This is a genomic window from Nostoc sp. (genome assembly GCF_036917755.1).
In the GTDB taxonomy this organism is placed as follows: Bacteria; Cyanobacteriota; Cyanobacteriia; order Cyanobacteriales; family Nostocaceae; genus Nostoc.
Genome location: NZ_JBALFC010000102.1, coordinates 1 through 115,343, shown reverse-complemented (window position 1 = coordinate 115,343; position 115,343 = coordinate 1). Strand labels below are relative to the sequence as shown.

Genomic DNA, 115,343 nt, shown 5'->3' with positions numbered 1-115,343 from the left:
ACTGGCTTACCAGCAATAATCGTAGGAAAAACTGTCCCGATCGCTGGGCGATCAATTCCCGGCAATCGTCCTAAGCGCAGCAAAGCTGATGCCATAGCTGCTCCAGAGTGACCCGCAGAAAATACGGCATCTGCTTTTTGCTGCTTGACCAAATCCATGGCCACATTGATAGAAGCCTTGGGTTTGCGTCTAACTGCGTTTAAAGGCTCCTCATCCATTGCGATCGCTTCCTTTGCAGTCACGATCTCCACCTGCCCTAAACTTGTTTTTGGCGGCAAAGCAGCTTCTATTTGTTGGGGATCACCAACCAACAATATATCTACACCCAATTCTTCCCTTGCTCGCAGTGCGCCAGCAACGATTTCACCGGGTGCGTGATCCCCCCCCATTGCGTCAATTGCGATCCTTACGCGAGTCGATCCCATTGCTCACAGCTTCTAGAAACCTTACAAATTTTACCAGATGGCTTTGCCGAAAAAGCTTAACTTTCTGACCGCCAAATTAATTCTGTTACTATTGCAACAATTTTTGCTGGCAAGCTCAAGATAGCACGAATTGTTCTGGAGTAGGGAGTGGGGAGTGGGGAATGGGGATTGGGCATTGGGCATTGGGCATTGGGCATTGGGCATTGGGCATTGGGCATTGGGCATTGGGCATTGGGCATTGGGCATTGGGCATTGGGCATTGGGCATTACTTATTCTCCTTGTCTCCTCATCTCCCTCATCTCCCCCATCCCCCTCATCCCCCTCATCTCCCCCCACTCCCTACTCCCTACTCCCTACTCCCTACTCCCTACTCCCCACTACCCACTACCCAATTAACTAGTATCCGAACGCCGTACCCGGTTGCCCCTGCGCCGTTGTAACCATTTTCTTTATCTGTCCACACAGGTCCTGCAATATCTAAGTGTGCCCAAGGGGTTTGTTTGACGAATTGCTTGAGGAAAAGGGCAGCAGTAATTGCACCACCTGGACGCGGCCCTGTATTCTTCATGTCCGCAATACCAGACTTTAGCCCTTCAAAATATTTTTCTTCCATTGGCATCCGCCAAATTTTTTCCCCTGAAGTTTGGGCAGCTTTCTCTAGCTGGGAAGCGACAGCATCATCGGGAGTATATAAACCAGCAATATCCTCACCCAAGGCAATGAGGTTGGCACCAGTTAGGGTGGCTAAATCCACGATCGCATCCAAGCCCAATTTGTCGGCATACACTAAGGCATCTGCTAGGGTTAAACGTCCTTCAGCATCGGTGTTGTTAACTTCGATTGTTTTGCCGTTTGATGCTGTGAGAACGTCTCCTGGGTGCATGGCGCGACCGCTAATCATGTTTTCAGTCACCGCCGAGATAAAGTGAACTTCCGAATCTGGCTTAATTTGAGCAATGGCTTTTGCCGCACCCAAGATTGCTGCTGCACCACCCATGTCAATTTTCATGGTTTCGATGCCGCTACCAGCACCTTTAATGTTGAGTCCGCCGGAGTCGAAGGTTAAACCTTTGCCAATAATTGCCAGTTTCTTTTTGGGTGTACCTTCTGGCTTGTAAGTCAAGTGAATGAATTTAGGTGGCAAATCGGAAGCTTGGGCTACTCCCAAAAAAGCACCCATGCCCAACTTTTCACAGTCTTCCCGTTCCAAAATTTCCAGTTGTAAACCGTACTCGTTAGCGATCGCTTGAGCAGTTTCAGCTAAAGTAATTGGTGTGACTGCGTTAGCTGGCGCTGCTACTAACTGCCGTGCCAAAATTACCCCGGAAACGATTTGATGGGCGCGGTTGATGGCGGCTTCTTGTCCACCGAAACCTAGTAAATCGACGGTTTCGATTTGTGAACCTTTTTCTTCTGGTTCTGATTTAAAGCGAATATCTTGGTAAAGTGCTAATTCGACACCTTCTGCGATCGCTTGGGCACTTGCGGCTGGATCGTTATTCCATAATGGAAAACTAAATCCCAGAATTTTGCTTTTTTGCTTGTTTCCTACTCTGGCTACAGCAGCAGCGGCGCGGCGCAAAGTGTCTAGTTTTAGTGCTTCTGGTTTTCCTAAACCTACTAAAATCAATTTACGCACTGGGCTACCAGCATTTACACGAGTGAAGATTGTACTGTTGGCTTTACCTTTAAATTCTTCTTCAGCAATCAGTTCTTTTAGGACTCCAGAAAACTTTTGATCTAAAGTTGCCAGTTCTCCGGTTAACTCTACTGCATCTTCAAATAATCCAATTGCCAAACTATCGCCTGCCCACTCTAGCAAAGGCTGATCACTAGGTTGAATTGTCATGTTGGGATTTTGTGTAAATATTCCTTCTTGTACCAGTATTGCTTAAAATTCTTGTTTCATGGAGTGGGGAGCGAGGGAGATGCAAAGCAGAGAGCAGTAGCTATCATTTAACAAATTGCAGGACTTACGCAAAGAATAGCCGAAACCCTTATTTTCTGGTAGGGGCAATTCATGAATTGCCCCTACAGCGTGTGGTTTTGCGTAAGTCCTAAAATTGGTAGAAATAGGACTCGTGAATGAGGCTTTGATACTCGTGAATGAAGCTCAGAACTCCGTGAATGAGGCTTTGATATTCGTGAATGAGTCTCAGAACTTCGTGAATGAGGCTCAGAACTTCGTGAATGAGTCTCAGAACTTCGTGAATGAGGCTCAGAACTTCGTGAATGAAGCTCAGAACTTCGTGAATGAAGCTCAGAACTTCGTGAATGAAGCTCAGAACTTCGTGAATGAGGCTCAGAACTTCGTGAATGAAGCTCAGAACTTCGTGAATGAAGCTCAGAACTCCGTTAACGAGGTTTTGATACTCGTTCGATAATAATTACAAGAGTTGGGAAAATCTACCGTGTTAAGTCAAGATAAAAAACTGCTTTTAATTGGTCAGGTAACAGATTTAAGCGGAATCCCCATCAGGACAATTCGTTATTACGAGAGTTTAGGCTTAATTAAATCGTCAAGACGAACAGAGGGAGGCTTTCGCCAGTTTTCATTGGATGTGCTAACTCGTCTAGCATTCATCAAAAGGGCACAAAATCTTGGTCTTAGCCTAGAAGAAATTGGAAATATTCTTCAGGTTTATGACCAAGGACAAACTCCCTGTGGTGAAATCAAAGAGAAGCTCGAAGATAAGGTCTTGCAGATTGATCAGCAAATTGATCAGTTGTTAACTTTACGTTCTGAAATAATGGGATTACTTTCCGGCTGGAAGAATATCGGCGACCACCGTGAGGATACAATTTGTCCGATCATTCAAAATAAAACTTTCAGTAGGAGTCAGGTGTAAGTAGGCTTGTGGCGAATTGAATATACCAGATGAGAAACAAGATTCTTGCTCCCTCTCCTTAAGTAAGGAGAGGGTTGGGGTGAGGTTTTACAAGGCTTTTTACGAGAGTGAAATGCCTAAGCGCAGAGGGACGCAGACAATTCGCTACGAATTTAGGACTCAGAACTTTTATAGAGAAGAAACCACCACAACTCTAGTCCAATTAAGGCTAAACCACTGATCGCAACACCAACTTTCAAGCTCAAAGGTTGCTCGATGCGCTGAAATTGGCTGGTTTGCTCTGACGAGTGGGCTGGCATTTCTGCTAATGTTACACCTGATGTTGCAGTGAGCAGCACTAAAGCTGTAAGGCTTCCCCAAAGGATTTTTTTACTGAACATTTGCTAAATTAACCTGCAATTATGAGATCGTTTTTGGTTGAAAGTTACGCAATCTGAGGGCATTGCTAACAACAGAGAGCGAAGAAAGAGCCATCGCAGCTCCGGCGATAATTGGATTGAGTAACCAACCAAAAATGGGGAACAGAATCCCAGCCGCAATCGGAATACCAATAACGTTGTAAATAAAGGCAAAGAAGAGATTTTGCCTGATATTATTGATGGTGGCGCGACTAAGTTGAATAGCCGTAACAATTCCTTGTAAATCTCCAGAAATTAGGGTGATATCGCTAGCTGCGATCGCTACATCTGTTCCCGTACCAATAGCAATTCCCACATCAGCTTGGGCTAGGGCTGGTGCATCATTTATGCCATCTCCTACCATTGCGACAAGGGAGTGGGGAGTGGGGAGTGGGGATGAGGGGGATGAGGGGGATGAGGGGGAATAATAATTGTTTGCTTGCTCCCCTTGCTTCCTCATCTCCCCCTGCTTCCTCATCTCCCCCTGCTTCCTCATCTCTCTTTGCAGGGATTGGATAATCGCCGCCTTCTGATCTGGACGGACTTCGGCAAAGATTCGCTGGATGCCAACTTGTCTTGCGATCGCTTCGGCAGTTTTACGATTGTCTCCAGTCAACATTACTACTTCTAAACCTAACTTCTGCAAAGCTTTCACTACTGCTGCTGATGAAGGTTTCAGGGCATCAGCGATACCCATTATTCCTTGTAGTTCGCCATCTACAGCAATCAAAATGACTGTTTTACCAGCCGCTTCCCATGCATCTTTATACTGCTGGAGAGTTATGGTGTTAATTCCAAGTTCTGTTAACCAGCGTTGTGTACCAATTTGCACAAGCTGATTTGAAACAACTGCTTGCACACCACTACCTGCGTTAGCCACGAAGTGGGTGGCCGAAGGCATCGCCTGAAAGTTCTTTGCCTCTATTAAACTCACCTCTTGAGACTGAGCGTATTTTACAACCGCTTCCGCTAAGGGATGCTCAGAATTATGTTCCACCGTTGCTGCTAACTGTAAAAGCTGGATTTCATTACCATTAGCTGTGCCGTTGACAGTCACAAAGTCTGTAACTGTCGGTTTCCCCTGAGTCAAAGTGCCAGTTTTATCTAGAACGATGGTTTTAATTTTGTGTGCTAGTTCTAAGCTGTCCGCACCTTTAATCAAAATGCCATTTTCTGCACCTTTGCCCGTCCCCACCATTACAGATGTGGGGGTAGCTAAACCCAAAGCACAAGGACAAGCGATAATCAGTACACCTACGGTTGTCGTTGTTGCTAGGGTGAGGTTGCCTGTGAAATTAAACCAAATGACGAAAGTGGCGATCGCGATCGCAATCACAGCTGGTACAAACCATCCTGTCACTTGATCTGCCAAGCGCTGAATAGGTGCTTTAGAACCTTGCGCTTGTTGCACTAGTTTGACGATTTGAGCCAAAAATGTATCATTTCCGACTCGTGTCACCCGAAACTGAAATGCACCCGCGCCGTTAATCGTCGCCCCAATTACCTCATCTCCTGGCTGCTTTTTGACTGGCAAACTTTCACCTGTCACCATCGCTTCATCTACCGTCGAAGCGCCTGTAATTACTTCGCCATCTACGGGAATCTTTTCACCAGGACGCACCAAAATCACATCGTTAATTATGACTTCAGCGATCGGAACATCAATTTCCTTACCATCACGGATAACTCTGGCATCTCTGGCTTGCAGTCCAATGAGTTTGCGGATGGCTTCAGAAGTTTGTCCCCTAGCGCGATTTTCCAACAACCGCCCCAACAAAATTAAGGTAATGACGATCGCGGCAACTTCATAATAAACATGAGGAATCAAGCCCTGAGTAATAAAAAATTTCGGGAAAACAGTGACAAACAAAGAATATAGATAGGCTGCACTTGTGCCCAAAGCAATCAGCGTGTCCATCGTCGCCGTATGGCGCTTGAGGGTTTTCCAGCCATTTCGGTAAAAAGATCCACCACACCAAAATACGACGGGCGTTGTCAGCACTAACTGTATCCAAGGATTTTGCAGAAAACTTGGAATTAAGGGTAAGTTCAGCCCAGTCATCATGGGCAACGACCCCAAAAATAGGAAAATGCTGATTACACCTCCCACCACTACCTTGAGAGAGAGTTTGCGTTGTAATGCTTGCCTACTTGCTTTCTCCGCATCATCTTCTTCGGAGAGTATTTCTTCCTGGAGTGAGTAAGAAGAGTATCCCGCAGCTGCGATCGCAGTTTGAATTTTCTCTAAATTGGCTAGAGAGCGATCGTACTTGATGGTAGCTTGTTCTGCTCCAAAGTTAACGTTGCAGTCAATTACCCCAGGAACAGAGCGAATCGCCTTTTCGATGTTAGTGGCGCAAGCGGCACAACTCATGCCTCGAAGTTTGAGTGTGAGAGTATCCATAACTAGATGAACCGCCGTGATTGGTGTGGGAGGATCTTAAAGTAATTCGTAATTAAATTATTTGAGGATTTAGACCCCAACAGGTCAAGACCACCAAGATAAGACAATTACGCGCGGTGTTTCGCCAATAATTACGAATTACGAATTACGAATGACGAATTAATTTGCAACTGGATAGCCAGCAGCAGCCAACGCTTCCTTAATTACTGTTTCTGATGCTTGAGTTTCTACACTGACAAGCTTGGTTGTGGGATCAGCCTGAATGCTAGCATTGGCATCGACTGCCTGAAGTGCTTTGGTGATGGTGCTTGCACAAACAGAACAAGACATGTTGGGAACTGTGAGTTGGAGAGTCATAGATTTACGGGATAAAGTGGAAAAGCTAGCAAAACCAAACTGGATAACCCAGACGTATCCCTCACACGTCAGAAATTTCTGGTTGAGAGTCGCCATGAATTCATCCTAGACTCTCTAGCCGGCTGGAGAGTCTAGAGATTTTTAAAAGTTTTTGGCTAAACTTCAAATTTCTTTACAACTTTGGTTTGGCTGAGTAACCGTTGCCCATCAAAAATACAACGTACTACAAAACACTTATCATCCGATGAAAGTGTGTGTTATTAAGTGCTTTGGAGAGACTGTTGGTTATTTCGACCTACGTACAACCAATGGAGTAGTTGAAGGTATTAACAATAAACTCAAGCTTATAAAAAGGTTAGGATATGGTTTTCGTAATTTTGATAATTTTACATTATGAGCTTTATTAAACTGGCATTTTACTATTAATTCGCCATAAACGAAGCGGTAGAACCCAATTTCTTAAAAATCTAACACTTTCATCTCTGGAAGATTAAGAATTTGTTCGACAGCAAATTTCATAACTATTACTAAAACTTTTACATTTCATAAATATTAACCCTGCATCGGCTATGTATCAGTGTTATTGATAAATCTTTGCTGAAAATCTTGAATCAGTAAATCAAAAACAAAAGGATCGTTACAAGCATGATGCAATTTAGCAGCAAAAGGAATAAAAAGTTGATTATTTTGCCAATAGCGTTTACCAAAATAGAAATAAGGCTGGCCAATAATTTCATCCCTTCGCCAATTTAAAGTTAGTCCTGTAAATTGGAGGTTAGGTAAATTCCCCAAACCACAGGACAGTGAAAATATTTCTGGTTCGACTCTTTGACCTTTTCCCTTTCTGATTCGTTCTAATTTTTGACGATATTGACTAATAAATTCTGGGTAACTCATTTGGCTAATATTTTCTAATAACATCTCCCAGAAACGGTCTTGTCCTCCAACTGCTACTGGAATTATTACTGGAGGATTATCGAGAATATACCACTGATTTTCAATCAATCGTAGGTTAAAGGAGAAATGATTTTTTAAAGTTTGAACTAAATGCCAAATTAAGAAACTAAAGAACGTTGCTCCTTCTTGGGGATTGCTTTGATACATTTTATAAGCATTTGTTACTTCAAGTTGAATTGTTAAATCAATACAAGGAACTTGAATGGCATTGGGGTCAGTAAAGAAATCTAAAGACCAATTTAAATAACCTTCTTTCGCTTTATCATCTAATAATCTTGGTTGATATTTAATAGAAATAATCATAAGTGTCTAAACCTAAAATAACCATTCTAACGAGCGTTTTTTCTCAGAGTTATCGGTTTGTTCCGTCGTCGGGCAGAGGTTAAGGAAGAAAGAGCAAATAAGTAATAATTGATTATTCTATCTTTATTAAAGCAGATTTATACTGAATTTATTTTTCTGTCTACACTTGAGTTTTCGTAGAACTAATGAAGGGGAATTACTTCTTCAGTACGCGTGATGTGACGATGACTGCTGATGCAATGCGATCGCTATTTCAGTACGGAGTTCCCGGTTGGTTAGATGCCATGCTAGATCAGCCTACGGGGAGTGTACTCAAGTGTAATTTATCACAACTCGCCCAAGAGAGCGATGGCTCCGCCAACGCCAAGGGCGAACGCATCTTCTTAGATGGTTCAATGGATGGTGACTGGAAACTAGCGCCTGAAGAATTGGTTCCCGATGCCGGACTGGCAACCATTGGCGGCGGTAATCATTTTGTAGAAGTGCAACGGGTTGATAAAGTCGAAAATCGCACACTATTACCCTGCGTCAAGAACGCCGAATTGAAGAAGCACCCGCCGCCTACAAACCGATTCAGTCTGTGATTGATGTGCAGGTTGAGGCAGAAATGGTGGACGTTGTGGCGCGGTTGAGTCCGGTGTTGACCTTTATAGGCGTAGCTGCTAAATAAAAAGCCCCTGGTCAACGCCAGGGGTATCCATCTTTATTCCTTCATATTAGAATCGCATTTGTGAACCGAGAGTGAATCCGTAGTAATGCAATCAACGCATAAAATTGATGATTATTTTGCAATCAGCTAGTTATATCATGTCCGGGTAATTATAGCGGTTCTCAATTGCATGGAATACAGACCACTCGCAGGGGTACAGCATTGCTGTGCCCCTACCATGTGTTGCATCCGAAGGAGAACTGCTATAGTTGTGATTCTCATAGTCATTGCACCCCAAACAGCCAAGGCTGCGCTTTGTCTTCCCTCCCCGTTTGCGGGGAGGGGATTAAGGGGTGGGGTTCTTCGGGTTTAATAAGTAATCAAGCGGACATGATATGTGGCGATCGCTAATAAGTAGACTTAAGTGTTTTTAGGTAGTTGCACAGTGAACAGACTACCTTTACCTAGTTGAGAGGCGACCTGAATAGTTCCGGCGTGGGCTTCTACAATCCGGTGGGATAGATGTAATCCTAAGCCACTACCTGAGCGTTTATTTCTACCTTGGCGAAATCGCTCGAAAATTGTTGCCTGATCTTCTGGCGCAATCCCATATCCTGTATCTTGTACCTCAATTGTTACCGAATCTGGATTTCCTGGATTAGGTGATGTTTCCAAAATGCGGATTGTGATGCCTCCTGTATCTGTAAATTTGATGGCATTTGCGATTAAGTTGTTTAGCACCCGCCGTAGTTCCAAGCGATCGCCCATAATAATACCAGCATTTTGACTCAGTGGTTCTAATTCACTGGTGTCTATTTCCAGAGTCAACCCTCTTTCACTAGTTAGAGGACTTAGTTCGCTGACTACTTCTTGAGATATCTCACGTAAATCGCATACTTCCCAATTCAACGTTTTTTTACCTGCCTCGAAGCGATAGACTTCTAAGAGGGTATTCACCATGTCCATCAAATTTTGATTACTGCGAATCATAACTGCGATCGCCTGTTTCATTTCTGGCGAAATTTTGCAGAATGTTTCCATCTCAAACAAATTCAACATGCGATCGGCGGCTACTAGAGGAGTTCGCAAATCATGAGTCAGACGGGAAACAAAATCTTCTCGTTGGCGGGCCATTTTTTGTTGTTCGTCCAAACTTTGCTTGAGACGCAACAGCGATCGCACCCTTGCCAGTAGTTCATCAGTATCAAATGGTTTACGAATAAAATCGTCAGCACCAACATCCAAACCTTGGACAACGCTGGATTCGTGAAAGGCAGTAATCAGCAGAATTGGAATATAAGAGATTGCAGGGTTCTTCCGAATCCGACGTGTGACTTCATAACCATCTATTCCCGGCATCATCACATCTAACAGAATCAGATCGGGTGGAGATTGTTCAATTTGCCGTAAAGCCTTTATTCCATCTGAAGCCAAATCAATTTCATACCCCTCACTTTCTAAAATTGCTTGAACCAAAATGAGATTATCTTGTATATCGTCAACTGCGAGGATACGATAAATTTTATTATCTTCAACTTCAGACATGATTAATCAACTTTTATCAGTTTTTTTGGGAACTAATTTATCAGAAGAATTCAGAACTCAGGAGCGGAGCCGAAGACGTTTCCGTTAGCTCCGGTCATAATTCAGAATTTAATTCTGTACGACTGGGTAACGAATACTGGTGTTAAAACCTTGCCACTTGTGATGCCCTGAGCGTGGCCGTTGGGTGGGCGAAACAAAATTAAAATATTTTTCAAGAGTTAATACTCTATCCCTTTATGGGTGGAGTATTCTGAATTCTGACTCCTTGTTTACAGTTTAAATTTAGGATATCCGATTGATGCTTTACTGGCTTGATAAGATGACTGATGATGATTTTTAGCAGAGCAAAAAACCCCGTCAGCATCTAACTGTGAAGCTGGAGCATCGGCTGCTACAGTCGATAATGTGATTTGACGTGGCAATTCAATTTTAAACATTGAACCGATCCCCAATTTACTCTCAAGAAAAATTTTCCCGCCCATCATTCGTACCAGTGAATCTATAATTGCCAAACCCAGACCTGTACCTGGATATTTGCGAGTGATAGTTTGATCGACTTGCCAAAATGCTTCAAAAATACGTTTAAAATTTTTGGGTGCTATGCCAATACCTGTATCCCCAACCTGAATTACTACTCGATTTTCAGCTAGTTCCTTAACCTCAACCCAAATCTCACCAGACTCGGTGAACTTAATGGCGTTGGAGAGCAAATTCATTAAAATCTGTTTGACACGAATTGGATCATTAAATATCAAAGTATTTTGCAAATCCGTTTGCACTAACAATGATAGATTTTTGGCATCAGCTAGGGAACGCATTTCACCAACAGCGAGATTTATTACCTTTGATAGATCAAATATTTCCGCCTTTAAGTCTAATCGTCCTGCCTCCAGCTTGGAAAAGTCGAGAACTTCATTCAGCAGCATCAGCAAATGCTTCCCATTATTCAAGATGCGCTCAATCATATCTGCTTGCTGATGCGTTAGTTGAGCGAACTTGGGACGCAATAGTATTTGCGAAAAACCAATAATCGCATTCATCGGCGTTCTGAGTTCGTGGGACATAGTTGCCAAAAAATCTGATTTTAGCTGTGATGCCTCCAATAGGTTGAAGTTTTGCATTTGAATATGTTGCTGTTGTCTCTCCAATTCTTGGTTCTTACGAATGAGTTGTTCATGAGTTTCTCTAAGCTGCTGGTTTGCTAAAGCTGCCTGCATTTCAGCCCGATAAACCCGAATCGCACTCCGCAAAACTTGTGTCAAGGTTTCTGGAGATATCCTAGACTTAGAGAGATAGTCTGTAGCACCAGCTTTCAATAATTGAACAGCAATTTGTTCATCTCCTTGAGCAGTTAAGACTACTAAAGGAACTTTAATTTCTGAAGAACGTAGCTGTTGAATCAAAGTTAGTGCATCCTGGTCTAGTAAGTGATAGTTGAGGAAAACACAATCATAGGCAGTAGTGCTTAAGGCAGAAAACGCATCATTGCCATCCCTGACTTCAAACAGTTCCATTTGAACACCTGCTTTAGTCAAGGCAGAACGGACTGCTATCCGGTCTACCTCCTCAGCGTCTACAACCAAAATTTTCAGCGTCTCTTCCATCGCGTTTTATTTTCGCCGCCAAACATAGGTTGATGTATAACATTTCTTTTTTCAGATTATCCAACTAAATAATATAAGATTTTCGGACATCTAAAATCTGTAACTTGATTGACTAAGGCATTTTGCACAATATCCAATACTTGTTGAGCGTTGTCGTCATCTCCACAAAGTTAGGAAAGGTCAAAGGCAAATCCAGTCTGTTGTATCCTCAATCTAGTTAATTTCCCAGAGTATTGAAATTAAACTCCTAGCAAATTACCAATGGCTTTCAAAAAATTAGCAATTAACAAATCCAAAACTATTGATCGGAATACAGTAAACAGAGCTAGATATAAAGTAAAATAAAATACTTTACTAAGCTTAAAACAATTATAAATGAGTGAGCAAGCGACCGTCCTCAGCCCTTGGTGAGAGTTGCACACGGTTATCATATACCGTAAGCTTGAGCAGTTTTAACCATCAGGTTAGTTAGACCAGATGAAAAAGAAAGTACTGCCTATACCTATTTGTGAATAGTCAAGTAATCCTACCTCCTGGAATTTCGACAATTTTCGTAAGCGATTGCCAGACCTGTGTGACTGGACTTCTACTGTTTGGAAAATTACCAACTCAAAGCTGAACACTAACCAAGGCGGAACAATTTGGGATTCGTTTCAATATTTCATACTTTTTGTGCAAGTATCCATATATCTCCAGCTAGATTTGTCCTCTATCGAAATATAAAAAAATCGGATATTTATTATTTCTCTCGATGGATGCAGACTTTTGCAAAGATCATCTATCTTTGGTATGGGAAAATAAGAGATAGCACTTACAAAAGGTAATACATTGAAAGAGGCAAACAGCGAAAGAGTGAGTGTAGCGATGAATGAAATTAGCATTATTTTAATTGAAGATCATGACTTAACGCGAATGGGGCTACGAGCGGCATTACAGTCTCACAGTGCATTGAAAGTAATTGGCGAAGCAGCAAATGCTACCCAAGGATTAAAACTTTTAGAAACGGCAAAGCCAGATGTAGCTGTTGTAGATATCGGCTTGCCTGATATGGATGGCATCGAACTGACCCGTAAATTCAAACGCTACCAAGCTGAAACTGGGCAATCGACTACAAAGATTCTGATTCTGACAATGGATCATACAGAGGATGCTGTACTTGCAGCTTTTGCGGCGGGTGCTGATTCTTATTACATGAAAGAAACAAGCATCAGTAAATTAACGGAGGCAATCCAAGCAACTCATGCCGGGAACTCTTGGATTGATCCGGCAATTGCCAATGTAGTATTGCGGAAGATGCGGCAAGGTATTCCTGGAGAGAGTCAAAATTCTGATAAGCCGAAGACTGTAAAAATTGAGGCGCTAGCGTCAGAATATGAGCAAGTTTTGGAAACATACCCCCTGACTCAACGGGAATTGGAAATCCTAGAGTTGATTGTAGCTGGATGTAGTAATGGGCAAATTGCGGAGAAACTCTACATAACAGTTGGTACTGTGAAGACCCATGTTCGTAATATTCTCAATAAACTGTGTGCCGATGACCGTACTCAAGCGGCTGTGAGGGCGCTACGTTCTGGGTTGGTGGCGTGAGGGAGTGGGGATGAGGGAGATGAGGGAGATGAGGGGGATAAGCAATGCCCAATGCCCAATGCCCAATGCCCAATGCCCATTCAAAATCGTTCCTGTAAACATTCCGCAATGCGTAGTGCGGCTCCTGGTTTACCCATACGCCGCAGACCATTTTCGGCAATAATTTGCAAAATATCAGGATCTTTGAAGAGGGACTGTACGACCTTCGCAATTTCTGCTGGCTGCTCGACTAAAATCAAAGATGAGCCTAAATGACGACTTTGAGCTTCAGCAAAGGCAGGGTTATATTGTGGGCCATTACCGGGAATCGCGATCGCAGGTTTCCCTAAACCAATAAACTGTTCTGTAGCTGTACCTGCCATTGCGATCGCTAAATCTCCCAAATGCAAGCAATCATTATAGGCTTGTTGTGTCAGCAGTAGATATGCATTTCTTTGTTTAAACGTCAAGAGATTTGGATCAGAAATTTGGATAGGAAATGCTGATTCAGTTCGCCAGCCTTGGGATTGCACACTTTGGGATAAAATATGAGAGTCTAAACCAGGAGCGATCGCACCTAAAAATACCACCGTTTTAGAAGTGTAAAACACCGAATCTCGCTCCTGGAAACTTGCCATCAAAGCAGATACGGCAATCATAATTATTTCCCAGTTAGCGTATGCCTCTGGCGGACGGGAACCAGGAAGAAGAGTCACCATTAAAGGTCGAACTGTCTCTTGCTGTTGGCTATCCTGACTATAAAATTGTTGGCGTGAAAAGGTCGGTTCTAGACCATCCATCATGGGATTACCCAAATTAAAAGCTGGAATTGGCCATTGTTTTAATGTTTCCGTCGTCAGCGCATCTCTAGGAAACACCGCCTGACAACGGCGACGACTCATCAACCAACGTTCCCAAGGATGGTAAACTGAACCCGAAAAGTTTTCCCAACGCGCACCTTTGGATCTTCGTGGTAATAGTCCAGCCTCATCTCGGACATAATATTCAGATTTGGCCGTACCCACAAAAGCATAATTAGCGCCACTGAAAGTTGCAAACAACAGGGGAACAATATCTCCCACAGCTAAAATCGCTCTTTTATGACCTAATTTTTTTTGAGAACTCACCCAATGGCGGACAGCTTTAATCTGGCTGAGGGTAAGTTGCAATAAACCACCGCGTACATCCCGCGCTAATTGACGGCCATCCATATAAATAAAGCCGCCAGAAGGCATAGTGTGGACTGAACCGATGAGGGGGATATCCAACTGTCGATAAGCGCGTCCTTCACCCACCAGAGGTAAAGCAAAGATTTCTGGTGGGTTTGGTTGTCGTTGGAGTTCTTGCAAAATCCGAACTGCAATTACATCTTCCCCGTGACCATTACTTAATACAAGTAACCGCAAAGGAAAAGTTGCAGCTTGCGAGTTAGAAGCTAGGGATAACCGAGATACATTACTCATAACAAACAAAATATCAAAATTAACAGCGATCGCTTGGGCTACACTGTAAATGGTTTTTGGAACTTTCGGAAACTTTTGATGACAAGATTAAGCTAGCTAACGGCGACAAAGTGCGCTTGATTTAGATGGTTATTTATTATCAAGTCTTAAACTAAATTTGACAAAAATAGTTGGTAAAACTCACTGGTGTGAGATCCTAGAGACAGTCAATAAAAGCTCAACAGAATGGAACAACATCAGAAGCCAACGGTTGTAATTACGGGTGCCTCTTCGGGCGTGGGTTTGTATGCTGCAAAAGCTCTTGCTGAAAGGGGATGGTATGTGGTGTTGGCCTGTCGGGATTTAGCGAAAGCACAAAAAGCTGCCCAAGCTGTGGAAATCCCCTACAACAGTTATACCAGCATACATATCGACCTTGGCTCCTTGGAAAGCGTTCGACAGTTTGTGAAGAACTTCCGAGCAACTGGCAAGTCCCTAGATGCTTTGGTGTGCAACGCCGCAATTTATATGCCCTTAATCAAGGAGCCGTTACGCAGTCCAGAAGGTTACGAGTTAAGCGTTGCCACAAATCACCTGGGACATTTCTTATTGTGCAACCTTTTGCTAGAGGATCTGAAAAAGTCATCTTCAGAGCCAAGGCTGGTCATTTTAGGAACCGTCACGCATAATCCAGACGAGTTGGGTGGGAAGATTCCGCCGCGTCCCGACTTGGGCGAACTGAAAGGCTTTGCAGAAGGGTTTAAAGAGCCAATCTCGATGATTGATGGTAAGAAATTTGAACCAGTCAAAGCTTACAAAGACAGCAAGGTTTGTAACGTTCTGACTATGCGGGAACTGCATCAGCGCTATCACGAGTCAACCGGTATCGTCTTCAATTCTCTCTATCCCGGATGTGTTGCAGAAACGCCGCTATTCCGAAACCACTATCCTCTGTTTCAGAAAATCTTCCCATTATTCCAGAAGTACATCACTGGGGGATACGTGTCTCAGGAGTTGGCAGGAGAACGGGTTGCTGCGGTGGTTGCCGATCCTGAGTACAATCAATCTGGTGCTTATTGGAGTTGGGGAAATCGCCAGAAGAAAGATGGGAAGTCCTTTGTTCAAAAAGTCTCTCCTCAAGCCCGTGATGACGAAAAAGCCGAGCGCATGTGGGAACTCAGCGCCAAGTTGGTTGGACTTGCGTGATCAGACAGAAGGTGGCGTTACCCTTGTGCATGATTTATCGATCCAATTTTTTGAATGAATTGGCATTATGTGCAGGTAAACAATTTTTGAGGTGATTATTAAATCACCTCTGACTTTATTGATAGCTTTATTTATGATATAAAAAATCAAATTATAGTTTTTCGTAATCCGATGCAGCAAAAACTTAATTTATAGGTAAGCAAAAGCAGCAAAAATTGCATGATAAATTCTGATTTGGAAATCATCAATAGCATGGTCGAATACATGCAGGACTTTCTGGAAAAGCCGCATCGTGTTTTTGGCAATATGCCCGTTTGCCCCTTTGTCGAAAAAGCACGTCTCCAAAATAATATCCTTTACCAAGTTTATCGCTTTTCATCTCATTATGACCTTAATTTAAATTCACATCTGTTCAAGTTAATCGATGATTTCAGATCGTCGTTAAGCTACGAAGTTATGTTGATTATTCACCCAGATAAACAGGTAATGACACTGGATGAGAGTAAGCAATTTGCAGAAAGTTTAAATAAAATTATTTCTCCTACAGGTTTGATTGCCTTTGCTGGAAATTCCGATGATAAGTTTAATATTCAGGGAGTTTATACAAGACAAGCGCCTTACATACACCTGACTATCCAAACTGACAAAAGTATTAAAACAGCTTCAGAACTATTGCTTAAAACCCGTTATTATCAAAATTGGTCGCCAGAAAATCTAAAATATGTTGGTTTTCCTAGAAAGTAGGTAATATCGCATTCTTCCAGAGTCAGTAGGGTGCGTTACACTGAGTTAACGCACCGATCTTAATTGTAAAGATATGCGAGATATTATCTAAACATTTCTTATGGAAACTGCCATGTCTTCTCTAAAGGCGCATTCCCAAACGCTATATGAGGCTGATTACTTGCAATGGATACAAACGACTGTGGAAAAATTGCAAAGTCACGACTACCCAAACGTCGACTGGGAAAACCTCATCGAAGAAATTGCCGACATGGGAAGGAGTGAGCGTCGGAGTCTCAAGAGTAATCTGATTGTAATTCTGGTGCATTTGCTCAAATGGCAATTCCAACCGGAAAAAAGAAGCGGTAGTTGGGAAGGAAGCATCATTGAACATCGTAGACGTGTCAAAGAAGCTCTAGATGATTCGCCTAGTCTCAAATCCTATCTTGAGAGCATTTTTGGTGAGTGTTATGCACAAGCGGTTAAGCAAGCAAAAGCTGAAACTGGTTTGTCAGTGGAATCCTTTCCTATGGTGTGTCCATACCAGCTACCAGAAGTCACAAATGATGAGTTTTTACCTCACTAAACACTGAATCGGGCTGTATGTGCCGCTTCACTCTCTCTACAGATATATATCTCCATTCCCTCCTATTGACTTCTACCTAAAGAATGATATATAATAGAATTTGCATAGAAGGGGAGTAGCTGCTGGCTAAAAAAATAAAAAGCCAGTACATCTGAATCAACATACTGGCGATGAGCCTGGTTCAGGTGGCAAATAATCAATATTTGAAAGCGAGACCTTCACTAAGTTCACACCGAAAAGTGTGAAACTTGGTGAGGTCTTTTGGTTCTCATCAAGCTTCACATCGGTAAACGATTCTTCAGGAGCTTGAGAGAGTGTTAACAGCTTTTACCGCAGCTTTATTACTAATTACAGTTTCAGAACTAGGCGATAAAACATTTTTTATTGCTGTGATTCTAGCAATGCACCACCCACGGCGGCTGGTATTTACAGGTGTGACAGCTGCTTTAGCCGCGATGACAATCCTTTCGGTGTTATTTGGACAAGCGGTATCTTTATTACCAAAAGTTTATATTCATTACGCCGAAATAGCTTTATTTATTGCCTTTGGTATCAAACTGCTGTATGACGCTAGTAAGATGTCTGCTGCTGCTTGTGATACAGAAGTTGTAGAAGAAGCCGAAGCTGCGGTGAAAAAAGCAGATTTGCAGTTACCCAAGCAAAAGACTTCCTTAGCAATTATAATAGAAGCCTTTGCGTTGACATTTATGGCAGAGTGGGGCGATCGCACGCAAATTGCCACCATTGCCCTAGCAGCAGGTAATAATCCAATTGGAGTGACAATAGGTGCAATTTTAGGACATGCCATTTGTGCTGCGATCGCAGTTATCGGTGGCAAAATGATTGCCGGACGCATTTCTGAGCGTCAACTCACCCTGATTGGCGGATGCCTGTTTTTAGTCTTTGGTGTCGTTGCTGCCATTGAGGGAGCGTGAGCGGAAGAGGCAGGGGAGCAGGGAGCAGGGGGAGTGAGGGAGAAGAATTAATAACCAATGCCCAATGCTTCGGCTTCGCTCAGTACAAGTGCCCAATGCCCCATGCCCAATGCCCCATGCCCAATGCCCACTCCCCATTACTTAGGCGTACTTTCCAATGAAGGCGCGGGAGATGCAGCAGGATTAGGAATCGGGGAAACCGTTGCTGCCTTATTAATTTCGTCTTTGTATTCAGCAGGTGCTAAAGCTGCGGCACGATCAAAGAAAGGTTTTGCATCTGCGTTTTTACCCTGTTGTTTCAGGAGCATCGCTTTTGCGACAACGGGGCGAAAATCCTTCGGATCTTTCTTAATTGCCTGGTCATATGCAGAGCTAGCTTGAGCGTAGCGTTTCTGGGAAGCGTGAACAGAACCTAACAGCACCTGCACGCCTACTGTATCTACACTTCCAGGCTGAATTGTATTTATTTGCGGTGCTTTAGAGAGGGTTTCTTGCAACAAACCAATGGCTGCTTCGGGGCGTTGCTGACTGATCAACAGAGCCACCATTCCTTGCAAAGCTTTCAAATCACCAGGTTTTGTGGACAAAATCGAACGATAAGCTTGAGCGGCTCCTTCGCGATCGCCAATTTGCTGTTTGGCTTGAGCCAGTAGCACTGAATATTCTGACTGTTCGGGATTCAGCTTCGCTAGCTTTTCTAAAGGTTCAATGACGACTTGGATATCAGCTGGCTTAACCTCACTTTTTTCTTTTTGACTCAGTAATTGTAGCCGCGCCCGTAATAAGCCCTTAAGCGCAGTCTGATTTTCTGGTTCCCTTTGCAAAACCTGTTCATAACCCCGTGCTTCGTCTTCGAGTTTTGATTTTTGGTCAGCAGAGGACAAACTGCCTCTGGTGCTAACGGAATTCTGGCTTGACGGTGGCGTATTATTAAATGCTCCAATTATGGGAATCACCGAAACACCCACAAAAGCAAGAATTGCCAGCGCCAAGACGACTTGAACTATCCAGCGATTGCGTGTTTGAGTCACAGTTTTGTCTTTCTCCTAAACTCTAATGACATTATCATTTACACAAATCGTAAAGTTAAAAATTTCCAAAACTTTGCGGAATACCGCCAATTGCCTGTGAATTTTATAACAATTAACTATCCACACTGCTAAAGTAAGTGATGACTTTAGGAGGAGCCGTCAGAATTGTAGCTATGATATGCTTCCGAAACTAGTGTTGAGGCCCTAAATTACACATTTAGTGTATAAACACTAAATTTAGCGCCTTTAGGATTGTTTTAGAGTACTCTGGTGTGACTTTGTGAAAAGTAAATATACTTTCATCAGTCGCACAAATGCTCTTTCCAGCTGCCTTTGTAAAATCCCACAATGGGATGTGTCTCCGCCGCAAGGAGTTTTTATGAATTCCGACCTGATGCCGTTGCCTGAATCCTCCAATTCTTCTGCCTCTAACCAGGGCCCAACTAACATAGAGGCAGCCGCTAATGTTCACATAGCAGCCCACTCCTCTAAAGAAGTTGAAAATTCGCCTGTCAACCCGATTGAGACTGACTCAAATGGGAACTTGGTCAATCGACAGCAACCGATTCCGCCTCCCAGTGAGCCGATGCAATATCGAGCGATCGGGTTAGTCCGGGGTCGCTATCATGCTAGCAGTGAACAATTTACTCAAGGTACGCTGCTGACCGCAGATGGTGTAGAACTCAATGCCGTCCTCCTAGGCCGGATTATGAGCTTAGTCAAGAATCACCTAGACTTAGAAAAAGAACACTTGTGGGTAGTATATCCACGTACTAGGCAAGAAAATGATACCTTGCATATCCAAATCGTCGGAGTTTGGGAGCCAGAAAATCTGGCTAAAAACTCAACAGATGACGACGAGTCAGATTTGGAGTTGCAAGAGTTAGAGACACCCGATGATGGCTTATCCGAAAACTCTGAATTAAGTACAACTGCCCTAATACCTTCATCAGAAGTTGCAGATGGTGGTTTTTCTGTTCGTGGTGAAGTAGTATACCAGTCTTTTGACGCTAAAAGCTTGGTAGTCAAAATTAGGCAGGCTCCACGGAAATCAACTGACAAACCCAAGTATTTTAAGTTGAAATTAAGGGGTGTGCTGACCACCAAAGCAGTAGGAAAGTTCTGGGACTTCCAAGCCAAGCGAGAAGCTGACGTTTTGGTAGTAGAAAAAGGTGAGGCGATCGCTGACTTGCCCAAAAAACGCAAACCACCATTCAAAGGTGGCCCTCGTGCTGGCGGTCCTGGTGGTGCTGGTGGGAGAAAACCATTCCCCCCCAGACGCACTGGCGAAACCCCGCGTCCTATCAAGAAAACAGGCGCAGGTGGCGACCCCTCTGTGGTGTCAAAACCTATACCAAAAACGCCCGCTCCTAAGCCGATCAAGCGACCAAAACCGACTCAAGATTAGGCATGGGGCATGGGGCATGGGGCATGGAGCATGGGGCATGGAGCATTGGTTATTAATTCTTCTCCCCACTCCCCTACTTGCTACAGACGCGATTAATCGCGTCTCTACCCACTCCCCACTCTTAAAAATCCGTCCGACGGTCTTGGGGTAGAAAAGATCGCTCCATCGGAATTGGGGAAACTGGTTCTGTAAGGGTAAATGTACCTGCTTCGATCCACTTTTTCAACTCTAGGGCGACTTGCCTAGAAAAAAACAAACTCGCTAAGGGGGCAACGCGTACTGCTTTGCCCTCAATGGTGATCCGTCCAGATTTAAGTTGGGCGTAACTCACTAAGCCAAAGGTGGGACGGACCCGCCGGGGAATGGAAAAATCCACTATTGGGGCTACTAAGTCTTGATCTTGCACGGCACAGTGTTCAATTACTTGTTCATTTAATACAGGGAGTGGGACACCAACGCCTAACATCATTGAGGGGCCATAACTTTTGAAGTAACACCCCCGCACCCAATGAGCATCCATTTGCTTGGCATCACCAATTAAAGCTAAAGTGGCGGAAGGTCCAATTGGTGTACGATTAGCTAAACGCTTTTGTAACGGGAAGTGCTGAGTGCCTTCCCAGGCGACATAGCCAACACCACCGCCTAAAAAAATTCGAGTCCCTATACCAACGAGTTGCAAATCAGGGTCGTTGAGTAAGGGGGAAATCGCACCGGGGTTAGAGTAAACGGCATTCCCCAGACGCGGTTGTAAAGGGCCTAGATAGGTGAAGAGGGGGCGATCGCCACCATTTACACCAACAATAAAATTTTGATAAAGATTGCGCGGATTGAATAGATAAAACTGATTAATTGTGTCACTGGTAATTGTAGTTTCAAAATTTGCTCTGGGGTAACAATCTGTTACTTGTCCTTGGGCTTTTACGTGTATGGGTTTACCAGCGATCAAATCTTCGATTACATGACCGCCGCCGCGTTCTCGGACTTCTTCCCCGTCCATCGCTTCCATAGCAGAACTCGCACCCAAATATAAATCTACTGCTCCAAAACCAGAGTATGCTGGCACGCCATCTAACCAGCAACGGCGAATTTTTATCGGGGGGTCAGTGTGTCCCAGATTGATAATTGCACCACTTGATTCCATCGGCTCAAAGGTACCAGTGGTAATTACATCAACTTCTTTAGCAGCTTTAGTAACACCGATTTCTACAACTCGTGCTTTTAATTCTTCAGTTGTCAATACTACCGCACGTTGGCGGCTGATTTTCTCATTAATTTCTGCAATTGTTCGCATTTTATCAGTGCTAGTGCTTCCTGCTGTCTTCCTTTTTGAAGGATATCTTGATAATGGGGAGTGGGGAGTGGGGAGTAGGGAGTGGGGAGTAGGGAAAAGAAATTTTTATTGCTCCTTGTGAGCGCAGATCATGGAGTCTCTTGTATAATTTGCTCTCGAAATAGTTAACAATTTAGTACTACTGCCCTGTAGATTTGGCACGATTTTTGCATAAGAGTATTGTGACCTCAGCCCAATATGCTTAGGCGTATTGTTCCATAGCTCACAAAATATCACTAAAGACTTATGCAAAAACAGCGAAGACCAAGTAAGAAGAGTTTGCGATCGCTTGATTACTTGAATGTGTTTCTCGCAGATGTGCGCGATGGTGTTGGGCCATATCTGAGTATTTACCTAAAAGCTTCAGAAAATTGGAACCCTGTTCAGATTGGAATGGCGATGTCAGTTTCGACAATTGCCACAGTTATTGCCCAAACACCAGCTGGTGCATTGGTTGACAGGCTACGTCAGAAACGGATGTTGATTGTACTGGCGGCTGTGTTTGTTTCTATCGGCTGTATCGCTATCGGCTTGTTCCCCAATTTGCCTGTTGTCATCGGTTCTCAGATCACGATCGGGATTGCAGCAGCTATTTTCCCACCTGCGATTACTGCGATTACTCTGGGACTTGTAGGACATGAGAGATTAGATCGGCGGGTAGGTCGTAATGAAACATTTAATCATGCAGGTAATCTGCTAGCTGCTGTTCTCGCTGGTTTAGCAGGTTACTTTATTGCACGCAAGGCAATATTTTTCCTGGTTGCAGCTATGGCTGTGGGCAGTATTATTTCGGTGAGAATGATTCGTGAAAGAGAGATTGACCACGAACTAGCGCGTGGAGATGGAGAAGAGGGCGAACAGGAGGATAAAGAAAAACATCAACAGCGCTATGAAGGCATATTGCAATTATTAAGCGATCGCAAAATCCTTTTTTTTACTATTGCAGTAGTTCTGTTTCACTTTGCCAATGCTGCTATGTTACCGCTAGTTGGTCAAGAATTGGCGCAGGGTAAAGGGGCAAGTGACACAGTTTATATGTCTGCTTGTATCATTGTCGCTCAGTTAGTAATGATTCCAGTGTCCAACTTGGCTGGGCGTTTCGCAAATGCAGCCCGAAAACCCATATTTCTGCTTGGCTTTGCCGTCTTACCGATTCGCGGAGTGCTGTATACGCTTTCAGACAATCCCTATTTTCTCGTTTCTGTGCAAATTCTGGATGGTATTGCAGGCGGGATTTTTGGTGTGCTTTCAGTGTTGATGGTAGCTGATTTGACTAAAGGCACAGGACGCTTTAATGTTACCCAAGGGATGCTCAACACTGCCATTGGTGTTGGTGCGGGTTTGAGTAATGTATTAGCTGGGTTCGTGGTTAAAAGTGCTGGTTATAATGTTGGTTTTTTGATTTTAGCAGCGATCGCAGTTGTGGCTTTAGGAGTTTTTTGGTTCTGTGTACCTGAAACAAAAACAGGAGTTAATAGAAAAGCATCACATCAAACCGCTTCGCGGAGTCATTAGTCATTAGTTATTAGTCATTAGTCCAAGAGAAAGCACGCCCACTCTTGAACGTGGTTTGAATTAGTCCGATGAAAGACAAAGTTTTTTCGCCCACAAGGGGCGGGGTATGCACTAAAATCCAATGACCAATGACTACTGAGTAAAAAGAATCTAGCGAAATCATGATTGTTTTCAGATACATCATCATTGGGCTGACTTATATAGGTTTGAGTTTAGGATATCTACCTGGTTTGCGGATGAACCGAGCCAGTATTGCTTTAGTTGGTGCATCTTTGCTGATGGCATTCGGGGTATTAGACCTCAAAGAAGCATGGCAAGCGATAGACTATAAAACGCTGATTTTCCTGTTTGGCATGATGGTAATCAGCACAAACTTAGCTTACGCTGGTTTTTTCCAACTAACTCTTGATACAGTTACACACTTTACCCGCAGTCCTTTAGGTTTGCTGGTTGTTTTAACTTTTGGCAGTGGGATTCTCTCGGCTTTTTTTCTGAATGATACTATCGCTCTAATTTTGACTCCTTTGGTTCTCGGTTTAACCCAAACTTTGAAACTCAATCCTATTCCTTACTTACTTGCCTTGGCGGGAGCAACTAATCTGGGTTCAGTGGCTACCTTAAGTGGTAATCCGCAAAATATTTTGATTGGTTCCTTCTCTGGTATCAGCTATCTTGATTTTGCTAAAGCATTGACTCCCATCGCATTAGTAAGTTTGTTGATTCAAATTGGGTTACTGTGGTGGCTTTATCCTGATGTCCGTTCAACTAAGTCTTGTCCGAGTGTAACCCCCGTGCGTTACCGCGTATTTAAACCGTTACTTACTAAAAGCCTATTGATAACCGGAGGACTATTAATTGCATTCTTAATTGGAATACCTCCAGCCCAAGCAACACTTGTAGCTGCTAGTTTACTGTTTATTACTAGGCGAATCAAACCGCAACGAGTTTTAAATAAAGTAGATTGGGATTTACTGGTGATGTTTTCTGGACTATTTATTGTGACTGCTGGAGTGGAAAAATTAGGAATATTGAATTTATTTGGCGGTTTAGTTTATAGTCCACTGAGCATATTAGGAGTTACTGCTCTGCTTTCAAATTTAGTTTCTAATGTTCCAGCAGTATTGTTATTACAACATTTACTTCCCCATCCAGACACAAAAACCTGGTTACTATTAGCAGCAGGTTCTACTTTGGCAGGTAATCTAACTTTGTTAGGTTCAGTTGCTAATTTAATTGTTGCTGAGGCTGTTGCAAAACTTGGTTATCAGTTGTCATTCTGGGAACATTTACGTTTTGGTCTACCGCTAACTGTTGTGACTCTTATCCTGGCTTATTATTGGATTTAGTTTAGGACTTACGCACTGTACAAATTCCTCATGATGTGCATCAATCAAAATAGGTTGTTTCAGGCTTTGTTAATTATCCTTGGATCGTAAATAGACCATGCTGTAGGGGTTTAGCAATGCTAAACCCCTACGAAAAATGTGGTTTTTCGCGTTATATATATTCACTCTTTCTTGTCAATGCGTAAGTCCTATAGTTATTTGTCATTGGTCATTTGTCCAGGACTTACGCACGAGTTAGGGAATAACGAACCGCAGAGGCGCAGAGGACACGGAGAAATTAGAGTTTGAGAGATATTTTGCGTAAGTCCTATTGTCATTGGTCAACAATCAAACTTAAAATTTCAGGCTCAAAGGCGCAATGTTCAGGCTTAAAGGTGCAATGTTCAGACTTAAAGGTGCAATGTTCAGACTTAAAGGCTCAACTTCCATGTTTCCAGTGACTTCTCTGCTTTTTGCTCCTGTTTTCTATCTACTTATCAGTCAACTTCCGGTAATGTGATGACTTTATCCCGGCAATTTTACGGTATTTTGTGACTGTTCTGCGAGTGATTGGCAGACAAAATCTGATTTTTAAAAGCTGGGCTAATTGCTCATCAGTATAAGGATTGGCGGGTGATTCTTCTACAATTAACTGTAATAGCATCTGTTGGATTTGTTGAGGAGTACGTCCGCCTACTCCTACAGGAACACATAGTGAATGCAACGGAATTATCCGACTGTGTTGGTTACAAACTAATATATACTGTCCCCGCACAATCCGGCTGACTGTAGAGTTACTAAGTCCGACTGATTGAGCTACTAATTGCTGAGGGGTAGACACCAAATCTAATTTATCCCGACTCTGCAAAAAAGCTTGCTGACGCTCAACTAAAAATTTACCAACTTTGAGCAGATTTTCCTGCCATTGTTGCAAAGCTGTGAGTAAACTTCTAGCTTGTTGTAATAATACTTCTAGTTGTTGGGTATCTCGCCTTGCTTTCGGTGATTCCTGGAAAAGCTTAATGGCTTCGGAATTCAGACAAAAACGTTGTTTGACTTCATAGGCTAAAGAAATTTGCCAACTTCCAGCTATTAGCTCAACTTTTAAATCAGGAGTGACGATGGGAGCATCGCTACCACCGAAGTTTCTGGCGGGACGGGGTTCTAATTCTTGAATCTCATGAATAGCATCGGTGATTTTCTCGATGTCAATATCAATGTTTTGGTGATTTTGGTGCAGTTTTTGCAAAAGTACTTGACAATTGTGCTTTGAGTCTGAAGAATTACCAATACAATTTGCTATGTCTTCTAAATAATTTTTAACTAGTATAAAAGCTAGGGTTTCAGGCTGGTCTTTGAGTTGTAATAACAGACATTCTTGCAGGGAGCGCGTACCAATTCCAGGTGGATCTAAACTTTGGAGGAGAGGTACAACAGCTTCTAGTTCTTTTGGACTCCAGATACTACCATTTACCCAAGCTTCTGGAGTTTCTTCTAAGTAACCAGAGTTTGATAACCATTGAGTTAAATAGGTTAAGGCTTCACGTTGTCTGGATGGTATTGATAAAGCTGATATTTGTCCAAAAAGATGCTCGCTTAGACTTAATTCCTGTGCGGTGGGACTATACCAATTAGGTAGAATATCGTCTAAAAGTACTTCGCTGTTCTGGAAATCAGAATTTTCTATTACAAATGGATTGTGTTTAGATTCTTCTCGAAAATAGTTCAATACTCGTTTACTATCCCACGGCAAAAAGCGAACTAAATACCGTAGAGTTGGGTAAATAACAGTTTGAGTTTCTAGGTGGGTTTCTAGTGTAGATGCTGAGTTTAAGGAATTCATGATACGAACCGCAGAGGCGCAGAGGACACAGAGAGTAGGAAAAATGCTTAATCCAGGCGTATTGCTCTATAAATTCCATTGTTTCTTTTTTTGCTCAAAGCTTTCGGCGGAAATTCCTAATGCTTTGTGTGGTTCTTGGGGATAAAGCACTAAAGCATGGCGGATAAAGTTGATTTCTAACTGAGCGATCGCTTGTTCTAAGTTCAAGTTCATCTGATATTCTTGATTAAAGATGAGATGCTCTGAAAGAATTGTTCTTCCTCCAGAAAAAACTGCTGCTCTCTCTAAAGTATTTTGCAGTTCTCGCACATTCCCTGGCCAACCGTAATTTCTCAGTTTTTCTAGAGCGGTTGAGGCGATCGCTAAATTTTTAATTCCATTTCTCAGAGCAATATAACTTAAAAAATGTTGGGTAAGTTGTTCTAAATCTTCGGGGCGATCGCGCAAAGGTGGTAGTTCAATTCGTACTACATTAAAACGATAGTAAAGGTCTTCTCGAAACTGATTCAGGCGAACCAATTGCTCTAAGTTGCGATTGGTGGCAGCTAAAATGCGGACATCTACAGTTTTGGTTTGGTTGCTACCCAAGCGCTCGAAGGATTTATCCTGTAATACTCGCAACAATTTTCCTTGAATGATTTGGCTCAATTCTCCGACTTCATCCAGAAAAATTGTGCCGCCATTGGCCTGTTCAAATCGACCAATTCGCAAGTGATTAGCTCCAGTGAAGGCTCCTTTTTCGTGACCAAATAATTCTGCTTCTAACAAATGTTCTGGAAGGGCTGCACAGTTAACTTTTACCAAAGGGCCACGACTGCGAGGGCTAGCATTATGCAGTGTGGAAGCGACTAACTCTTTGCCCGTACCTGATTCTCCGACAATCAAAACTGTGGTGTTTCCTTGGGCAAGTCTACCAATCAGTTTAAAGACTTCTGCCATTTTAGGCGATCGCCCCAACAGTTCTTCTGGCTGTCCGAGATTTTGGGTATTTGCTTCACCAATTTGCTCGGCTGATGCTTGAGAATGAGCTAAGGCTTTTTGCGCCAAGTTGACTAAATCTTCTAAATCGAAGGGTTTAGTTAAGTAATCATAGGCTCCCAACTGCATAGCTTCAATGGCTGTACGACTTGTCCCATAAGCTGTCATCACAATTACCGGCAGTTCAAACAGAATTTTACTACCTAAAGCTTTTAAAACAGCACTACCCTGAGTTTTGGGCATTTTCAAATCCAGAAACACCAAGTCAGGACGAGATGTGCTATCTTGTTGAATTATCTTCAGTCCTTGCTCTCCGTCTCCCGCCTCTACAACGTCGTGACCTTCATCTTTTAAAATCTGCGCCATCGCTTGACGCAAAGCTTTTTCATCATCAATAATCAAAATCTTAGCCATCGTTTTGATTCTTCGGTAAATAAACGCTAAAAACGGTGCAACCAGGTTGAGATTTCAAATCAATATGCCCTCCGTGTCGCGTGACAATCTCGTGGCTAATCGCTAAACCTAAACCTGTTCCTTGGGGTTTTGTGGAATAAAAAGGATCGAAAATGCGATCGCGTTCTTCTGCTGCTAAACCTGCGCCAGTATCTTTTACCCAAGTTACTAAGTAATCTTGCTCTTGGCTTACACTAACCTCAACTTCGCTTTCTGGTGGACTTGCTTGGATGGCATTTAAGATTAAATTAACCATTACCTGTCCTAACTCCCGGCGGCGTAGTGGTACTTGGGGCAAAGGTTCAGCAGCAGAGCCATAAAAAAGCGTTACTCCTTGTTCTTCAGCTTTCAGACGCAATAGAGAAACAGATTCAGAAGCGATCGCTTCTAGAGAAGTAGTTACCATTTCTTCTTGCTGATTTTGGTCAAAATACAATAACCGTCGCACTAGCATCTCTAAACGGTCTACTTGTTCTAGTAAACTAGCGATCGGTAAAGTCGTAATCCCCTGCTTTTTTAATTGTCGTTCTGTATATTGCAAATTGAGGCGCATACTAGCTAGGGGATTACGGACTTCATGAGCTACCCCCGCTACCAGTTGTCCCAGAGAAGCCAAGCGCTCAACTCGGTGCAGGCGCTGCTCTAACTCTTGGCGGCGGTATTGCATACTATTAATTGCAGTTCCCAACAGTCCCATTTCTGCGGGGAGGGGAGGAATCAGCGAAGCTTTATCTTCTTCCATAGCCTTAATACTTTGCTGGAGTCGCTGCACTCCCCACTGAAGTTGTAAGGCAATATAAAAAGTCCAAACTCCCACAACTAAAATTCCTAAAACTACGAAAACACTTAAAACTTTTTGATTACTATCTTCTAGATGAGGCATACGTTTCATTGTCCACACCGCACCCCACAGAGGTAGAGGGTCAGCACGCATTATCAAGATATCAAGACCGGGGTGCAATACTAATTCCTGGGGTAAACCTTGGCTTGTGGCTCTCCGAGTCAATTGCAAAATTGTATCTCGCTCAACGGGAGGAATATCTTTTTTGGGGACAGGGCCACCGTGGGTAGGATAGGCATAGCCTAAAAGCTGATCTTGTTGCAGCAGATAAAATCCCCCTTCTACCCTTGGGAAAGCAGTTAGGACTTCATTTGAGAGTTCCGCCAACGGCTTACCTGGCTTTGGTGTTTGCCCAAGATTTGATTCCCAAAACAGCTTAATTAATCTGGTGTTGGCAAAAGCTAGTTCTCTCTGATTTCTGGCAACAACAGCACCTTCCAGACTTTGAAATAGCTGTACTACTAACCACAAAGCAGCTCCACTTAAACCTAAAAAAAGGATGCTGAGGATTGTTAGCTGTCGCCGGAGTGTCCAACGTTGAGTTAACACAATAGATTGCATGGAATAAGCCTTAGAACTTCTAGAAGTGCAAAAACTATAAACTCTCAACCCACAAATCAAAACCTCACCCAAGATTACCCAAGGGTAAATCTTTCCCTCTCCTTACTAAGGAGAGGGACAGGTGAAAGCGTAGCAGAACCAGGGTGAGGTTAAGCTGTACTTCACTAAATTAGGAAACGCTATAACATCGTGATGTTCATGAGAAACATCGTGATGTTCATGAGAAACATCGTGATGTTCATGAGAAACATCGTGATATCCATGAGGAACATCGTGATGTTCATGAGAAACATCGTGATGTTCATGAGAAACATCGTGATGTTCATGAGGAACATCGTGATGTTCATGAGGAACATCGTGATGTTCATGAGGAACATCGTGATGTTTATGACAAACGCTGTGCTTTAAGTTGTATTAAAGGCGAACTTTATCCAACAAACATGCAAATATTGGGCTTGGTTCCTGAACACAGCCTATAAAATAGCAGAATTTCTACGACGGGCTACGCTTACACAAAAACTTTACTTGGCACATCAGAAAATTAAATATAACTTTTTTACCAGAATAACGCTAGCCATATTGACTAGGACTTACGCACTTTACATAATTCATCGTGATGTGCGTTAACAAAAATAGGTTGTTTCAGGCTTTTCTTAATTATCCTTTGGTCGTAAATAGACGATGCTGTAGGGGTAAAGCATGCTTTACCCCTACGAAAGATGTGGTTTTTCACCTGAAACATATCCTGACTAACTGGCGAGTGTCTTGTATCTATGGCACGAGTTTTGCATTCTTACAGTTCTAGTTAGCGATTAAATTCAGTTGAAGCAAATGAATAACTCCAAAATTCGCATTCCTAAAGAAATTGCTCCCGATGTTTTCGCTCTAGCGGCTCAGTTGTATGCCCAAGAAAATCAGGATTATTCCTTAGAAGAGATTATGCAAGCTGGGGCAGAAGTCCAAATTCCTCCAGAGGTGATTCAGCAAGCTATACAGCAGATTCAAGCAAAGCAAATCCGAGCTAGCGATCGCCAACGCAAGTTAAAGTTAATTTTAACTAGTGGCGGCATTGGAGCAGCGATCGCACTTTTCGGTTTTTGGACGTACAATACTGTTGCTAGTAATGCTACACCAAGCGGGCGATCGTTAGAAGCTAATCTCCCAAGTCCCAATTTACCCAATGCTAATCGTCTGGACATTCCACCAGAATTACCCCCCGCAACGGGAACCACTTTCACCGGAGAAGTAAAACAGTATCTTCTCAACCCTGAAGGTAAGGTAGATGGGCTATTACTCAATAACGGGTTACAGGTGAAATTTCCTCCCCACATGGCGGACAGTTTAGTGGGGATGATTACCCCAAACACGAAGGTAAGCATTTTTGGTGATCCTGGCTTTTCCACTCGCTTCGGACAAGAAGTGAGAGCCAAAAAAATCACCAATTCTCAAACTGGACAAACTTTAGTCGAACAACCGCCCACAACAGCGCCCCAACCCCCCACCTTAAGCAACTACAGTACTTTCTCTGCGGAGGGAACTGCTCAAAATTGGTTGGTGGGACATCGAGGAGAGATTAACGGCGTCATTATCTCTAATGGCACTATTGTCAAGTTCCCGCCCCATGTAGGCGAACAGCTAGCCACTATGGGGAATATGGGAGACAAAATTCAAGCCAAAGGATTTGGTACTCGCAATCGTTACGGACAGATTCTAGAAGCCACAGCGTTATCAGTTAATGGTCAACCTGTATCTTTGCAACCAAAAGCCATCACCGTCCCCTAATACCATTGACAAAAATCTTTTGTAGGGGCGTACATATTTACACCCCCAATACTGCGTAGGTTTTGCCTAAAAAATAAAAATGTCTAGGTTGCAGGACTTACGCATAAGAGATCCCCCAACCCCCTTAAAAAGGGGGCTTTTGAGATCCCCACTTTTTAAGGGGGGTTAGGGGGATCGAGGTTTCAGGTTTTGAGTGCGTAAGTCCTGAGTTCGTTTGAGGAACGAAACCCAACATTTTGCGTGGTTTGTTGGGTAACGCTTACGCTCAACCCAACCTACGAATATTCTTAACTAAAATGTAGATATTTTTATAGTATTTTTAGGTATGGACTGCGCGAAACATTATTGTTCAAATCTTTTGTAGATAGTTAAGTGGTACATGATCCACTAACCAAACACCATTATCGGAACAATAGAAAATATAACCCGCCTCATGCATTGGGGCAGCATATACAATAAAAATCACTGGTTTTCCATGTCTTGCGCCTACAGTTTGTGCTGTAGAAATATCCCTAGATAAATGGACATGGTTTCGAGACATTTTGCAAAGTCCTGTTTGCATAATTGACTCTACAGATTTGTGTCCCGTACCGTGATAAAGCACATCTGGGGGAACAACAGGTTTCAATTGTAAATCAACTTTTACACTATGTCCTTGGTTAGCACGAATAAGAGTACCTGTAGAGTCAAAAGAAAAGCGTTGTTTATCGTTGGATTCAACTACCACTTGTAATTCCTGACGGGCGATCGCAAACTTGTTTTTAGCACAAGCGGTAAGTAGTTCATCAACAGCAACCCAACCACCGGGAGCAAGTTGAATTCCAATTGCATCTGGTGTGTGCCGCAGATATTTACTGAGATATTTGCTGATTTTGACTAGACGAGAATCATTCATGTGATTGTGGTCGGCATTATGTGTTACAATAGCATACTTAAATATTACATAATAATTTTTATTGGTAGTTTTACTTTTTGATATTCAGGTGGCTAGTACCGCAAGGCGGAAGTCACTCATTCAAAAGTCACTCATTCAAAAGATTGATGTATCAAGGCTTGTGCCTGTTTGAAATGGTAGGTTTGTTTACGCCGCGTTGTACTAGCAAAAAATGAGGGTATAGCTAACTTGTTAAATTGCCAATACCCTCACATAGATAAACTAAGTTTTTGCAGTAGCGTATAAGTCTAAGTTACTGCCTGAGCAACTGCTGCCGAAAGTGACTCATTTACCGCTTGCTTCAACAACTCGGCTTTATCGGTCTGTTCCCAAGGCAAGTCTAAATCAGTCCGCCCAAAATGACCGTAAGCCGCGACGTCCTGATAAAAACGTCCGCCTCGTTCACTTGGTAAGTTGCGTAAGTTGAAGGTATGGATAATCCCCGCCGGACGCAGTTCAAAGTGCTGGTTGATTAATTCCAGTAAGGTTTCTTCATCCACTTTGCCGGTGCCAAAAGTATCCACCAGAATGCTTGTTGGTCGCGCTACGCCAATCGCATAGGATAGCTGGATTTCAACTTTGTCTGCTAACCCGGCGGCGACAATATTTTTCGCCACATAACGAGCCGCATAAGCAGCAGAGCGGTCTACCTTCGTGGGGTCTTTGCCAGAAAAAGCGCCGCCACCATGCCGTGAATAACCACCGTAGGTGTCAACGATTATTTTCCGTCCTGTCAAACCAGAGTCTCCCTGAGGACCACCAACGACAAATTTGCCAGTGGGGTTGACTAAAAAACGTGTTTCCTGATTAGGCTTAATGTCAATGTCGCCAAAAACAGGTTCGACCACTGCTGACCAGAGGTCTTGTTTAATCTTGGCTTGTACCGCCGCCTCATCTGTGATTTCCCCAATAGTGGCTGTATGTTGGGTGGAAATCAGGATAGTATCAATGCCTACAGGTCGTCCGTCTTCGTAAGCCACAGTTACTTGGGTTTTGCCATCAGGACGCAGGTATGGTAGTTCACCAGTTTTGCGGACTGCTGCCAATCGGCGAGCAATGCGATGAGCGAGACTGATGGGTAAGGGCATCAGTTCTGGTGTTTCGTTGCTGGCAAAGCCAAACATTATACCTTGGTCGCCCGCACCAATTTTGTCGAATAGTTCATCACTATCTTGCTCGCGGCTTTCGTGGGCGGTGTTAACGCCTTGGGCAATATCGGGTGATTGTTCGTCTATAGCCAGCAGAACGCTGGTGCTGTTAGCAGAAAAGCCATTATCGGCATTGGTATAGCCAATTTCGGCAATTTTCTTGCGGGCGAGATTGACGAAGTTCACATTGGCTTTGGTGGTTATTTCACCAGTGATTAGCACCAAACCAGTGTTAACTACTACTTCAGCAGCAACACGGCTGCTGGGGTCTTGTGTCAGTAGGGCATCCAGAATGGTATCAGAAATCTGATCGCAGATTTTATCTGGATGACCTTCGGTGACTGATTCGGAGGTAAATAAATATCGACGAGACAAAGGAAATTCCTCCTGACTTGAATTTTTTTCGCTGACTAAATGTGGTATTTAGCTGGAACCAAAAGTGCATAACAGGTTGCTGAGGCTAATGACGAACCTCTTAATTTCTTAAGAGAGCTTACGCTGTACAGCTTGCTGTCAACGTGTGGAGTCGTCACTTCAACTACCTAATTTATGAAATCATAACAATATTTATACTTCAGTAGTTAGGATCTTCTTGATATTGATAAAAACCACTAATCATAAGGTAAGTATCTGTAAACGAAGATAAATGTGTGTTAATTATTTTCTAGCTAAAATGTATTTAATAACACAAAAAAATGGGGGCACTTAGAAGCGCCCCCACAAACTTTGACACAAACACTGCTGCTTTTAAACCTGAACCGCTAACTTTGCTTCCGTAGCTGTTAACCGTTCATAAGCAGCACGCATCTTCAAACCTGTAAGCACCTGGAAGAAACCAGTTCCATTATTGGAACCTGGATACTCGCGGTGCTGGAGTAACAAGTGAGTTAATTCACCTTGGTATTTGGTGGATGTATTGCTGAGATGGGTTTCAATATAAATTACTTCTTCCAAGTTATCAAATTGACCATCTACCTCTAATACTGAGACATAGCGACCGTAGTACACATCTGAACCGTAGTACAGTTGCATGCCAGGGTAAGAACAGGTCAGCTTACGTCCACAGGGAGTCCAATTAATTGTTGAGCCTTCATCAAACAGGTAGGTTGGCTCAAAGCCTTCCTTATCTTCCCGTTGGAGCATACGCACTCTTAAGACTCGGCGCTCCGTATCGTTTTTGATCAAGTTGGTGGGTAATACCTGGAGAACTACATCGGCAAATTCTCTTTGGGGTTCGATAAACTTTTCAAAGTCAGGTTTGCGGGAATTGATTTGCGCTAAGACATCTTCGTAGCGATGACCGCGTTCAGCCATATCTCGCTGAATTTTCCAGGCAATTTTGACTTCATCGCTAATGTCAAAATAAACACTGAAGTCGATTAGCGATCGCACCCGCTCATCATACAAAGGATGTAGCCCTTCAACAACTATAATCCGATTCGGCTCCACCCGCTCTGGCGGATCAAGCAAGCCGGTTTCGTGGTTGTAAATCGGCTTATCAATCCCTTGACCACTTTTGAGCGCTTTAATTTGCTCATACATCAGGTCAAAATTGTTTGCTCTGGGGTCTAGTGCCGTTATCCCAGTTTCTTTGCGCTGTTTGCGATCGAGCGAGTGATAATCATCCAAGCAGATGACTGTCATTAAATCTTCACCAAATAAATCTATCAAACGACGCAAAAACGTAGATTTCCCGCACCCAGAGTCTCCGGCTACTCCAATCAGTACCACCCGTTCCGGCTTATTTGTCATAAATCTCCTCTACAATACTAAAGTTGTCTCAATAATTTTTCACACAGCAGATTTTGAAGCCAGGAGTTTACCCCTTTGGTTTATCCTGCGTTCTTGCTACCCAGCACTGCTATAAGACACCAAACGGGTAGACAACAAAGTAATAAGCTGCTACTCGTCGGACTAGCCTGAATGTTGATGCCGGTAAGTATTTAATCCTAGTGGTATATTTGATTTTAACAGAAGGCGGTATCCCATACAAGATTTGCCCTCAAGAAGAATTAGCGTGGTTCATCAATGATTTTGTTGATTTAGTTGTTAATTTAAAAATGGGGATCAGCATCCCCATAAGCGTTGCAGGGCTGTCAGTCTGCTAGTTGTGACTCTATATAATCAAGTCTATAAGGTAGAATTTATTCTGGCAGCGAACTATTTAGCCTTCTTAAATTGTAATTCCTGCTTGACAATGCTTCAGATATTTAAAGCTAAAATCTATCCAACGAATGAGTCAAAAACTTGCATTAGTCAAATTATTGGCTGTGAACTACCTACACTGACCTTGCAGTACATTGTCGGCTTCCCAATTCACCGGGGATTGCCTCTGTCGTCATAGATTTTTTACGTCCTGATGACTTTGGTCTTACATCCCCTCCAAGGGCAGAAGCGCTAGTTCCTAACGCCCATAATCGCAATCCTTCATTTCTAATATTTATCGCAGCATTAATGTCTCTATCATGCTGTCTCTGACAGTGGGGACAATCTACAAATCTTATACCCAATGAATCATAACCATTCTGTAGCATCGGGATTGGTTGTAGGGTCTGGCTACAAAGTTGAGATGATGGGAAGAAACGACCTATTTCTTGATAGGTGTGTCCAAATTTATCAGCTTTGTATTTAAGCATAGTTAAAAACATCCCCCAATCTTGGTAACATATAGCCTTTGCCAGATGAGGATTTTTAACCATGTTTTTTACAAACATATCTTCTACACAAATAACTTGGTTTTCGGATGCTATTTTGCGAGATAGCTTGTGCAGAAAATCAACTCTTACTCTAGCTATTTTACTAGAAACTTTAGCTACTATTCGTTTAGCTTTGCGACGTTTATTAGACGTTTTATCGGTCTTTTTAGCTAACTTCTTTTGTTTGCGTTTTCTATTCTTTTCTAAAGAAGCTAATTGTTTTTTGGGAAGGTCATACTTTGACCCTTCGGAGGTGATAGCAAAGTTTTTTAATCCCAAGTCAATACCAATAGCATCTCTTCTTGCTACTACTGGTTTATCATCCTGGTTAAAAAGAATAGAAGCATAGTATCTACCATCAGCATTTCTTGATATTGTTACAGTTGTGAATTTGGCATCGGGTAGCTCTCGATGAAACACGGCTTTAACTATCCCCAAGTTACCAGGAAACTTAATTACAGAGCCTTTTGGTATTAATTTAACGTTTTGGGGATATTGAATCGATTGTTTACCATGCTTGCACTTGAAATTAGGAAATTTAGCACGTCCCTCAAAAAAGTTGACAAACGCACTTGAAAGATTGAAGGTTACTCGCTGCAACACTTGGCTGTAGGCAAGTCCTAACCATTCATATTCCTTTTTCAATCCCGGCAAAAATTTGTCCATTGCAGCCTTAGAAAGACCTTTCCCCGTGTCTTTATAGGCAGTAGTTGTGGCATTAAGCATATAATTCCACAACCAACGAGTATTGCCAAAACATTGTGCAAGGTATGATTCTTGCTCATTGGTCGGATAAATTCTAAGTAAAAAGGCTTTGTACATGGTGAAACAGTGCATTCCTGTCGTCTTGCATCGGAAAGCACATATTGAACCCGGAGGGCATAAACTTTACTGTGTTTATACATTTATGGTAACAGAAGAGACTAGATTTGTGTTAACCTTGGGTAGTAAAGTAAAAAGCTATCTCCCTGATCTGGGTGGTAGTTAACGAAAAAAAGATTAAATTGACTCATTATTAACATTCTCCACAAGACTTATCCTTTACCTTAGAAGATGAACAGGTGTGTTTTTTGCTATGCCTGCATGTCTTTGGTGAGTGTACTTAGCAAGGCATTAATTTAATGATGCCGTTTTTCCTTCAAGGCCAGTTTTGTGAAACGAAAATCCGGTAAACTAAAGCTGGCAAGGTAGGGGAATAGTTTTTTTTTGAAAAACGGTTAAGTAAATTATCGGAGTGGTAGAACGAATGTACAATCAAGGTGCTGTTGAGGGTGCTGCCAACACAGAATTAGGTAGCCGCGTTTTCGTCTATGAAGTGGTGGGTTTGCGTCAGGGCGAAGAAACCGATCAAACTAACTACCCAATTCGTAAAAGTGGCAGTGTGTTCATCAGAGTGCCTTATAACCGCATGAATCAAGAAATGCGACGTATCACTCGTCTAGGCGGCACAATTGTTAGCATCCAGCCCGTAACTGCTCTAGAGCAAGTTAATGGTAAAGCCTCATTTGGGAATGCTACAAGCGAAGTCAGCGAGTTAGCTACATCTGGGGAAACTGCTAACAGTCAAGGAAATGGTAAAGCCACACCTGTAAATGCTGATAGTGAAGACGAAGGCTTCGTTAAACCATCAGCTGAAGAACAGCTCAAGAACAAGGACAACAAAGGCAACACCATGACTCAAGCGAAAGCCAAAAAAGACCAAGGTGACGTTCCTGTTAACACTTACCGCCCCAATGCTCCGTTTATTGGCAAGGTAATATCTAATGAACCGCTAGTCAAAGAAGGTGGTATTGGTATTGTTCAACACCTCAAATTTGACATTTCCGCCGGGGATTTGAAGTATATAGAAGGTCAAAGTATTGGGATTATTCCACCAGGATTAGACAAGAACGGCAAGCCGGAAAAACTCAGACTATATTCCATCGCCTCAACTCGTCATGGCGATGATGTAGATGATAAGACAGTCTCACTGTGCGTCCGCCAGTTGGAGTACAAGCACCCGGAAACTGGCGAAACAGTCTACGGTGTTTGCTCTACACACCTGTGTTTTCTCGAACCAGGGGCAGACATAAAAATTACCGGGCCAGTGGGTAAGGAAATGTTGTTACCCAATGACCCTGATGCTAATGTGATCATGTTGGCAACCGGAACAGGTATTGCCCCGATGCGGGCTTACCTCTGGCGTCAGTTTAAAGATGCAGAAAGAGCAGCCAACCCAGAATACGAATTTAAAGGATTCTCTTGGCTAATATTTGGCGTGCCGACAACTCCAAACCTCTTATATAAGGAAGAACTGGAAGAAATTCAAGAAAAATATCCTGATAACTTCCGCCTCACTGCTGCCATCAGCCGCGAACAGAAAAATCCTCAAGGCGGTAGAATGTACATCCAAGACCGCGTAGCGGAACATGCTGATGAATTGTGGCAGTTGATTAAAAATGAAAAAACTCACACCTACATCTGCGGTTTGCGAGGTATGGAAGAAGGTATTGATGCAGCCTTAACTACTGCTGCTGCTAAGGAAGGCGTAACCTGGAGTGTTTACCAGAAGGAACTCAAGAAAGCTCATCGCTGGCACGTAGAAACATACTAAGTTAGTCATTAGTCATTGGTCATTAGTCATTAGTTTTAGACAAAGGACGAAGGACGAAGGACGAAGCGCAAAGTCTGTAGACGCTTCTGCGGCTTCCCGCAGGGTGCGCCGGCTGACGGCGAACAGACGGCAGTTCCTTTAAGCGAGGGAACCCCGCCAACGGACTGCCTCAACTTTGTAAGAGAGGACAAATGACAAAGGAAGCAGGATAATCAGTAGGTAGGGCAAATGCTCTACCTACAATTGTTGTTGGTGAAATTGGGTGCAAAATTTGTGGGTGTGAAACTAGGAATACTGGGATTAGGCACCGTGGGAACGGGCACAGTGCAGTTGTTGCAAGATAAGGCTGGGCGTCATCCATTGTTGCAAGAGATAGAAATCTATCGGGTGGGAGTCCGATCGCTCGATAAACCCCGTGCAGTAGAATTGTCTACGGAAGTCTTAACTACAGATTTAGAAGCTATTGTCAACGATCCGGCGGTAGATATAGTTGTCGAGGTGATGGGCGGATTGGAGCCGGCGCGATCGCTCATCCTCAAAGCTTTAAGTAATGGTAAACACGTAGTCACTGCCAATAAAGCAGCGATCGCTCGCTTTGGAGCGGAAATTTTCACAGCTGCCAATCAAGCCGGCGTATACGTCATGATAGAAGCCTCTGTGGGTGGTGGTATTCCGGTAATTCAACCCCTGAAGCAGTCTTTAAGCGTTAACCGCATTCACACTATAACTGGCATCGTTAATGGTACAACTAACTACATCCTGACGCGGATGCAAACAGAAGGCAGCAACTTCAGTGATGTTTTAGCTGATGCCCAACGTCTGGGTTATGCTGAGGCTGACCCCACAGCTGATATCGATGGCTTAGATGCAGGCGATAAAATTGCCATCCTCGCATCATTAGGCTTTGGTGGACGCATCAACCTACAGGATGTTTATACTGAGGGGATTCGGCAAGTGAGCAAAACAGATATTGCTTACGCCGAAAAATTGGGATTTGTGATTAAATTGTTAGCGATCGCTAAACGTGATACTCGCTCATCTTTGCTCTCCGTCAGAGTTCATCCGACTTTAGTGCCTAAAGCCCACCCTTTGGCTAGCATTAACGGCGTTTACAACGCCATTCTTGTCGAAGGAGAACCCATCGGGCAAGTAATGTTTTTTGGCCCTGGTGCTGGCGCTGGTGCAACCGCCAGTGCTGTAACATCGGATATTTTAAATTTAGTTGCTGTCCTCAAAACCAATACAGCAGTTGCAAATCCATTATTAGCTTGTGGACATCAGGAATATTGCCAAATTGCGCCAATGGCAGAACTGATAACTCGGTTTTACGCCCGTTTCCTCACCAATGATCAACCTGGAGTTATCGGTAAATTGGGTACTTGCTTTGGCAACTATGGCGTTAGCTTAGAGTCAATTGTCCAAACTGGCTTTCAAGGGGAACTAGCAGAGATTGTGGTTGTTACCCATGATGTGCGGGAAGGCAACTTTCGGCAAGCTTTAGCAGAAATTCGGAATTTATCAGCGATCGAAAGCATCCCTAGCATACTGCGTGTACTTTGAGATTAGTCTTTTAGCGATCGCTCGGTGTTGAACCACAAGCCTAAGTCTTTGGCTGATTGGTATGAGAAAAACCCCCGTTGATTTGTACCGTATGGGAAATGCGACTTCTTCGAGAATAGATAACATTCGTTCAAAAGACATTGAAACTTACGAAGAAGATGGTGATATTTGGGTTATAGCAGGTTCAGGTGGAATTTCAACGTTTGCTGTTCAGGGAGTTGGGAAGAATTGGTGCAAGTTGGATAGGGGAACTGATATTCCCAACGAAATCTGTTTGGTGAATGATTATGGCAATCACTGGCTGTGGGAACCAAGTTACACTATGCGAATAGAAGACTATAAGAATGCATTGCGGTTAGTTAGTGAGGCATTTTACAAAGTCAATTAAGGGAGTTGTTAAACGTGAATTTTTCTCCTAAAGCAATTCGATTTATTGTTGAGGCGCTAGAATATAGGATTGAAGCTTATCAAAAGCAATTAGAGACAGATAATTTGAATGATGATGAGGTTTCAGATATCACCAATGACATGATGTTTTTGGAATCTTTGTCGCAAGAATTAAAGAAGGAACTCTCAACAATTGCGCCATCGGTTTTTTAATGTGATTAATTGCTGGAATGATGGTTAACTGAATAGCCCCAAAAGCACAGAGTTGATCGCTTGGTGTTGAACCAGAAGCCTAATATTTTTGGACTGTGGGTTAAAAGTGGCTTATCGTTAGACATTGCTTTGACTTTACCAGAGGCGATCACGCCAATTTTGGATTTGCCTGGGGAACGTAAACAAGTAATAGACTAGGTACGTAGAGGCGTGAATTTTTGCGCCTTTATGATTTGTGGAGATAGTAGGATTGAAGTACGCCAGTTAAACAGCCATATTTGCTGATTTAGTAGCACTAAACATCAACAATAACTGAATTAATGGGTGTTAATAATAAGGAGTAAGCGCCGTGGTAAATTTGAATAATTATAACGCAGAATTAGCTGATGAAGAAATTTTAGATGAAGAAGATAATGATGAAGAACAATATGAAAAAGTAACTTTTCAATATGATCCAGAAAAAATTAATATTGCTACAAGGGAGCCAACTATTGAGCAATTACTCAGAAGAATTGACGAAGAAGCACTTGATTTAGCACCTGAATTTCAACGTCAAGCAAATATATGGACCCTAGAAGCAAAAAGTAAATTAATTGAATCTATTCTAATTAGAATTCCATTGCCTGCTTTTTATATTGATGCTACAGATGAAGATAAATGGGTAGTTGTAGATGGCTTACAAAGATTGTCTGCTCTCAAGCATTTTGTTATTGATAAAAGTCTTAAATTAGTTGGATTAGAATACCTGAAAGAGCTTAAAAATAGAACTTATGACGAATTAGAACGAAGATATCAACGTCGTATTTTAGAAACTCAAGTGACAGTATATTTAATTGAAAAAGGTACACCTTTGGAAGTTAAGTATAATATCTTCAAACGTATTAATACAGGAGGTATACGTCTTTCCAATCAGGAACTGCGACATGCTTTGAATCCTGGGCAAGCTACAAAACTTTTGGCTAATCTAGCTTCTTTACCAGAGTTCAAACGTGTTGTTAATCTTAGCCCAGATAAAAAAAAGAGAATGGATGATAGAGAGTTTGTACTAGGATTTATTGCTTTTTATTTAATTTCTTATAAAGAATATAAAGATGAAACTAGAGATTCTTTTTTAAGTAAAGCTCTGTCGAAAATAAATAGTCTTTGCCAGGAAGAAATACAAAACTTAGAAGCGATTTTTAAAAAGGCGATGAGTGCAGCATTTGATATTTTTAATAATAATGCTTTTCGCAAAATCTCTAATAAAAACAAAAGAAAATTCCCACTAAATAAATCCTTATTTGAAGTCTGGTCTGTAAATCTTGCAAAGCTCGATATTCAAAATATTGAAATATTAAAAGAGAGAAAAAAAGAACTAATAGATACTTTTGTTAAATATGTAGATAATGATACAGAATTTCTAGTATCAATATCTCAAGCAGTAAACAAAATAGAGCATAGATTTGAAACAGTTGAAAAAATTATCCAAGAAGTATTATTATGATTAATTCTCTAAGATTGACCAATTACAAAGCGTTTGAAAATCAGTTAATCGAATTTAAACCACTAACTTTACTTTCTGGTCTAAATAGTACGGGAAAATCTTCTGTCCTACAATCGCTACTTTTGCTGCGCCAATCTTATCAACAAGAATTATTGCCAAATGTTGGTTTAGCATTGAATGGCGAATTAGTACGTATTGGTACTGCTAAAGATGCATTTTGTGAAAGAGCCAAAGAGGATTATCTTGGTTTCGAGATTATTTGGAATGATGGAAAAAAAGGAATTTGGCGTTTTAGCTATGACCTGATTAAGACAGGTGCAGATGTTTTAAATAATTTAGATTCAAAATCACCGATTGAGAATGTCTATAAATCAAGTCCTTTCAATAGAAGATTTCACTATTTACAGGCTGAGCGTCTCGGGCCACGAACATCTTATGATGTGTCAGATTATCAAGCACGACGACTAGGACAGTTAGGTAGTAAAGGTGAATATACTGCACATTTTTTAGCAATTAATCAAGATAAAGATGTTCTTCAAAGTAAACTAAGACATCCGATGGCAAAATCTAACGCTCTTAGCAGCCAGGTTGAAGGATGGATGAGAGAAGTTAGTCCTGGTACAAGGATTAAAATTAACTCAAATTCAGATATCGGTTTAATGAGTTTGCAATATTTTTATGGGGATAGTAATCCCTATCGTACTACTAATGTCGGATTTGGAATTAGCTACACATTACCCATTATAGTAGCAGTTTTATCATCTTCTCCGGGTACACTAATTATAATTGAAAATCCAGAGGCACATCTACATCCTAAAGGACAAGTCAAGATGGGTGAATTATTATCACTTGCAGCTAGTTGTGGAATTCAAATAGTAATAGAAACTCATAGTGACCATATTTTAAATGGTATTCGTCTTGCTGTTCATGGAGGAAAAATTAAGCCGTATGATGTTCAGCTACATTATTTTCAGCGACAAGATAAAGAAGGGCAAACTGTTACAGAAGTAGTATCTCCACATATTGATCGGAATGGCAGAATTGATCGATGGCCTGATGGATTCTTTGATGAGTGGGAAAAAAGTTTAGATGTTTTACTTGAGCCTGCGGGAGAGTAAAAGGTGGATTTTGACTTAATATTAAATGAGTTATCTCTGCGAAATCCGGCTCCAAATAAGCAAATAGCACAGCAAAGAATGTCTGAGCTAATTAAGACCATAAAGGCAGTAAAAGCTCAAGGCGTAAAGGTAAGCCTCCGTACTAAAGAAGATTTTCATATAACAATCCTTGCACCTAACTATCCTCTTCGTCACTGGCTTAATGACGCGGATCAAGTTGAACGACTTTTTATCAAAACTCTTGCAACTAAAGCACCTTTCTCAACTAATATTGCAAATTCCGAAATCCAAGATATTGAAAATAATGCTAGCTTGTCAGAATTTCGTCATCAAGGAGAAATGGCTATTGGGCTTGGTATTGCTTATGTACTTAATACGATCACAATTAATACGATTGCAATCAGCTTACTTTCTCAGGAATGCTGGGATTGTAACCGTGTAAAACTGGAATTCCAATGCTTGGATGAGGATGAAGAGATAATTAGCGAAATTGTAGAAATTATCCATGCTAGCCGTAGCTGTCATGTACAAGAACACGCTAGTCTGATTCAACAAAACCAAGAGCGCATTTATCAAAATGTTAGCGATGGGGTAGAAGTTTGGAATCGCAGAGAGGAATTATTTCCTAACCTAGAATTCTGCGATGCTGTTAGAAGGCAGTTGGAAGATATCCGTACTGCACAGTTAGAATTACAGCCTGTTGTGAGCATATTATTTGAGCTTCACAAATGTAGTAAAAACTGGAATAATGGCTATTTCAATCTCGACGGGTATCCTATTGAGGAATCGGGGGAAAGTAAACCAACACTTGATAAATATTTCAAAGAAAGAACTTTTCGTTGTCCTGATGGTAAAGAGCGCCTATTTGAACGACATGTTAAATTGAGGTTCTGTAACTGGCGAATCCATTTTTTTGCTGAACAACCCGGAATAGTAATTATTGGCTATATTGGTCGCCATCTTCCTACAGTAAAGTATAGAACTTGACTAGAAACATTCTGATCCGCACTTCTTTTTCCTTCCACTGCTAAACTAAAAAACAACCCTTACTCCTGCAAAGGTAGTCTTATGACCTCTGCAACCGATCCATCCACCGCCCTAACCCCGTTTCCAGACCATACACAGCTTCCTGAGTCTGATGGCACTTTCGTGAAAAACTTTCAGGAACATCCCCAAAGCATTCTCCTAACGGACTCGATTAAACCGATATTGCAAAAACGTCATCCTGATGGACAATACTGTATTGGTCAAGATAGCGGTATCTACTGGCGGATGACTGACCCCCCAGAAAAAGGCGCAGAAGCACCAGACTGGTTTTATGTAGGGAATGTACCACCTACTCTGAATGGGCAAACGCGCAGGTCTTATGTATTATGGCGAGAGTTTATTGCCCCATTGATTGCATTGGAATTTGTTTCTGGTGATGGTAGTGAGGAGCGAGATAAAACTCCTTGGAAGGGGAAATTTTGGATTTATGAGCAGGTGATTCGTCCTCCCTTCTACGGCATTTATGAAGTGAATAAAGCCAGCGTAGAAGTTTATGAATTAATTGGTGGACAATATCAGTTATTAACCGCAAATGAACGCGGACATTATCCCATACATCCTTTAGGAGTTGAGTTAGGGATTTGGCAGGGACAATATTATAATATGGAATTACCTTGGCTACGCTGGTGGGATTTGCAAGGTAATTTGTTATTGACTGGTGAGGAAAGAGCCGATCGCTTAACTGCCCAATTGCGATCGCTAGGTATCGAACCAGAAGCCTAGATTTTTGGATGAAGGGTTATGGCAAGAGTTACTGACACAAGACATCAATCGCTTAAACAAGTTAGTTAGAGCTTTGCTGCTTAACATTTTCCGCTGGCCCCACATTTGCAATTTCATAGCCAGTGGGATAGCTGGGGATAGGAGAGTCAATATGAAAACTAGGGTGATTCCGAGGTGGGAATAACCGGATTAATCTGGCTCGGATTTTTAGTAGACTTACCATAGCCGATCGCAGCAATGGCGAGGGATAGGGAAAACCAAAGGCATCGAGCATTGTGTCATCCAGTAAAGCGTAGATACCTGGTTTGATGGAAGAACGCATCCACGAAGGAAACCAACTCAAAAATAAATCGCGTGTAGCTTCCCCAACTCGACAATTTGTATCTGAATAGCGAAATTTTTGGCGCTCGTAGTCAAGGTTATAGCGCTCCAATTCTTCGTAGGTTTCAGGGATATTCTGAATCTGCATTTGCTTACCTACTTCTCGCCAGAAGTAAAAAGACGCTAATTTTTCTTGTTCGCACATCAGCCGCCAACCAAACCGCGCATTCCAGCGGATAGGCTCGAAAATAAAAGTTGAAAGTACATACAGGAAATCGTTGTTGTCAATGTTGAAGCGTCCGTGGATTGCATTCATGCGTTGCAGGGCTTGTTTGCCGCGATCGCTATCATAACCCCACTGAATCATCTCTCCAACAATTATTGACGTATCATCGTAGCGTTTTTGCGGACGATGGGTAAATTCTCCTGTCTGATTCAGCAATTTAGAAATACTAGGAACACAATAAGTTCGCATCAAAGCAACTTCGAGCGATCGCGTCATATCCCAAGCAAATTCATAGCCATTCATCAAGTAATAAATCCGGCAATGATCTTGCACTGGGTCAAGTCGCTGAATTAGGTGAAGATTTTTATAGCGATTCAGAAGCATCTGAAATTTCCCTGTATTCAATTCAGTTATTTATTCACATCCAGCAACCGCGAAGTTTCTAACCGACTCATCCACTTCTCTAAATAAACTCGATTACCTTTTTCCTCATTTGGATCTTTAGTATCCAAAGGATAAGGCATTAGTCCCAAAATCGTTGCTGTTGTCACGCAAAACATCGATTTTTGGAAACTTATGCAAATTTGTACCCGCAAATCATCTTCACCCCGGAGACTGCGACGATAAATTTCGTGCAAATACTCTGGAAGATAGTGACGCATATCTTGCATCAACATGGTGGGAGGAATACCCGCGCCACCGATGGGCAAAGGATCGGCATACAATGCGCCATATTGAAATCGAGTTTGATCTGGGGGAATTTGATATCCTTGGGCGTTGTATGAAACTGTACCGTGGAAAGGAGTTCCTCGGAAGAATACTGCCTCTACATAAGGTATTGCTGTATCTGCTAAGAATGTCAAACCAACGCTTTTAGGAATGATTTCATAGACTTCATCCCGAATTTTGACGGCGTAGGTAATTGGGTTTGACGCATTCGCCACTAATCCTGCTTTAATGTGGTCTACAACTTGGGGAATCGATTTGATTTCGCCTTGGTCGTAGCGGTCTGATAAGCTGAGGAACATATCAGCCATTACTCGCCAAAATTGGCCTAAACCGGTGTAGTAAGCAGAGACGCGCAAGTGTTCTGTTAAGAAATCTGGAAACAGTTGGTTAATACCTGGAATTAAAGGATTATTTTTAAATTTTGCAGTGATAACGGCTTGCGCTCTTTCTTGAAATTCCTTTGTATCTAAATACGTATCTAGTCCACCGCCACCGTGCCACATCATGGCTTTCAGGCAATATTCGGCATATTCAAAATTAATTCGGTTATGCCACCAGTGACGGAGTAATTTCTGAAAAGAAACCTCTCCATTAAAGTATTTAAAAAATGGGAAAAATACTAAAAACTGATGCTCGGCAATATAGTTAAGATTTTTTGAGTAGGCATCTAAAACTACGCCATAGCTTTTAAGAATGCCAACAACTTCTAGCACATTCTCTGGACTATCGGGGAGTAATCCCTCTCCTTTTTGCAGACGTTCAATATACTCAGCTAAGGGATTGTGAGTAGCTTTCTTTTTAATAGTTACCATTGCTAGTTCTCCAAAGAATATAGGAATTGGGGTATTGGGCATTAAGAGGATGTTTGAAAAGTCCTCTTATCGGTAGCAAAAAGTTCTAGATCCCCCTAAATCTCCCGATAAATTGGGGGACTTTGATTCCGGTTCCCCCCTTTTTAAGGGGGGTTAGGGGGGATCAATAAGTGCCTAAAATCACAGCCAACCACTTTTAAAACATCCTCTAAGAAAACTCTTTCCCAGTCCCTAATCCCTAATCCCTAATCCCCAGCCCTGATTGCCTTATCCAAGGACACCGTTGCTACTACGTTTTGGGTATTCACCATTGCTGTAATTGTTGGTTCAGTCCAGCGTACTAACCAACCAGGTTGAATGCCGAAAATCACAATCAGCACAGCTAAAATTGCAGCTGGGGCGCGATCGCTCCAATATACACGCGGTAAGTTAGTAACTGATGCAGACAAGCGTCCAAAAAAGGCGCGGTTGACGAGAATTAAGAAGTAAACGGCTGTTAAACCTGTACCAAGCATGCACAGCAGGGTTTGTACTGGAAAAACTGGAAAACTCCCGCGATAAACTACGAATTCGGAAATAAACCCGACCATTCCCGGTATACCAGCACTGGCCATGACTCCGACAATCATCAAACTACCGATTACTGGCATACCCCGTTCTGGGTTTAGCAATCCTTGGATCACTTCTAAATCGCGGCTTCCGGCTTTTTTATACACAACCCCTACCAGCAAAAACAGCATTGCCGAAATCAAGCCGTGGCTAATCATTTGCATCACAGCACCCAACACACTTAAAGGTGTGGCTGCCGCCGCCGCTAAAAGCACGTAACCCATGTGTCCAATGGAACTGTACGCCACCATTTTTTTCATATCGGTTTGAGCGATCGCGCAGGATGAACCATACAATACACTTACCACTGCCCAAGTCGCTAACCAAGGAGCCACATAAGCCCAAGCTTCTGGTAACAAGTTCATCCCAAATCGCAGTAAGCCGTAAGTTCCCAACTTCAACAGCACCCCAGCCAATAGCACGGAAATCGGTGTGGAAGCTTCAACGTGAGCATCTGGCAACCAAGTATGGAAGGGAACTAAGGGAATTTTAATCCCAAAACCGACCAAAATCCCCGCTAGCAGTAAAAGCTGTGTCGCTAAAGGTAGAGTCGTTGCGTTCAAGGTTGCTAGTGCAAAGTTAGAGGAACCACTCAGCCAAACCATGCCGAGGAAACTTGCTAAAATCAGGATTCCCGAAACGGCTGTATAAATCAGAAATTTTGTTGCAGCATAACCCCGTCTTGCGCCACCCCAAATGGCTATTAATAGATATAGCGGAATCAGTTCCAATTCGTAAAACAGGAAAAATAGCAGTAAATCCTGTGCCAGAAAGGCTCCTGTTACCCCAACACTTAATAATAGTATCAAAGAGTAATAAAATTTTGGACGCTGTAGGGATTCATCGCTGCTGTAGATAGCAATGCAAGTTAACAATCCATTTAAAACTAGCAACGGCAAAGATAAACCATCTATCCCAAGGTTATAGTTCAAGCCTAAAACATCTACCCAAGGGAGAGACTCGGCAAACTGTTGAGTGATTTCTCCTGGATGAAACTGAATTGCTAGTAGAATTGTCCACAAGAAAGCGATAATGGCAAAGACCAAAGCCACCCCGCGAGCGAATTTTCCATTGATGCCAGAGGGCGAGAAACCAATTAAAGCTGCGCCGATTAATGGCACTAGAATTAAGACACTAAGCATAGATAGAATTCAGGTAAGGGGAGATGAGGGAGATGAGGGGGATGAGGGGGATGAGGGAGAATAATAAATCCGAACTCCTACTCCCTTCACGCTTTCAGATTACCTATTTCTTCTTCTGTTTGTTCCTTGGCGTCCTTGGCGTCCTTGGCGGTTCGTTAAAAAATTAGGTATTCTGACAGAACTATAGGAATAACTGCTAACTCGTTTAAAAAGGCAATTTATCTAGTAAACCCGATGACCAGCTGATGAAAAAACCCAGGACGCTGACAACTGCTAGGATGGTCAACATATAGCCCTGAGATTGGCCAGAAATGCTGTACTTTAAAGTTTGTCCGCCGAGAATTGTCGCAAACCCAACCAAGTTTACGAAACCGTCAACCAAGTAGCGATCGCTCCAAGATGAAACCTTAGATAGCAATGCTACTGCACTCACTACAGTCACTCGATAAACTCGGTCAATATAAAAATCATAACCTAACAAGTCTTGCAGAAATCTCCACGCCAAGATTCTCGATCTTGACCAAGCTTTGTGTAGATAAACTGTACACCCTAGACCTACTCCCACTACGGTAGAAGCAAACAACGCTAAGGCCACATACCAATTAATACTTTCCCAATCGGGTAACAAGTACCATTGCTGTAACATCAGAGGTAGAAGCAGAGTCAGCACTGTGAGAATCACCATTGGTAGCGCCATCTGCCAACCAACTTCTGGGGTGCGACGGGTCTTTTGTTGCGGTTTCCCCCAGAAAACTAATCTAAATACTCTGGTCAAATTCAATGCTGTCAAGCCATTGACCAATAATAAAACCCCAATCACCCAAGGGCTAATATTCACAAAACCGTCAGCCCATGCTAACATTGCCCAGAAGCTTCCCAGTGGTAGCAGTGTTACCATCCCCGCTGAACCGACTACAAAGGCAGTGGTGGTGGCTGGCATCCGTGACCACAGACCGCCCATTTCGGTTAAGTCTTGGCTTTGGGTAGTCAAGATTACTGAACCAGAACTCATAAATAATAATGCTTTAGCGATCGCATGAGTTAACAGCAACATCAACGCTACACCCCCTTGCTGCAAACCCACCGCCAAAAACACTAAGCCCATGTATGCACTGGTAGAATGAGACAGCGATCGCTTAATGTCAATTTGAGCTATAGATACTAATGTTGCCCCAATCGCTGTCACCGTGCCCATAACTACCAAAGCATTCAAGGCAACTGGCGACAGTGCTAACAATGGTTGCAGTTTATACAGTAGATAAGCACCACCAGCTACTACTAGTGAGTTTCGCATTACCGAGGCGGGGTTGGGCCCTTCCATTGCCTCATCTAACCACAGGTGCAGTGGAAATTGGGCGCATTTCCCAGCAGGCCCAGCAATTAATGCCAACCCCAGCAACGTCGATGTCATTGGGCTTAAATTAGCTGTTTGCGCCCACTCATATAAATCCGAAAAGTTCAAACTACCGGCTAAGGTGGAAAGTGTCACCACACCCATCAACAGCAACAAGTCTCCCACCCGTTTAGTCCAAAACGCATCCCGCGCCGCCGTCACTACTAAAGGTTGAGCATACCAGAATCCCACCAGCAAATAAGTGGAAAGCGTCAGCACTTCCAAAAGGGCATAGCTGAAAAACAAAGAATCACTGATTGCTAGACCACTCAGCGCCGCTTCAAAAAATCCCAGCAGCGCAAAAAAACGCGCCAACGACCAGTCCTTTTCCATGTAACCCAGAGCGTAAACTTGTGCCAAGAGGCTTAATCCCGTAATTAAAACTGTTGCCCCAATACTGACTGCTGAGAGTTCCAAGCTAAAAGATAAGTCTAAATCAGCAGCTTTAAACCAGCTAATTAGTAACTTTTCTGGTTCTCTATCCCAGATATTTTTAAATACAAACAGGCTATGGGCAAAAGCTAAAACAGTCGTCAACAAGTTGATATATGCCGCAGGTCTTGGCCCTGTTCGCTGAATTATCCCTATTCCCCACGGCAAGGTCAAAATCGCGCCGAATAAGCTATAAAAAGGCACAAACCAACTTGTTGAAAATAGAAATTGATCCATTTAAATTTCCCTTTACGACTCAGCCTTAATTTTAAAAAAAGCTTTCAAACAGTTATGATTTATTTAATAAAATTAATTTACCAAAACACCGATGTTTTTTTTACTATTGTTTCAACTAAATTCCCGGAAGTACTTTTACTTAACCTTACCCGATTAAATATAAGTAAAATATAACTTTACATAAGTAAAAGCATTTACTTGTCTTAACATCACCGACCTGTTTACATTTGTATTTCTACTTTGATCAAAGTACTTTATACGATATATTTGAAAAAATTATATATTTTTCACCTAGTCCTTGTACATGGAGTCAAATTTGAGGAAAGATAGAGACAGCAAAACATACAGCCTCTGCTTGTCCCTCGCCAGATGGGATTAGCCTGAGTTATGAATGTCATTTTGTAAATGTAATAAAGAAATTATAAAGCATAAGTGGCTGTTCTAGGAATTAGTCAATTTTAATTGCCCAGAAGCGCAGATAAATTTTTGTTAAGTTTTTTAAAACTTTCTTATCATAAACTATTATAGTATTTTATATTGCCAGGGATGCCAAGCTTTCCTATGCTTAATTTGGAAGTGTTTTCTTAGCTGTAAGATAAAGCTCTCCCCGTCAAAAATTTCAAACAACAGTACTGATTAGATTCATTTTGTAGGAGTTCTGCGATGCCAATTGCAGTTGGTATGATTGAAACGAAGGGCTTTCCAGCAGTAGTAGAAGCTGCTGATGCGATGGTGAAAGCCGCCCGTGTCACTTTAGTAGGCTATGAAAAAATTGGTAGCGCTCGTGTCACCGTGATCGTTAGGGGAGATGTATCGGAAGTGCAAGCTTCTGTAGCAGCTGGGGTTGAAGCGGCGAAAAGAGTTAATGGTGGTGAAGTGTTATCCACTCACATCATTGCTCGTCCTCACGAAAACCTGGAATACGTCTTGCCGATACGTTACACAGAAGCTGTGGAACAGTTCCGTACTTAAAAGCTGTTTAAACAAAGTAATTAACGCTTTTTACCTGATTAAGCATCACTTTTGTCCAAGGCTAAAAACTTTGAATTTGAAATAGGGATTAAAACTAATGTCAATTGCAGTGGGAATGGTTGAAACGCTAGGCTTTCCAGCAGTAGTAGAAGCTGCTGATGCAATGGTGAAAGCTGCCCGCGTCACTTTAGTAGGCTATGAAAAAATCGGTAGTGGTCGGGTAACGGTGATTGTCCGGGGTGATGTTTCGGAAGTGCAAGCTTCTGTGGCCGCAGGTGTTGAATCTGTAAAGCGGGTTTTCGGCGGACAAGTGCTGTCTACTCACATCATTGCTCGTCCTCACGAGAACTTGGAATATGTCCTGCCAATTCGTTATACCGAAGACGTAGAGCAGTTCCGGGAAAATGTGAATGCAATTCGTCCTTTCGGTAGAAGACCGTAATTTGTAATGCAAGTTGCCAAAGTTCGCGGCACAGTAGTTAGCACCCAAAAAGATCCAAGTCTCAGGGGTGTGAAACTACTGTTGTTACAATTAGTGGATGAAGACGGAAACATCCTGCCACAATATGAGGTAGCAGCAGATAGTGTGGGAGCAGGAGTAGATGAGTGGGTACTTGTCAGTCGTGGCAGTGCTGCTCGTCAAGTTCTTGGAAATGAACAACGTCCATTAGATGCAGTAGTGGTGGCGATCATAGATACCATTCACGTTGAAGATCGCCTCATTTACAGCAAAAAAGATCAATATCGATAGTCAACAGTTAGAGAAGTGAAGAGTGAGGAGTGAAAAGTGAAAACTCATAACTCCTAACTCCTAACTTAATACAGGAGGAATCTCGCGATGGCAGTTCGCAGCACGGCGGCACCCCCAACCCCGTGGTCAAGGAATTTAGCTGAACCCAAAATCCATGAAACTGCCTTTGTACATTCATTTTCCAATCTGATTGGGGATGTACGGTTAGGTGCAAATGTAATCGTTGCTCCGGGGACTACGATTAGAGCAGATGAAGGCACACCTTTTTATCTTGGTGAAAACACGAATATTCAAGATGGTGTTGTCATTCATGGGTTAGAGGAAGGTCGAGTAATTGGCGATGACCAAAATAAATACTCAGTATGGATTGGTAAAAACGCTTGCATTACCCACATGGCTCTAATTCACGGGCCAGCTTATGTGGGGGATAATTCCTTCATTGGCTTTCGCTCGACAGTGTTTAATGCCAGGGTGGGTGGAGGTTGCATCGTGATGATGCACGCTTTAATTCAAGACGTAGAGATTCCCCCTGGTAAGTATGTACCTTCGGGAGCGATAATTACCAACCAGCAGCAAGCTGATCGCTTGTCAGATGTCCAAGATGAGGATAAGGAATTTGCTCATCATGTGGTTGGGATTAATCAGGCATTACGAGCTGGTTATCTCTGTGCTGCGGATAGCAAATGTATAGCACCCATTCGGGATGAAATTGCTAAATCTTATACAGGTAATGGTATTACTGTCTTAGAGTTGGAAAGGAGTAGTGAAGTGTCGAGCAATAGCTTGGGTGCAGAAACAATAGAGCAGTTGCGGTATCTATTGGAGCAAGGATATAAAATTGGTACGGAACACGTAGACCAAAGACGGTTCCGCACAGGTTGTTGGACTAGTTGCCAACCAATTGAACCGCGATCGCTCCGGGAAGCGATCGCAGCATTAGAAAGCTGTGTAAGAGAGCATAGCGGCCAGTATGTCCGGCTGTTTGGCATTGACAAAGGTAGACGGCGCGTATTAGAAACCATCATCCAACGTCCAGATGATGATGTTAAACCAGCTACCAGCTTTAAGGCTCCGGCTAGTCGTGGTAATGGCAGTTATAGCAGCAGTAATGGTAATGGTAACAACTCTAGCAGTGGCAAAGTCAATGGTGAAACTGTAGAGCAAATCCGCCAACTCTTGGCAAGTGGTTACAAAATTGGTATGGAACACGTAGATGAACGTCGCTTCCGAACTGGTTCCTGGACTAGTTGCAAGCCAATTGAAGCAACTTCCATAAATCAAGTAATCTCCGGCTTGGAAGAATGTATTGAAAGCCATCAAGGCGAGTATGTGCGTTTAATCGGCATTGATACCAAAGCCAAACGGCGGGTATTGGAAACGATTATCCAACGTCCAAATGGTCAAGTAGTTTCCTCTGGCAGTCAGAAATCATTTACTACCAGTGGTACCTCAGCAACAGCAACAGCTACCAGTACCCGCTTGAGTACTGAAGTAGTAGAACAGCTGCGGCAATTATTGGGTAGTGGATATAAAATTAGCATTGAACACGTAGATGAACGGCGGTTCCGTACAGGTTCCTGGACTAGCACCGGTCAAATTCAAGCCTCCTCAGAAAGAGAAGCGATCGCAGCCATAGAAAAGCACCTCGGCGAATATCCAGGGGAATATGTCCGCTTAATTGGTATTGACTCCAAAGCCAAACGGCGGGTATTGGAAACGATTATCCAACGTCCAAATGGTCAAGTAGCCTCCTCTGGCAGTCAGAAATCATTTACTACTAACAGTCCACCCTCTGCGACTGCTACAGCAACAGCTACCAGTACCCGCTTGAGTACTGAAGTAGTAGGCCAACTTCGGCAATTATTGGCTGGCGGCTCTAAAATTAGTATTGAACACGTAGACCAACGGCGCTTCCGTACAGGCTCTTGGACTAGTAGCGGTCAAATTCAAGCCTCCTCAGAAAGAGAAGCGATCGCAGCCATAGAAAAGCACCTCGGCGAATATCCAGGGGAATATGTGCGCTTAATTGGTGTTGACCCCAAAGCGAAGCGTCGGGTATTGGAAACGATCATTCAACGACCATAGTAGATAGTAGGGAGTGGGGAGTGGGGAGTGGGGAGTAGGGAATTTTAATATCCACCATTCACCATTCACCATTTACCATTCACCATTCTGGCTTCCGAGGTTAAAATTTCCATGTCTGTGCCGCCACTGCGCCTCAGCAATAACTTTGATTCTTATATTAGTGGCGAGGTGACTATTCATCCAAGCGCGGTACTTGCACCTGGGGTGATACTCCAAGCGGCTGCAAACAGCAAAATCATCATTGGGTCAGGGGTCTGTATTGGTATGGGAGCAATTCTCCAAGTCCATGAAGGAACCCTAGAGGTAGAAGCAGGCGCAAACCTGGGAGCAGGTTTTTTGATGGTTGGCAAGGGCAAAATTGGAGCAAATGCTTGCATTGGTTCGGCAACAACAGTTTTCAACTATTCGATTGAACCTGGACAAGTAGTTCCACCTGGATCGATTTTAGGAGACACCAGTCGGCAGATTGCCCAAACAAAGCAACTTGAACCATCCACAAATAACCCAGCTTCTACAAATGCACCACCGCAGAAGGAAGAGGAAAATGGCTTAGGTGGAGTTAAGGAAAAGGTAATTTCCTCAACTAACTTCTCAGCTGCCGCTTTTGTGGATTTCAAACAAAACAAGTCGATTTCTTATTTTAAATCTCCCGCCACTTCAGAAAGACAGTCTCCTCCCGTGGAGGAACCGGTCAATGATGCTGACTCCAGTTTGGGGGAAGCCGCCCAAGAGTCTACAGAACATAACTCAGACTCCAGTCAGCCAACCACAGAATCCCCTAACGGTTTCGGGAGTCAAATTTATGGGCAAGGGAGCATAAGCAGACTGTTGACTACATTGTTTCCTCATAGACAATCCTTGAACGACCCAAACTCTGACGATTAGTTCGAGTAAGTGTTAATTGTAAGTTGTCGGCTTTTTCCGTATCTTGGAGAATTCATCATGGAAACATATAATCAACGGTCTATCAATACCATCCAGGGAGAGCATCGTCAAGAGACTTACGAGGATACTGCTTTGGGTTTAGTTTCTACCCGCAGCTTTCCAGCGATCGTTGGTACGGCGGATATGATGCTGAAATCGGCGGGAGTTCACCTAGTTGGGTATGAAAAAATTGGTAGCGGTCATTGTACTGCGATCGTCCGAGGTGGAATTGCTGACGTGCGTCTGGCGGTAGAATCAGGTGTGCAAACGGCTGAACAGTTTGGTCAGTTGATTTCTAGTTTGGTGATTCCCCGACCTTATCCCAACCTAGATATAGTGCTTCCGATCACAACCCGTTTCACTAAATTGATGGAGGAGGGCAATTACAGCCGTCTGAGTAATCAAGCAATTGGTTTGGTAGAAACGCGAGGATTTCCAGCAATGGTAGGAGCGTGTGATGCCATGCTCAAAGCTGCTGATGTTCATTTGGCAGCTTATGAAAAAATTGGTGCGGGTTTGTGTACAGCCATTATTCGCGGTTCCGTAGCAAATGTGGCAGTAGCAGTGGAAGCGGGAATGTTTGAGGCAGAACGCATTGGGGAATTGAATGCAGTGATGGTAATTCCTCGACCGCTAGATGAAATGGAGCTAACCTTGCCATTAGCAAGTTGCTGGATAGAAAAACACCAACCGTTAAACTTGCCTGTGAATATTAAAGAACAAGTTGCCGAAATCGAGGTGCTAAGATTACCAGATTTAACCAAGCTAAATACAAAAGTTACAGAAGAATTATGGAATGATGAATGATGAACTTTGGAAAATCCTCATTCAGCATTCATCGGGAGATAGAAGGCATCTTACGCTTTTGCTGTTCTGATAATAGCTTCTTCAATCCATAAGTAAAATACCTTTATTTTAATAGAGATAATAGAGTTTTGTCTATAATAGAACTCGTAACTTTCTGTGAGCATTGCTATATCATCTGCCAGTGTTCAGCAATACTAGTTTTATATCTATTAATCGCTATATACAGGAGAATCACCCTTGAACCAAGCGACGCTGCACCAGTTAAAGGTGTTCGAGGCGGCGGCACGGCACAGTAGCTTTACTCGCGCTGCGGAGGAATTGTTTCTCACCCAACCTACCGTTTCGATGCAGATCAAGCAACTAACCAAATCGGTAGGGTTGCCATTATTTGAGCAAGTGGGCAAGCGGTTGTATCTGACGGAAGCAGGACGGGAATTATTTGTCACTTGTCAGCAGATTTTTGACAATATAGCCCAGTATGAGATGAAGGTGGCAGATTTAAAAGGGCTAAAGCAGGGACAATTACGCTTGGCAGTGATTACAACAGCAAAATACTTTATTCCACGTTTGTTAGGGCCGTTTTGCGAACTTTATCCAGGGATTGATATTTCGCTGCAAGTAACGAATCACGAACAAATTTTGGAACGTATGAGTAATAATCTGGATGACTTATATATTATGAGTCAAATTCCAGACAATATAGATGTGACTTGTGAACCATTTTTAGAAAACCCTTTGATAGTCTTTGCACCGACTAATCATCCGTTATCCAAGGAAAAAAATATTCCGATACAACGCCTGTCTAACGAACCTTTTATTATGCGGGAACCAGGTTCAGGGACTCGTCGCGCCGTCCAAAGACTATTTGAAGAACAAGGGGTGACGGTAAAAGTCAAGCTAGAATTGGGAAGTAACGAAGCAATTAAACAAGCGATCGCAGGTGGTTTAGGAATTTCTGTTTTATCCCGTCATACTTTACTATTAGACGCGCCACAGTTCAGCATTTTAGATGTGCAACACTTTCCGATTCAGCGACATTGGTACATGGTTTACCCATCTGGCAAGCAGCTATCTATCGTCGCTCGTGCCTATTCTGAGTATCTACTAGCTGCGGCAAAAAATATTGTACAGCAAAATGGTGATAGTGCTTATAGTAAGTTTGAACCAATTGACGGGTAAAATAATTCCTAATGACGCTCTCTACGAGACGCTGCGCGTAGCTAGCTTCTCCGCAGGACTACGCGGACTAGCTAGCAACGTGACTTTCATACTTTCAAGCAATAACGAAAGTTTTACCACGATTCTGATTACCCTGATTTTTGCATATATATCTTTGATCACCCTGCTTATCCTTCGCGTGTTTGTTTGATAGCTTAGTGATTAAACTTAGAGAATCATAGTTTTTAAAAGTAGTGGGAGCATCTTGCTAAGATGCTAGTAGTAGCAGGCAAGAAACCCAGACGAATCAAGGGTTTCTCTGTTGTATAAATTCCAAAAGAATATTGGTGGGACTAGAAGATAAAAAGTTTTTTTAAATAAAAATTATGCTGTGAACTCCTTTGATTTGTACACAGTCAATCTAGAGAATATACACCATGAACAAAATTAAACAAAGAATTTTCATAGAGTAATTGCAAGCTCCAGTTTACGAGGAAATTTCAGATTATAAGACAGTTAATATTGTGGGCGCACTAAGTAAACTGACGTAAGATATGTTGGATTTGCCGTAAAAATACCCAAAAAAGCAGTTTCGCAATATTCAGTTAAAACACCAATGACAAATCATGTAGGTGTTTTTTATTCTGAAGTTGTAATTAACAAGAAATCGAACAAATGTTCACAACTTGTTACAGCTAGCTGCCAAGTTGCCTTCTGTATCGGGTTTTACCAACTGCTAAGAAAGCTCATGTCTCAAGGGTAACGCCCAATTGCCCGTTATAAATTTTCCCGCCCACCTACTTATAGAGTATCAAGTATGAAACTAAAAAATTTAATCGATGTCAAAATAGAGATTACAGATAAAGGAAGAGGAGTCTTTGCCAGCCGGAATTTCCATGAAGGTGAGAAGGTAGTGATTGGACACCGAGTTCAGAACCTACCAGAAAGAACTAATCACTCCTTCCAAATAGACATTGATTTACATATAGAACTAGACGAACCAGCACGAATAATCAATCACTCTTGTAATCCAAACACAGGAATTCGGAATAATGAATTTGGAGCATATGATTTTGTCGCCTTGATGGATATAAATGAAGGAAGCGAAATTACATGGGATTATGAAACAACAGAATACGTTTCTATTGCTATTCCAGAATGTTGTTGTGGCGCTTCTAACTGTAGAATAAAAACTTTGGGATTTAAGTTTCGTTCTACTCAAATCAGGAAAAAATATGGTATTTTTATTGCTGATTACTTAAAAGACTAGCAATTGCCTGTTACCGAATTTTAGATTTTAAATTTTGGAAAATGGAATTGAAGATTCAAAATCCAAAATTGTTTGACAGGTGGATATGTGTGTTTGAGCGGCGGTTAGTTTAGGCGATCACTCCTGTGCTTTCCTCGCTTGAAAGCTGTCAGAAGTGCGTAGTTTACCGCCGTAGGCATCGCCTCAGTAGTCAATAGTCATTGTCAGGAGGCAGCAATTGTCTCCCCATCCCCTCATCTCCCCTCGTTCGCCCTGGGGTTGACGGTTAGACCGGGAAGCATTGACAATTAACCAGGAGGCTCAATTAAAAATGGGGGAAAACTGGCAGTGGTTAACCCGGAAATACCATCTTGGCGCAAAACAGTACAAAGCCAGATTGTAGCTGTTACTGTGTATTCTGACAGAGCGCTGGTTACACGGCGGGGTGTAGTTGAGTTAACAGGAATTGAACAGGAATTAGTAATTACACCAGTGCCAGTGACTCTAGAAACTGAGTCTGTCAGGGTTAGCGGTACAGGTACAGTAGGGGTGCGCTTGGTGGGAGTTAGTAGCGATCGCATCTACACTACTGAACCGGTAGCGGAGCGAGTAGCACATTTTACAAGGCAAATTCAGCAATTAGAAGCAGAAAAACGCCACCTGCAAGCCCAAGTGGATGCTTTAGCCTTACAGTCTAGTTTTATCGAAGGCTTACGGGAAAAAACAGAAGAACCCTTTTCACAGAGTTTGTCTCGGAAAAATCTCAGCCTCAGCGAAACTTTAGATTTCCTCAACTTTCTCGGAAGCCAGTATAGTGAGTATGCGATCGCATCTGGAGAGTGCAAAACCCAACAGCAGGAGTTAGACAAACAACTGCAAGCACTCCACACCTCATTGCAAAAAATCCAAACACCCCATCCTAAAGAAAGTTTTAGCTTAGTTGTAGCGATTGAAGTTACGGGTGAAGGCGAATTTGAATTAGAGCTATCATACTTAGTGAATCGCGCTAGTTGGACTCCTCTTTATGACTTGCGCTTTAACACTACCAGCGATATTGTGCATCTGAGCTATCTTGCAGAAATCACCCAAAGCAGTGGCGAAGATTGGATTGGTGCAAATCTCACCCTTTCTACTGCTAAACCAGGATTAGGTACACTTCCACCTAAACTTGAACCCTGGTATATTGATACCCCACGTCCACAAATAGCGCGACAACGACGATCTCGACTAGCTGCCCAGCCGCCACTGCTGCCTAGCATAGCAGAACCGCCTGCTTCTGCTGCTTTAGCGGATTGGCAAGAACAAGACGAAGTTACAGAGGATAGTCTTATCCCAGCAGAAACCGTTGCAGCAGAAGTATCCAAAGAAGGGAGTGTAGTTACCTTTAAACTGAATGGTGGCGGTAACATTCCCAGTGATGGCGCACCCCATAAAACTACAATTTTCAACGATGATTATCCCTGTAACTTTGATTATGTGGCAATACCACGCTTGGTAAGCTTTGCTTATTTGCAAGCTAATGTGAAAAATAGTCCCAACGGTGCGACTTTGTTACCAGGTAAAGCGAATATTTTCCGCGATAACATTTTTGTCGGCACTACTGGTTTAGAGAATATTGCACCAGGACAAGAGTTTAAACTAAACTTAGGAATTGACGAAGGTTTAAAAATTGAGCGCGACTTAGTTGAGCGTCTGGTAGATAAAAGATTGATTAGCAACCAGCGCCGGATTACTTATAGTTATCGGTTGATAATTACTAACTTACTCGATAAAGAAATAAATCTGAAACTAACTGAACAATTGCCAGTTAGCCGCAACGAGCAAATTAAGGTGCGCCTCAGTCGCAGCAACCCACAAATTCAACTTGGTGAAATGGGAATCTTAGAATGGCAGTTAACTCTGCCACCACAGGAGCGACGAGAGATATATTACCAGTTTAATGTTGAACATCCGCCTGACTTAACAGTGGTTGGGTTAGATATTTAGGCAAAAGAAGCCTCTCATATCATGTCCGGGCAATTAAGCATAATACCCCCAAGCCCACCCCGCCAAAGCTACGCTTTAGCTCCCCTCCCCGCCGGCGGGGAGGGGTTGGGGGTGGGGTTCTTTTATTATTCATCGCAGTTTGTATAATTTAACCCCGATTCAAAACGCAGCCTCCACAACTGTCCCCACCAAACACGCTTTATTCAAATTAACACCGCTCAAATTTGTACCTTCTAACTCTGCACAGAGTAAATTCGCTCCTGTCAAATTCGCCCCCGCCAAATTCGCCCCCCGCAAGTCAGCTTCTTCCAGGTTTGCTTCACTCAACAAAGCCCCTTGCAAATCGGCGCGACTCAAGTCTGCACCTTTGAGATTTGCTCCAGTCAGATTTGCACCGCGCAAGTCAGCACCGCGCAAGTCAACGCCTTGCAAGTTCACATTCATTAAATTGGCACCACTCAAGAAAGCACCCACCAATGACACATCACTGAGTCTTGCTCCCATCAAGTTAGCGCCACGCAAATTGCTACCCCGCAAGTCAGCGCCGGTTAAATCTGCTTGCATCAGATTTGCTCCCATCAAACTCGCCCGCAAGTCAGTTTCTTGGAGGTTGGCTCCCATCAAATTTGCCCCCTCAAAATGCCCACCTTCGAGTTTAGAACCAGCGAAATTAGTGCCGACAAGGGTAGCGCCAGCAAGATTAATCCGGCTTAAATCCAGTCGGGAGAGTTCCTCGTCTTCTAAATTTGCCCCTGGAAGTTGTTTGAGTTTTCCTAATCTAATGGCTTCAATATTCATGTAAAGTAACTACCAATCTCCTCACTTATCTTGCTGTGGCTATCCCATTGGGAATCGAGTATCCAGATACCGGCGCTGAATTTGGGTGTCATCAAGGGTAAGTCGAGTCCCTGTTGTAAACCCATAACTAACAAAGCTAGGGTATCTACAAGTTTAGGGTCAAAGCGGGTAGATTGTTGCTGTTTGCACTCATCTAAAGCTTGAGTAAATATTTGTTCCCGGCTTTGATTTGACGACTTTCGCTGATTTAACCGCCATTGAAAGTCTGCCAATAATGCCAAAATTCTCGACTCTAGAGGAATTTCATCTCCAGCTAAAGCTGCTGGTTCCCCTGAACCATTCCACCACTCGGTTTGGTGAGTAATAATTTGGGCAACTGCTCGCAGTCGTGGCATGGTTCGCAATACTTGTGCCCCTGGTACTAAGGGACAAGTTAACGGAGAACTGGGGGCATCTTCTTGGTAGCGTGTGGATATACCGCCAGTCAGAACGCTTTCGGCTTTCTGTAATGGATCTATGCGATGTAACAAAGACGCTAGCCGCAACCTTTTAATCTGCCATGCGGGAAGATCCAAAAGCTGCGCGATCGCTTCAGCAAGTACGACTACTTCCGCAGCTGCCATTGGATTGTTGACATCTGCCATATCCATCAGTTGCGCCATCCGCAAAAAGGCTTGGATTTCGTTAGAAACCAAGTTGCGATCTAGGGTTTGTTTCTGAAGCGCTGTTGGGATGGATAAATTATCTTGCCCAGTCTGGAGATAATCTACTACACGAGAGACAACTGCACCCAAATTTTGGGATCTGTCCATTGAAGGTACAATTTGTTCTTTATCGGCTGTGAGTTTTTTCGCCAGTTCTGGGTTGTATTTTTTGATGTGAGCGATTGCTATTTCTGCTGTCTCTTGTACTAACTCTGGCTCAAATGTCCACAAGCCATAGAATTTGCGCTCTAAGTCTGATGTCGGTATCCCAGTGCTGCCATAATCAGCTTCTGATAATTCTTGACAAATTACCATTGCTGTGTATTTTGGCGATAAAATAATTAAATGCCACTCCTGAGCTACTGGATCGATTCGATCTAATGCCACTAAGTCTACATTGGGTAAAAGGCTTGTGGGATGTTCAGCAAAGCCAGATTCAGCAGCAGCCATAATCACAATTTCGCTGCTGCGCTGGGCGATATCTGCATATCGTTGAGCTTCTTGTAGATACCATTTACCCTGTTGGAAGGCTGAGATGACCAGGGGTGTACCGTCGTCGGTTAAGATATGGTCTTCTAGAGCATGGCACAGTGCAACTAGGGTATTTTTGTAGTAAACACCGAATCGAATTGGTCTGGTAGTGTGGCGATGGGCTGTTTCTAGCTGTTGTAGGATTGAACCTTCTAACATGGGATTTGGTAAAAATAACCGCAGAGGCGCAGAGGACACAGAGGAAGAGAGGGGAGAAATTCAGAATTCCTGTTTTCTAGGATACACCTGCTAACTGTTTTTCTTTCGTCTCAATTGGTGCTGTAAGTGCTGCTTCTAAGTCGGCACAACCCAGTTTTTCTTCTAAGATTTTCATGACTTCGCGTCCGAAATCGTTGGGGTTTTGTTGCCAAGCTTGCAAGCAGACTTCACCAAAGAATGAACCAAGGGGTTCGGGATTCCAAAGGAGTTTTTTGGCTGTCCACGGCATCAAACTCATTGGATCATATCCTGGTTTGAGGATGCCTTCTTTAAAAGCGTATTCTTCTAGATGAGTATGGGGTTGTAGTCCAATAAAGAAGATGGCAGGTTCGACTTTATCAGCACCAAAAATCCGTTCTAGTTCGCGGTGGTAGGCGATGGTTTGGCGGATGGTTTCGGGACGTTCGTCAATCACATTAAAGGAGTAATTGACGGAAACTAAGTCGTTGAAACCAGCTGCTTTTAAATCGCGGCAGTTTTGCAAGACGTTTCGCAGGTTATACCCCATCCGCATTTTCCGCACGAGTTCTTGAGAACCACTGGTAATCCCGATTTCAAAGTAGTTCATCCCGGTTTTCGCCATCAAGTCGCACAACTGGGGTGTCAAATTGTCGGCTCTAATGTAAGCTGCCCAGTGGATATCTGTCATACCAGAATCGACGATTTTTTGCAAGAGTTCTATGGCATCGTCGATAAATTTTCGCGCTGGGATGAATTGGGCATCGGTAAACCAGAAGTTGCGAATGCCGCGATCGTATAATTGGCGCATCTCAGCAACTACTTCATCTGCTGGGTTGATGCGTACTTGTTTCCCTTCCACAACAGTGTAGACGCAATAACAACAGTTGTGAGGACAACCACGCTTAGTTTGTACACCTATATAAAAGTCTTGCTCTTGCAGGTAATAGTTAAATTCCGGCCAGATGCTTTCGATATAGTCGTAGTTACAAGCTGTTTTTTCTAGTGGGGTGGGTTGTTCGTGAATTAGCCGTTTCCGTGGTTGAGTTTCTCCGACAACATAACAGCGTTCATCTCGAAAATCTCTGCCACTTAAAAGTTTTTCTAGCAGAGTTTCGCCTTCACCCACAGAAATAATTGCCCCTTGAGGTAAGCTTTTACCCAACTGTTCATAAAATACACTAACTGCACCACCACCTACAACTACACGAGCATCAAAATTATATTTTTGGGCACGCTTTAAACCGCGTTTGATTAAGCCTTGGTTTTGCCATAACTCTACATAGTAAGCGATGAAGATTCGTAAACCGCCGAATCCACCACGTAGTTTCAATAGAGGATTCTTCGCGTAGTAAAATTCAAAAGCGTTTTGTAGTGGATTGCCACCACGCCCGCCAACTGGGGCATAAATTTGAATATCTCGCCAAGAAAATACTAACAGTGTCGGTTTAAATTCATCGATACAGCGATCCAAGGCGGTAGCGTAATCTAAAGGTGGCACTGTTCCCAAATCAAAGATACGCTGTTCGGCATTGGGAAACTGTTTGTGGACATGATCGCTCAAGTAGACAACCCCAATGGGAAAGATAGGGTTACAAGGAAGGCGAACGTAAAGAATTCGATTTTCCATCATAGGTATTTTGACTTCCATCTTGCCAATCTTTGGGGAAAGCGAGATAAATCCAGTTTGAAAGCGTGTTTTTGTTTTGGCTACTCTTAATCTCTGATAATCTTGCTTGACATTGAAGCCGATTATTGATAAGTGCGAAACTTGTGTTCACAGATGTAGGAATCAATAAAATTGCTTTGCATACCAAACGCCGGGTATCAAGAGAGGCTTTATGAAGAAATTTTTCATATAGCTTTACGATAACATTGAGTTTATTCATTAAGCGATGATCCCAGGCTTTTAATCGTGGGATAGATGAAAGATAAAAATACACTCCTGAACTAGGCTCAAGCTAAGGGGATCTTCACCATACCTACTCTGTAATTATCTGCCTTCAAGAAGTTAAAGGTTTTTTGCCAGAGATTAAAAACTCAAAGATGTTCATATAGTATAAAATTGTAGAAAAAGCATAAATATTTACAAAATTTTTATAACCTCCCATATATCTTTAGGTAGAAAAAATCTAGAAAGACTTGAGTTGGTATTCGCAGTTACAACAAGTGGGGATCAGTGGGTGCTAGGCTTGGCTAGTGTAATGTAAAATTGTGGCGTAAAGCTCCTCAGCAGTTATGGCTCAAATATTAGATCCTCTACCACCTGAGCAATCGGGGAAAATTCTCTGCTGCTACATTAATGCCACGAGCAAAATACAGGTAGCTCGCATCTGCAATATCCCCAACTGGTACTTTGAAAGGGTTGTTTTCCCAGGACAGCGTTTAGTCTTTGAAGCTCCGCGAAAAGGTCAAATGGAGATTCATACAGGGATGATGGCAAGTTCAATTTTATCCGATAAAATACCGTGCGATCGCCTGATGCTCAATGAACCCAGTACTTATGAGTTTGATACAGACTCATCATCTGGGAAAGACCCTATTAATACCCAAGCAATAATGCAGCAGATTAATACAAAAATCGGAGATACTACAAAACCCTTACAAATCCTTGGTTTAGCATCGGTTGATTAAAAAAAACAATTTTACTAAATTTGAGGGTTGCTAATGCAGCCCTTTTTGTTGATTATTTATTGGGCATTGGGCAATTCAATTTTGGATTTTGGATTGACGATTTTGGATTAAATTTCAATCTAAAATCTAAAATTCTCACTCTCCCTCATCTCCCTCATCTCCCTCATCTCCCCCATCTCCCCCACTCTCCAGCTACAATCAATCTTATGAATCTGCCTTCATTTCTTTGGTTGTGGAAAATAGCCGCCTGGTCGATGGGATTGTCCCTGCTGGCATATCTGATGTTAGCAGTCACCGGCGTTTGGATGTTTCGGGCGAGAACTTCGCAGCAATTCCCTTTTATTACCCCATTTCTGGGCGGAAATAAGGAGGTGCGATCGCTCCACTATACAATGGGCATCAGCATGGTAGGTTTAGTGCTATTATTGCTGGCGATCGGCATTGTTGGCACTTTTGGTCACTTTGGTTCTTTAGGTCACTCGTCACACCTAATCGCTGGATTGATAGTGGTAGCATTAGTTTTACTGTCTGCTTTCAGCGCCACGCAAATTAGTGCCAGAAGACCTTGGGCTAGACCTTTACACATCGGCGTAAATATTATTCTGTTTGTAGGATTTGCCTGGGTATCCTTTACTGGTTGGATTGTAGTGCAAAAGTATTTACCCTAAACTACCAGACAATAAAGAAAAGTATTGTAATTGAGCCGTGATAGCAAACTCAGCCAATATCTCAACTTCTATTTTTCGTCTGTCTCCTTTGATTCGGATAACGCTGCTGAGTCTATACATAGCACTCACAGTTCCATTACCCTTCTTATCGCAGGTAACAGCTGCACCCGTACCCCCAGGATTATTGTGGCTAGGGATTAGCATCGGGTTAGTTGCCTTGTATGCCGTATTGACTGAACAAGTAATGGTAGATAACCAGGGAATCCAGGTTACTTACCCCGCCTGGGTACCTCGCTTTTTTCGTAAAGGCTGGTTATTACCTTGGTCAGAGGTGAAAGAGTTAAAACCCCGCACCACTGGTCAAGGAGGGCTAGTTTATTACTTCGTCAGCCAGGATGGGAAAGCTTATTTACTACCAATGCGTGTAGCCGGATTTGCCCGTTTCGTGCAAATTGTCCAAGCAAAGACAGGCATTGATACCACTGATGTTCGCCCTTTAGCACAGCCGTGGATGTACTTGATTCTACTGGGATTTACGCTATTGTTACTGTTAGTCGATGGCTGGGCGATCGCTACAGCCTTAACTACCAGACAATTAACTTAAAATTGGCATTGATTCTTTCTCCCTACTTCCCACTCCCCACTCACCTTGAATAATGTCACACTCAGGCTAGAGCAAGTTAATCTGTTTACAAAGCTGAAAACCCAACTTCCCGGCAATCAGCAGGGATACCCCATATTGCAAGATATTTCTTTGGAGGTATTCCAGGGCGATCGCATTGCCATTTTGGGATCAGTTGGCGCTGGTAAAACTTCGTTATTATACCTCCTCAACCGCCTAATTGAACCCACGAGTGGCAAAATCTATCTAGAAAATCAAGAATATCGCCAAATTCCTGTCATCCAGCTACGCCAAATGCTTGTACTTGTATTGCAAGAGTCAAAGCTGTTGGGGATGACAGTTGGGCAAGCCTTGGCTTATCCTTTAGTTTTGCGTGGTTTGCCAAAACAGACAATTCAGCAACGAGTCAGTCACTGGACAGAACAACTACACATTCCCAATGAATGGTTAGGGCGAACAGAGGTGCAACTATCTGCGGGACAACGACAATTAGTAGCGATCGCTCGTGCCTTAGTCATCCAGCCTAAAATATTATTATTAGACGAGCCAACGTCTGCTCTTGATGCTGGTACTGCTTCTAATCTGATACAAGTCTTAATCCAGTTAAGTCAAACTCATCAAACTACGATTCTGATGGTAAATCACCAACTGGAACTAGCACAGATGTTTTGCACTCGATTATTACACCTACAGCAAGGTCATTTATTGGCAAATCAAAGAGTCTCTGAGATAGACTGGGTTCAATTACGAGAAAGCTTGATTAAAGCAGAAGCTCAAGACGATTTTGGATTTTAAATTTTGGATGAGTCAATCGTCATTGAGCAGGGGACATGAGTTATTCTCCTTATCCCCCCCACTCCCCACTCCCCACTCCCATTACACTTGACTACTACTAAGTGTCGAACGTTGATTATTAAATCTCTCTCTACCTAACTTTGTTGTTTGTGACTGTGAAATATTGATATTCAAAATTTCCATGTTAAAACGATATCCTACATTGCGGATAGTTTGAATCAAGTTGGGTTGCCGGGGATCAAGTTCAACCTTTTTACGAAGCGACAAAACGTGAGTATCAATGGTACGAGGGTTATCGATAGCGTCAGGCCAAGCACGACGCAGCAATTCCGACCTACTCAGAGGCACTCCCCCAGCTTGTGCCAAAACGTACAGCAAACTAAATTCTTGGGGCGTTAAGTCGATGAATTCACCCTGGAAGCGGACACGGCGCTGAACTAAATCGATTTGCAAAGTGCCATAATCCAAATAAGCTGGTGCAGTAGGTGTGCGCTTCCGGCGAATCAGCGCCTCTACCCGTGCCAAAAACTCTTGCATCCCAAAGGGTTTGCTCAGATAATCATCTGCACCCGCCTTTAAACCTGCGACGATATCACCTTCATTATTACGGGCAGATAGCATCAAGATTAGAGGCTGCTGCTGACGATGCAACCAACGACAAAACTCAATGCCATCACCATCAGGCAGGTCTGCATCCAAGACAACCAGTGTTGGTTGATGGCTTAAAAATACTTCCCTTGCTTGATAAATGCTGGCAGCTTGATGCACACGGTATTCAAGTTGTTGTAAGTGCCAACCCAACAACGACCTCAGATGGGGATTCCCCTCAATGATTTCTATACAAACCGAACCCACGGTGGCAAGACCCCTTAGCGTCGATAGACTCTCAAAGTAACAAGCCCATCTCTAAGGTTTTGTAGCCTTTGTTACTTCAATTGCGATTAGCTTTACATTTCCTCATAAAAAGAGTGGCAATATCTTTAATTTGTGCCTTGCGGAAAGGCGATTAGAAATATTATTAAATTTTTATTAAATTTATCGAAAGTGTTGTTAGACTTATTAAAAGTTCTTTTAGCTTAACATTTTGTGGTTTTAGATGGGTGTAATGTGGCAAATACAGCGCATTGAAAGGAAAGTGAGCTACACAACCAAAGCTCTCAAACCCTGGTGTAAAAGCTGTTTTACTTCAGAATTCTGACTCCTGAATTCTGAATTCTGCTCTATCTATAACCCAACCAGCGAACCGTTACTACAACAGCTTTTCAACCTGATCCTGGGCACTAATTTTTTCGCAAAAATTAGTGGCCACATCCCCGAATATAACATCAATACAATTGGGCTGTTGAGGATGAAAATCATAAAAATAACTTAGCAGCTAACTAGAATCTATGTTTTCTGGAATAGGATTAAAGTAGCGTGTAGCTGCTAGGAGGGTACTACCCAAAGTAGATGTGTTGACTTTGAGTTGATGCCAAAGTGAAATTAGACTTCACATTTGAGCCTGAATCATTTACAATTCTCATTCCAGAGAGATTAATACAGCAGTTATGCTCCAAGACACACAAACCATCCGCTATTACCAAAGACTCACCGACGCCTTCGCCGAGTTATGGAATCGCGGTTATCGCACGGATGATATGCGGATGTATTTGGATGGATATCTAGCCGCACTGCGACATGGCAACATTATTGAACCTTTTCTGATTCATCGTTTAGAAGAGGAAGCCAGCCGCTACTTGTACGATGGATCAAATTTTGCAGTCCCGCAACCACAGCCACAGCCGGATTACTACTAAGTACCATTTACCTGGTCATTGATAGTAACCGTTAATTACCGCAGATAATTATAGCATATTATCTGTATTGGTCAACGGGTTGGGGTGGTGTGAGATATTATATTGATAAAACGCATCCCCTCAGCCCTATATTGGTCTTGCCAATGTGACTGAGGGGATTGTTGAAATAACCTGAAATCGATTCAAAGACAGGTGAAATATTTTTGTCAGCAACCTATTAAAATAATTCGTAATTGAATTCTTAACTACGAATTACGAATTACGAATTACGAATTAGTTACGAAGCCAATGCGACTTCTACCTTTTCCTGCAATTCACCTTTTTGGTACAGTTCAATCAAGATGTCAGAACCGCCAAGGAATTCACCATTGATATACACTTGGGGAATTGTCGGCCAGTTAGAGTATTCTTTAATTCCCTGACGGATTTCAGAGTCTGATAGAACATCGACCGTCTCGAAGGGAACTCCCAAAGTATTGAGAATTTGCACAACGTTGTTGGAGAAACCACATTGGGGCATTAACTTGTTTCCCTTCATGAAAACTAAAATCTTGTTCTGTTCTAGCAAGTTATCAATTTTCTGTTTGAGTTCTGGTGTCATGATATTTGTATTTCCTATGTTGCATTCGACGATCGCGGGTGAGGAGTTAAAAATTCATAACTTATAACTCCTAACTCTATGTTTACGAAGCTGTTGTCGCTTGCCAAGCTTCGGGAGTATATGTTTTTACTGCCAAGGCATGAATCGCTTCAGTTGACATAGCTTGCCCCAACGCACCATAAATTAACTGGTGTTGCTGCACCAGCCCCTTACCTGCAAAGTGCGATGAAACAACTGTTACCTGATAGTGGTCCCCGCCACCAGTCAAGTCTTGCACCTGAACCTGGGCGTCTGGCAGTTCCGCCTTGATCATTGCCTCAACCTGCTGCGGACTAATCATCGCTATTCCTGAAACAACTTACTTTTCTATTATTAACAGATATAGAGCAAATACCTGTGCCAACTTCAGCTTTTGTCAAGGCTGGGGATAAATGCGCCTCTGAGGTGTATTTTTGAGAACGCTCAGGTTTTGGCTACGGTGGATAGTTCTATCCTAACACTGGGGCGTTTCAAGGTGTTGTTCAGGGAGAGAAGGATGTGAAGGATGGGAGGAATGGGGAAAACCTTTATTTTTTTGGAGATGAGGAAGATGAATTACCAGCTTCTCTGGGATAGGGAGAATCAACAAAACCCAATTCAAATAACTGTTTATAGGCTTTCTTGCCTAAATCCCGCGTCGGGTTTTGACTCTTAATTATTTGAATCAACAACGGTACGGCTAATTCTGGCTGATTTTGTGCCCGATGTACCAATGCTAGCTGAAAAGTGGCTTCATCTCGTTTTTGGGCTGTTAATAGAGCTTTTTGACGCTGAGAATCAGAAACCCGATTGTCAATTCCCGAAAAGCTAGAGTTTAACTCTTGATAAAAATTAGATAACTGATTATAAACTTGACGTGCTTCTTGCAGTTTCTTAACAGCTAAGGGGTAGTTTTGAGCAGAAACGGCTTGGTCTGCCTCTTTGAGTAAGCGATCGCCGCCTTCAATGCTCAAAATGCTGTTACTTTGGGTTATGGGGCGAAGGTTATTGGGATCGTTGGGGTCAATCGGTTGTGGTTGGCTGGTAGTGCCTGGTGACTGTGATACCTGAGCATTCACAGGTGATAGCAGGCTGAGGACTGCTATGACTGATAAAAAAGTACGGTGCATCAAGGTAACAGCGACAGCAGTGTTCATGGGATCAAGTAGTGCGAGAACTAGATAAAAAAGTTATGGAAACTTCGGGTATCTTAACTCTGTTTTGGTCTTGGACAAAGCAAAGCTACATCCTAAGTATCTCTGATTTAGACTAAAAATCGCTTTAATAGAGTTCCCATTACCCTTGTATAGTAACTAACTTAAATCCTTCTGATCAGCGATACCTACGGACGAGATCAAGAATTAGTGATTTCTGCAAATGCGTGATTAGTAATTTTTGTTTCTTGATGGCTTAATTGTTGCAGTGCCTTTGCTAAATCAGCTGTGATGCTTTTGGCATCTTGTTTTATACAGCCACTCTTGTAATCGGTTACTCTGATTGGGGAGCCAATGTGAATACTCACATCTGTACCCCAATTTGGATAAGGTTGGCTGTAATTAATGCCTATGGGGATGATTTTTACTCCCAGCCCGGAATGACTAGATTCAGCACTCAAAGCAAGACGAGCAATTCCCGGCTTCAACTGGTGAACTTGCCCATCACGAAAAATGTTACCTTCTGGAAAGATGACCAGGGTTTTTTTCTGCTGAAGTAGCTCTACTCCATGTCGCAGCGTGCGGATTGACGGATGCTTAGAATTTACAGGAAACCCCCCTAAACGTCGGACAAACCAGCCTTGCAAACCTTGGCATTCGTCAATAGTCACCATAAAGCGCAAATCATGTTCTCTGCGACAATTAGCAGTAGCATAGGGTACGAGCAATGCATCCCAACGCGCCCGATGGGTAGGCGCAAGGATCACAGGCCCAGTTGTGGGGATATTTTTTTGTCCGGTTATTCTAATTTGCCCAAAGAATAATGGTAATACGCAGTGACGCCCTAATAAATATGCCAGAGGGCTTAACCAAGGAGAAACCTTTGAGGTAGTATGATCTACCTGAGGATTTGCTGGTGTGTGCTGACAGGTATCGGATAAAGAGTAAAATTCCATGATGACGGATGCAGCTGATTTACGCGTAAAATTTCACGAGAAGCCTGATTAGTTACTACACCGTAGATTCTCTTGGGTGACTTGTGTCGTACTAGATGGACAGTTTTACCTCTGTCCGTTAGTTTCGCTTACCCCGCCTAGTGGCAAACCAAACCTGTAATTGCTGACGACAAGCTGACTCTAGAATACCTCCGATTACTTGGAGACGGTGATTAGAAGCAGCGCTATCGGGTATGTTAATAACTGTACGAATTGCGCCAGTTTTTGTATCGTCTACTCCATATACAAGTAGTCCTAGACGCGCTTGTACTATAGCACCTGCACACATCGGGCAAGGTTCGAGAGTTACATAAAGGGTGCATTCATTAAGATGCCAGTTTTGTAGAGTTGTTGCAGCTCTCTTGAGAGCGAGAATTTCCGCATGAGCGGTAGGATCTTTGTCGCGCTCTTTTCTGTTTTCTCCTTCTGCTAGCAATTTGCCGGTTGAATCAATGATAACAGCACCTACAGGGACTTCACCTGCATCACCTGCTGCTTTTGCTAATTCTAGGGCATAATTCATCCATTGTTGATGTATAAGATATTCTGTATACTTAGTTAGCATATTCTGATCAATACGCGATGTGCAAGTTAATATTCTGACCTCTCTCCAAACCTCTCTCCGTTGGCGTCAGCCTGCCGTCAGGCAAGCGGAGAGAGGCTTTGAATTTTACCCCTTGTACCATAGGGAAGAAAAACTCCCCTCTCCGTTTCGGAGCTACGGTGTACACACAAGTCATCAAATTACCCAAAAATCTTGAAAAACCTCACCCTGGTTCTGCTACGCAAAACCTGTCCCTCTCCTTAGTAAGGAGAGGGAAAGATTTACCCTTGGTAAGGCAAGGGTGAGGTTTTTATTTGTGGGTTGAGAGTCAATTTGGATAAGGTTTTCCCACTTGTGTGTACACCGTAGCCGAAACGGAGAGGGGTTGGGGGAGAGGTTCTTTCAGGATTACTGAGTTGGTGTTCTAGAAGGCTTGGGCTAAAAGGGGATCGAGTTGACTTTGTGTGTCTAGCTGATAGAGGTCATCGCAGCCGCCAATGTGCTGGTTATTGATAAAAATTTGCGGTACACTGCGGCGTCCGTTAGCGCGTTCTGCCATTTTAGCTCTGGCTACTTCGTCGCCGTCGATTTTATATTCAGTAAAATTTACACCTTTCCACCACAGCAGCATTTTGGCACGAATGCAGTATGGACAAGTTTGCCATGTGTAAAGTTCGACGTTGGCTTTGACTCGCTCTGGATGGCGATTTAAGAGGGGATTAAGAAAGTCCAGCATATTTTCTTAAGCAAGGTTTTAACTATAGTAATCCGCTTTGATTATTGAACTGACTTGCGTAGGCTGGGAGTAGGGAATAGGGAGTGGGGAGTAGGTAATAAGCCTTTTCGATTAGTACTTAATTTGTTCAAAAATCAAATAGGAGTCCTCCTATATATCTTTAGCCTAGATCATTGCTACCATTGCTTACCGCATTGGGGCTGGAACCCACTTTTGAAAACTCTCTAAATGATTCCAGTAAGACAAATATCCAGTCAATGCCCAAATTAAAGCGGCTACTATCAGCACTGCTACGCCAATTAGCCGCCAAGTTCGGTTGGTTTTCCAATGGAGTGTTGGGGCTGCAAAAATACCACCTAATCCGGTTAAAATAAAGCCGATTCCTGACAAAAGCGGTTGCTTGGTCAAATTCAAGTTGAGGATGCGGATACCGACTACGATCGCAACTACGCCAGCAAAGAAACCATAAACTGCTATTGTGAATAAATCCCAACCTTGAGCAAGTGCGATCGCAGCCGCAACAAATAAGATACCAAATAAGACACTTGTCTCACCGAAGGCAATGTTGAAGCTACCGATTACTGGCCAGGTGAAGCTCATGTGTAACCCAGTTGTGAGTGCGATCGCGCCTGTAATTCCAAATCCCGGAATCCACTGTCTTTGATTAGGACTATCTATACCCCGATATACATAGTCAGCCAGTAGAAATAATCCAGCTACCATATTGATCAACATTAGTGTGATGTAGTCGATAAACACGATTCACCTCTTAATTTGACAAGCTATTTACTCTGCGCCTCGTTTTTCGCTCATTCTTGAGTTTTTAAGGAATTTCCCAGCTTTTTTCTTTATTATTTTATACCTGAAGACAAGCAATATTCTAAATATACACTGCTAGCCATTTGTGCCAGTTATTAACTTAGTTACCTTTGAACACGCTTTATACTGGAGTAGTTGATAGAGTAAAAAATAAGGATGTATTAACTGGCACTTTTTTAACCAGTTAGCAGTAAAACTTAACTTTCTTCCAGGTGTATCCGCCCTTTGGTAGACTTGAAGTCTGAAATAGCCAGATAAAACGACGGAAATTCAAGCAGTTGAGAGGGTGGACTCTGTGGAAAATACACTTGGGTTAGAGATTATTGAAGTAGTAGAGCAAGCCGCGATCGCTTCCTCGAAGTGGATGGGTAAAGGCGAAAAAAACATTGCTGACCAGGTAGCAGTGGAAGCGATGCGCGAGCGGATGAATAAAATTCATATGCGCGGTCGCATCGTCATCGGGGAAGGCGAACGCGACGACGCGCCGATGTTATACATCGGAGAAGAAGTTGGTATCTGTACCCAACCAAATGCCGAAAGTTTGTGTAACCCTGATGAATTAATTGAAATTGATATCGCTGTTGACCCCTGTGAAGGTACGAACTTGGTAGCTTATGGACAACCTGGTTCGATGGCTGTGTTGGCAATTTCTGAAAAGGGGGGATTATTTGCTGCTCCTGACTTTTATATGAAGAAGTTAGCAGCACCTCCCGCAGCTAAAGGCAAAGTAGATATCAACAAGTCAGCAACGGAAAACCTGAAGATTCTCTCTGAGTGTCTAGACCGGGGTATTGATGAACTTGTTGTAGTAGTAATGAAGCGCGAACGCCACAATGATTTGATTAAAGAAATCCGTGAGGCTGGAGCTAGAGTCGCCCTAATTTCAGACGGTGATGTGGGTGCAGCAATAAGCTGTGGTTTTGCTGGAACTAATATCCACGCGCTGATGGGTATCGGTGCGGCTCCTGAAGGCGTAATTTCGGCAGCAGCAATGCGTGCTTTGGGTGGACACTTCCAAGGTCAATTGATCTACGATCCAGCTGTAGTCAAAACAGGTCTGATTGGAGAAAGCAGAGAAGCTAACCTTGATCGTTTAAAGTCTATGAATATCAATGACGCCGATAAGGTCTATGATGCTCATGAACTGGCATCTGGTAAAACTGTTCTGTTCGCTGCTAGCGGCATTACCAGTGGTAATCTCATGCAAGGTGTGCGTTTCTTCAAGGGCGGGGCAAGAACTCAAAGCTTGGTAATTTCCAACCAGTCGAAAACTGCTCGATTTGTTGATACAATTCACATGTTTGGTGAACCCAAGACTCTCCAACTGAATTAATTTTTAGGGAATGGGGAATGATAAAAGTAGGGGCGAAGCATTTGGAAAGAAATCTTTAAATGCTTTACCCTTACAGTAGTTAGTAGTTAGTAGTTAGTGATTAATTGTTGGTTGGAAAAACTATCAACCAATAAACAAAAATTCCCCATTCCCTATTCTCACTCAATACTCTATTCTCAACTACCAACTAGTAACTACGATTTAGCAAATGAATATAGCAGTGGTGGGATTAAGCCATAAAACAGCCCCAGTAGAAGTCCGGGAAAAACTGAGCATTCCAGAACCACAAATTGAAAGTGCGATCGCTCAATTAGCTAGCTATCCCCATATTGACGAAGTTGCAATTCTTAGCACTTGTAACCGTCTGGAAATCTACATTGTTACCAGTGAAACAGACCAAGGTATTCGAGAAATAACTCAGTTTCTTGCGGAATACAGTAAATTGCCCGTGCTTTCTCTGCGACAACACTTATTTATGCTGCTACATGATGATGCAGTGATGCACGTTATGCGGGTAGCCGGTGGTTTAGATAGCCTCGTACTCGGAGAAGGTCAAATTCTGGCTCAGGTGAAGACTACTCACAAACTGGGGCAGCAATATAACGGTATAAAAACCATTTTGAATCGATTATTTAAACAAGCGCTGACAGCTGGGAAGCGGGTTCGCACTGAAACTAGTATTGGTACTGGCGCTGTCTCTATCAGTTCGGCAGCTGTGGAGTTAGCACAGATTAAAGTGGCAAATCTAGCTGCTTGCCGAGTGGTAATTTTGGGTGCTGGTAAAATGTCGCGGCTGCTGGTGCAACACCTACTTTCTAAAGGTGCTGTGCAAATTAGTATTGTAAATCGTTCCCGCGATCGCGCCCAAGAATTAGCAAAGCAGTTCCCTCAACAACCGATCCAAATTCATCCCCTATCGGAAATGATGGCAGTGATTGCCGATAGTGATTTGGTGTTTACAAGTACTTCGGCAACAGAGCCAATACTTGACCGTGCCAAATTGGAAATGGTTTTAGAAGTTCAGCGCTCTCTGATGTTATTTGATATTTCTGTGCCGCGTAATGTTCATGTGGATGTGAATGAATTGGAAAATGTGCAGGCGTTTAATGTGGATGATTTGAAGGCAGTAGTAGCGCAAAACTACGAAAGCCGTCGGAAGATTGCACAGGAAGCCGAGCGACTTTTAGAAGAAGAAGTGGAAGCTTTTGATATTTGGTGGCGCAGTCTGGAAACTGTAACCACAATTAGCTGTCTGCGAAATAAAGTCGAAACCATCCGCGAACAAGAGTTAGAAAAAGCTTTGTCGAGATTGGGTTCGGAATTCGCGGAAAAACATCAAGAGGTGATTGAAGCATTAACACGGGGAATTGTCAATAAAATTTTACATGATCCGATGGTGCAATTGCGATCGCAGCAAGATGTTGAAGCCAGAAGGCGCTGTATGCAAACTCTGCAAATGTTATTTAACCTTGATGCAGAGGAACAGTTTAGTTAAACTGAATAACAAAATCCCCGACTTCTTTGAGAAGTCGGGGATTTTAGCTTTTCAATTAGATATACTTCTAATTAGACATCTATCTAATTAGAAGTTAGTTATGCAACCAGAGCAATTTAACATCTTACTGCGCTTTTTCAAGGCATTAGCGGATGATAGCCGATTGAAGATTGTAGGCATTTTGGCGAATCAGGAGTGCAGCGTCGAAGAATTGGCGGTGCTACTGCAACTCAAGGAACCGACGGTATCCCATCATTTAGGGAAACTTAAGGAGCTAAATTTAGTGACAATGCGCCCTGATGGTAATAGCCGTTTATATCAATTGGATAGCGAGGCTTTGCAAAGTATCAGTAAGGAAATTTTCACACCTGAGAAAATAGCATCTTTGATAGAGGATGTGGATACTGAAGCTTGGGAAAGCAAAGTATTAAAAAACTATTTCGAGGGCGAATATCTCAAGGAAATCCCCGCTAGTCGCAAAAAGCGCTTAGTGATTCTCAAGTGGTTGGCAAGTAAATTTGAGATTGGGGTTCAGTATCCAGAACGCACAGTTAATGATATTCTCAAACGCTACCATCCTGATTGCGCTACCCTACGGCGAGAGTTGATTGCTAGCCAGTTAATGCAGCGAGAGAATGGGGTTTATTCGCGTACAACATAGATATGAAAGATGTTTCACAACAGTTGTTCTGGGTTAATTCCCCGTTCTTGCAGTCGTGTCAATAAATCTTGATATCGTTGGCGTTCTTCCTCCAGTTGTTGGAGAGCTACTTCTTTGGCTTGACGTTCTTGTTCAGCACGTTGATGTTCTTGTTCAGCACGTTGACGTTCTTGTATACGTATTTGGTCAAGCTCAACAGCTGTAAGAAATTTATATCCATCAAGGCAATATATTTCTAGAGTTTGTGGGGTGAGTTCAAAGCGGATTCCCAAACGGGGACTTATCCACCCGTAAATCTGGTTAATTTCTTGTAACCAATCTTCTGAGCGCAGAAAACCTGTTAATTCATTTCGGTCTGGGTCGTAAATGTAATATTCTTCAACTCCATAGCGTTGATAAAACAGGAGTTTCTTTGCCATTTCTTTAGTTGTATTACCAGGAGATAATATTTCAAACACCACCTGTGGCGGAATGTTATCTTCTTCAAATTGCTTGTAAGAACCCCTATCTCCCTTGGGTCTACCAAACACTACTAGAATATCAGGTGCTTGTTTGATATTAGGATTGCCTTCAACTGGATACCAAAATAAATCTCCAGCGATGAATATATCTGGTTGCGACGCAAAGAAAATTTCTAAATTTTCTTTAATAGTTACTATCCAGCGAAATTGCTTGGTATTATCCGCCATTGGTTCTCCGTCGCTTTCGGGGTAGATGACCTCAGATGCGGTATTGGGAGTGATTACCATAATGCTACGCCTCCATTCTTCGATTTTCTCATAGTTTAGGACAGTTCACATAAAACTTGTAGCCGACTAACTTCAGACAGCACTTTAAAATGGTAATATAATTAAAAAAATTAAAAAAAATTAGCCGCACAATCGTAGGTTGTATCTTTATGCAGTTAGAAACACAAAAATTATATTACACACCTGAAGAGTATTTAGAAATTGAACAAAAGGCAGAATATAAAAGCGAATACCGTGATGGAGAAATTGTAGCGATGACGGGTGGCACTACAAATCATAATAAAATTGCTTTGAATTTAGCTGCATCCTTAAAAACTACTTTAAAGCGTAAAAATTATGATGTTTATATTGGTGATGTGCGTTTGTGGATACCCCGTTATCGGCAGCATACATATCCCGATGTGATGGTGATTCAGGGACAACCTATTTATACAGGAACCAGCACAACAACGGTTATGAACCCAATGTTAATTGCTGAAGTTTTATCTAAATCGACTAAAAATTATGACCAAGGCGATAAGTTTCTTTATTATCGCTCTATTCCAGAATTCAAGGAATATATTTTAATTGACCAATATCAGTATCATGTGATGCAGTATATAAAAACTGCGGAAAGTCAATGGTCATTCACTGAATTTGAACATGAATCTGCAACTTTATCACTGCAAACGGTTGATTTTAAAATTGAATTGCGCGACCTTTACGAACAAGTCAATTTTGCCGAAAATAACGAAGATTAAAAATTGAAGAAGAATCCAGAATTCAGAATTCAGCAATCTTTCAGTCGGGGATTGTGACCCGCCACTACGAAAGTTGACTACCAAAGTTCTTAACTAAATTTGTGTTTCTTCCTCGGTAAAGATAGGAGGCCACAATTCAGTAATGGGCAATTCCCAACCGGGAAAAAGTTCTGGTATCGTTAAAGTATCGCCATTTTCTAAAACTGTCGGTTCGCCTGTAGAGGGATAAATTGTAACTGTCTATTCATCGGGATCAATCAGAATGCCGACGATCGCCCCTACTTCTATAAATTTCAGAATTTTGGCTACTATAAGTTTAATTTTATCGCTCTGAGATTTAATTTCTACCACCAAGTCAGGCACAAGTTCGCCAAAGTAACGCGGACTTTGGAGAAGTCGGGAAGCGCGAACAAAGGAAACATCGGGTGCTTTGAGGTTTGTATCTGGCATAATGAAACCGCCAGCAGAATCAAACACTCTTCCCCAGCGACGAGGATTTATCCAAGCAAAGAGAAAGGCGATGAGACGACTACTGATTTCGCTGGATACAATATCTGATGGGCCGATAATTGAAATTTTCCCATTTTCGAGTTCCAGCTGGTAATCTAAACCTGCTTCGGTAAAAGCTGTTTGAACTTGCTCTAAATCTCTGACTGTCATCATTGACATAAAAAGCTTTTTCCACTATTATATTGGACTTGATTTTAACACGAGTCAAATTTCCGAAGATTTGACAGCCTGTGGGACTTTCTCTCAAACCTCAGCCACAAGCCCTTTTCTACCAGCGAATCAGAGCAAGAATGAAAACCTCTCCCACATAGGCAGAGGTTTGAGGAGGGGTTCACATTATTAGTCGCGCAGTATCATTTTTTTTACGGGCGATAAATTAGTAATAAAATTATTTTGTTACCAAGATAGTCGGCAAGTCTAATTGAAGGGTTATCCACATACTTGGTTGCTAAGTATGCTGTAAAAATAATAAATGGCAGTCCTGACAATAGGGTAAGCAAAAAAGAAATATTAAAGCTAAAGTAGCTGTTTAAAGATAGAAACAACCAAGAGGAGAAAGAGCCGATTACTAGAAAGTGAATGACATACAAACCATATGAAATTCCGCCAAGAAATTGAAGGAAAGGTAAGTTAAGAAGTTTCTTAAGTTGGTTGCTTGATATTGCCAATAAAAAAAGAGACAATGCCGAAATCATAGGATACCCACCGGCAAAGCCTTTATCATCAGGTAGGTATTTATATATTGTGCTTCCAAGGAAATCTTGATTTACATAATGTGGGTACGATGATAAATAAACAAATAATATTAGCAACAAGTAGCAATATATCTTTGGAAACTTTATTGAGGAAGAGTAAGTTTTCATTATGTCAGCAATTAATAAACCAATCCAAAAACCCTGATAAAGGCTATCTCTAAATAAGATAACTAGTAAGGTAGAAACTAAAATTCTGTACTTAAAACTCCCTAACAATAATAAAAATAGGTACACCATTATCGACCCATATAATTCTTTTTTTATAGTCCATAGTGGTGGATTGTAAATAGTGCCTTTGCTGAAAGATGAAAATGCCAAATCAATAAAAAACGCTTTGAAATTGAAGCTATCCCCCCAAAAATGACTGACCCATGGTTTTGAGCTAGTTAAATCAGAAACTGCAACGTTAAAAAATAGCCCAAAGTGCCACAACAGCGCTCCACAGATAATTGTAAACCAAACAAGACCACCTAATCTTATGGGGCGTTTTATAATTGAAACTAGTATTTTCTGCTTTCGCTGGAGATCCCCTAAATGACTATAACTAAGCACATAGCCACTTAATATAAAAAATAGGCAAACTGCAAAATGCCCAGCAACAATCAATCCAAATGGTGGGTAAAAGAATATATTTTCCCAATCTGCGCGTTGCAGATAACTACCTTGATTTCCAAATACAGTATAAGGGTAAAATACGGCAAGATAATGAACAATAATAACTATCAGTGCTGCAATTCCCCTTAATGAATCAAGATGTACTTGTCGTGATTGTTTCATGTATTTGACTCATAACTAGTATCGGCTCAATAATCAGGGGTAGGCAGTTATTCAGTCAGTCCGTTTTAACGGACTTTAGCTATAAGAAAAGGAACTTCAGTTCTGGGCGGTTTCTATCTAGAACGAAATAACCCTGTCTAAATATGGTTTAGCGTCACTACCATCTTTACCAGCAATGATAATAGCTTTAGATAACTTTGGATGTATCCATTTGCTATGACTTCCCTTTGCCGGTTTATAGGTAAACCCTGATCGCAGTCATAAACTTTTCAGTTCTCTAATTTTCTTGGGCATATACTAATTTGCCTTTTACCCAAGATTATTTAGACATTTCATATAAGTTTATTTTCCCAAATAAGCTTCTAGAACTTTGGGATTACTCTGAATCTCTGCGGGTGTACCGTCGGCTAAATTCTGTCCTTCGGCAAGTACCCAAACCCGATCGCACAAGGACATAATCACATCCATATTGTGTTCAATAATCAGAAAGGTCATCCCGTCTTGACGGTTCCAAGTGATAATGCGATCGCAAATATCATCTATCAATTTCGGATTCACCCCAGCAGCTGGTTCATCCAACAAAATTAACTTGGGATTAGTCATCAGCGCCCGTCCCATTTCTAGCAGCTTGCGTTGTCCACCAGACAAACCACCAGCATAATCGTGTGCTTTTTTTGCCAAACCCACTGATTCTAATAGCAACATTGCTCGCTCTTGGAGTTCCTTTTCTTCTTTAGCGACAACGTGCGGTTGCAACTGCACCTGCCAAAAATTTTCACCAGTTTGTTTTTGCGCCGCCAGCAGCATATTTTCTAACACCGACAACCGCGAGAGAGTCCGTGCAACCTGAAAAGTGCGGATTACTCCCTGTTGGGCGATTTGATACGGTTGCAAGTTGTGAATCGGTTCGCCGTCAAAAATCACTCGTCCCTTATCTGGGCGGATGAAGTTTGAGAGTAAGTTAAATAAAGTAGTTTTACCAGCACCGTTGGGGCCAATCAAGCCTGTGATGCTGCCTTTAGGAACTTCGATTTTCGCCTCATGAACTGCTTTGATACCACCAAAGCTTTTAGAAAGTCCAGTGGCTACCAAAAGGGGAAGTGGCGATGACTGGTTATTTACCAAGAGTGAGTTCCTCCTTTTTCCCTAGAATACCTTGAGGTCGCCAAATCATCAGTACCATCAAAATTAGTCCGATTACCATGATCCGAAATGCACCTAAACGTGCTTCATCAAGGGAAACGATTCTGGGTAAGACTTCCCGCGTCAGCGCATCGTAAGCAAAGAAAATCACCGCGCCTAAGATTGTGCCAACATTATTCCCAGAACCACCTAAAATCACCATAATCCAAGTGTCAAAGGTGATCTGCGGTTGGAAATTATCAGGGTAAATTGCACCCAGTTGCCAAGCCAAGAAAGCACCAGCGATCCCGGCGATCGCACCTCCAAGCATGAGAGATTGTAATTTATACCAAAAGACATTTTTTCCCAGCGCCTTGGGAATTTCTTCATCTTCGCGGATCGCTTTGAGAATTCTACCCCAAGGCGATCGCACCAAAATTTCTAACCGCCAGTATACAAATGCTAAAACCAACAGCAACACCAGCATTAGACCCGCTTTTGGGTTGTAATTATACAGTCCAATCACCCCAGAAATATAAATCGCTGCTGCCAAAACTGCTAATACAATTCCCACACCTAAGCGCGACGCAAATTCTTGTTTGCTAGTTATCCTTTTGCCTAAATCAGTAGTACGAGATTTTTGGGTGGTACGAATCCATCGCCATAAGGTAAAAAAAGTGACGGCAGCTAGTAAGGTCAACAGCCCAATCATCACAAGTTTGACAAACAAATTTGGCTCTGTAGATAGGGGTATGCGATAACTTTGTACGCCAAACGCCCCAGAAATCCAGGTGTCACCTACAGGTAATTCCTGGTTATTTACCACCAAACGAATTAGTTCCCCTGTACCGATGGTGACAATTGCCAGATAATCTTCCCGCAAGCGTAGAGTCGCAAAACCAATTATCAAACCCAACAAGGCGGCGACAATTGCCCCAGCGATTGCCGATATCAGTAGGGGGACGCCCTTTAAACTTAACAATATGGTTGTATATGCTCCGAGAGTCATGAAAGCAATATGACCAAAGTTAATTAACCCGGTAAAGCCCCACTGCAAATTGAGTCCTAGTCCGAATAGAGCGAAAAGTGCTGTAGAAATTGCTAAGAAAATGAGATATTCAACCATGTTTTGGAGTGGGGAGTGGGGAGTAGGGAGAGACGCGATTAATCGCGTCTGTACAGGAGTTAGGAGGGGAGCATCTCAGTCAAAGCAAATATACCAGACGAGAAACAAGATTCTTGCTCCCTCTCCTTACCAAGGAGAGGGTTGGGGTGAGGTTTTACAAGGCTTTTTACACTCATTGAGATGCTCCCGTTAGGAGTTAAGCTCAGAGGTTCAAGCGCCAAGCTCGGAGGTGCGATCGCCAAACTCGGAGGTTCAAGCACCAAGCTCAGAGGTGCGATCGCCAAGCTTAGAGGTTCAAGCACCAAGCTCAGAGGTGCGATCGCCAAGCTTAGAGGTTCAAGCACCAAGCTCAGAGGTGCGATCGCCAAGCTCAGAGGTGCGATCGCCAAGCTTAAAGGTGCAAGCGCCATGTTCTCGGAAACTTGCTAGCTGAATCGAAGCTCTAGGCAATAAATTTTAGCGTAGCTTAAGCGGTGCTAATTTTTTGGGAATACTATTTATTGTTGGTGTTGGGTTGTAGGGAATAATTAACGTATGAATTTGCTGCGACTTAGAATGCATCACTTAATCGAGCAGTTAGCCGATGAGGATTTGCAAGACATTTGGGACGTTCTCGAAGCTTTATATTATGACTTTTATATGCTCAAAGCCATAGAACAAGTTAAGCGATCGCAGCAACCGTGGGATATCTTAACCCATGAAGAAGCGGTAAGACTGTTGATGTTTTTCTGATTTGGCAGTGCTTTTAGTAAGTAAGTGGGTCAAATTAAATATAAAACCTCACCCTGCCTCTACGGTGTACACACAAGTCTTGTCAGGTTGCCCCACAGCCTTTTGATCCCCCCAACCCCCCTTAAAAAGGGGGGCAAAAAATTCTCTCTCAAAGTCCCCCAATTTATCGGGGGATTTAGGGGGATCTTACGATGTTTTGCATAGTGTGTAGAGATGTGTGTACACCGTAGCCTTAAAAAGGGGGGTTGGGGGGATCGACTCAAAACCTACGCAGTATTGGGTTTGATCTTATGTTTAATTACGCCTACCTACTTAGTGCTGTTAGCGGATAGCTGTTGTTTAGTCCGTGCTGAGTGGTAGCCCATAGTTAAAGCTAAGGGATTAGTTAGGAAGAAATTTGTTTATTATTTATTTAGAGCTAAAGCCAGAGGATTTTAGATCCATGTGCTGAATTGTAAGTCTTAGTACTACTTCTTGACTCAGCACTTTCAACTCACCACTCTTTTGGTGTCGTCCCTCAAGTTTTAGTTAGGTAACGCCTAGTGACTCTAGAAATACGCTATGCAAGGTCTTTTTTGCTAGACCTGAAGAATTTAGAACCTGCTGCATACGAGCGGGTGCATGATTTTGTCTTTGTTGAGTTAGCCCAAAAGTGGCAGCTGAGTGATTTAAAAGAACTACGACAGCTTAATAGTGAAGGCATTTTTCACCGCTTCACCCTCGATAATTATCTGATTGGTATAGAAATCAGGGGTGAAATTGTAAAATTTCTGCGTGTCATCCCTATGCCAGATGTTTAACCAGAGGAGTTAAGCGAATACTTAAAACTGTAAACAGTATAAGGCTAGGCAGGGATTGCTATAACCTTACATTAAACTGGTTTTTGAAAAACACTTTATTTGAGATTTCCCTATGGATGCTAGGGCACTTTGGCAACGATACCAAAACTGGTTATATTTCCACGAGGGATTAGGACTGTACTTAGATGTGAGTCGAATACGGTTCGATGATGGCTTCGTGGATTCGTTGCAGCCGAAGTTTGAGAAGGCGTTTGCGGATATGGCTCAACTAGAAAAGGGTGCGATCGCAAATCCCGACGAAAACCGCATGGTTGGACATTACTGGCTGCGAAATCCTGATTTAGCGCCAACTCCAGAACTTACACAAGAAATTGTCCAAACCCTAGAACAAATCGAAGCCTTTGCCGAAAAAGTCCAAACAGGTGCCATTCATCCTCCCAGAGCCAGCCGCTTCACGGATATTATCTCCATTGGAATTGGTGGTTCCGCCCTCGGACCCCAATTCGTCGCCGAAGCCCTCGCTCCAGATTTCCCGCCCCTGAAACTTCACTTTATCGATAACAACGATCCGGCAGGAATCGATCGCGTTCTCAATCATCTGCGAAATAGCCTCAACAGCACTTTGGTATTGGTAATCTCCAAATCTGGGGGAACGCCGGAACCTCGCAACGGCATGATTGAAGTTAAAAAAGCCTACGCTGGACACAATTTAGAATTTGCCCAATATGCGGTAGCGATTACCAGCGTTGATAGCAACCTCGATAAGCTAGCCAAAGATGAAGGCTGGCTGGCCAGATTTCCCATGTATGACTGGGTAGGAGGACGCACCTCAGAAATGTCTGCTGTGGGGCTAGTACCAGCAGCATTGCAAGGCATTGATGTTCGCGCCATCCTAGATGGTGCAAAAGAAATGGATGACGCTACCCGCGTCCCAGATGTGAAAAATAACCCAGCAGCGTTACTCGCTTTGTCTTGGTACTTTGCGGGCAATGGAAAGGGCGAAAAAGATATGGTTGTCCTACCTTACAAGGACAGCTTATTTTTATTCAGTCGCTATTTGCAACAGCTAGTGATGGAATCCTTGGGCAAGGAAAAAGACTTAGACGGTAACGTTGTCCATCAAGGCATTGCCGTTTATGGCAACAAAGGCTCAACAGATCAACACGCTTACGTCCAGCAGTTACGCGAGGGTGTAGCGAATTTCTTTGCTACCTTCATCGAAGTCTTGGAAGATCGTCAGGGGCCATCCACTGAAATAGATCCGGGAGTTACGTCAGGCGATTATCTTTCCGGTTTTCTCCAAGGAACCCGACAAGCGCTTTATGAAAATCATCGTGATTCGATTACAGTCACGATTCCCCAAGTTAATCCCCGAACTGTCGGGGCATTAATTGCTTTGTATGAACGCGCTGTTGGTTTATACGCTAGTTTAGTCAACGTCAACGCCTACCATCAACCAGGGGTAGAAGCTGGCAAAAAAGCTGCCGCCACCATTCTGGATTTGCAAACACGAGTGGTAGCAGTGCTACAAAAAGAAAAAACTCCCCTTTCTCTTGACGAACTCGCTTCTAAGGCAGGCGCATCAGAGCAAGTTGAGGCAATTTACAAGATTTTGCGTCATATCCATGCCAATCAGCGAGGTGTGGTTTTCCAAGGTGATCTTCAGAAACCCGGTAGTTTGACAGTTTCTGCTAGCTGATAGCTCTAGTTTAAATATCACATTTTGTCCCTAATTGTTGTATCAGCAACAATTTTTTATTGTGAAGCATTCTAGATAGAAGAGATATCTTCAGTCTAGGATGCTTCACTGTATAATTCGTAATTCGTAATTACCGAAGAAGAATTCAGAATTCAGAATTCAGAAGCCAGAATCCAGAATAGAATTCTGGCTTCTGAATTCTTCTTCAACTGACTTTAAATGTTGTTACAATCAGGTTAAAACTGTCAATAAACTGGAATATAAATCATGAATATCCAAATTAAACCTGAACTAGAGCAAATTATCCAAGCGCAAATTGCTACAGGTAGATATGCGAATCCCGAAGAAGTGATTAGTAAAGCATTGAAGTTGCTATTAGAGTGGGAAAAGGGTTATCAGCAGTGGGTTGAAGAAACACGTGAAAAAGTTGAGGTTGCTATCGAGCAACTGAATAGAGGGGAAGGTATTGATGGAGAAGTTGTAGTTGAGCAATTGCGAGAAAAACTGCGTCAAGCGAGAGAATTACAAGGATGAAGCAACATATTATCTCTCCAAAAGCCAGTCAGGATTTATCAGAAATTATTGATTACTTTGTCAGGATAAATATTGATGCTGGAGAGTATTTTGTTGAAAAGTTTGATAAAAAGTGTAAATATTTAGCTAATTTCCCCAATATGGGACGCAGCTACGGAAATATTAAACCTGATTTGCGTGGTGTTCCTTTGGATAATTACATTATTCTTTATCGAGTTATAAATAGTGGAATTGAAATTGTCCGTGTAGTTAGTGGTTATCAAAACTTGGAATCTTTATTTGCAGAATCAGATGAGTAAGTTGGTGTATTATCATTGATGTATAAAACACACAGTGTCTAATACAAATAATCGGAGTTTAAAAAGTGTATGTTAACAGAAATACAACAAAAATCTCAGACTTTATACGACCAAGATTATTACCTTTGGCTTAAGACAACCATTAACCAACTTCGCGCTAGGCAATTTTTATCTGTTGATTTAGATAATTTGTTAGAAGAATTAGAAACTATGGGTAGAAGCGAGAAGCGAACAATTAAAAGTTTATTAATTAAGCTTCTTGAATATCTACTAAAACTCAAGTGTTGGGATGAAGAACGAGAACCTAATGAAGGACATTGGAAAGGAGAAATTAGGACTTTTCGCAGAGAGATTAAAAAAGCTCTTAAAGATAGTCCTAGCTTAAAACCTTATATTTTAGAAATATTTGATGAATGTTATCAAGATGCAAGATCAGAAGCAAGCGATCGCTCAAAACTTCCCATCGATACATTCCCTGTTGTACTTCTTGGTTCTTTAGAACAAATTTTAGATGAAAACTGGTTTCCTGAATATAACCACAATCATCACGGTAAAGCCGATTAAAATAGATACTTAACTTGGGCTTCCATAGGAGTTATCCAGCAGTGCAGCCGGATTTAATAGGCTTGGAAATTAGCAAGGGGGAACTGAGACGTTTGACTGGGTTCGATCCAGAAGACGTTTTTCGACCCTCTGTTATGCGAGATAGTAAGAAGCGATTAGGGTTTTTTATCAATGAAATGCTGGTGACGCTGGCGCTAACGCCAATAATTGTTGGCTCTGTTTATGCGTTTATTATTCTGCCAACTATTGGTTCTTCAATTCGACTCGGAATTCTTTTACTAATTTTAGTGCCAATCCCGATATTAGTTGGGCGATCGCTCTGGCGACAATTGACCTGTCCCGAAGGACTGACAATACTTTTAGATGAAGTTGATAAATATCATGACCTGATCCACGCTATAGATATTAATGACCAATTGGCAGCATCAGGAAACGTAGAAAGCAGCATCCATGACCGAGATCAAGTCACCGCCGCCCTGCAACTGATTAGAGAAGATTTAGTCCGCGCTCTGAAAACGGAACGAATTTTGCGAGATAATAAAAAATTGCTTGCTAATAATCAAGAGTTATTTGTGAATAATTTAGCCAGTCTGCAAGCTTTACAACTTAGTAGTCAAGCAGGCGAATATGCTCAACTGCTCAATCAATCATTGCAAATTGCGATCGATGTGCAAGCAGAAATCAGAAAATTGCAGAAAGGCTAAGTAGATGTTTGTAAAGCTTGGGCGAATAGAATTCGCCCAAGCTTTACAAACGTTCGCCCTTGGCGTTCCCGAAGGGTAGACCGCCTGCGCGGACTAAGAAAAAATTAAGATTTCTTAACCCACGGATGTGAGTTTTGCCTGTGTAGACGCGGTTTCTAACCGCCTTTTTAACTTTCCCAGAAAACGATCGCCCCGTTGACTTAAATGAACAAAAAACCCAAAATAATTGTTCTGGATGATGATCCTACGGGTTCTCAAACAGTCCACAGCTGCTTACTGCTAATGCACTGGGATGTGGACACTTTACGCACCGGGTTACAGGATGATTCGCCGATTTTCTTTATACTGACTAACACTAGATCCTTAACGCCAGAGTCAGCCGCATCTGTAACCAGAGAAGTTTGCCAAAACCTGAAAATCGCCTTGAATGCGGAAGGAATTGACGATTTTTTGATTGTCAGCCGTTCTGATTCTACTTTGCGGGGACATTATCCCATTGAAACTGATGCGATCGCTCAAGAACTCGGCCCCTTTGATGCTCATTTTCTCGTACCAGCATTTTTTGAGGGCGGACGCATCACCCGCGACAGCGTACATTACTTAATTATTGGCGGTGTACCCACCCCAGTCCATGAAACCGAATTTGCCCGTGATTCAGTCTTCAGCTACCATCACAGTTACTTACCCAAGTATGTCGAAGAAAAGACTCAAGGACGAATTAGTGCCGAAGCTGTAGAAAGATTTCTCCTGGCCGATATTCGCGCTGGTAGTTTGTCACGCTTGTTACAACTTAATGGTAATCAGTGCGCTGTCGTCGATGGTGAAACTCAATCTGATCTCAACCGCTTTGCAGTAGACATATTAGCAGCAGCCAGTCAAGGGAAACGCTTTCTATTTCGCAGTGCTGCCAGTATTTTAACCGCTTTAGCCGCTTTACCACCCCAACCCATTGCCCCCGAAAACATGGCGCAGTACGTGCGGCAAGGCAAACCAGGTGCGGTAATTGTTGGTTCCCATGTGAAAAAGACTACTCAGCAATTAGAAGCACTGTTGGAAGTAGAAGGAATAGTGGGAATCGAAGTAAATGTAGCGCGATTACTTGATGATGCAAATCAATCTGCTACACTGCTAACTGAAATTGAAGAAAGTACACGGGCGGTACACGCGGCTGGCAAAACACCAGTAGTTTATACTAGCCGTCAGGAACTGAGTTTTAAAGATATTAAGACACGATTGGATTTTGGGGCAAAAGTTTCAAGTTTATTAATGGATATTGTGCGCGGTTTCCCATCTGATATAGGATTCTTAATCAGCAAGGGTGGTATTACCTCTAATGATGTTTTGAGTACTGGACTCGCTTTAACTTCAGCCCGCTTACTCGGTCAAATTTTAGCTGGTTGTTCAATGGTGTTAACGCCATCGGATCATCCCCAGTTTCCTAATTTGCCTGTAGTGCTGTTTCCTGGTAATGTCGGTGATGCTGATGCCTTGGCGACAATTTATCAAAGGTTGACCGTGCCAATTTTAGATTCGAGATTTTAGATTAAAGAATCTTTTGGTTGATGTCGGACTAATGTTCCGCTAGTCCAACACCCCTTGTAGGTGACACAAATCCAAAATCCAAGTTGCGCTGTCAGCGCACCAAAGGTGCGACCCAAAATTTAAAATCTGTTGTCTTTTGGCTAGTACTGCATGACTTCTGATTCTGCGATTCCCAATCTCAAGTCAAATTCTGCACTTCCGAATGCAGAACCAAATTCTATCCTTTCTGAGGTAGAGGTAAATCCGACTGTTTCTGATCTAGAGTCAGATTCTATCCTCCCGGATGCTGAGTTAAAATCTGTCCTCCTTTATTTAAAATCAAATACTGTCCTTGCCGATGTAGAGTCAAATCCTGCTAACCCAGATGTAGAGTCAAATCCTGATGCGACATCAGATTTTATCCTGACTGATTTAAATCCCGATGAGTCAGCATTACCAGCGCATCGCCTCAATGATAATACTCAAGTCCAGTTAAAAAGTAAGGAGGGACGACTGTTATTAATTTTGCCTCCAGAATCTCAAGTATCTGCCTCAGAACTCAGTTGGTCTGATATTTGGCAACAAATAAAACAGCGTCTGAATGCAGGCAATCGCTTCCGTATATCAAATACGCCAGTGCATCTAATGGCACAAGACCGTTTAGTAGATGCCAGACAACTGCAAGAACTTGGCGAAGCTTTGAGTGAAGTCGAACTCCGGCTCATATCTGTCTCTACCAGTCGTCGGCAAACTGCGATCGCGGCGGTGACATCTGGGTATTCTGTAGAACAACTACAGCCCGTAAGTTCTCTGATATCAGAGCCGACAGTTACAGCCATACCCCAGGCAGATGCCCTCTATCTGGAAATGACAGTCCGTTCTGGAGTAGAAATTCGTCATCCTGGGACAGTAATTCTATTGGGAGATTTAAATCCAGGTGGTATTGTAATTGCAGATGGAGATATTATCATCTGGGGTCGTCTACGTGGAATCGCTCATGCTGGAGCTGGAGGTAATAGTGAGTGTCTAATTATGGCCTTGCAAATGGAGCCAACCCAATTGCGGATCGCAGATGCTGTAGCTAGGGCACCAGAAAAATTACCGATGCAATTTTCTCCAGAAGTGGCACATATTACGCCCCAAGGGATTCGCATCGCTAGGGCTAGTGATTTTTCCAGAAACCAATTTACTAAGAACAATTAGCAGCCCTGAATATTTACTTAAAGGATAAGAATACGAAGGATGAAATATAGCGGTTTTCATGTAGATGGAATACACTACTCTAATCCATAACTCCTTTCCCCTAGAGAAGTGTATTGCACACAACCGAGCGTAGGCGCAAAGCGGTGAGGGGGTCGCAGTCTTGGCAGTTCCCGTCGATTGCGTTAGCGACGTTAAGTAGCGTCACCCCCGAACCCGTTGGCGCAGCCACTCCAAGAGTTGGGCTTGTCGTCAGACATCGCGATCAAAAAAATATTCATACCTCACCCGAATCAGGGAGATCAGATATTTCTTCATACTTGCTACGATACTTGATACTTTATACTGCAATTTACTGTTTTATATTTCCTGAACCCTCATTGACCGCATTTCTATCATGACTCGCATTATTGTGATTACCTCCGGTAAAGGAGGAGTGGGTAAAACCACAGTTTCGGCAAATCTGGGCATGGCTTTAGCCAAAATGGGGCGTCAAGTTGCCTTGGTTGATGCGGATTTTGGTCTGAGAAATTTGGATTTGCTGCTAGGGCTAGAAAACCGCATCGTCTATACTGCGGTGGAAGTCTTGGCTAGAGAGTGCCGCTTAGAACAAGCCTTGGTGAAAGATAAGCGCCAACCCAATCTTGTACTCTTGCCAGCAGCCCAAAATCGCTCCAAAGATGCAGTCACATCTGAACAGATGAAGCTATTGGTGAATGCATTAGCCCAAAAGTATCAATATGTAATTATTGATAGCCCCGCCGGTATTGAAAATGGGTTTAAAAATGCGATCGGGCCGGCAAAAGAAGCGCTAATTGTCAGCACGCCAGAAATTTCCTCAGTTCGTGATGCTGACCGGGTAGTAGGGTTACTAGAAGCACAAGGCATTAAGCGTGTTCATTTAATAATTAACCGCATCAGACCCGCAATGGTGAAAGCAAATGATATGATGTCAGTGCAAGATGTTCAGGAACTTCTCGCCATTCCCCTGATCGGGGTAATCCCTGACGACGAGCGTGTTATTGTATCTACCAATCGCGGCGAACCCTTAGTGTTAGCGGAAAATCCCTCTTTAGCTGCCATAGCCTTTGAGAACATTGCTCGTAGATTAGAAGGGGAAAGTGTCGAATTTCTGGAGATCGACTCGTCCCAAGACAGCATCTTCGCCCGTCTACGAAGGTTGTTGTGGACAAAGATTGTTTAACTTATTTTCGAGTCTCCGCCCCAGACCTATTCGTAATGATTGAACTTCTAGAACGACTTTTTTCTCGCGGTGCTGATAGCAGTCGAACTCAGGTGAAACGTCGCCTGCAATTGGTGATTGCTCACGATCGCGCTGACTTAGATCCTCAAACCTTGGAAAAAATGCGGCAAGAAATCTTAGATGTAGTCTGTCGCTATGTCGAAATTGAGACAGAGGGCTTGGAGTTCTCTTTAGAAAGCAACCAACGAACCACAGCTTTAATTGCTAATTTGCCCATCCGCCGGGTGAAAGGTGTCGTACCTGAGTGGGAAAGGGGTGATAAATAAGTCTTTATTAGTTTTAATCTTAGAGGGTATTTTAAAAGCTGATGCTGGTCAAAAACTATACAATTCGCTACAGTTACGGCTTGTTATGAAACATAGTTAATAATGATAACGAGCTTGTAAAAAATTTATTTCATCATCTTTTACAAGATATACAATTCTATGTTCTTGTGTTAATCGGCGAGACCAAGTATTAGGATCTAAATATTTTAAAGGTTCCGGCTTACCTTTCCCCTTAAAAGGATCTCGGCAAGTCTCTTTGACAAGATCCAAAACTTTAAGGGTAACTCGTTGATCATTTTCCACCCAAAATTTTAAGTCTTCTAAAAATTCAGGTTGAAATACTGTTTTTCTTTGCTTTGGAGTTGCTGGAATTTCTTGTTTTGATTGGTTTTTGAGGTTCTTCTTTTTGATCAAATCCTAACTCCTTACTAAGATCATCCAAGCTTTGAGATTTCACAACTCCTGATTTAGCTCGATTTAAAGCTGTTAGCAAACGTTCAGCGTTACGGGGAGAACGTAAAAGATGAGCAGTTTCTAGAATACTAGAAAGTTCATCAACAGCTATTAAAGCTACATTTTCAGCATTACGACGTGTAATGATTACAAAATCGCGTTCTGAAGTAACTTTCTGGCACAGTTCAGCCAGCTTTTCTCGTGCTTGTGTGTAAGTATAACTAGCAGAAACCATAAGTATCAAAAGTTCCGTTTTGACTTGTAAATTGAATTAACTACATTCTCGCTTAACCTGTACACAAAGTCTGTACAGGTTGATGCTTTTATCGTAACATAACAGATTTATGCTACGCCAAAAAAATCTCCCGTTGTCAGCAGTGACGACAACGGGAGTATGTAAGATTTTTTATAATCTATCGGTAGGCTACTTGTGGGCCTGCCCAAATTTCTGTAACCTTTTTACCAAAGGTAATCGGCTGATCATCGTCTGTTGTCGTTACAGTCTTGCCATCATTAGCAACTTGCATTAATGGCCAGTTTTCCTCGCCCAATTCACCGGCACGAAATAGCACATGATCCGGTTGGCTTTTACTCCAACCTAACAATACGGCAATTTGATCATGATCTTCCTCATGAGCAGGAGTAACTGTGTTAGCGTGATTTTTTTGCCGATCCCAAATTACTGCACTATCTGTGGAATCACCTGTGTTAAATATACCTTCAAACTTGCGTGCTAAGAAGCGATCGCCTTTTTCCGACCAGCTAACTGGAACTAATACCCCAATCTGACCGTTCGTATCAGTTTGTTCTGACGACACCGCCTTTACAGCCTTTACCTTTAATAAAGGATCGCTAACAGCAGCAGTTGAAGCCATCACCCACAACTTTTTGGTTTGCATATCTTGAACAAACATAACGCTGGTGACACGGCTATTGTACATTTGCGGTTTTACTTCTAGTTGCACCCGGCTATAAACAGCATATTTACCATCTGGAGAAACCACGGGTATGCTGCGGTAGTGACGCACTCCCGAACCACCCTTGGAACCAATAGCTTCTTGAGTCGCTGTGATCCATTTCCAAGGAATAGGATGAGGACTGCCTATGGGATCTATTTGTTCTGCTTGGGGTTGATCATCTGGTTCAGCAGCAGGTATTTCCGTCGTTGTGCTTGGTTGTGATTCTCTAAGAGTTGGTACTACTTGAGTTGCTGTCAATGATTCATTAAAAGACTTTTCTCTCGAAACAGAGTTTTCTTGTGCTTTCAAAGACTTGATATTAGCAGCTTTAAGTTTTCGGATTAAATTAAGTTGACTAACAGGAACCTCTGTTAATGGTGCAAGTTCAACTGCTGCCAAAGGATCAGAAACAGTTAAATCGCTCTTTGATACAGAACTATCTGCTTGATCCAAAGACTCAATTTTATCCGGTGGTAATACTTGCGGTTTCTGGACAGCAGTATTTTGTATTGGCACAGAGTCAAATTCTTTTGTTAAGGAGTTGATTTGATCTGTTTTTAATATTTCAGCTATCTCAGGTTGCCCAACTACAGCTATTTCCTTTGATACAGAGTCAGACTCTCCAGTTATAGAAGTTACCTTAGCTACTTCGGATCTGACTGGGATTGAGTGACCCGATGCTCCTAACAAGGGTGCGATAAGTATCACAACGACAACATAATTGAAAAATGGTTGCGTGCGGAACCATCCTGACAGCAAAAGGGGTTTAAGCATTTGTAGACTCTCTAGAAGTGGTGGTCGCTATGTGTGAAGCAATACCTATGCAGCAATGGGGCAGCCAGTAATTATATGTATAACAAAAAATTAAAAGCAATGACTAGATATTTTCTTCAAAGTTTGCAGAGTTTTACAAAAATTAAGTATCATTGTCTACAGCTTTTATTATTCAAGTACTGAATGTTTGGTTGCAAAAATAGTATAGTAAGTATGCTGATAACTCAGTAATTACTACACATATAATGTTGTTTCTACTATACCCAACCACACCAAAAAACAGGTATTAGTCGAGGGATATTCAAGGTATAGTTTGGGCTAATAAAGCTGGTAACTAAGAGTGAGATGACTTAGTTGTTGGGGATCGTACTAGCGATCGCTAGTACGCAGCAAACAAGTCATGTTACACACTCAATATAACAGTGCAAACCCCGATAACGGTAAATGTGAGGCGTTACGTGAATAAGCTCTTAAAGCGGACGGATAATAAAATCATACTCAGAAAATACTGTTGTCAGCAACCCAAAGTTATAAATTGCAATCTCAACTACAAAAATAGCTAGAAGATGCAATCGTGCTTTAGAAACCTAACTGCATTTAACGCCAATTTAGGGGAAATGATCGGGAACACAACAAAATTTACTCGGTAGATGCTCTAGCGGCTCGTGACGAAATACCACTAAACGATTAGGCTTTCCTTAGGCAGATGCAGTTGATCCTAGCTGTTACACTTGTCAAATTAACTATTAAGTTAATCAAGCAGCCTTTGGTTTCACCAATACGAAAATATTGTACCACCAAACAGCCGATATTATTTACAAAAAACTTTGCTTTGCAACTGCCGTGCAGAATGTAAGAGGCTGCTAAATCCTGGCTTGGTGAATTCTATTTCGATATGCAACTTAGATGTTGTCAGTTATCAGGGGCGCACCTACCATTAATTAATGACTAACAACTAACAACTATTTATTAATGAAAATTGTATTCTTTGGTACACCACAGTTTGCTGTACCCACGTTGGAAAAGTTATTGAATCATTCAGAATTTGAGGTGTTGGCAGTTGTGACTCAACCAGATAAACGCCGGGAACGCGGAAATAAACTTACGCCTTCACCAGTAAAAGCGATCGCAACTGCTCACAACTTACCAGTATGGCAACCCGAACGGGTGAAAAAAGACGCTGAAACTTTAACCCAACTCAAACAATTAGATGCAGATGTATTTGTTGTTGTCGCCTATGGACAGATTTTATCGTCAAAAATCCTAAATATGCCAAAGTTAGCCTGCATTAATGTGCATGGCTCGATTTTACCCAAATATCGCGGTGCAGCGCCGATTCAGTGGTGTTTGTATAACGGTGAGAAGGAAACGGGGATCACGACTATGTTAATGGATGTGGGGATGGATACCGGGGCAATGCTAGAAATAGCCACTACACCGATTGGATTACTGGATAATGCCCAAGATTTAGCCGACAGACTAGCTGCGATCGGTGGGGATTTGTTGGTGGAAACTCTCTTGAAGTTGTCACGCCAGGAAATTCAACCAATCCCCCAAGATAATTTAGCAGCTACTTATGCACCTCTGATTCAAAAACAAGATTATGGTTTAGATTGGTCAAAAAGCGCTATCCAATTACACAATCAAATCAGAGGCTTTTACCCTAACTGCACGGCTACCTTTCGTAACAACCTGCTGAAAATCACTGCTTCTGCTCCCCTTGCTTCTGTAGGCGATCGCAATCTCCCATCAGAATTACAAGAATTACTGCATAAATTGCCTGATTTGTCAAATATATCAGACAAACCCGGAGAGGTAGTGAGCATTGTTAAAGGAATTGGCGCGATCGTCCAAACTGGGGAAGGTTTGTTGCTGTTGCGAGAGGTTCAGCTAGCTGGTAAACGTCCCCAGTCGGGATGGGATTTTGTTAATGGTACCCGCTTAACTGTGGGAGAAGTTTTTGGTGCGGGGAGTTGAGGGGGATGAGGGGGATGAGGGGGATGAGGGAGAATAACTTTTAACAGACGCGATTAATCGCGTCTCTCCTAACTCCTGTACAGACGCGATTAATCGCGTCTCTCCTAAGACTTTTCATAAAATCGGCAAGATTTGCAAGGGCCATCTGGGTTAACTGCACAGCGAATAATTTCTGAATGAGCATTGTAGCAGCAGGTGGCATCACCGATTACCCAACGTCCCCCAACCAAACTTTTCTCAGATGGTCGTTTTGCAGACTGCACGTAAATAGCAATATTATGCAAACGGTAACGTCCGGCTTTAAGTTGGTATCTATGGCGGCGCTCTAAAACCGCGTAGGTTTTACCTTCAAAATCGAGATAGTTTCCGGGTTGGGGTGTCCAATCAAGTTGAACTCTGCCGAGAGACTCACGCGGATGCGTCAGAATCACCTCGGTTTGTAAAGAGTCTGGCTCCATAAGCTGATGTAATTTGATTTACGTTATAAGGATGGTATCGTAATAGCTTTCTTTAGCTTACCGAATTTAGATTACAATTATTGACAATGCCCTGCGCCCCTACGAATTACGGCAACCAAAAGTCAGGGAGGATAGATTTGCCCAAGTCGCGCCAGGTTTGGTTGAGCGATCGCGCCACTTGTATATGCACTTCATCCTCTTCTACAGCTAAAATCTCAGATGGCTGACCTTCTCCCAAATAAGACACCACCAAATTCGCCGCCTCCAAACCAGTAACATAAGCCTTTTCCTGTGACCAGGAACCATGACGGTTCACAATCCAATCCCCACTCATAAACACATTCTCAAAACTTGTCTTAGCGGGCAACATATAACGATAGCTACCAGGTGCAAAATGAGTCACCGCCTGATGTAGCCGAATTACACTACTATCAATGATCTTTGCCTCTCGAAACGCTGGCACACAAGTTGCTAAATAACCCTGAACTATGGGTAAAATCTCCTCATCACTCAAACCCAGAAACTGATTCGCATGATAAAAATCAGCTTCAATTACCGTTCCCGGCTCATCCCGATATTCATCATGTAGAGCATTCAAATCAAAAAATGTCCAACCTGTAGTTGCATCGAATCCAAAGCAAGCATTGGAAGGACGAGGAATATCAATTTTGCGGTCAAACCATAGTCGCGTTGCTAAAACATCAATTGCTCCTAAATTGCTCAAATTACGGAATTCTTCACGGTTTTGTAAACTAGGGCTAGTTGAGACAATTTTCTTCATCCCCGTGATCCCAACCGCAAAAATCACGGCATCTGCTTCAATTACTTCATCACCGCAAACTACACCCTTGGCTCGATGATTACTATCAACAATTAAGTCTGTAACCCGTCGTTTGGGCAATACTCGCACACCAGCTTTTTCAATACGTTCCACCCAAGGACGAAATATCTTTTCACCAACAGTTCCCCGACACCAAACTACATCAAAATCCGGTTGATGAGCCAGAATAAAAAAGTAAAGCATTCCTAAAGTTGCTGCGGCTGAACATTGTTCACCAGGGGCAAATAAGCCCACTAATAACATTGGTTCAAAAGCCTCGCGGTAAAGTCGTGCAGAAACGTTAAATTCTTTGAACAATTCACGGGCAGTTACAAAATCATAGCGCCGCCAAGCTGCATCAGAATTGTCAAAATCAACAACTGCATAAAGTAAAGGCAGAGCGCTGAGACGATCAATTAGTGGCAGCCGCTTAAACTGAGTATAGAGAAAAGTTCCCAGTGGCGAGGGGAGTCGCGGTAAGTCTTGAAAAATCGGTGATTCAACTTCCAAACCTGCTGGCGAATATTGCGAAGAACGAGTCCAAGTAGTAAAAGGATTAATTTCTAATTCATTGATTAGGGAAAAAATATTTTTGTAAGGATACCAGAAGCCATGAATGCCAGCTTCAACAGATTTTCCGGCGGCTGTTTGCCAACCTGCCACCAATCCACCAGGATAGGGGCCTGCTTCTAGAAGTGTCACATCATAGCCTTGCTTTGCCAAATGGTAGGTTGCTCCTAAACCAGCCCAACCAGCACCTACAACTACCACCCGTTTTCGTTGTAACCCTTCTACCATCACAGCCTCCAATTGTTGCAGTCCATCAACTAATGTATACGAACTTGCCGCTCTGATCAGATGACGGGTTGCTATTATAGCGGTTTCCCCTTTGGATGCAATAGGCGCTTTGGTAGCACAGCTGTCATGCGTGTTAACTTAACATTAAAAGGGCTAATGGAATTCCCGTAGCTCTGAAGAATGGCTAAGGTGAAGGAGTTCAGTAAAAATCACTTGCGGTTCATGCTGAGTTAAGAGTATAACAGAAAACAGACTTAACTATTCATAAGGAATAATCATAATGAATCAATTAGCAAATGCAAAATTCAGTCTAAATGACTTTGAATTACGAGATGGCATTTATTTTCCTAGCGACTATGAACAGTTGAATAATACTCAACATAAAAAAACGTGGGACGCAATTGGTAAAACATACTATGGTTCCCAAAAAATTGAAAAAGTTGCAGATACGTCGCCGATGAAACAAGATTACACTCTGCTAACTGGCACGCCTGGAGGTACTTGGAATAAATTCCCGTTGAATAAATCTGTTGGTTCTATTTTAGAGATTGGTTCTGGTTATGGTCGCGCATCTTTACATCTTTCTAAAGCGAAAAATCTGAGATGCGAAAAATATTATGGAATTGATATTTCTGAGCCTTTGTTGCGGCGGTTAATCAAGGTTAAACAAGAATATAATTTTTTCCCAGAAGCTGAATTTAACTTGATTTGCGATTCTGCTGAAATATTGCCTTTAGAAGATAATTCTATAGATTTGGTCATTTCTAACTGCGTCTTTATGCATATCCCAGATGCACAATTAAGAAATTTGTTGGCTGATATCTCTCGGATGCTAAAGCCTGGTGGAATTTTCGTTTTTAATCATTCCTTTCACAACAAGTCTTGTCCTTCTCATATTATCCATAATTTTATCAGAAGGCTGAACCCATTTGTGAGAAATCCAGTTTATCTCAAGCAATATACATCTGCTGAAATAAATGAAATGTTAGCGACTGCTGGGATGAAAACGAAATGTCCACAATACATTGTCGAACCAACGGAAGAATATGCAATTTTGCCGGAAACTATTAAAGGAATTCCGGTGCCGTTTGCTAATGCTATCAACAGAAGTCTCAAGCCATCAGGTAGTTTAAAAGAAACTTTGGCTTATGGTTTTAGTGCCTACAGCAGTCAACTGGAATAATTACAGCTATTTTCATCTATTTGAATTACACCTGTCGTAGGGGCACAGCATTGCTGTGCCCCTACAGCGTTGTTTAGTTTTTGCCATTTTCTTTATTGTTTGTTAGGTAATTTACCAACTTTTACCTACATATTTAAACTAAAGTTGGTAAATTAGGGATTAGTTGAGCTAATTCTTCCCTACGCAACTATGCCATTGGACTTATCGCCTCTTTGGATATCACTCAAAACTTCATTACTTGCTACATTTATCACCTTCTTTTTGGGTATCGCTGCTGCCTACTGGATGCTGGGATATCGTGGCAAAGGCAAATCGCTGATTGAGGGTATCTTTATTGCGCCACTGATTTTACCGCCCACGGTTGTCGGCTTCTTGTTGCTGCTATTTTTTGGGAAAAATGGCCCTGTAGGGAAACTCATGCAGGCTTTTGACTTCAGCATCGTCTTTACTTGGTATGGTGCTGCGATCGCAGCTACCGTAGTTTCTTTCCCTTTGATGTATAAAACTGCATTGGGAGCTTTTGAACAAATAGATGGTAATCTGCTGCGAGTAGCTAGAACCCTTGGCGCAACCGAAGCCACAATCTTTTGGCGCATCAGTTTTCCCCTAGCACTACCTGGTATTGTCGCCGCCACAATGCTTGCTTTTGCCCGCGCTTTGGGAGAATTCGGCGCGACGTTGATGCTGGCTGGTAACATTCCCGGACAAACGCAGACAATCCCAATGGCGATTTATTTTGCTGTGGAAGCGGGAGCAATGAATGAGGCGTGGTTTTGGGCGATCGCAATTATGGTGATTTCTCTATCTGGAATTATTGCAGTCAACTTCTGGCAAGAATTGCGGGAAAAGAAGAGGGGAGTAGGGAGCGGGGAGCAGGGAGCGGGGGGAGCAGGGGGAGAAAATCTTTATACGCCGCACTCTAGCTTTGAATCTGGTGGATTGTTTGTCAACATTGAAAAAATACTTCCTAGCTTTCATTTAAAAGTTGCTTTCAATAGCAATGATCAACCCTTGGGATTGTTGGGGGGTTCTGGAGCAGGTAAGAGCATGATTTTGCGCTGCCTTGCGGGGATAGAAACACCCACAATCGGGCGCATAGTTTTAAATGGCAGAGTCCTGTTTGACTCCGAACAAGGAATTAATTTACCCAGCCGCGATCGCCACATCGGTTTTTTAGTGCAGAATTACGCCCTATTTCCGCACATGAGTGTGGCGCAAAACATCGCTTTTGGCTTGCCCAAAAAACTATCTGCTGGCAGTATTAGAGTACAGGTAGAGGAGCAACTAATAGCGATGCAGTTGCAAGGATTAGGCGATCGCTATCCGCACCAACTTTCTGGGGGTCAACAACAACGAGTAGCCTTGGCAAGAGCATTGGCAAGTCAACCGGAAGCATTGCTTTTAGATGAGCCGTTTTCAGCACTCGATACCCATCTGCGTAGTCAATTAGAGCAGCAAATGACAGAAACTCTTGCTGACTACCAAGGTGTGACTTTATTTGTCACTCATAATATGGAAGAAGCTTATCGGATTTGCCCGAATCTGTTGGTATTGGAGCATGGTAGAGCCGTTCATTATGGCAACAAACATGATATTTTCGAGCATCCTACTACTGTGAGTGTTGCCCAACTTACCGGATGCAAAAACTTCTCCCGTGCTGTTCTCCAATCATCGCACCAGGTGGAGGCGACTGATTGGGGTTGTACTCTTCAAGTAATTGAACCAATCAAGAGCGAATTATCCCACGTCGGCATTCGTGCCCATCAGTTCATTTTTACCAACGACTCATCACAGCAAAATACCTTTCCCTGCTGGGTAGTAGGCACAAGTGAAACGCCCCATCGAATGACGTTGTTTCTCAAATTACATTCGGCTGCCATAAATTCTCAAGATTACCATCTGCAAGCTGAAGTCTTCAAAGAAAAATGGGCGACTATGAAAGACCAACCTTTTCCTTGGTATGTGCGTTTAGATCCTCTGCGCTTGATTTTGATGGAGTGAACGCAGAGATATACATAAGGAAAAAATCCTTGGAGGTTTTGAATGAATAAACAAGACAATCACTAACTCAAGGACTCTCTGCCTCCATTGCCCAAAAATTCATCATTGATCCAAAAAGTGTCGAATCTTCTCAAACATTGTCCATTCAACAAATTCAACTTCCTGCCAAGCAACCCCGTCGCGGGAGCATCTCAGTGAAAGAAAATATACCAGATGAGAAACAAGATTCTTGCTCCCTCTCCTTGGTAAGGAGAGGGTTGGGGTGAGGTTTTACAAGGCTTTTTACACTCATTGAGATGCTCCCCCGTCGCTACTTTGATCCAGACAAATAATCTCAATTAGTCCAATCAATTAGATAGAGATCATGGGATTCTAGAACCTTTAGAAAATGGAACCTATGAGTTATACTGTTTTACTTTAATAATGATACAAATACGTTGGTAGGGGTACAGCATTGCTCATTGCTGTACCCCGACGACAGATGTGGTTCAAATAGATGAAAACTGCTGTAAATGCCGATTAGCTTAGAAGGGCAATATTGACCTCAGAATACTTTACGTTCTTCTAGATGAGCAAGAATATCTGAGCGATCACTCAACTGAGCTTGAGAGCTTTTCGCCGTCATCCACGAGGTGGGAAGAAAGCGCAGCCTTTCTTAAAACAAAGCCCCATGTCTCTACAGCTAAGATTCTAGCTCAGAAATAACACACCTTGAAAGGGTTAATTATAAATTATACCATACAGATGAGTTAGAAATTCGCGGTGATCACCAAGAATGGAAGCGGCTGACGAAAGCTAATTTCAAACTAACCGCACTCTTGAGTTGAACATGATTAGGTAATCCAAATGAAAAAACCTGGATTTATTGAGCGTCATCACCTGTGGACAGAAATCCAAAAAGAAGCATCTTCAAAGATCAAGGCTGTTGTCAAAGAACGGGATCTATTGTTGATTCGTACCGCTTGGTCAGACCAGCATGGAATTGTTCGCAGCAAGTCGCTCTTACCCCAAGCGTTTTTAAGCGCCTTAGAAAACGGTATGCAAATTAGCACAGGGACATTCCTGTTTGATACTGGTGGTGCAATAGTATTTAACCCCTTCGTTCCCGGCGGAAGCTTAGATATGCCTCAGATGACAGGTGCGCCAAATCTTGTGGCTGTTCCTGACCCTCATACCTTCAAAATTTTGCCTTGGGCAAAACGCACTGGCTTTATCCTCTGTGACGAGTACTTTCAAAATGGTCAGGTAATGCCCTTTTCCAGTCGCGGTATTTTGCGCCAATCATTGGTAGAGTTAGAACAAAGAGGGTTGGAGCATATTGTTGGCTTAGAAGTTGAGTGGTATCTGGCAAAGTTGTCAGATCCGATGTTAGCGATCGCTGATGTTGGTACTTCTGGAAAACCTGGTGAACCTGCCAAAGTTAGCGCTGTAGAACATAGCTTCCAATACCTTTTAGAATCTCACAATCCAGAGATTCACGACTTACTGCGCGTTCTGGCAGAAAACTTAGTTGAAATGCAATTGCCTTTAAGGAGTGTAGAAAACGAAGGAGGTGCCGGTCAATTTGAATTTACCTTTGACCCAATTCCGGCATTGCAAGCTGCGGATACAATGATGATATTCCGAATGGCGACGAAGCAAATCTGCCGTCAACAAGGTTACATCGCATCCTTTATGTGTCGTCCAGGACTGCAAGGTTGTTCTTCTAATGGCTGGCATTTGCACCAATCCCTTGTAGACCGAACCACAGGCGAGAACGCTTTCATGTCTGCAAACACCAAAACCCTGATGTCAGATTTAGGTAAACACTTCGTTGGTGGTCTTCTCAAACACGCCAATGCTGCTTCTGTGTTCACAACCCCAACAATTAACGGCTACAAAAGATTTAGACCTTATTCCCTAGCTCCTGACCGTGCAGGATGGGGATTGGAAAATCGAGGGGCAATGATTAGATTACAAGGCGGTTTTGATGACCCCACCACCCACATTGAAAACCGAGTTGGAGAACCAGCAGCCAATCCCTATCTGTATATGGCATCGCAATTGATTTCTGGGTTAGATGGTGTAGATCATAAACTTGACCCTGGCTCCCCAACAGAGTCACCTTACACTACAGAAAGTCAGACCTTGCCTAAAAGTTTGCCAGAGGCAATTTCATATTTGAGCCAAAGCGAACTTTTTTCTGAAAAAATGGGGCAGGAGTTCATCAACTTCATCATTAAGATGAAACAGAGTGAAATTAATCGCTTTTTGCAGTCCGTCGCTTCGCAGCCACCAGAAGACTATTTATTGCAGGTGACTAACTGGGAGCAAAGAGAATATTTTGAATTATTTTGAGTTGAGTTTGGTTTAAAGAACTTCCAAAAAATGAAATTACCAGTAAATCATAATGATAATCACTTTTCCGCAAAATCTAAAATTAAATGACTTGCCCCTGACTTGATTGCTGGGGTCAATCTAAAATCTAAAATCTAAAATCTAAAATTGTTTGACTCTCACCGGGCTAAAAACTGACACACGATTTGCTCTAAGGAAACCCCATGATTTTTCACTCTAAGCAACAGCTAGTGCTGCAACACTACACTGTTGCCATAGATTTTTTGGATGCCGTCAAGACTTTGGTAGAAAAAGACGATAGGATTCGCTATCCATCAAAATTCTGTAACCCAGCCACATCAGCACGAAGGGGAAAATCTTGCGAGCATAACGGCTGAGTATCAAAGCGATACCAGGTAGATGTGTCAGACTATAGGACATAAATAGCCAGCAGAAAAGAATCAAATAGCAAACAGGTATGATTACAAACAGATTTTGGATTGAGCTGGTAGCAAACAGGGGAATATAGATCCCAAGATTGTTGCCGCCGTTGGAAATTGTGACCGCAGAGACGCGATAGGTCTGCGGATCGCGGATTACGTCCCAGAGCGATCGCTTTCTAGAATCAAATCCTCGAATTTTAGAGTTTCTTTTTAGATTGGCTGACTTATCTTCGGCTGAGTCATCCTTATTAAGGTTGAGCAAATTATTAATGCCAATGAGTATCGGCAGAATCCCTAGTAGACCAATCCAAGTCTCAGGAATTGCTAGACCCAGTAAAAAACCAAGGAAACTTACTATCACTAATGCCGTGAACCCTAAAATCTCACCAACTACAATATGTTGAGGACGAAAAGTACGATTAACCTCACTGAAGAAGGCAGTCAGATAAATATTGTCGTCAAAGGTTGTTGCCACAGCCGCAGCTAGCCCGATCTTAATTGTTGCAATTAACCAATCCATTACTATCCCTCACTCAACACCTATCTGATGACCAAAACTAGCGATCGCTCAACCGTTGTAGAGAATTCCCACAATATCGATATGATAATGTGAGTATCCCATATTGGGTGTAACTCAGAGCAAATCTGGTAGTTTATACATATCAAGGGGTGCTTTGACTTTATCTCCTATCTCCAATTCATCCGGCAATGTCCATCACCTATATTTATCAAAGGAGTCATTATGATTAGCCGTTTGATTGACCTTCTGCCTAGAGGCACAGGTCAAAACATCTTACGGTCGCTCAGATCAGCCATTCGTAGATCGGCTACCTACAAATTTGCAGTTAGATTTTGCATTGGCCTTGTCTCGATTTTGGTTTTGACTCTAGTTTTTGACGGTCATGTTATTGCCGCTTCTGAATCTAGCAATCAGATATCCTCTCTAATGAATCAGTTCAAACTACCCAAAAGCTCAATAATGCAGTTATTGGAAACTGTGGGACTATTTGTGGGAGGCATAATTTTCTGTATAGTTTTGGATCGCTGGTTTTCTAGCCGTTCTGGTCAATCTAGCAACACGCCCTTAGCTGAACAAGCGCGGCGGCTCAAGCAACTCAAAATAGGATATCCAGAGGGGATGACAAATCTGGAAGTTCTCCGTACTCAAGGCTTGCTGGAAAACCGTTTGCGACCTTATGGGCTGAGTGTCACCTGGACAAGTTTTTTATCAGCATCTTCTCTGATTGAAGCACTCAGCAACGGGACAATTGACTTTTGCGGCGGCGGCGGCACGGCCAGCATCTTTTCTCAAGCGGCGGATCATGTATTTGTGCGAGTAGCTAAAGAAAAATATACCTCTCCCAAAGGTCAAGCGATTCTGGTACCGGAAAATTCGCCGATTCAGACACTTGCCGACCTGAAGGGTAAGAAGATCGCTTTTGACAAAGGCTCAAGCGCACATTATATACTTGTGCGATCGCTAGCAAAAGTCGGACTCGATTTTAGCGACATTGAGCCAGTTTATCTAACACAACCGGAGGCGCTACCCGTATTCCGCCGGGGTGAGGTCGATGCTTGGGTGATTTGGGTTCCCTACACAGCAACTCAAGCTCGAAGCGCTTACCCAGGGCGATCGATTGCAGACTTAGAGAGCATATTTGGTGACAAAGCCTCCGTAGAAGTTCCGACTTATTACTACGCGATTCCAGAGTTGGTACGCGACTATCCCGACTTGCTCAAGGTGATTTTAGAAGAAGTAAATGAAGCTGGAACTTGGGCTAAGAGACAGGAATTAGAAGCTGTTAAACGATTGACAGAACATCATGAAATCGATCCATCCATCGTCGAAACTTTACAGAAACATAGTGGCGAACGCGCCATTATTCCCATTGACGATCAATCGCTCACTGCCCTACAGCATCAAGCAAATATATTTAGAGATATAAATCTGATTCCTGAGCGGGTGAATGTGAAAGATGGAACCTATAGCTTGCAGACTAAGCAAAACTGGACTTATTAATCCGATTTTCTAACTGATTGCTTTTGCGTAGGCGTAGCCCGTACTTTTTTACGCATGAGAGCTTATGCAGCACTAGCACAAGAGCGCTACCGACTGCCAACTTACCCAGTACTTGTTAACATCTTACCGCCCCCATCTACCTTAACTATTGTCAATAGTAACGAACCGCCAAGGACGCGTTCGCGTAGCGTCTCGTAGAGAAGGACGCGAAGAAAGAAAGAAGTTAAAAGGGTTTGGCGCAGCTTTACAAAGAAATGGTATGAGTATTTTTTCTCAATAAATTCATTCATTTCCCAAATAAGCTTCAATTACAGCCGGGTCATTTCTAACTATAGATGGTTCACCCAAAGCAATTAATTGACCAAAATCTAACACAGCAATGCGATCGCACAAACCCATAACTAATGGTACATGGTGTTCTATAAGGATGATCGTCAAATTGAAGCGATCGCGAAGGCTGCAAATAAATGCACTGAGTTGCTGCTTTTCGTTGGGGTTCATTCCCGCCGCAGGTTCATCGAGAAGTAAGATTTGCGGTTTTAATGCTAAAGCGCGGGCAATTTCTAGCCGACGCTGATCACCGTAAGCAAAGTTTTTGGCTTTTTCGTCAGCGCGATCGCTCAATCCCACTAAATCCAATAAATCTAAAGCTTTTTGCTTAGTTTTCAATTCTTCACTAGGCGCTGGTGGTAATCCCAAAATTCCTGTAATCATATTACTTTTAGTGTGTAAATGTCGGGCAATTATCACATTTTCTAACGCCGATAATTCCCCAAACAAGCGGATATTTTGGAAGGTACGGGCGATACCTAAAGCAGCAATTTGATCAGGACGCAGTTGGGAAATTTCTGCACCTTGATAAATTAATTGGCCGCTAGAAGGTGGAATGAAGGCAGTAATCAAATTAAACAGTGTTGTTTTGCCAGCACCATTCGGGCCAATCAGTCCAAAAATCTCATGTTTATTTACACTAAAAGATACATTATTTACCGCCACTAGACCACCAAAGCGGCGAGTCAATGCTCTTGCTTCTAAGACGATACTGTTGTTAGCTTCTGGAGTCCTGTGTGATATCATGTCCGCCAAATTATCCATAATAAAAGAACCCCACCCCCAACCCCTCCCGAAGAGCGGGGAGGGGAGCTAAAGTGCAGCTTTCGCGGGGTGGGCTTGGGGGTATTATGCTTAATTGCCCGGACATGATATGACATTTTTGCATATTATTATGAATAGTTCACTTTTGGGTTTTGCGTCTTGGGAAAATCTCTGGAGTAATTAACCCTTGGGGGAAAAAGATTGTACCTATTACGATTAGGAAGCCAAAAATAATTAATCTCCCATCTCGCAAAAATTGTGCTAACCAATTAGGTAAACCACCAGTATCAGCGAGACTTCGCAGAATCTCTGGTAAGGCTGTAAATACCATACCTCCGACTACTGGGCCTAAAAAACTTCTCGAACCACCAATCAAAACAAAAGTTAAATATATAATACTGGCATCAAAAGTACCTTGACGAGCATTCCAGGTATTAAGGAAGTGGGCGCTAATTGCACCTACCATCCCTGCTAGGATAGCCCCTAATGTAAATGCCAAAACTTTGTAATAAGTGGGATTAATTCCCATTGCACCCGCAGCTAATTCATCTTCGCGGATAGCGATAAAAGCCCTTCCGACGCGGATGCGTTCTAAACGATAAAGCAACACCATACTAATTAATAGTAAGGGTAGAGCAATCCATAAATATTCAAGTTGTGTTTGGAAAGGTTGAGGAATGCCAAAAATTCCCACAGCACCGCCTGTAATATCTAGATTGAGGGAGATGACGCGCAGAACTTCCACAAAAGCGATAGTTGCGATCGCTAAATAAATTCCTCGCAATCTCAACGCTGGAATTCCCACTATTATACCCAATAAACCAGAAATTATACCCGCAATTAACATCTCTAATAACAGCAATGGAATGGGATATAAACTACTACTAGATGTCAAAACTTTTGTGGATAAAATTGCTGCAATATATCCACCTAAAGCATAAAATCCCGGACTAGCTAAAGACAATTGCCCTGTCATTAGCGGTAAGTAAAGCGATAAACCTAGTAGCGCCCCCAATACCATAGAGACAATTAGAGAACCGTAAGTAGCGAAAAAATCAGCCATTTTAATTAAGCTTAATCAAACTATAGCTTTTATCAACTATTAAGCTGTTAATATTTGCTCTGCTGTCAGCGCCAGTTCAGGAAAAGTTCGTGACACAATCCGTTCTGAACCTCTAAACTGTGTGCGTTGATATTTTCCCTCAGCATCTAATAGAAAAACAAATACAGCCGGAACTTTTGGATTTCCTAAATACTCTCTTAGTGCGATCGCTAAATAATCTACAATCCAATATTCTGTAATACCTAAGCGTTGATATTCATCTAATTTATCAATGTAATCATCTTCCCAATTAGTTGATGTTACCTCTATAGCTAACTGGATGGGTTCTTCAAGTGCAGAGTAAGCAGAACGATTTGAGCGCCATCTATCTTTATCTATCACACTTACATCAGGCTTGCGCCCTTGTTCTATTCCATCAGCAGTTATCGTTCTCAATAATGCTGTGTTTGTTAGTACGTAATTTAGGTTAATTCGCCTAATTTGATCATGGAAAGAGTCAGCGATAAAATCAGCGACATCATCATGATTTCTGGTTGCACGCACTTCGACAATTTCTCCATCTACAAGTTCATATAAACCTTCTTCTGGACACTGTTCTAAAAATTGATCAAAAGTTAATTTTTGTTTGGTGTATGTTTTCATAGGGCTACGTCTCCCAAGGCTATTTCGTTTTTGACATAAACCGCCCAGAACTAAAGTTCCGGGCTAATAACTAAAGTCCGTTAAAACGGACTATAACCTTTTCTTAGTACAGAATTTCACAAGTTCGTAGCGTTATCAAGTCTCCTCACATCTTGCACCTAGCCCTAGCGATTAGAAATCGCGGCTATACAAACGAAGTCCGCCTGCGCGGACTAACACAAAATCAATGTTTTCAACCCGCGCAGGCAGGTTTTGCCTCGTGTAGCCGCGACTTCCAGTCGCCTGGTGCAAGATATAAGTTTCCCAAAGCCTTACTAGTAGCTTACTCAATTCGTCACGGATTTATGAAATGCTGTACTTAGTCGTCTTTAGACGACTTTCGCTATTACAGGACTTACGCACTCAAAACCTGAAACCTAGATCCCCCCTAACCCCCCGATAAATTGGGGGGAACCTTAAAAGCCCCCTTTTTAAGGGGGTTGGGGGATCTCTTGTGCGTAAGTCCTATATTAGACTCAGAATTCATTCTGAGGTGGGCTAGATGAGAATGAAATAGCCCTGCTACGTCTCCTGAACTTTAAACTTTCTGAATAAACCGCCGTCCTAGCAAACCTTGGGGTCTAACTAATAACATGATAAACAAAATTCCAAAGGCTACTGCGTCTTTATATCCAGAGTATTCGGCGGGTACAAACGCCTCCACTAATCCAATTAACAAACCTCCCAACACTGCACCAGGAATACTACCTAAACCACCTAAGACAATTACCGCTAAACCCCGTAAACCAAAAGCAATGCCGAAATATGGCCCTGCAATACTAACACTAGAAGCAACTAAAGTTCCCGCTAATCCTGCTAAAAAACTGCTGATGAAGAATGTTAGGATGATAAAACGATCGCTATTAATTCCTAACAAACTAGCTGTAGTTGGATCTTCGGCGATCGCCTGCATTGCCTTACCATATTTAGTCCGATTGATAAAATAGGTAAGAATTGCCACAATCACCATTGATACACTAAAAATTACCACCTGAACACTGCGAATCGGAATTGGGTTTTCTGGACTCCCAAAGTTAATCGCAGAGGGCAAATTACCATAAGTATTTGCGGGGTATGTGTAACTTTCCGCGCCTACTAAATACTGGATTAAATTCACAATTACCACTGCTACCCCCAAGCTGGAAACAACAGTTAGTAAAGGATCAGACCCTTGGCGCCGCAAAGGTTGAAAAGCAATCCGTTCCATTACTACCCCTATCAATCCCGCCAAGGTACTTCCTAAAATTAAGGATATAGCAAAAGGTAATTTTATCGGCAAGGCTGCATTAGCCAACAAGCCATTAAATCCAAAGTTACCACCCATGAGTGCATAAGTGAAATATGCACCCAAGGTAAAAATCGCGCCATGAGCTAAATTAATGATGCCCAAAATAGAATAAACCAAGGTATATCCTAATGCAAAAATTGCATAGACGCTGCCGATGGATAACCCATTTAATAATTGCTGCAAAAATAGATTTATATTCATTTAGCAACTATTTTAGAAATGTGAATTTACCTTGGCTACCGTCTTTTGCCATCTTGATTTGGGCTACATAGAAATCTTTTTGAATAACTTCACCTATGGGAGTAAAACCAATTTCACCCAGTGGTGTATTATATGTTCCCACAAGTATCTGTTTATTTAATTCTGTCCGCAATTCTGGTAGCTGTAATTTGTTGACTTTGCTCTTTTTATCTAAAGCTTGAAGTGCTTCGACATAAACCTGCACTGCTGCAAAAGCTTGAGCGCTAAATTGAGGCGGCTCTTTTTTGTATTCGTCAGTATAGGTTTTGCGAAATGCTGCGTTAATTTCACCTGGATGTTCTGGACTGTAAGCTTGAGCAATCAACACGCCATCACAAAATGCTTTACAAACTGGCAATATATTCGATGTATTTAGACCATTTCCACCGACAATTAAGCCTTTATAACCCAGTTCGCGCAGTTGTCTGATTAAATTACCACCATCCGCAGCCAAGCCAGAAATAATTACCAAATCTGGTTTGAGATTAATCGCATTCGTAGCTTGACTTTGAAAATCTGTATCACTGGTTTGGAATTTTTGTACTGTTACCAATTCCAGCCCTTGATCCTTAACTGTTTGCTGAAAAATTTCCGTTTCTGACTTGCTAAATGCATCATTTTGAGCATAGAAAACTGCGACTTTTTTAAGTTGGGGGTTTTGCTTCAGTGCAGCTTTCACCGAATTAGGCGCGACGATGGAAACTGGTGCAGAAACACGAGCAACGTAATCACCAATTTCGGGAATGTTTTTAGCAGTATTTGATGGCCCAATAATTGGTACTTTTGCACGATCGCCAATGGGGTCAGCACTAAAGGCTTGCTGTGATAAAGTTGGGCCGACAATCCCAATAACTTTATCTTTGTTAATTAAACTTTGAAAAGCGTTAATTGCCCCGGCTTCATCACCGCTAGTATCTTGAAACACCAATTTAATTGGTGTGCCATTAACACCACCTTTACTATTGAAATACTTCTCGGCAAGTTTGGCTCCAGCGACTTGTTCTTGACCTAGTAATGCCACGTTGCTAGTTTGAGCAACGGCAATACCGATGGGAATAGCAGCCGACGATGTACCCGTTGTCGCTGTGGTATCAGTTGCAGGGTTATTTGTGGTACTATTTGGACTATTAATTGGAGAATTTGTCACAGTCTTAGTGCCACCACCACAGCCTGTTAGGAGCAAAGCGCAAGTTGATAATAATGCTGTTGTCCGAGCGATCGCGTTGTTCATCGTTGGATAATCATGTAGTTATTAGATATTCGGCAAAAGCTAATAATGGAAGGAGTCAGAATTCAGAATTTCAGAATTCAGAATTCAGAATTCAGAATTTCAGAATAACCGAGCAGTCAAGTCAGGGCAAAGAGTCACGGAAAAAATTTTATCTCGTTCCCAGTCGGAGACTGGGAATGCCCCTCATTGAGGCTCCGCCTCCGTAACTTGCGGCAGAGCCACCAGGATCGGCATTTCCAGCCAGAGGCTGGAAACGAGATTTTCTGCGCCTCTACTTCGACTCAGTAACCATTGCACAGAATCCAGAATGGATTCTGGATTCTGGCTCGTGAATTCTGAATTCTTCTTCGTTATAATCTGCAAACAAAATGATGCAGATTTACACTCTTGCACGAATTCTATTAAATCATTCTTATTCCACCATGCAAAGCAAACATTCAAAGTCTTTGTATATACAAATTTATTATAATTAGTAATGATTTTATCATTCCCCGCTTCTATTTGGGAATGTGCTATGAAGTCGCCTTGTCAGTTGACTACTAAGTAAGCACTCTTAAGCCTTTTTTTCACTATCAGCGAATTTCTTAGGTTCATAGTGACGGCAACCGTTACACGGCCCGTCGGGATTGACAGCACAGCGAATGTAACCAGATCGGGCATTAAATTTGCAGCTAATGTCGCCAATCAGATAACCCACCCCTTCTAAATAATAGCGATCGCCTTCAACTGATCTGACGTTTTGCCCTCCCTGCACCGATCTAAAATTCATGGCTGCTTGTCTAAGCCGTAAGCGCGATCGCAAATGGGTTTTGCGGATCACCCACAGGGAAATCAGGGACGGTAAAAAACCAACGGCAATCACTAAAAGTGTGTTTAACACCTTCTTTTTACCTCTTCTGTGCGCTGATTGATTGTCCCTGATGTTGCACTCTGATTTTACGGGAGTGCAAATCTGAGGGCAGCTTTGCCTAATTGCCACCAACTATGGTTACAATTAGCAATGGCAGCGTGGTATTTAGCAATTTTGAGGAAGAAATCTCTTCTGCCACTTCAATCAGCATAACTGTTACGACCTTAGGGGTGAGTTGCCGATAATTTTAAGATTTATTGAGTAATACCTTTTTGAACAAGCATTTGGTGTCAGCCTCAGCCCGAATCTTGTTTTTTCTGTGTCGCTGCGATGCTAATCTTTTTTTGGTTTGCTGACGAAGTTGCTCTGCTAGCAGTGCGGCTTCCCTTTCGGCTCGGAATAAATCAACTCTTCGCGTCGTTAGAATAAATGATTTGTCTGGCTTTCGTTTCACCCAAGGGACGCTAACTGCAAAATATTGACAAATATTTTTGCATCCCTGCTGATTTAAAACTGGGTAACGTTTTTGAGTATTGAGTGTGTTAGCGATCGCTTTCAACTCTAATATCGCTGTTTCTAACTCTTCTGCCATCTGATTAATGCGTTCAACTTGCACGATCAAACGCTGCTGTTCACTGATGATTTTTTTCTCTTGGGGTTGCAGTGGCACTATCGCAGTAGTTACAGATGTTGGCTGCAACAGCAAAATAGGCTTTTTGTCCGTGTCTGGGATTTTTTTCATACTACCTCAAGTAAGGCTAGCTGACTTGTAAGGCATTTTAGCAGCAAAATAGTATATTTGTACTAAATAAACATATATTAAATCAAGACACAATTTCAACAACCATCACCCCGGATCTAGAAGCTATCGTTACTAAAGTTGCGATTTTGTGATTAATATCAAAATTTTTCCCTTAAAATTACAATTTCTCCCTTAAGTTCACGATTTTTTCCTTAATATCACGACTTTTTTCTTAATATCACGATTTTTTCCTTAAAGTCACGATTTTTTTCTTAAAGTCACGATTTTTTTCTTAAAGTCACGATTTTTTTCTTAAAAACCCTTTTCAAACCTCGTTTTTAGCAAGAGGCTGGAAATGCTCTTCAATTGCGGCAGAGCCGCAAGTCTTGAGGCGGAGCCTCAACGACGGGCATTCCCAGTCTGAGAGGATGTTTGAAAAGTCCTATTGTCGGTATCAAATAGTTTTAGATCCCCCTAATTCGGTTCTTTCTAGTTCTTCTGTGATCCACTATTCCATTGACTGACTTTGGTTTGACTCTAGTTATTGGCATAGAGGATACACAATTTCTGGCTTTTGTCAAACCTTATGTTAACGTGAGTTCGACGGTTAGAAAAAGGCAAAAAGCTTGCTAAATATGGATTTGCTCAACTGGACAGGGCTAAGCGATCGCTACAATTGATTGAGAATGGGCAAAAAAGTCACAAAAAATGCCGAGACTAAGAATATCTAACAAAAATAAGGGTCTCGGCTATGTC

The 115,343-nt window shown here is 42.5% G+C and carries 110 protein-coding genes and 3 pseudogenes (1 of these 113 running past the window's edge); 59 read left to right on the top strand and 54 right to left on the bottom strand.

The features are described from left to right. The 3 genes from plsX to V7L05_RS21925 form a co-directional block, all read right to left on the bottom strand. Positions 1-425, bottom strand: the 5' end (the start) of a protein-coding gene (gene plsX / locus V7L05_RS21935) for a phosphate acyltransferase PlsX (RefSeq protein ID WP_335167079.1). It extends 598 nt beyond the left edge of the window; the window shows 425 of its 1,023 coding nt (coding positions 1-425); its start codon is at positions 423-425; the stop codon falls past the left edge of the window. A 115-nt stretch (positions 426-540) separates the two neighbouring features. Then, a complete protein-coding gene (locus V7L05_RS21930; RefSeq protein ID WP_335167078.1) occupies positions 541-762 on the bottom strand; it encodes a hypothetical protein in 222 nt (73 codons plus the stop codon). Between the two features lie 31 nt (positions 763-793). Further along, complete coding sequence (locus V7L05_RS21925; protein ID WP_335167077.1) at positions 794-2,275, bottom strand: leucyl aminopeptidase; 1,482 nt, start codon at positions 2,273-2,275, stop codon at positions 794-796. 232 nt (positions 2,276-2,507) lie between these two features. Here V7L05_RS21925 and V7L05_RS21920 point away from each other — a divergent pair, with 232 nt between their 5' ends. Continuing rightward, positions 2,508-2,810 (top strand): hypothetical protein, encoded by a 303-nt coding sequence (locus V7L05_RS21920; protein ID WP_335167074.1) that lies wholly within the window; start codon positions 2,508-2,510, stop codon positions 2,808-2,810. 27 nt (positions 2,811-2,837) lie between these two features. Further along, the gene (locus V7L05_RS21915; RefSeq protein WP_335167073.1) at positions 2,838-3,275 is read left to right on the top strand and encodes a heavy metal-responsive transcriptional regulator; all 438 of its coding nucleotides are present in this window, start codon (positions 2,838-2,840) and stop codon (positions 3,273-3,275) included. Between the two features lie 152 nt (positions 3,276-3,427). Here V7L05_RS21915 and V7L05_RS21910 read toward each other — a convergent pair whose 3' ends face one another. The 3 genes from V7L05_RS21910 to V7L05_RS21900 all read right to left on the bottom strand — a co-directional run bounded on the left by V7L05_RS21910 (position 3,428) and on the right by V7L05_RS21900 (position 6,434). Beyond that, the gene (locus V7L05_RS21910; protein ID WP_335167071.1) at positions 3,428-3,655 is read right to left on the bottom strand and encodes a hypothetical protein; all 228 of its coding nucleotides are present in this window, start codon (positions 3,653-3,655) and stop codon (positions 3,428-3,430) included. Between the two features lie 19 nt (positions 3,656-3,674). Continuing rightward, entirely contained in the window at positions 3,675-6,077 is a 2,403-nt protein-coding gene (locus tag V7L05_RS21905; protein ID WP_335167069.1) for a heavy metal translocating P-type ATPase, read from the bottom strand. Between the two features lie 159 nt (positions 6,078-6,236). Further along, positions 6,237-6,434: a heavy-metal-associated domain-containing protein gene (locus V7L05_RS21900; RefSeq protein ID WP_335167090.1), complete on the bottom strand. Its 198-nt coding sequence runs from the start codon at positions 6,432-6,434 to the stop codon at positions 6,237-6,239. A gap of 268 nt (positions 6,435-6,702) precedes the next feature. Between V7L05_RS21900 and V7L05_RS21895 the strand changes: the two are divergent. Then, positions 6,703-6,831, top strand: a pseudogene (locus V7L05_RS21895) (transposase); the annotation flags it as partial. A gap of 170 nt (positions 6,832-7,001) precedes the next feature. Here the strand turns inward: V7L05_RS21895 and V7L05_RS21890 are convergent. Beyond that, the gene (locus V7L05_RS21890) at positions 7,002-7,694 is read right to left on the bottom strand and encodes a CatA-like O-acetyltransferase (RefSeq protein WP_335167067.1); all 693 of its coding nucleotides are present in this window, start codon (positions 7,692-7,694) and stop codon (positions 7,002-7,004) included. 185 nt (positions 7,695-7,879) lie between these two features. Here V7L05_RS21890 and V7L05_RS21885 point away from each other — a divergent pair, with 185 nt between their 5' ends. Further along, a complete protein-coding gene (locus V7L05_RS21885) occupies positions 7,880-8,278 on the top strand; it encodes a hypothetical protein (RefSeq protein ID WP_335167066.1) in 399 nt (132 codons plus the stop codon). Next, on the top strand, positions 8,212-8,364 hold the full coding sequence (locus V7L05_RS21880; protein ID WP_335167088.1) for an RtcB family protein: 153 nt from the start codon (positions 8,212-8,214) through the stop codon (positions 8,362-8,364). The genes V7L05_RS21885 and V7L05_RS21880 overlap by 67 nt, the downstream gene beginning before the upstream one ends. A gap of 399 nt (positions 8,365-8,763) precedes the next feature. Here V7L05_RS21880 and V7L05_RS21875 read toward each other — a convergent pair whose 3' ends face one another. Together V7L05_RS21875 and V7L05_RS21870 are read right to left on the bottom strand one after the other, a co-directional pair. After that, positions 8,764-9,888: a hybrid sensor histidine kinase/response regulator gene (locus tag V7L05_RS21875; RefSeq protein ID WP_335167065.1), complete on the bottom strand. Its 1,125-nt coding sequence runs from the start codon at positions 9,886-9,888 to the stop codon at positions 8,764-8,766. 269 nt (positions 9,889-10,157) lie between these two features. Continuing rightward, positions 10,158-11,492 carry an ATP-binding response regulator gene (locus V7L05_RS21870; RefSeq protein ID WP_335167064.1) on the bottom strand — a complete coding sequence of 445 codons (1,335 nt, stop codon included), beginning with the start codon at positions 11,490-11,492 and terminating at the stop codon, positions 10,158-10,160. Positions 11,493-12,356: 864 nt separating this feature from the next. On the opposite strand from V7L05_RS21870, the gene V7L05_RS21865 reads away from it, so the two are divergent. Then, entirely contained in the window at positions 12,357-13,079 is a 723-nt protein-coding gene (locus V7L05_RS21865; protein ID WP_334832339.1) for a response regulator transcription factor, read from the top strand. An 80-nt stretch (positions 13,080-13,159) separates the two neighbouring features. Here V7L05_RS21865 and V7L05_RS21860 read toward each other — a convergent pair whose 3' ends face one another. After that, a complete protein-coding gene (locus tag V7L05_RS21860) occupies positions 13,160-14,521 on the bottom strand; it encodes a lipid-A-disaccharide synthase-related protein (protein WP_335167062.1) in 1,362 nt (453 codons plus the stop codon). Between the two features lie 225 nt (positions 14,522-14,746). Between V7L05_RS21860 and V7L05_RS21855 the strand changes: the two genes are divergently transcribed. The 5 genes from V7L05_RS21855 (at position 14,747) to V7L05_RS21835 (ending at position 18,111) form a co-directional block, all read left to right on the top strand. Continuing rightward, positions 14,747-15,706 carry a protochlorophyllide reductase gene (locus V7L05_RS21855; protein WP_335167060.1) on the top strand — a complete coding sequence of 320 codons (960 nt, stop codon included), beginning with the start codon at positions 14,747-14,749 and terminating at the stop codon, positions 15,704-15,706. A 219-nt stretch (positions 15,707-15,925) separates the two neighbouring features. Next, on the top strand, positions 15,926-16,450 hold the full coding sequence (locus V7L05_RS21850; RefSeq protein ID WP_335167058.1) for a hypothetical protein: 525 nt from the start codon (positions 15,926-15,928) through the stop codon (positions 16,448-16,450). Between the two features lie 112 nt (positions 16,451-16,562). Next, positions 16,563-17,015: a DUF29 domain-containing protein gene (locus tag V7L05_RS21845; protein ID WP_335167057.1), complete on the top strand. Its 453-nt coding sequence runs from the start codon at positions 16,563-16,565 to the stop codon at positions 17,013-17,015. Positions 17,016-17,329: 314 nt separating this feature from the next. After that, a complete protein-coding gene (locus tag V7L05_RS21840; RefSeq protein WP_335167055.1) occupies positions 17,330-17,950 on the top strand; it encodes a TMEM165/GDT1 family protein in 621 nt (206 codons plus the stop codon). Beyond that, positions 17,947-18,111 carry a histidine kinase gene (locus tag V7L05_RS21835; RefSeq protein WP_335167053.1) on the top strand — a complete coding sequence of 55 codons (165 nt, stop codon included), beginning with the start codon at positions 17,947-17,949 and terminating at the stop codon, positions 18,109-18,111. The genes V7L05_RS21840 and V7L05_RS21835 overlap by 4 nt, the downstream gene beginning before the upstream one ends. Here the strand turns inward: V7L05_RS21835 and V7L05_RS21830 are convergent. Next, on the bottom strand, positions 18,088-18,981 hold the full coding sequence (locus V7L05_RS21830; protein WP_335167051.1) for a tetratricopeptide repeat protein: 894 nt from the start codon (positions 18,979-18,981) through the stop codon (positions 18,088-18,090). The two genes, V7L05_RS21835 and V7L05_RS21830, sit on opposite strands and share 24 nt — an antisense overlap. 379 nt (positions 18,982-19,360) lie before the next feature. On the opposite strand from V7L05_RS21830, the gene V7L05_RS21825 reads away from it, so the two are divergent. Next, complete coding sequence (locus tag V7L05_RS21825; protein ID WP_335167049.1) at positions 19,361-20,389, top strand: hypothetical protein; 1,029 nt, start codon at positions 19,361-19,363, stop codon at positions 20,387-20,389. 121 nt (positions 20,390-20,510) lie between these two features. On the opposite strand, the gene V7L05_RS21820 is transcribed toward V7L05_RS21825, so the two are convergent. Then, entirely contained in the window at positions 20,511-21,680 is a 1,170-nt protein-coding gene (locus tag V7L05_RS21820) for a homocysteine biosynthesis protein (RefSeq protein WP_335167047.1), read from the bottom strand. 285 nt (positions 21,681-21,965) lie between these two features. On the opposite strand from V7L05_RS21820, the gene V7L05_RS21815 reads away from it, so the two are divergent. Further along, positions 21,966-23,234: an MFS transporter gene (locus V7L05_RS21815; protein WP_335167045.1), complete on the top strand. Its 1,269-nt coding sequence runs from the start codon at positions 21,966-21,968 to the stop codon at positions 23,232-23,234. 161 nt (positions 23,235-23,395) lie between these two features. Continuing rightward, on the top strand, positions 23,396-24,580 hold the full coding sequence (locus V7L05_RS21810; protein ID WP_335167044.1) for an anion transporter: 1,185 nt from the start codon (positions 23,396-23,398) through the stop codon (positions 24,578-24,580). 469 nt (positions 24,581-25,049) lie between these two features. Here V7L05_RS21810 and V7L05_RS21805 read toward each other — a convergent pair whose 3' ends face one another. The 3 genes from V7L05_RS21805 to V7L05_RS21795 all read right to left on the bottom strand — a co-directional run bounded on the left by V7L05_RS21805 (position 25,050) and on the right by V7L05_RS21795 (position 29,235). After that, positions 25,050-26,402 carry an RNA polymerase factor sigma-54 gene (locus tag V7L05_RS21805; RefSeq protein WP_335167042.1) on the bottom strand — a complete coding sequence of 451 codons (1,353 nt, stop codon included), beginning with the start codon at positions 26,400-26,402 and terminating at the stop codon, positions 25,050-25,052. A 66-nt stretch (positions 26,403-26,468) separates the two neighbouring features. After that, positions 26,469-27,794 (bottom strand): sigma-54-dependent transcriptional regulator, encoded by a 1,326-nt coding sequence (locus tag V7L05_RS21800; RefSeq protein WP_335167040.1) that lies wholly within the window; start codon positions 27,792-27,794, stop codon positions 26,469-26,471. Further along, complete coding sequence (locus V7L05_RS21795) at positions 27,787-29,235, bottom strand: sensor histidine kinase (RefSeq protein WP_335167038.1); 1,449 nt, start codon at positions 29,233-29,235, stop codon at positions 27,787-27,789. The genes V7L05_RS21800 and V7L05_RS21795 overlap by 8 nt, the downstream gene beginning before the upstream one ends. Before the next feature lie 831 nt (positions 29,236-30,066). On the opposite strand from V7L05_RS21795, the gene V7L05_RS21790 reads away from it, so the two are divergent. Beyond that, complete coding sequence (locus V7L05_RS21790; RefSeq protein WP_335167036.1) at positions 30,067-31,017, top strand: hypothetical protein; 951 nt, start codon at positions 30,067-30,069, stop codon at positions 31,015-31,017. 349 nt (positions 31,018-31,366) lie between these two features. Here V7L05_RS21790 and V7L05_RS21785 read toward each other — a convergent pair whose 3' ends face one another. From V7L05_RS21785 to V7L05_RS21770, 4 genes are all read right to left on the bottom strand, one after another. Continuing rightward, positions 31,367-31,912: an RNA 2'-phosphotransferase gene (locus V7L05_RS21785; RefSeq protein WP_335167034.1), complete on the bottom strand. Its 546-nt coding sequence runs from the start codon at positions 31,910-31,912 to the stop codon at positions 31,367-31,369. Between the two features lie 287 nt (positions 31,913-32,199). After that, complete coding sequence (gene metK, locus V7L05_RS21780) at positions 32,200-33,474, bottom strand: methionine adenosyltransferase (RefSeq protein ID WP_335167031.1); 1,275 nt, start codon at positions 33,472-33,474, stop codon at positions 32,200-32,202. A 372-nt stretch (positions 33,475-33,846) separates the two neighbouring features. Next, positions 33,847-34,851: a phosphoribulokinase gene (locus tag V7L05_RS21775; RefSeq protein WP_334946116.1), complete on the bottom strand. Its 1,005-nt coding sequence runs from the start codon at positions 34,849-34,851 to the stop codon at positions 33,847-33,849. Positions 34,852-35,378: 527 nt separating this feature from the next. Further along, positions 35,379-36,617: an RNA-guided endonuclease InsQ/TnpB family protein gene (locus V7L05_RS21770; protein WP_335167030.1), complete on the bottom strand. Its 1,239-nt coding sequence runs from the start codon at positions 36,615-36,617 to the stop codon at positions 35,379-35,381. Positions 36,618-37,041: 424 nt separating this feature from the next. Between V7L05_RS21770 and petH the strand changes: the two genes are divergently transcribed. The 9 genes from petH to V7L05_RS21725 all read left to right on the top strand — a co-directional run bounded on the left by petH (position 37,042) and on the right by V7L05_RS21725 (position 44,919). Then, the gene (gene petH / locus V7L05_RS21765; protein ID WP_335167028.1) at positions 37,042-38,388 is read left to right on the top strand and encodes a ferredoxin--NADP reductase; all 1,347 of its coding nucleotides are present in this window, start codon (positions 37,042-37,044) and stop codon (positions 38,386-38,388) included. A gap of 273 nt (positions 38,389-38,661) precedes the next feature. After that, on the top strand, positions 38,662-39,948 hold the full coding sequence (locus V7L05_RS21760) for a homoserine dehydrogenase (protein ID WP_335167087.1): 1,287 nt from the start codon (positions 38,662-38,664) through the stop codon (positions 39,946-39,948). A gap of 61 nt (positions 39,949-40,009) precedes the next feature. Further along, positions 40,010-40,336 (top strand): hypothetical protein, encoded by a 327-nt coding sequence (locus tag V7L05_RS21755; RefSeq protein WP_335167026.1) that lies wholly within the window; start codon positions 40,010-40,012, stop codon positions 40,334-40,336. 14 nt (positions 40,337-40,350) lie between these two features. After that, a complete protein-coding gene (locus V7L05_RS21750; RefSeq protein WP_335167025.1) occupies positions 40,351-40,548 on the top strand; it encodes a hypothetical protein in 198 nt (65 codons plus the stop codon). A 60-nt stretch (positions 40,549-40,608) separates the two neighbouring features. After that, positions 40,609-40,746 (top strand): hypothetical protein, encoded by a 138-nt coding sequence (locus tag V7L05_RS21745; RefSeq protein WP_335167023.1) that lies wholly within the window; start codon positions 40,609-40,611, stop codon positions 40,744-40,746. A 151-nt stretch (positions 40,747-40,897) separates the two neighbouring features. After that, positions 40,898-42,031: a DUF262 domain-containing protein gene (locus tag V7L05_RS21740; protein ID WP_335167021.1), complete on the top strand. Its 1,134-nt coding sequence runs from the start codon at positions 40,898-40,900 to the stop codon at positions 42,029-42,031. Beyond that, positions 42,028-43,149: an AAA family ATPase gene (locus V7L05_RS21735; protein WP_335167019.1), complete on the top strand. Its 1,122-nt coding sequence runs from the start codon at positions 42,028-42,030 to the stop codon at positions 43,147-43,149. Before V7L05_RS21740 ends, V7L05_RS21735 begins: the two co-directional genes overlap by 4 nt. A gap of 3 nt (positions 43,150-43,152) precedes the next feature. After that, positions 43,153-44,136 carry a hypothetical protein gene (locus V7L05_RS21730; protein ID WP_335167017.1) on the top strand — a complete coding sequence of 328 codons (984 nt, stop codon included), beginning with the start codon at positions 43,153-43,155 and terminating at the stop codon, positions 44,134-44,136. 81 nt (positions 44,137-44,217) lie between these two features. After that, a complete protein-coding gene (locus V7L05_RS21725) occupies positions 44,218-44,919 on the top strand; it encodes a Uma2 family endonuclease (protein ID WP_335167016.1) in 702 nt (233 codons plus the stop codon). Positions 44,920-44,980: 61 nt separating this feature from the next. On the opposite strand, the gene V7L05_RS21720 is transcribed toward V7L05_RS21725, so the two are convergent. The 4 genes from V7L05_RS21720 to V7L05_RS21705 all read right to left on the bottom strand — a co-directional run bounded on the left by V7L05_RS21720 (position 44,981) and on the right by V7L05_RS21705 (position 50,820). After that, a complete protein-coding gene (locus V7L05_RS21720; protein ID WP_335167014.1) occupies positions 44,981-45,850 on the bottom strand; it encodes an oxygenase MpaB family protein in 870 nt (289 codons plus the stop codon). Positions 45,851-45,876: 26 nt separating this feature from the next. Next, the gene (locus tag V7L05_RS21715; RefSeq protein WP_335167013.1) at positions 45,877-47,007 is read right to left on the bottom strand and encodes a CO2 hydration protein; all 1,131 of its coding nucleotides are present in this window, start codon (positions 47,005-47,007) and stop codon (positions 45,877-45,879) included. Between the two features lie 245 nt (positions 47,008-47,252). After that, on the bottom strand, positions 47,253-48,758 hold the full coding sequence (locus tag V7L05_RS21710; RefSeq protein WP_335167011.1) for an NADH-quinone oxidoreductase subunit M: 1,506 nt from the start codon (positions 48,756-48,758) through the stop codon (positions 47,253-47,255). A 205-nt stretch (positions 48,759-48,963) separates the two neighbouring features. Beyond that, positions 48,964-50,820 (bottom strand): NAD(P)H-quinone oxidoreductase subunit F, encoded by a 1,857-nt coding sequence (locus V7L05_RS21705; protein WP_335167009.1) that lies wholly within the window; start codon positions 50,818-50,820, stop codon positions 48,964-48,966. Positions 50,821-51,483: 663 nt separating this feature from the next. Here V7L05_RS21705 and V7L05_RS21700 point away from each other — a divergent pair. The 10 genes and pseudogenes from V7L05_RS21700 (at position 51,484) to V7L05_RS21660 (ending at position 60,752) form a co-directional block, all read left to right on the top strand. Further along, complete coding sequence (locus V7L05_RS21700) at positions 51,484-51,792, top strand: carbon dioxide-concentrating mechanism protein CcmK (protein ID WP_190891121.1); 309 nt, start codon at positions 51,484-51,486, stop codon at positions 51,790-51,792. A gap of 97 nt (positions 51,793-51,889) precedes the next feature. Continuing rightward, positions 51,890-52,234 carry a carbon dioxide-concentrating mechanism protein CcmK gene (locus V7L05_RS21695; RefSeq protein ID WP_196515968.1) on the top strand — a complete coding sequence of 115 codons (345 nt, stop codon included), beginning with the start codon at positions 51,890-51,892 and terminating at the stop codon, positions 52,232-52,234. 6 nt (positions 52,235-52,240) lie between these two features. Continuing rightward, positions 52,241-52,543 (top strand): EutN/CcmL family microcompartment protein, encoded by a 303-nt coding sequence (locus V7L05_RS21690; protein WP_229460483.1) that lies wholly within the window; start codon positions 52,241-52,243, stop codon positions 52,541-52,543. Positions 52,544-52,630: 87 nt separating this feature from the next. Continuing rightward, positions 52,631-54,277, top strand: a pseudogene (locus V7L05_RS21685) (ribulose bisphosphate carboxylase small subunit); the annotation flags it as partial. After that, complete coding sequence (locus V7L05_RS34825; protein WP_442937879.1) at positions 54,254-54,628, top strand: ribulose bisphosphate carboxylase small subunit; 375 nt, start codon at positions 54,254-54,256, stop codon at positions 54,626-54,628. The pseudogene V7L05_RS21685 and the gene V7L05_RS34825, both read left to right, overlap by 24 nt. Positions 54,629-54,739: 111 nt before the next feature. Next, positions 54,740-55,513, top strand: a complete 774-nt coding sequence (locus V7L05_RS21680; RefSeq protein ID WP_335167005.1) for a transferase — start codon at positions 54,740-54,742, stop codon at positions 55,511-55,513. 57 nt (positions 55,514-55,570) lie between these two features. Beyond that, the gene (locus V7L05_RS21675; RefSeq protein WP_335167004.1) at positions 55,571-56,359 is read left to right on the top strand and encodes a BMC domain-containing protein; all 789 of its coding nucleotides are present in this window, start codon (positions 55,571-55,573) and stop codon (positions 56,357-56,359) included. 237 nt (positions 56,360-56,596) lie between these two features. Further along, positions 56,597-57,538, top strand: coding sequence for a LysR family transcriptional regulator (locus V7L05_RS21670; protein WP_335167001.1), 942 nt, complete (start codon positions 56,597-56,599; stop codon positions 57,536-57,538). A gap of 796 nt (positions 57,539-58,334) precedes the next feature. Then, on the top strand, positions 58,335-58,787 hold the full coding sequence (locus tag V7L05_RS21665; RefSeq protein ID WP_335166999.1) for an SET domain-containing protein: 453 nt from the start codon (positions 58,335-58,337) through the stop codon (positions 58,785-58,787). Positions 58,788-59,114: 327 nt separating this feature from the next. Beyond that, positions 59,115-60,752 carry a mucoidy inhibitor MuiA family protein gene (locus V7L05_RS21660; RefSeq protein ID WP_335166997.1) on the top strand — a complete coding sequence of 546 codons (1,638 nt, stop codon included), beginning with the start codon at positions 59,115-59,117 and terminating at the stop codon, positions 60,750-60,752. Positions 60,753-60,911: 159 nt separating this feature from the next. Here the strand turns inward: V7L05_RS21660 and V7L05_RS21655 are convergent, their stop codons facing one another. From V7L05_RS21655 to V7L05_RS21645, 3 genes are all read right to left on the bottom strand, one after another. Continuing rightward, a complete protein-coding gene (locus V7L05_RS21655) occupies positions 60,912-61,550 on the bottom strand; it encodes a pentapeptide repeat-containing protein (RefSeq protein WP_335166995.1) in 639 nt (212 codons plus the stop codon). Further along, complete coding sequence (locus V7L05_RS21650) at positions 61,547-62,944, bottom strand: DICT sensory domain-containing protein (protein ID WP_335166994.1); 1,398 nt, start codon at positions 62,942-62,944, stop codon at positions 61,547-61,549. Before V7L05_RS21650 ends, V7L05_RS21655 begins: the two co-directional genes overlap by 4 nt. Positions 62,945-63,020: 76 nt before the next feature. After that, entirely contained in the window at positions 63,021-64,613 is a 1,593-nt protein-coding gene (locus V7L05_RS21645; protein ID WP_335166992.1) for a photosystem II high light acclimation radical SAM protein, read from the bottom strand. 587 nt (positions 64,614-65,200) lie between these two features. Here V7L05_RS21645 and V7L05_RS21640 point away from each other — a divergent pair. From V7L05_RS21640 to V7L05_RS21625, 4 genes are all read left to right on the top strand, one after another. Beyond that, positions 65,201-65,596 (top strand): DUF1830 domain-containing protein, encoded by a 396-nt coding sequence (locus V7L05_RS21640; protein WP_334946147.1) that lies wholly within the window; start codon positions 65,201-65,203, stop codon positions 65,594-65,596. Between the two features lie 206 nt (positions 65,597-65,802). Beyond that, on the top strand, positions 65,803-66,264 hold the full coding sequence (locus V7L05_RS21635) for a DUF4079 domain-containing protein (RefSeq protein ID WP_335166989.1): 462 nt from the start codon (positions 65,803-65,805) through the stop codon (positions 66,262-66,264). 37 nt (positions 66,265-66,301) lie between these two features. Then, the gene (locus V7L05_RS21630) at positions 66,302-66,868 is read left to right on the top strand and encodes a hypothetical protein (protein ID WP_335166987.1); all 567 of its coding nucleotides are present in this window, start codon (positions 66,302-66,304) and stop codon (positions 66,866-66,868) included. A gap of 45 nt (positions 66,869-66,913) precedes the next feature. Next, positions 66,914-67,681: an ABC transporter ATP-binding protein gene (locus V7L05_RS21625; RefSeq protein ID WP_335166986.1), complete on the top strand. Its 768-nt coding sequence runs from the start codon at positions 66,914-66,916 to the stop codon at positions 67,679-67,681. An 81-nt stretch (positions 67,682-67,762) separates the two neighbouring features. On the opposite strand, the gene V7L05_RS21620 is transcribed toward V7L05_RS21625, so the two are convergent. Further along, the gene (locus V7L05_RS21620; protein ID WP_335166984.1) at positions 67,763-68,536 is read right to left on the bottom strand and encodes a response regulator transcription factor; all 774 of its coding nucleotides are present in this window, start codon (positions 68,534-68,536) and stop codon (positions 67,763-67,765) included. 692 nt (positions 68,537-69,228) lie between these two features. Here V7L05_RS21620 and V7L05_RS21615 point away from each other — a divergent pair. Next, positions 69,229-69,477 carry a DUF6761 family protein gene (locus tag V7L05_RS21615; RefSeq protein ID WP_292837705.1) on the top strand — a complete coding sequence of 83 codons (249 nt, stop codon included), beginning with the start codon at positions 69,229-69,231 and terminating at the stop codon, positions 69,475-69,477. Between the two features lie 277 nt (positions 69,478-69,754). Here the strand turns inward: V7L05_RS21615 and grxD are convergent, their stop codons facing one another. From grxD to V7L05_RS21580, 7 genes are all read right to left on the bottom strand, one after another. After that, positions 69,755-70,078: a Grx4 family monothiol glutaredoxin gene (gene grxD, locus V7L05_RS21610; protein WP_334946157.1), complete on the bottom strand. Its 324-nt coding sequence runs from the start codon at positions 70,076-70,078 to the stop codon at positions 69,755-69,757. Between the two features lie 82 nt (positions 70,079-70,160). Beyond that, positions 70,161-70,418 (bottom strand): BolA family protein, encoded by a 258-nt coding sequence (locus V7L05_RS21605; protein WP_292763501.1) that lies wholly within the window; start codon positions 70,416-70,418, stop codon positions 70,161-70,163. Between the two features lie 226 nt (positions 70,419-70,644). Then, positions 70,645-71,253 carry a hypothetical protein gene (locus V7L05_RS21600; RefSeq protein WP_335166981.1) on the bottom strand — a complete coding sequence of 203 codons (609 nt, stop codon included), beginning with the start codon at positions 71,251-71,253 and terminating at the stop codon, positions 70,645-70,647. A gap of 197 nt (positions 71,254-71,450) precedes the next feature. Next, a complete protein-coding gene (locus V7L05_RS21595) occupies positions 71,451-72,206 on the bottom strand; it encodes a lysophospholipid acyltransferase family protein (RefSeq protein WP_335166980.1) in 756 nt (251 codons plus the stop codon). 118 nt (positions 72,207-72,324) lie between these two features. Continuing rightward, a complete protein-coding gene (tadA, locus tag V7L05_RS21590; RefSeq protein WP_335166978.1) occupies positions 72,325-72,810 on the bottom strand; it encodes a tRNA adenosine(34) deaminase TadA in 486 nt (161 codons plus the stop codon). A gap of 403 nt (positions 72,811-73,213) precedes the next feature. After that, complete coding sequence (gene grxC / locus V7L05_RS21585; RefSeq protein ID WP_335166976.1) at positions 73,214-73,525, bottom strand: glutaredoxin 3; 312 nt, start codon at positions 73,523-73,525, stop codon at positions 73,214-73,216. A gap of 186 nt (positions 73,526-73,711) precedes the next feature. Further along, a complete protein-coding gene (locus V7L05_RS21580) occupies positions 73,712-74,284 on the bottom strand; it encodes a DUF981 family protein (protein WP_335166975.1) in 573 nt (190 codons plus the stop codon). A gap of 355 nt (positions 74,285-74,639) precedes the next feature. Here V7L05_RS21580 and glpX point away from each other — a divergent pair, with 355 nt between their 5' ends. The 3 genes from glpX to V7L05_RS21565 all read left to right on the top strand — a co-directional run bounded on the left by glpX (position 74,640) and on the right by V7L05_RS21565 (position 77,833). Beyond that, positions 74,640-75,677, top strand: coding sequence for a class II fructose-bisphosphatase (gene glpX / locus V7L05_RS21575; RefSeq protein WP_334824591.1), 1,038 nt, complete (start codon positions 74,640-74,642; stop codon positions 75,675-75,677). 208 nt (positions 75,678-75,885) lie between these two features. Continuing rightward, positions 75,886-77,172: a glutamyl-tRNA reductase gene (locus V7L05_RS21570; RefSeq protein ID WP_335166973.1), complete on the top strand. Its 1,287-nt coding sequence runs from the start codon at positions 75,886-75,888 to the stop codon at positions 77,170-77,172. Positions 77,173-77,272: 100 nt separating this feature from the next. Further along, positions 77,273-77,833 (top strand): DUF2087 domain-containing protein, encoded by a 561-nt coding sequence (locus V7L05_RS21565; protein ID WP_335166971.1) that lies wholly within the window; start codon positions 77,273-77,275, stop codon positions 77,831-77,833. Between the two features lie 14 nt (positions 77,834-77,847). On the opposite strand, the gene V7L05_RS21560 is transcribed toward V7L05_RS21565, so the two are convergent. Continuing rightward, on the bottom strand, positions 77,848-78,582 hold the full coding sequence (locus V7L05_RS21560) for a Uma2 family endonuclease (protein WP_335166970.1): 735 nt from the start codon (positions 78,580-78,582) through the stop codon (positions 77,848-77,850). Between the two features lie 149 nt (positions 78,583-78,731). On the opposite strand from V7L05_RS21560, the gene V7L05_RS21555 reads away from it, so the two are divergent. Then, entirely contained in the window at positions 78,732-79,322 is a 591-nt protein-coding gene (locus V7L05_RS21555; protein WP_335166968.1) for a Uma2 family endonuclease, read from the top strand. A 93-nt stretch (positions 79,323-79,415) separates the two neighbouring features. Here the strand turns inward: V7L05_RS21555 and V7L05_RS21550 are convergent. From V7L05_RS21550 to V7L05_RS21525, 6 genes and pseudogenes are all read right to left on the bottom strand, one after another. Next, positions 79,416-79,991 (bottom strand): annotated as a pseudogene (locus tag V7L05_RS21550) (Uma2 family endonuclease). Between the two features lie 203 nt (positions 79,992-80,194). Continuing rightward, on the bottom strand, positions 80,195-81,364 hold the full coding sequence (locus tag V7L05_RS21545) for an acyltransferase family protein (RefSeq protein ID WP_335166966.1): 1,170 nt from the start codon (positions 81,362-81,364) through the stop codon (positions 80,195-80,197). A gap of 117 nt (positions 81,365-81,481) precedes the next feature. Then, positions 81,482-81,622: a type II toxin-antitoxin system HicA family toxin gene (locus V7L05_RS21540; protein WP_335167085.1), complete on the bottom strand. Its 141-nt coding sequence runs from the start codon at positions 81,620-81,622 to the stop codon at positions 81,482-81,484. A gap of 84 nt (positions 81,623-81,706) precedes the next feature. Beyond that, entirely contained in the window at positions 81,707-82,489 is a 783-nt protein-coding gene (locus tag V7L05_RS21535; protein ID WP_335166965.1) for an ABC transporter ATP-binding protein, read from the bottom strand. Further along, on the bottom strand, positions 82,479-83,612 hold the full coding sequence (locus V7L05_RS21530) for a branched-chain amino acid ABC transporter permease (RefSeq protein ID WP_335166964.1): 1,134 nt from the start codon (positions 83,610-83,612) through the stop codon (positions 82,479-82,481). Before V7L05_RS21530 ends, V7L05_RS21535 begins: the two co-directional genes overlap by 11 nt. A gap of 59 nt (positions 83,613-83,671) precedes the next feature. Continuing rightward, positions 83,672-84,022: a hypothetical protein gene (locus V7L05_RS21525; protein WP_335166962.1), complete on the bottom strand. Its 351-nt coding sequence runs from the start codon at positions 84,020-84,022 to the stop codon at positions 83,672-83,674. A gap of 124 nt (positions 84,023-84,146) precedes the next feature. On the opposite strand from V7L05_RS21525, the gene V7L05_RS21520 reads away from it, so the two are divergent. The 11 genes from V7L05_RS21520 to minE all read left to right on the top strand — a co-directional run bounded on the left by V7L05_RS21520 (position 84,147) and on the right by minE (position 93,195). Beyond that, a complete protein-coding gene (locus tag V7L05_RS21520) occupies positions 84,147-84,344 on the top strand; it encodes a hypothetical protein (protein ID WP_335166960.1) in 198 nt (65 codons plus the stop codon). Positions 84,345-84,886: 542 nt separating this feature from the next. Then, the gene (locus V7L05_RS21515; RefSeq protein WP_334946187.1) at positions 84,887-85,144 is read left to right on the top strand and encodes a cytotoxic translational repressor of toxin-antitoxin stability system; all 258 of its coding nucleotides are present in this window, start codon (positions 84,887-84,889) and stop codon (positions 85,142-85,144) included. Positions 85,145-85,256: 112 nt separating this feature from the next. Then, on the top strand, positions 85,257-86,843 hold the full coding sequence (locus tag V7L05_RS21510) for a glucose-6-phosphate isomerase (protein ID WP_335166958.1): 1,587 nt from the start codon (positions 85,257-85,259) through the stop codon (positions 86,841-86,843). Positions 86,844-87,110: 267 nt separating this feature from the next. Then, on the top strand, positions 87,111-87,377 hold the full coding sequence (locus V7L05_RS21505) for a ribbon-helix-helix domain-containing protein (protein ID WP_335166956.1): 267 nt from the start codon (positions 87,111-87,113) through the stop codon (positions 87,375-87,377). Further along, positions 87,374-87,676: a type II toxin-antitoxin system RelE/ParE family toxin gene (locus tag V7L05_RS21500; protein ID WP_335166954.1), complete on the top strand. Its 303-nt coding sequence runs from the start codon at positions 87,374-87,376 to the stop codon at positions 87,674-87,676. The genes V7L05_RS21505 and V7L05_RS21500 overlap by 4 nt, the downstream gene beginning before the upstream one ends. Before the next feature lie 69 nt (positions 87,677-87,745). After that, the gene (locus tag V7L05_RS21495; RefSeq protein ID WP_335166952.1) at positions 87,746-88,240 is read left to right on the top strand and encodes a DUF29 domain-containing protein; all 495 of its coding nucleotides are present in this window, start codon (positions 87,746-87,748) and stop codon (positions 88,238-88,240) included. 41 nt (positions 88,241-88,281) lie between these two features. Beyond that, positions 88,282-88,944 (top strand): hypothetical protein, encoded by a 663-nt coding sequence (locus V7L05_RS21490; RefSeq protein WP_335166951.1) that lies wholly within the window; start codon positions 88,282-88,284, stop codon positions 88,942-88,944. A 204-nt stretch (positions 88,945-89,148) separates the two neighbouring features. Next, positions 89,149-90,486 carry a four-carbon acid sugar kinase family protein gene (locus tag V7L05_RS21485; RefSeq protein ID WP_335166949.1) on the top strand — a complete coding sequence of 446 codons (1,338 nt, stop codon included), beginning with the start codon at positions 89,149-89,151 and terminating at the stop codon, positions 90,484-90,486. Between the two features lie 150 nt (positions 90,487-90,636). Beyond that, positions 90,637-91,668 carry a septum site-determining protein MinC gene (gene minC / locus V7L05_RS21480; protein ID WP_335166948.1) on the top strand — a complete coding sequence of 344 codons (1,032 nt, stop codon included), beginning with the start codon at positions 90,637-90,639 and terminating at the stop codon, positions 91,666-91,668. A gap of 394 nt (positions 91,669-92,062) precedes the next feature. Beyond that, positions 92,063-92,869: a septum site-determining protein MinD gene (gene minD / locus V7L05_RS21475; protein ID WP_335166947.1), complete on the top strand. Its 807-nt coding sequence runs from the start codon at positions 92,063-92,065 to the stop codon at positions 92,867-92,869. A 35-nt stretch (positions 92,870-92,904) separates the two neighbouring features. Continuing rightward, positions 92,905-93,195 (top strand): cell division topological specificity factor MinE, encoded by a 291-nt coding sequence (minE, locus tag V7L05_RS21470; RefSeq protein ID WP_335166945.1) that lies wholly within the window; start codon positions 92,905-92,907, stop codon positions 93,193-93,195. Positions 93,196-93,291: 96 nt separating this feature from the next. Here the strand turns inward: minE and V7L05_RS21465 are convergent, their stop codons facing one another. The 3 genes from V7L05_RS21465 to V7L05_RS21455 all read right to left on the bottom strand — a co-directional run bounded on the left by V7L05_RS21465 (position 93,292) and on the right by V7L05_RS21455 (position 95,381). After that, entirely contained in the window at positions 93,292-93,498 is a 207-nt protein-coding gene (locus tag V7L05_RS21465) for a Txe/YoeB family addiction module toxin (RefSeq protein WP_334786279.1), read from the bottom strand. A 25-nt stretch (positions 93,499-93,523) separates the two neighbouring features. After that, positions 93,524-93,883 (bottom strand): type II toxin-antitoxin system Phd/YefM family antitoxin, encoded by a 360-nt coding sequence (locus tag V7L05_RS21460; protein ID WP_335166942.1) that lies wholly within the window; start codon positions 93,881-93,883, stop codon positions 93,524-93,526. Positions 93,884-94,061: 178 nt separating this feature from the next. Then, entirely contained in the window at positions 94,062-95,381 is a 1,320-nt protein-coding gene (locus V7L05_RS21455) for a hypothetical protein (RefSeq protein WP_335166940.1), read from the bottom strand. A 972-nt stretch (positions 95,382-96,353) separates the two neighbouring features. On the opposite strand from V7L05_RS21455, the gene fmt reads away from it, so the two are divergent. Further along, positions 96,354-97,358: a methionyl-tRNA formyltransferase gene (gene fmt, locus V7L05_RS21450; RefSeq protein WP_335166938.1), complete on the top strand. Its 1,005-nt coding sequence runs from the start codon at positions 96,354-96,356 to the stop codon at positions 97,356-97,358. Between the two features lie 104 nt (positions 97,359-97,462). Here fmt and V7L05_RS21445 read toward each other — a convergent pair whose 3' ends face one another. Together V7L05_RS21445 and V7L05_RS21440 are read right to left on the bottom strand one after the other, a co-directional pair. After that, the gene (locus V7L05_RS21445) at positions 97,463-97,816 is read right to left on the bottom strand and encodes a DUF6464 family protein (RefSeq protein ID WP_335166936.1); all 354 of its coding nucleotides are present in this window, start codon (positions 97,814-97,816) and stop codon (positions 97,463-97,465) included. Positions 97,817-97,922: 106 nt separating this feature from the next. Next, positions 97,923-99,434 (bottom strand): hydroxysqualene dehydroxylase, encoded by a 1,512-nt coding sequence (locus tag V7L05_RS21440; RefSeq protein ID WP_335166934.1) that lies wholly within the window; start codon positions 99,432-99,434, stop codon positions 97,923-97,925. A gap of 280 nt (positions 99,435-99,714) precedes the next feature. Between V7L05_RS21440 and V7L05_RS21435 the strand changes: the two genes are divergently transcribed. The 3 genes from V7L05_RS21435 to V7L05_RS21425 all read left to right on the top strand — a co-directional run bounded on the left by V7L05_RS21435 (position 99,715) and on the right by V7L05_RS21425 (position 104,955). Beyond that, entirely contained in the window at positions 99,715-100,617 is a 903-nt protein-coding gene (locus V7L05_RS21435; protein ID WP_335166932.1) for a class I SAM-dependent methyltransferase, read from the top strand. 189 nt (positions 100,618-100,806) lie between these two features. Beyond that, a complete protein-coding gene (gene modB, locus V7L05_RS21430) occupies positions 100,807-102,618 on the top strand; it encodes a molybdate ABC transporter permease subunit (RefSeq protein WP_335166930.1) in 1,812 nt (603 codons plus the stop codon). A gap of 846 nt (positions 102,619-103,464) precedes the next feature. After that, positions 103,465-104,955: a glutamine synthetase family protein gene (locus V7L05_RS21425; protein ID WP_335166928.1), complete on the top strand. Its 1,491-nt coding sequence runs from the start codon at positions 103,465-103,467 to the stop codon at positions 104,953-104,955. Between the two features lie 273 nt (positions 104,956-105,228). Here V7L05_RS21425 and V7L05_RS21420 read toward each other — a convergent pair whose 3' ends face one another. Next, positions 105,229-105,897, bottom strand: a complete 669-nt coding sequence (locus V7L05_RS21420) for a cadmium resistance transporter (RefSeq protein ID WP_335166926.1) — start codon at positions 105,895-105,897, stop codon at positions 105,229-105,231. 426 nt (positions 105,898-106,323) lie between these two features. Here V7L05_RS21420 and V7L05_RS21415 point away from each other — a divergent pair, with 426 nt between their 5' ends. Further along, positions 106,324-107,397: an aliphatic sulfonate ABC transporter substrate-binding protein gene (locus tag V7L05_RS21415; RefSeq protein ID WP_335166925.1), complete on the top strand. Its 1,074-nt coding sequence runs from the start codon at positions 106,324-106,326 to the stop codon at positions 107,395-107,397. A 282-nt stretch (positions 107,398-107,679) separates the two neighbouring features. Here V7L05_RS21415 and V7L05_RS21410 read toward each other — a convergent pair whose 3' ends face one another. The 7 genes from V7L05_RS21410 to V7L05_RS21380 all read right to left on the bottom strand — a co-directional run bounded on the left by V7L05_RS21410 (position 107,680) and on the right by V7L05_RS21380 (position 114,587). Further along, complete coding sequence (locus tag V7L05_RS21410; RefSeq protein ID WP_335166923.1) at positions 107,680-108,492, bottom strand: ABC transporter ATP-binding protein; 813 nt, start codon at positions 108,490-108,492, stop codon at positions 107,680-107,682. Between the two features lie 139 nt (positions 108,493-108,631). Further along, the gene (locus tag V7L05_RS21405) at positions 108,632-109,555 is read right to left on the bottom strand and encodes a branched-chain amino acid ABC transporter permease (RefSeq protein WP_335166922.1); all 924 of its coding nucleotides are present in this window, start codon (positions 109,553-109,555) and stop codon (positions 108,632-108,634) included. A gap of 39 nt (positions 109,556-109,594) precedes the next feature. Beyond that, complete coding sequence (locus tag V7L05_RS21400) at positions 109,595-110,197, bottom strand: Uma2 family endonuclease (RefSeq protein ID WP_335166920.1); 603 nt, start codon at positions 110,195-110,197, stop codon at positions 109,595-109,597. Positions 110,198-110,774: 577 nt separating this feature from the next. After that, positions 110,775-111,725, bottom strand: a complete 951-nt coding sequence (locus V7L05_RS21395; protein ID WP_335166918.1) for a branched-chain amino acid ABC transporter permease — start codon at positions 111,723-111,725, stop codon at positions 110,775-110,777. Between the two features lie 7 nt (positions 111,726-111,732). After that, a complete protein-coding gene (locus tag V7L05_RS21390) occupies positions 111,733-112,995 on the bottom strand; it encodes an ABC transporter substrate-binding protein (RefSeq protein ID WP_335166916.1) in 1,263 nt (420 codons plus the stop codon). A 553-nt stretch (positions 112,996-113,548) separates the two neighbouring features. Beyond that, positions 113,549-113,875: a DUF6464 family protein gene (locus tag V7L05_RS21385; RefSeq protein WP_335166915.1), complete on the bottom strand. Its 327-nt coding sequence runs from the start codon at positions 113,873-113,875 to the stop codon at positions 113,549-113,551. Between the two features lie 217 nt (positions 113,876-114,092). Next, complete coding sequence (locus V7L05_RS21380) at positions 114,093-114,587, bottom strand: hypothetical protein (RefSeq protein ID WP_335166913.1); 495 nt, start codon at positions 114,585-114,587, stop codon at positions 114,093-114,095. Positions 114,588-115,343: the final 756 nt, after the last annotated feature.

Excerpts from the sequence above, each read along its gene's own strand:
- V7L05_RS21925 (WP_335167077.1), bottom strand. The coding sequence starts at position 2,275 with ATGACAATTCAACCTAGTGATCAGCCTTTGCTAGAGTGGGCAGGCGAT.
- V7L05_RS21910 (WP_335167071.1), bottom strand. The coding sequence starts at position 3,655 with ATGTTCAGTAAAAAAATCCTTTGGGGAAGCCTTACAGCTTTAGTGCTG.
- V7L05_RS21905 (WP_335167069.1), bottom strand. The coding sequence starts at position 6,077 with ATGGATACTCTCACACTCAAACTTCGAGGCATGAGTTGTGCCGCTTGC.
- V7L05_RS21900 (WP_335167090.1), bottom strand. The coding sequence starts at position 6,434 with ATGACTCTCCAACTCACAGTTCCCAACATGTCTTGTTCTGTTTGTGCA.
- V7L05_RS21890 (WP_335167067.1), bottom strand. The coding sequence starts at position 7,694 with ATGATTATTTCTATTAAATATCAACCAAGATTATTAGATGATAAAGCG.
- V7L05_RS21885 (WP_335167066.1), top strand. The coding sequence starts at position 7,880 with ATGAAGGGGAATTACTTCTTCAGTACGCGTGATGTGACGATGACTGCT.
- V7L05_RS21875 (WP_335167065.1), bottom strand. The coding sequence starts at position 9,888 with ATGTCTGAAGTTGAAGATAATAAAATTTATCGTATCCTCGCAGTTGAC.
- V7L05_RS21870 (WP_335167064.1), bottom strand. The coding sequence starts at position 11,492 with ATGGAAGAGACGCTGAAAATTTTGGTTGTAGACGCTGAGGAGGTAGAC.
- V7L05_RS21865 (WP_334832339.1), top strand. The coding sequence starts at position 12,357 with ATGAATGAAATTAGCATTATTTTAATTGAAGATCATGACTTAACGCGA.
- V7L05_RS21860 (WP_335167062.1), bottom strand. The coding sequence starts at position 14,521 with ATGAGTAATGTATCTCGGTTATCCCTAGCTTCTAACTCGCAAGCTGCA.
- V7L05_RS21855 (WP_335167060.1), top strand. The coding sequence starts at position 14,747 with ATGGAACAACATCAGAAGCCAACGGTTGTAATTACGGGTGCCTCTTCG.
- V7L05_RS21850 (WP_335167058.1), top strand. The coding sequence starts at position 15,926 with ATGATAAATTCTGATTTGGAAATCATCAATAGCATGGTCGAATACATG.
- V7L05_RS21845 (WP_335167057.1), top strand. The coding sequence starts at position 16,563 with ATGTCTTCTCTAAAGGCGCATTCCCAAACGCTATATGAGGCTGATTAC.
- V7L05_RS21825 (WP_335167049.1), top strand. The coding sequence starts at position 19,361 with ATGAATTCCGACCTGATGCCGTTGCCTGAATCCTCCAATTCTTCTGCC.
- V7L05_RS21820 (WP_335167047.1), bottom strand. The coding sequence starts at position 21,680 with ATGCGAACAATTGCAGAAATTAATGAGAAAATCAGCCGCCAACGTGCG.
- V7L05_RS21815 (WP_335167045.1), top strand. The coding sequence starts at position 21,966 with ATGCAAAAACAGCGAAGACCAAGTAAGAAGAGTTTGCGATCGCTTGAT.
- V7L05_RS21810 (WP_335167044.1), top strand. The coding sequence starts at position 23,396 with ATGATTGTTTTCAGATACATCATCATTGGGCTGACTTATATAGGTTTG.
- V7L05_RS21805 (WP_335167042.1), bottom strand. The coding sequence starts at position 26,402 with ATGAATTCCTTAAACTCAGCATCTACACTAGAAACCCACCTAGAAACT.
- V7L05_RS21800 (WP_335167040.1), bottom strand. The coding sequence starts at position 27,794 with ATGGCTAAGATTTTGATTATTGATGATGAAAAAGCTTTGCGTCAAGCG.
- V7L05_RS21795 (WP_335167038.1), bottom strand. The coding sequence starts at position 29,235 with ATGCAATCTATTGTGTTAACTCAACGTTGGACACTCCGGCGACAGCTA.
- V7L05_RS21790 (WP_335167036.1), top strand. The coding sequence starts at position 30,067 with ATGAATAACTCCAAAATTCGCATTCCTAAAGAAATTGCTCCCGATGTT.
- V7L05_RS21785 (WP_335167034.1), bottom strand. The coding sequence starts at position 31,912 with ATGAATGATTCTCGTCTAGTCAAAATCAGCAAATATCTCAGTAAATAT.
- V7L05_RS21775 (WP_334946116.1), bottom strand. The coding sequence starts at position 34,851 with ATGACAAATAAGCCGGAACGGGTGGTACTGATTGGAGTAGCCGGAGAC.
- V7L05_RS21770 (WP_335167030.1), bottom strand. The coding sequence starts at position 36,617 with ATGTACAAAGCCTTTTTACTTAGAATTTATCCGACCAATGAGCAAGAA.
- petH (WP_335167028.1), top strand. The coding sequence starts at position 37,042 with ATGTACAATCAAGGTGCTGTTGAGGGTGCTGCCAACACAGAATTAGGT.
- V7L05_RS21755 (WP_335167026.1), top strand. The coding sequence starts at position 40,010 with ATGAGAAAAACCCCCGTTGATTTGTACCGTATGGGAAATGCGACTTCT.
- V7L05_RS21735 (WP_335167019.1), top strand. The coding sequence starts at position 42,028 with ATGATTAATTCTCTAAGATTGACCAATTACAAAGCGTTTGAAAATCAG.
- V7L05_RS21725 (WP_335167016.1), top strand. The coding sequence starts at position 44,218 with ATGACCTCTGCAACCGATCCATCCACCGCCCTAACCCCGTTTCCAGAC.
- V7L05_RS21720 (WP_335167014.1), bottom strand. The coding sequence starts at position 45,850 with ATGCTTCTGAATCGCTATAAAAATCTTCACCTAATTCAGCGACTTGAC.
- V7L05_RS21715 (WP_335167013.1), bottom strand. The coding sequence starts at position 47,007 with ATGGTAACTATTAAAAAGAAAGCTACTCACAATCCCTTAGCTGAGTAT.
- V7L05_RS21710 (WP_335167011.1), bottom strand. The coding sequence starts at position 48,758 with ATGCTTAGTGTCTTAATTCTAGTGCCATTAATCGGCGCAGCTTTAATT.
- V7L05_RS21705 (WP_335167009.1), bottom strand. The coding sequence starts at position 50,820 with ATGGATCAATTTCTATTTTCAACAAGTTGGTTTGTGCCTTTTTATAGC.
- V7L05_RS21700 (WP_190891121.1), top strand. The coding sequence starts at position 51,484 with ATGCCAATTGCAGTTGGTATGATTGAAACGAAGGGCTTTCCAGCAGTA.
- V7L05_RS21695 (WP_196515968.1), top strand. The coding sequence starts at position 51,890 with ATGTCAATTGCAGTGGGAATGGTTGAAACGCTAGGCTTTCCAGCAGTA.
- V7L05_RS21690 (WP_229460483.1), top strand. The coding sequence starts at position 52,241 with ATGCAAGTTGCCAAAGTTCGCGGCACAGTAGTTAGCACCCAAAAAGAT.
- V7L05_RS21680 (WP_335167005.1), top strand. The coding sequence starts at position 54,740 with ATGTCTGTGCCGCCACTGCGCCTCAGCAATAACTTTGATTCTTATATT.
- V7L05_RS21675 (WP_335167004.1), top strand. The coding sequence starts at position 55,571 with ATGGAAACATATAATCAACGGTCTATCAATACCATCCAGGGAGAGCAT.
- V7L05_RS21665 (WP_335166999.1), top strand. The coding sequence starts at position 58,335 with ATGAAACTAAAAAATTTAATCGATGTCAAAATAGAGATTACAGATAAA.
- V7L05_RS21655 (WP_335166995.1), bottom strand. The coding sequence starts at position 61,550 with ATGAATATTGAAGCCATTAGATTAGGAAAACTCAAACAACTTCCAGGG.
- V7L05_RS21650 (WP_335166994.1), bottom strand. The coding sequence starts at position 62,944 with ATGTTAGAAGGTTCAATCCTACAACAGCTAGAAACAGCCCATCGCCAC.
- V7L05_RS21645 (WP_335166992.1), bottom strand. The coding sequence starts at position 64,613 with ATGGAAGTCAAAATACCTATGATGGAAAATCGAATTCTTTACGTTCGC.
- V7L05_RS21640 (WP_334946147.1), top strand. The coding sequence starts at position 65,201 with ATGGCTCAAATATTAGATCCTCTACCACCTGAGCAATCGGGGAAAATT.
- V7L05_RS21635 (WP_335166989.1), top strand. The coding sequence starts at position 65,803 with ATGAATCTGCCTTCATTTCTTTGGTTGTGGAAAATAGCCGCCTGGTCG.
- V7L05_RS21615 (WP_292837705.1), top strand. The coding sequence starts at position 69,229 with ATGCTCCAAGACACACAAACCATCCGCTATTACCAAAGACTCACCGAC.
- grxD (WP_334946157.1), bottom strand. The coding sequence starts at position 70,078 with ATGACACCAGAACTCAAACAGAAAATTGATAACTTGCTAGAACAGAAC.
- V7L05_RS21605 (WP_292763501.1), bottom strand. The coding sequence starts at position 70,418 with ATGATTAGTCCGCAGCAGGTTGAGGCAATGATCAAGGCGGAACTGCCA.
- V7L05_RS21600 (WP_335166981.1), bottom strand. The coding sequence starts at position 71,253 with ATGAACACTGCTGTCGCTGTTACCTTGATGCACCGTACTTTTTTATCA.
- V7L05_RS21595 (WP_335166980.1), bottom strand. The coding sequence starts at position 72,206 with ATGGAATTTTACTCTTTATCCGATACCTGTCAGCACACACCAGCAAAT.
- tadA (WP_335166978.1), bottom strand. The coding sequence starts at position 72,810 with ATGCTAACTAAGTATACAGAATATCTTATACATCAACAATGGATGAAT.
- grxC (WP_335166976.1), bottom strand. The coding sequence starts at position 73,525 with ATGCTGGACTTTCTTAATCCCCTCTTAAATCGCCATCCAGAGCGAGTC.
- V7L05_RS21570 (WP_335166973.1), top strand. The coding sequence starts at position 75,886 with ATGAATATAGCAGTGGTGGGATTAAGCCATAAAACAGCCCCAGTAGAA.
- V7L05_RS21565 (WP_335166971.1), top strand. The coding sequence starts at position 77,273 with ATGCAACCAGAGCAATTTAACATCTTACTGCGCTTTTTCAAGGCATTA.
- V7L05_RS21560 (WP_335166970.1), bottom strand. The coding sequence starts at position 78,582 with ATGGTAATCACTCCCAATACCGCATCTGAGGTCATCTACCCCGAAAGC.
- V7L05_RS21555 (WP_335166968.1), top strand. The coding sequence starts at position 78,732 with ATGCAGTTAGAAACACAAAAATTATATTACACACCTGAAGAGTATTTA.
- V7L05_RS21545 (WP_335166966.1), bottom strand. The coding sequence starts at position 81,364 with ATGAAACAATCACGACAAGTACATCTTGATTCATTAAGGGGAATTGCA.
- V7L05_RS21530 (WP_335166964.1), bottom strand. The coding sequence starts at position 83,612 with ATGGTTGAATATCTCATTTTCTTAGCAATTTCTACAGCACTTTTCGCT.
- V7L05_RS21525 (WP_335166962.1), bottom strand. The coding sequence starts at position 84,022 with ATGGCGCTTGCACCTTTAAGCTTGGCGATCGCACCTCTGAGCTTGGCG.
- V7L05_RS21520 (WP_335166960.1), top strand. The coding sequence starts at position 84,147 with ATGAATTTGCTGCGACTTAGAATGCATCACTTAATCGAGCAGTTAGCC.
- V7L05_RS21510 (WP_335166958.1), top strand. The coding sequence starts at position 85,257 with ATGGATGCTAGGGCACTTTGGCAACGATACCAAAACTGGTTATATTTC.
- V7L05_RS21505 (WP_335166956.1), top strand. The coding sequence starts at position 87,111 with ATGAATATCCAAATTAAACCTGAACTAGAGCAAATTATCCAAGCGCAA.
- V7L05_RS21500 (WP_335166954.1), top strand. The coding sequence starts at position 87,374 with ATGAAGCAACATATTATCTCTCCAAAAGCCAGTCAGGATTTATCAGAA.
- V7L05_RS21495 (WP_335166952.1), top strand. The coding sequence starts at position 87,746 with ATGTTAACAGAAATACAACAAAAATCTCAGACTTTATACGACCAAGAT.
- V7L05_RS21485 (WP_335166949.1), top strand. The coding sequence starts at position 89,149 with ATGAACAAAAAACCCAAAATAATTGTTCTGGATGATGATCCTACGGGT.
- minC (WP_335166948.1), top strand. The coding sequence starts at position 90,637 with ATGACTTCTGATTCTGCGATTCCCAATCTCAAGTCAAATTCTGCACTT.
- minD (WP_335166947.1), top strand. The coding sequence starts at position 92,063 with ATGACTCGCATTATTGTGATTACCTCCGGTAAAGGAGGAGTGGGTAAA.
- minE (WP_335166945.1), top strand. The coding sequence starts at position 92,905 with ATGATTGAACTTCTAGAACGACTTTTTTCTCGCGGTGCTGATAGCAGT.
- V7L05_RS21460 (WP_335166942.1), bottom strand. The coding sequence starts at position 93,883 with ATGGTTTCTGCTAGTTATACTTACACACAAGCACGAGAAAAGCTGGCT.
- V7L05_RS21455 (WP_335166940.1), bottom strand. The coding sequence starts at position 95,381 with ATGCTTAAACCCCTTTTGCTGTCAGGATGGTTCCGCACGCAACCATTT.
- fmt (WP_335166938.1), top strand. The coding sequence starts at position 96,354 with ATGAAAATTGTATTCTTTGGTACACCACAGTTTGCTGTACCCACGTTG.
- V7L05_RS21445 (WP_335166936.1), bottom strand. The coding sequence starts at position 97,816 with ATGGAGCCAGACTCTTTACAAACCGAGGTGATTCTGACGCATCCGCGT.
- V7L05_RS21440 (WP_335166934.1), bottom strand. The coding sequence starts at position 99,434 with ATGGTAGAAGGGTTACAACGAAAACGGGTGGTAGTTGTAGGTGCTGGT.
- V7L05_RS21435 (WP_335166932.1), top strand. The coding sequence starts at position 99,715 with ATGAATCAATTAGCAAATGCAAAATTCAGTCTAAATGACTTTGAATTA.
- modB (WP_335166930.1), top strand. The coding sequence starts at position 100,807 with ATGCCATTGGACTTATCGCCTCTTTGGATATCACTCAAAACTTCATTA.
- V7L05_RS21425 (WP_335166928.1), top strand. The coding sequence starts at position 103,465 with ATGAAAAAACCTGGATTTATTGAGCGTCATCACCTGTGGACAGAAATC.
- V7L05_RS21420 (WP_335166926.1), bottom strand. The coding sequence starts at position 105,897 with ATGGATTGGTTAATTGCAACAATTAAGATCGGGCTAGCTGCGGCTGTG.
- V7L05_RS21415 (WP_335166925.1), top strand. The coding sequence starts at position 106,324 with ATGAATCAGTTCAAACTACCCAAAAGCTCAATAATGCAGTTATTGGAA.
- V7L05_RS21410 (WP_335166923.1), bottom strand. The coding sequence starts at position 108,492 with ATGGATAATTTGGCGGACATGATATCACACAGGACTCCAGAAGCTAAC.
- V7L05_RS21405 (WP_335166922.1), bottom strand. The coding sequence starts at position 109,555 with ATGGCTGATTTTTTCGCTACTTACGGTTCTCTAATTGTCTCTATGGTA.
- V7L05_RS21400 (WP_335166920.1), bottom strand. The coding sequence starts at position 110,197 with ATGAAAACATACACCAAACAAAAATTAACTTTTGATCAATTTTTAGAA.
- V7L05_RS21395 (WP_335166918.1), bottom strand. The coding sequence starts at position 111,725 with ATGAATATAAATCTATTTTTGCAGCAATTATTAAATGGGTTATCCATC.
- V7L05_RS21390 (WP_335166916.1), bottom strand. The coding sequence starts at position 112,995 with ATGAACAACGCGATCGCTCGGACAACAGCATTATTATCAACTTGCGCT.
- V7L05_RS21380 (WP_335166913.1), bottom strand. The coding sequence starts at position 114,587 with ATGAAAAAAATCCCAGACACGGACAAAAAGCCTATTTTGCTGTTGCAG.